The sequence below is a fragment of the Vreelandella massiliensis genome (assembly GCF_900155385.1).
GTDB classification, from domain to species: domain Bacteria; phylum Pseudomonadota; class Gammaproteobacteria; order Pseudomonadales; family Halomonadaceae; genus Vreelandella; species Vreelandella massiliensis.
In genome coordinates, this window is record NZ_LT699745.1 from 1,736,802 (window position 1) to 1,850,015 (window position 113,214).

Here is a 113,214-nt window from a genome sequence, read left to right on the forward strand (position 1 = left end):
GATCCTTTACTGCGCGGAAAAAGCCACCCAAGTGGCACTCGATGCCATTCAGCTACTCGGTGGCAACGGCTACATCAATGAGTACCCCACCGGGCGCTTGCTGCGCGACGCCAAACTGTATGAGATCGGCGCCGGCACCAGTGAGATTCGTCGCATGCTGATTGGTCGCGAACTCTTCAACGAGTCGAAATAAGGAGTTCGCCATGAGTACGCTAACCACGCAGATCAACCCGCGCAGCGACGCCTTCCAGGCCAACGAAGCCGCCATGCGCGCCGAGGTGATGAAGCTCCGCGAGCTCACCGCCGCCATCAACCAGGGCGGCGGCGAAAAGGCTCGCGCCCGCCACGAATCGCGCGGCAAGCTGTTTGTCCGCGACCGCATCGACCACCTGATCGACGAAGGCTCCCCGTTTCTTGAGTTTTCCGCGCTGGCCGCGCACAACGTTTACGAAACCGAGGTCCCCGCGGCGGGGGTGGTCACGGGGATCGGCCGCGTCAGTGGCGTTGAGTGCGTGATCGTTGCCAACGACGCCACCGTCAAGGGCGGCACCTACTTCCCGATGACGGTAAAAAAACATATCCGCGCCCAGGAGATCGCCCGCAAGCACCGTTTACCGTGTATCTATCTGGTCGACTCCGGCGGCGCCTTTTTGCCCCGTCAGGACGAAGTTTTCCCGGACCGCGATCACTTCGGGCGCATCTTCTATAACCAGGCCACCCTGTCCGCCGAAGGCATTCCGCAAATCGCGGTGGTCATGGGCTCCTGCACCGCCGGCGGTGCCTACGTGCCGGCCATGGCCGATGAATCCATCATCGTCAAGGAGCAGGGCACGATTTTCCTCGGCGGCCCGCCATTGGTGAAAGCCGCCACCGGCGAGTCCATCAGCGCCGAAGACCTCGGCGGCGCGGATGTGCACGCCAAGCTTAGCGGCGTGGCGGACCACTACGCCGAAAACGACGCCCACGCCCTGCAGCTGGCGCGTGCTTGCGTCTCACGGCTGAATTGGCAAAAGCGCGGCGAACTCAAGATGCAGCCGCCCAAGCCACCCAAGCTCGACCCCAGTGAGCTCTACGGCATCGTCGGCACCGACCTGAAAAAGCCCTATGACGTGCGTGAAGTCATCGCCCGCACGGTCGACGACTCCGATTTTGACGAATTCAAGCGCTACTACGGCGACACGCTAGTGACCGGCTTTGCCCATATTCATGGCTACCCGGTGGGTATCGTCGCCAACAACGGCGTGCTCTTCTCGGAATCGGCGGTCAAAGGCGCGCACTTTATTGAGCTCTGCGCCCAGCGCCAGATTCCGCTGATCTTTTTGCAGAACATCACCGGCTTCATGGTCGGCTCCAAGTACGAGCACGAGGGTATCGCCAAGCACGGCGCCAAGCTTGTCACCGCCGTCGCCTGCGCCAAAGTGCCCAAGTTCACCGTACTCATCGGCGGCAGCTTCGGCGCCGGCAACTACGGCATGTGCGGCCGCGCCTATGACCCCAACCTGCTCTTTATGTGGCCCAACGCGCGTATTTCCGTGATGGGCGGTGAGCAAGCTGCCGGCGTCCTCGCGCAGGTCAAGCGCGAGCAGATCGAACGCGAAGGCCGCGAGTGGACCCAAGCCGAGGAAGAGGCGTTCAAACAGCCGACGCGCGAGCAGTACGAGCACCAGGGCCATCCCTATTATGCCAGCGCTCGCCTCTGGGATGACGGCGTGATCGACCCAGCCCAAACTCGCGATGTATTGGGGCTTTCGCTTGCCGCCGCGATGAATGCCGAAATTGAAGAGACACGCTTCGGCGTGTTCCGGATGTAAGGAGCAAACCATGGCTTTCTCATCTCTTGGCATCGATGCCAACGGCGTTGCCTGGCTGACGCTCAACCGCCCGGATGTCCACAACGCCTTCGACGATCACTTGATTGCCGAACTGAACGCCCACCTTGATGAGCTGCATACCCTGGCACAGCAAGGTGAAGTGCGCGCGGTGGTACTGGGTTCGGAGGGCAAGAGCTTCTCGGCCGGGGCGGACCTTAACTGGATGAAGCGCATGGTCGATTACGACCTCGACGATAACCTCGCCGATTCGCGCAAGCTCGCAAAGCTCATGCATGGGCTTGATAGCCTGCCCTGCCCTAGCGTCTGCCGCGTTCAGGGCGCGGCCTTTGGTGGCGCGGTGGGCCTGGCGGCGTGTTGCGATGTGGTAATCGCCTCCGAAAAGGCCAAGTTCTGCCTCTCGGAGGTCAAAATCGGCCTTTCACCCGCCGTTATCAGCCCTTACGTTCAGCGCGCCCTCGGCGAGCGCCAAATGCGCCGCTACGCGTTGACCGCCGAGGTCATGGATGCCACGACCGCGCTCAACCTCGGCCTTGCGCACCAAGTCGTCGCCGCGGAGGAGTTCGACGCTGCCGTCGACGCCATGCTGACAACGCTGCTCGCCGGCTCCCCACAAGCCCAGCGCGCGACCAAGGCCTTGCTAGCGAGCGTGGCAAAGGAACCGGATTCCGAGGCGACCCGTGAGCACACCTGCCAAGTCATTGCGCGCCTGCGGGTAAGCGATGAGGGTCAGGAGGGTCTTGCCAGCTTCTTCGACAAACGCCGCCCGGCCTGGGTTGAACATCACAATAACGCCACGGAGCCCCGTTCATGACCACTCAAGTGAACAAGTTCGATACCCTGCTGATCGCCAACCGTGGCGAAATCGCCTGCCGCGTGATGCGCACCGCCCGCCGTCTGGGGCTGAAAACCGTCGCGGTCTATTCGGATGCCGACGCTACGGCCCGCCATGTGCGTGAAGCCGACGAAGCGGTGCGCCTAGGCCCTGCCTCGGCGCGCGAGAGCTACCTTAACGTCGATGCCGTGATTGAAGCGGCCAAGCGCACCGGCAGCGGCGCCATTCACCCCGGCTACGGTTTTCTCTCCGAAAACGGTGCCTTTGTTAACGCCCTCGATCAGGCCGGCATTACCTTTGTCGGCCCGCCCGCCTCGGCAATCGCCGCCATGGGCGACAAATCCTCCGCCAAGGCGCGCATGCATAACGCCGGTGTCCCGCTGGTGCCAGGCTACCACGGCGACGACCAAGACGATGCTCTGTTGCGCGCGGAAGCCGACAAAATCGGCTACCCGGTGATGCTCAAAGCCAGCGCCGGCGGTGGCGGCAAAGGCATGCGCGTGGTTGAGTCGGGTGACGGCTTCCAAGCCGCGCTCGATGGCTGCCGCCGCGAGTCAAAAGCCGCCTTTGGCGATGACCGCATGCTGATCGAGAAATACCTCGTTCAGCCGCGCCACGTCGAAGTCCAGGTATTCTGTGATACCCACGGCAATGGTGTTTACCTCTTCGAGCGCGACTGCTCTGTGCAGCGCCGCCATCAAAAAGTCCTCGAAGAAGCGCCCGCACCCGGCATGACACCCGAGCTACGCCGCGAGATGGGCGAAGCGGCCGTTCGCGCCGCTCAAGAGATCCATTACGTTGGCGCGGGTACGGTCGAATTTCTGCTCGACGCTGACGGCTCGTTCTACTTCATGGAGATGAACACCCGTTTGCAGGTCGAGCACCCGGTCACCGAGATGATTACCGGGCAAGACCTGGTCGAGTGGCAACTGCGCGTGGCCATGGGCGAGCGCCTGCCGCTGAACCAAGATGAACTCACCATCACTGGCCATAGCTTCGAGGCGCGCCTCTACGCCGAAGATCCCGAGCAGGACTTTCTGCCTGCCACCGGTCGGCTTGAGCGCTTCGCGCTGGATTTGGCCGGTGCCGGTTTGGCGCCCGATCAGGTCCGGCTGGACAGTGGGGTCGAAAGCGGCGATGTGGTCTCCATGCACTACGACCCGATGCTCGCCAAGCTGATTGTTCACGGCGCCGACCGCGATGCGGCTCTGGCGACCCTCAACCGGGCGCTGGCCGCACTCGATGTGCAGGGCGTGGTCACCAACCGCGCATTCCTACAGCGCCTGGCCACTCACCCCGGCTTCAAGAACCTTGAGCTCGATACCCGCTTTATCGAGCGCAATGAAGCGACGCTGTTTGCGCCCAAAGCGTATCGCCTGGAAGAGTACGCCAGCGCGGCGCTGATTGGTCTTGGCCAACTCGCCCGCGAGTGCGAAAGCGACTCGCCTTGGGATCGCCACGACGGCTTTCGCTTGAACGCCCCGCACACCATTCGCATTGCCCTTTGCGACCCGGCCTCTGTTCAGGCTGACGACAGCGATGCCGTGGTGGTCGTCGAAGGCACCCGAGAGAGTGACGCGGACCCGTGGAACTTGACGCTCACCGGGGGCAGCGTGGATGGCGCGACCCTGACTGCCCGGCTTCAGCAGCTCGATGGCGACGCGGTTGCCGTCACGCTAAACGGCCACCGCCGTCGCCTGCAGGCGCGCCGCGATGGCCATGTGGTGGTGCTCTCGGATCCGGCGGGCGAAACGCGCCTCTTCTGGCGCCGCATTGATGCCATCGATCACGGCCACCACGAAGCCGAGTCTACCCTGACCGCGCCCATGCACGGCACCGTGGTGACCCTTCTGGTTGAGCCTGAGCAGCGCGTCGAAAAAGGCATGCCGCTGATGGTGATGGAAGCGATGAAAATGGAGCACACCATGACCGCCCCGGCGGATGGCTATGTCGAATGCTTCCACTTTAACGCCGGTGATACCGTCGGCCAGGGCGATGTGCTTTTGGACTTCGCCGCGGACGCATAAGGCCACTATCAAGGAGAGCATCGATGACCCTTCCTTCTTCCGTACGCCTTTTCGAGATGGCGCCGCGTGACGGGCTGCAGAACGAGCCCGGCGCCCCGGTGCCCACCGCGACCAAAATCGAGCTGGTTGAGCGCCTAGCGAAAGCCGGCATGTCCCACATTGAAGCGGCGAGCTTTGTCTCGCCCAAGTGGGTACCGCAGATGGGCGATGCCACCGAGGTAATGACCGGTATCAACCGACGTCCCGGCGTGGTCTACTCTGCGCTTACGCCCAACCTGAAAGGGCTGGAAAACGCCCTGGCGGCCAAAGCCGATGAAGTGGCGGTGTTCGGCGCCGCCTCGGAGGCGTTTTCACAGAAAAACATCAACTGCTCGGTGAGTGAGTCGCTTGCCCGTTTTGAACCGGTGCTGGAGCGTGCCCGTGAGGCCGGCGTGCGGGTACGCGGCTACGTCTCCTGCGTACTCGGCTGCCCCTACGAAGGCGACATTGCCCCGGCCAAGGTCGCAGAGGTGGCCAAAGCGCTGTACGACATGGGCTGCTACGAAATTTCCCTGGGCGATACTATCGGCGTAGGGACGCCGCTGGCCGCCAAGCGCATGATAGACGCCGTGAGTCGTGAAGTGCCCATGGCATGCCTGGCGGCCCACTTTCACGACACCTACGGTCAAGCGCTGGCCAACCTCTACGCCGTGCTGGAAGAGGGTGTGAGCGTGATCGACGCCTCGACCGCCGGCCTTGGCGGCTGCCCTTACGCCAAGGGCGCCTCAGGCAACGTGGCCACCGAGGACGTGCTTTATCTGCTCAAAGGGTTAGGCATTGAGACCGGCATCGACCTGCAAGCCGTGATCGACACCGGCTATTGGATCACCGCCGAACTGGGCCGTACGCCGAGCTCTAAAGTGGCGCTGGCCAGAGGATGCTCGACGTCGTAATGCCTTTAACCAAGAAAAAAGACAACAGGACACCGCGGACAACGCTTCTTTCTATACGCTTTTAAGACTCTGTTTCTAAGAACCTGTTTCTAAGAACCTGTTTCAAAGACTTTGTTTCTAGGAGCCTGTTTTTTAAAACCGTTTCTTAAGACACTATTAACGAACACAACAAGACGTTGGAGAGACACTCATGGCTTCACAACCACAAGCGCCTACGCTACCCAGCTATACCAGCAGCACCGCGGACAAGCCGCTGCTGGGTATGACCATCGGCGATAAGTTCGACCAGATTGTCGCCCAATATCCCGATAACGACGCGCTGATTGTCCTGCACCAGGATATCCACTGGACCTACCGACAGCTGCAGGAGGAAGTCAATCGTGTCGCGCGTGGGCTTTTGGCGCTCGGCGTGCAAAAGGGTGATCGTGTGGGCATCTGGGCGCCCAACTGCAGCGAGTGGACGCTGACCCAGTTTGCCACCGCCAAGATTGGCGCGATTCTGGTCAACATTAACCCAGCCTACCGTACCCACGAGCTGGAGTATGCGTTGAACCAGTCCGGCGCGCGCTTTTTGATCACCGCCGACAGCTTCAAATCCTCTGACTATCGCGGCATGATCGTTGAACTCGCCCCTGAGCTTAAGGCGAGCGCCGAAGGCAAGCTCAAAGCCCAAAAGCTGCCCGAGCTTGAGGGGGTGATCAATCTAAGCACCGAGAAGTTTGACGGTATGTGGCGCTGGCAAGACCTGCTGGATCACGCCAATCAGGTGAGCCAAACCGACGTCGATGACCTACAGGCCACGCTGCAATTCGACGATCCTATCAATATTCAGTACACCTCAGGCACCACGGGCTTTCCCAAAGGTGCGACCCTCTCGCACCACAACATTCTCAACAACGGCTTTTTCGTCGCCGAAAGCATGGGCTTTACCAGCGACGATCGCCTGGTGATTCCGGTGCCCCTCTACCACTGCTTCGGCATGGTCATGGGCAACCTGGGCTGCATGACCCACGGCGCGGCGATGATCTACCCCGGTGAGGGCTTTGACCCGGAAGCGGTACTCAAGGCCGTTCACGCTCAGCGCGCGACCGCCCTTTACGGCGTGCCTACCATGTTCATCGCCGAGCTGGATCACCCGGAGTTTGAAAGTTTCGATCTCTCTACCCTGCGTACCGGCATCATGGCGGGTTCTATCTGCCCGGCTGAAGTCATGAAGCAGGTCATCGAAAAGATGAACATGAAGGGCGTGCAGATCGCCTACGGCATGACCGAGACCAGCCCGGTTTCCACCCAGACTGGCGCCGACGACAGCATTGAAAAGCGCGTCTCGACCGTGGGCCGCACTCAGCCGCACCTTGAGACCAAAATTGTCGATCCCGGCAGCGGCGGCATTCTTCCGCGTGGTGAAATCGGCGAGCTCTGCACCCGTGGCTATAGCGTGATGCTGAAGTACTGGAACAATGAAAAAGCCACCGATGAAGCCATCGATGAAGCGGGCTGGATGCATACCGGCGACTTGGCCACCATGGATGAAGAGGGCTACCTTCAGATCGTTGGCCGCATCAAGGACATGGTGATTCGCGGCGGTGAGAACGTCTATCCCAAAGAGATCGAGGAGTTTCTTTACACCCACCCCGCGGTGTCGGAAGTCCAAGTGACTGGCGTGCCGGACAAGAAATATGGCGAGGAGTTGATTGCCTGGGTCAAGTTGAACGGCAAGCAGAGCGTGACCGACGAAGACCTGCGCGAATTCTGCAAGGGCAAAATCACCCACTTCAAGATTCCGCGCTACTTCAAGTTTGTCGACGAGTTCCCGATGACGGTGACCGGCAAGATCCAGAAGTTCAAAATGCGTGAAATCTCCATCGAAGAGCTTGGCTTGGAGAAGTGATGACGCTTTCGCATCACTACCAACAGCATTTAAGCGTTGAAGACGTGCTCGGCCAAGTGGCCGAGCACTTCCCTGCGGGTCCATCGTTTTTTGAACTAGCCCCGCTTGATCAGCTGCATATTGGCGGCATCAAAGCTTCCGCCCGGCTAATCGATTTGCTCGATGCCCAAACCCACCCGCGCGTGCTGGATATTGGCGCCGGCGTGGGTGGGCTAATGCGCCAAGCAGCAGAGGTAGGGTTTGAGTTAGTGGGGTTGGATATTACCCACGGGTTTAACCGCTTAAACCAGGGCCTATCTGCGCTCTCCAAGCTTGAAAACCGGGCTCAGTGCGTCACGGGTGATGCCACCCATCTACCGTTTGCCGATGCTAGCCTGGATGCCGTGCTGTTTCAGCACAGCTTTCTGAATATGCCCGACGGCCCGATGGTGCTTAAGGAGTGCCGACGGGTGCTGCGCCCCGGCGGTCGTTTGGTGATGCACGAAGTCGTCAGCGGCCCCAACAGCGATGCGATGACCTATCCGGTGCCATGGGCCGAGGATAGCGCCCACTCACACCTTGTGAGCGCTGATACCCTCAAAACCCAACTGAGCGAGGCGGGATTTTCCCTACTTCACTTCCAAGATTGGAGCCAAGACGCGCTTGCCTGGCGCCAGCGCCAGCGCGAAAAAGAGACGCAAAGCACACGCCAGGCGCGGCTCTCCCCGCAGCTGGTATTTGGCGAGCGTTTTATTACCATGGGGAAAAACCTAGTGACTAACTTGGCAGATGAAGCAATTAAGGTGGTCGAAATCGAAGCGAGTTGCTAGGCTGATGCTCTGGTAATCAAATAAAGCATTTCCGATTTATTGGATTGTCGCCGTGCGTCACCCGGAACGCACTTGGAGTGTCAACGTGAACCGCATCGCCACCACCCTGCTCTGTTGCCTGTTACCGTTAAGCGTTAGCCAAGCCAATGATGATGAATTCGAGGTCGACACCACGGCGTCGCCTCTAGCGTACACGGCCCCCGACAGCGAACTGCTTAAGCTCGACAACGGCGTGATCCTCGAAGGTAGCGATCTCAGCGGTTTAGACACTTACTCGTCTGGCTTTCGCGTTACCGCCGGTTTTTCCCCCTGGTACCTACCCCAACTCGATGTCGGTGCTGAGATTGCGTATCGCGAAAGCGATGAGGTGCCCATCTCCGCGGGCGTCGAATCGCTACTGATGGATACCATGAGCCTTGGCGGCGCCTTAGTCGCCGGCTTGCGTATGGGCACCTTCAGCGTTTATGCCAAATCGGGGCTAACCGAATGGCGTGGAGAAAGCGACAGCGTGCCACAAGGGATGGATGCGGGCGGCACAGCGAGGTTACAGGGAGTGGGGGCCAGCGTCCGGGTCAATCGTCTCGTCAGCCGATTAGAGTACGAACGCATTGACGCGCCAACGCTTAGCCACTTAAACCAGCTAAGTGCCTCCGTGCACTTGCCGTTTTAAGCGCTAAGCGCGACATTATTGGCATTACCCCGTATTACGCAGTCCGGCCGCAATCCCCGCCATGGTCACCATAAGCGCGCGGGAAAGATCGGCACTAATCGCTCCATCGGCATCACGATTACGCTGCAAAAGCTCCGCCTGAAGGCCGTGAAGCGGGTCGATATAGGGGTTGCGCACATCAATCGCTTGGCGAATTAACGGTGTGTTCTCCAACAGCGCCTCCTGCTGTAGCACTTCCAATACCGCTTCCTCCAAGCTTTCAAAACGCTCGCGCAGTTTCTTTCCCAGTGCCTTAAGTGCCGGCTCATCAACCAAGCGGTGCTCGTAGTAGGCCGCGATGCCCACGTCCGCTTTAGCCAACAGCATCTCAAGCATATCTAGGTAGGTGCCAAAAAATGGCCACTGGTTGCGCATCTCCTGCAGCACTTCACGCCCACCGGGCTGCTCTAAGCGCCGCGCGAACGCTTCGCCGCTCCCCAGCCACGCCGGCAGCATCAGGCGGATCTGCGTCCAGGCGAAAATCCACGGGATCGCCCTCAGGGTTTCCACTCCCCCGTCTTGACGGCGTTTGGTCGGGCGCGACCCCAGCGGCAACCTTCCCAGCGCGCCTTCTGGCGTGACCGCGCGGAAATAGGGCACAAAATCAGGGTCCTCGCGCACCACTTTAACGTAGGCGGCGTGGGCGATCTCGGCGAGCTGGTCCATCTCTTCACGCCAGTGCGGCTCCGGCGCCGGCGGTGGCAAAAGCGTCGCTTCGAGCACCGCGCAGGCATAAATTTCCATCGAGCGCAGCGCGATATCGGGTTGGCCGAACTTAAAGCGAATCATCTCGCCTTGCTCGGTGACCCGTAGGCTACCGTTCACCGAGCCCGGCGGCTGGGAAAGAATCGCCGCGTGGGCGGGGCCGCCACCGCGTCCGACCGTACCGCCGCGACCGTGGAAGAGGGTGAGATCCACGCCGTGCTGGTCGCATACGTTGACCAGCGCTTCCTGCGCGCGATACTGCGCCCAGGCGGCGGCGAGCTGTCCGGCGTCTTTGGCCGAATCGGAGTAACCGATCATCACTTCTTGGCGGTCGTGGATCAATGTCCGGTAGCCCGGCAGCGCCAATAGCTGGTCGATCACCTCACCGGCATGATCCAGGTCGTTGAGGGTTTCAAAAAGCGGCGCGATGGGCAGCCCGACTTGGCCGCCGACCTCTTTCATCAGCAGCGCCACGGTAAGTACATCCGAAGGCTCCGCCGCCATGGAGATAATATAGGTGCCGAGGGCTTCGCAGTGCTCTTGGGCGATAACCTTGAAGGTATCCAGTACCTCGCGGGACTCGGCGGAGCAGCCCCAGCGGCGCGGGATAAGCGGGCGCTGCGACTCAAGCTCCGCGAGCAAAAAGCGCTGGCGCTGAGATTCATCCCACTGTTGGTAGTGCCCAAGCCCCAACGCCTCGGTCAACTCCTCCATCACCTGCGCGTGGCGGCTTGCCTCTTGGCGCAAGTCGAGCTTGGCGAGCGTCACGCCGAACACCGCGACGCGGCGCAAGGTATCGAGCAAGGCACCGTTGGCAATGGTGTCGAGCCCCACATCGCACAGCGAGCGATAGCAGGCCAGAAGCGGCGCGTAGAGCTGGTCACGGGTTTCAATAATGGGGCCGCCCTCAAAGCTGCGGCCATCAAGGCGCGCCTTGGCCCAGTCGCGGGTATTTTCCACCCGCACCAGTAAGCGCTTTAATAGCTCACGGTAGGGCTCGGTGACGTCGCCTACTTCGGCTCTGAGTGCGCTATTCGCTTTCCACATCGAGAGCTCGGTTTTGAGCTGCTCCAGATCCCGCAGGTAGAGATCGGCCGCCATCCAGCGACCCAACAGCAGTACCTCGCGGGTCACCTTGGCGGTCACGTTGGGGTTGCCGTCACGATCGCCGCCCATCCAAGAGGCAAAGCGAAGCGGCGCGGCATCCAGCGGCAGGCGTTCGCCCGCGGTATCCAGCAGCAGGTTATCCAGGTCGCGATGGAAATCGGGTACCGCTTGCCACAGCGAGTTTTCGATCACGGCAAAGCCCCACTTGGCTTCGTCCACCGGTGTGGGGCGCTCATGGCGGATTTCATCGGTATGCCACGCTTGGCTGATCAGCTCTTCCAAGCGGCCCTGGGCGCGAATGCCACGCTCGGGATACTCCCCCGAACTCTCGATCGCGGTTAAGCAGTCATCGATGGCATCGTACTTTTGAATCAGCGTGCGGCGGATCACCTCGGTGGGGTGCGCGGTCAGCACGAGCTCAACGCGCATGTTGGCCAGCGTTTCCACCAATTTGCGCGGTGAATGCCCCGCCTGCTTGGCGCGGGATAACAGCTCGCCCAGCGCCGGCTGGGTGCCGGGTTTGTAATCCTCCACGCGGCGAAAACGCGCGCGATAGTGCTGCTCCGCGATATTGGCAAGGTTCAGAAACTGATTGAACGCGCGGGTAACCGGCAGCAGGTCGTGCTCGGGGAGTTGGCGCAAATACTCAATAAGCTCTCGCTGGCGCAGCGAATCTCCTTGGCGTCCCTGCTTGGCGTGAGCCCGTATCGCTTCGATTTTATCGACGAAGGATTGGCCTAAATCATCGGCAATGGTGCGGCCTAGGCTATCACCGAGAATGCGCACATTGTCGCGCAGCGATTCGTGTAAATCGTGACTCATGGCATGGCCTCCTTGCTGGGGTCGCATAGCATGTTAAACATCAAGCGCCTTTGGGTTCTTGGGCTTTGGCTGCTTGCCAGTAGGCTTCCATCTCATCGAGAGAGGCCTCAGCCAAGGGACGGCCCTGGACTGCCAAGGCCCGTTCGACATGGTGAAAGCGACGCTCGAACTTGCTGTTGGTGGCGCGCAGGCACTGCTCGGGGTCGGCCTTGAGCGTGTGCGCCAGATTGGTCACGGCAAACAGCAAATCGCCCACCTCTTCCCGCGCGTGTTGGTTCTCGCCGGCGTTAAGCGCGGCTTCGACTTCATCGATCTCTTCGCGAATTTTGGCCAGCACCCCGTGCGCATCGGGCCACTCAAACCCGACCCGCGCGGCGCGTTTGGAAAGCTTAGCCGCACGTGAAAGCGCCGGCAGCGTTCGCGGTACGTCATCTAGCACCGAAGAGGAGTGCGCGCTACGCTCAGCGCGCTCGTCGGCCTTCAGTGCTTCCCAACGGCGTTTCACGTCTGTGGACTGAACGTCATCCGCATTAACGCCGGGCGGGCGCCGCGACGCTAGCGTGCCATCAGGGAAGACATGCGGGTGGCGGCGCAGCATTTTTTTGACCAACGTATCGACGATATCGCCAAAGTCAAAACGCCGCTCCTCGGCGCCGAACTGCGCGTAGTAGACCACCTGAAAGAGTAAATCCCCCAGTTCACCGGGGAGTTCATCAAAGGCACGTCGTTCGATCGCATCGGCGACCTCATAGGCCTCTTCCAGGGTATGCGGCACGATACTGTTCCAATCCTGCTTGATATCCCACGGACAGCCTTGATCAACGTCGCGCAGCACCCGCATCAGTGTCAGCAGATCCTCTAACTGGTAATGCATCAGGCGCCTCCTTTGCGGGTACTTTTGTCCGGGTCGGCGTTGCGCAGCCGCCGCACTTCGGTGACGTTGGGTAGCTGCTGAATACGGGAAAACAGCCGCCCAAGCGCCTCCAGCCCATCGACTTCCAGCGTGATACGCAGGCGAGCGGTGCCTTCGTCGGTATCGGTGAGCGTGTTGACGGCGAGCACGTTGACCTTTTCATTGCCCAGAAGCCCTGTGACATCGCGCAAGAGCCCAGAGCGGTCCCAGGCTTGAATCTCAATGGTCACCGGATAGCGCGTATGCGACTGCTCGCCCCACTCGACTTCAATGATGCGCTGCGGCTCATCGACGCGCAATTGCAAAATATTGGGGCAGTCTTCGCGGTGTACCGTGACCCCGCGCCCTTGCGTGATGAAGCCCACAATCGGCTCACCCGGCACCGGGCGGCAACAGTTCGCCATGCTGGTCTTCAAGTTGCCCACGCCCAGTACGGTAATATCGCTTTTGTTGGCTTTGCTTGACTGGCGCTTGGGCTTGGCCAGCAAGCGGTCGAGCTGCTCTTGATCGTCGGTTTCACCAAACAGGTGCTGGGCTTGGTTCAGCACCTGCCCGATGCGCAGATCCCCCGCGCCAAGCGCAGCGTACATATCCTCGGCGCTAATGTAGTTGACCGCCGCCGCTAAGCGCTTAAGGTCAAGCCCTTCGACATCCAGGCGTTTCATCTCGCGCTCAAACAGCGCCCGCCCTTCGTCGATATTTTGATCCCGCGCCTGGTGTTTAAACCAAGCTTGGATCTTGGCCCGCGCGCGGGAGGTGCGCACATACCCTAGGCTTGGGTTAAGCCAGTCGCGGCTCGGCCCGCCTTTACTGGCGGTGAGAATCTCGACCTGCTGCCCGGTTTTGAGCTTGTAGGTCAGCGGCACAATGCGCCCGTTGACCTTGGCGCCGCGACAGCGGTGGCCGATCTCGGTGTGTACCCGGTAAGCAAAATCGATCGGCGTGGCGATCCGTGGCAAGTCGATCACATGCCCGTCCGGGGTGAACACATAGATACGATCGGGCGCTACATCGCTTGAGAGCCCCTCGCGCAGATCGCCAAAGTCGCCCACCTCGTCCTGCCACTCCAATACCTGACGCAACCAAGCGATTTTTTCTTCGTAACTGCGGCTTTTGGCGTTGGTATCGTGGCCCTTATAGCGCCAGTGGGCGCATACCCCAAGCTCGGCTTCATCGTGCATGGCAAAGGTTCGGATCTGGATTTCCAGCACCTTGTTTTCGGGTCCGATCACCGCCGTGTGCAGCGACTGGTAGCCGTTGCGCTTAGGGTTGGCGATGTAATCATCGAACTCGCTAGGCACATGATGCCAGCGCGAATGCACGATCCCCAGCACGGTGTAGCAGTCGGTGACTTCCGGCACCAGCACGCGCACGGCTCGGATGTCGTGGACCTGGGAAAAGTCGATCCGCTTGCGCTTCATTTTGCGCCAGATGGAGTAGATGTGCTTGGCACGGCCGCTGACGTCGTAGCGGTGGATGTGCTGCGCCTCCATCAGCTGCTTGAGGGTTTCCACCACATCGTGGATATAGCGGTCGCGGTCGAGTCGCTTTTCCGCCAACTGCTTGGCGATGGTTTTGTAATCGTCTTCATGCAGGTAGCGAAAGGCCAGATCCTCAAGCTCCCACTTGATTTGCCCAATCCCTAAGCGGTGCGCCAACGGCGCATAGATATCGGCCACTTCCCGCGCGACTTGCAAGCACTTTTCTAGCGGCGCGTCCTTGACCTGACGCAGCGCGCAGGTGCGTTCGGCGATCTTAATCAGCGCCACGCGCACGTCATCGACCATGTTCACCAGCATTTTGCGCAGGTTTTCCTGCTGGTTATGCTGGCTCATGCCGTGATTGGGCGTATGCGGGTGGCTTATCGCGGCCATCTGGAGCACACCGTCGATGAGCCCGGCGACCTCGGCGCCAAAGCGCTTGCTCACGGCGTCTAGGCTCAAACGCCCCTCGCGCACGGCGCGGTAGAGTACCGCTGCCTCCAACGCGGGTTGATCGAGCTTGAGTTCGCCAAGAATATCGGCCATCTCAAGCCCCATGCGAAAGCTAGAGCCTGGCGCAAGCCAGGCGCGATGGCCACGCTCGGCTTCCCACTCAAGCGCCTGCGCCAGTTCGCAGGCCTGCGCCAAGCGGTCAGGGTCGCGTAAGCGCACATCCTCCTGCAGACGCGCAAGCCACTGCGGTATGTCGACCCTGCCGCTCGGGGTGAGCGGCTGGTCTTCGCGCACTTTGACCATAATGGTTACTCACCTTCCTCGGTACGCCACTCGCACGGCGTACCCTAAAAATCCTTGCACGGGGGTTGCGGGCAGCTGAACGACTTACACCGGCGGCTCTAAAAGCATTAGCGTTTCCATGTGCGCGGTATGCACAAACATATCCGCCACGGCGACACGGGCAATGCGGTAGCCTCCATGCACAAGGTGTGCCGCATCGCGGGCAAGCGTCGCCGGATCACAAGAAACGTAGGCAACCCTTGGGCGCGGCGCTTCTGGGGCGGGCTTGGCTAACGCCCGGCAGACACTCTCGGCGCCGCTGCGCGGCGGATCAAGAATCACCGCGTCCGCCGCTGTATCGTGTAGCAATGTCTCCACGCTCTCTCGCGCGTTTAAATCGGCCTGTTGCCCGCTTACCGCCAGCTGATGGCGATGCGCATTGGCGGCTAGGCGGGCCACCATCGCGGGATTACCCTCAACCGCATGCACCTTGGCACCCGACGCGGCCATCGGCAGGCTGAAATTGCCAATCCCGGCAAAGAGGTCGAGCAGGGTTTGTCCCGGTTGCGGAGTAAGCCATTGCATCACCCACCCCACCATCTGCTGGTTCACTTCGGCGTTGACCTGAATAAAGTCGCCCGGTGAGAATGCCAGCGTCAAGGTGTCCCCACGAGGCAGCGTAAGCGTGTCGTTCAACGCCGGAGGCGCACCAAACCAGTGCACTTCGGGACCCTGCTGCTGGCCTTTTGCCTCTTCTTGCGCCTCATCGCTATCGCGCCCGGCGCGCATGCCCAACGCAACGCCTTGCGACCGAGCAAACGCCTGCCAGCGCTCGGCGTCTTGCGGTTGCGCCTTGAGCTGCCTTACCACCACCACGCGAGCCTCGGGTGTCGCGAGTAACTCAATATGCCCCACATCGCGAGGGGACTTAAGTGATCCCAGCACGTCGCGTAGAGGGGCAATGAGCGACTGCAGCTCGGGTACCAACACGTGGCAGCTCGCGATATCCACCAAGCGGTGGCTGCGCTGAGCGCGAAACCCCATTAGCACACGACCGTCTCGATCGACATTCACCCCCAAACGTGCGCGCCGGCGGTACGCATCGCTATCGCTTTTTAGCGTGTCGATATCGCCTTGCCACACAAGGCCTTGGCGCGCCAGCAACTCCCGAACCACTTCGCGCTTGTGCGCGCGCTGCGCCGGTACGCTTAAGTGCTGAAGATCGCACCCGCCGCAGTGACCAAAGTAAGGGCACGGGGGCGTAACGCGCTCGTCTGCTCTTAAGTGAAGCTCACGCACGTGCGCCTCGTCAAAGCGCTTGCGCGTACGGTGAGTGGCGATGCCGACGCGCTCACCCGGTAACGCCTGATCGACAAACACCGCTTTGCCCGAGGGTAAGTGCCCTACCCCGCGACCATCGTGGGCGAGACGCTCAATGGTGAGCACCTGCGCGCTGTCGCCGTGGGATGTTGGTGCTTGCCGAGCACTCTCCTGGCGCGCCAAACCCGACTTATTGGAGGCGGGACGTGGCGGGCGCCGCTTACCCAGCATGGCCATCTAACTCTCCACCTCGGGAGCGAAAAGGCCGGTGGAGAGGTAGCGATCGCCGCGGTCGCAGACGATAAATACAATGGTGGCGTTCTCGCACTGCTCAGCGATACGCAGAGCGCCAGCGAGGCTCCCTCCGGAGGAAACACCGGCTAATATGCCCTCTTCACGCGCCAGCCGACGCATGTGCTCTTCGGCCTCCTCCTGATGGATATCCAGGGTGACATCGACCCTTGGCGACTCAAAAATGGCCGGAAGGTAGGCTTCGGGCCAGCGGCGAATGCCCGGAATGCTGGCGCCATCTGCGGGCTGCAAACCGACAATCTGAACATTGGGGTTTTGCTCTTTAAGGTAGCGCGACACGCCCATGATGGTACCCGTCGTGCCCATGGAGCTGACAAAGTGGGTTACCTGACCGCCCGTTTGCTGCCAGACTTCCGGGCCGGTGGTGCGGTAGTGCGCGAGCGGATTATCCGGGTTGGCGAACTGATCAAGCGGTTTGCCTTCCCCGCGCGCGATCATCGCATTGGCGATATCGCGCGCCTCCTCCATGCCACCCGCTTTGCTGGCCGAAATTAGCTTGGCGCCATAGGCCGCCATGGCCTGCTTGCGCTCCGCCGAGGCGTTTTCCGGCATTACCAGTACCATACGGTAGCCTTTGATCGCTGCCGCCATGGCAAGTGCGATGCCGGTATTCCCCGAGGTGGCTTCTATCAGGGTATCGCCCGGGACAATATCGCCGCGTGCTTCGGCTTGTGTCAGCATCGAGAGCGCCGGACGATCCTTCACCGACCCAGCGGGATTATTGCCTTCTAATTTGGCCAGCAGCGTGTTGTTGCGCCCCGCCGTGATACGCTTTAAGCGTACCAGTGGTGTATTACCCACCACATCTTCGAGCGTGGGGTAGCGCTTGGAATCGTTCATCATGCGTTCCTTCTCATTACCGTTATGCGGCATTATATCGGCGCAAGCCTTGGCTTTACAGGCAACCTCTTTGAATCACCGGGCGTTTTTTCATGTCTTTAAATACTCGACTTCTCTTTGCCTTGATGGGCATTCCGCTGTTTGTCTATGCGGCAATGGCCACGCTTTTGGTGGTGGAGAGCGACCACGCCTCACGTCAAGCGCTTAAAGAGCGCCTGCAGGAGAGCAGCGCGCTCATCGCTCCAAGCCTCGGCCAAGCCCTGGGAAACGACAACGCTGAAACACTGATAGCACTCAGCCAACGCCTACTGGAACAAAATAACCTCCGCACGGTGACGCTTTACAATACCAGCGCAGAGCGATTGCTCTCTCTAGGCCATGCATCACCACCAGGGCCCACCACAGAGCCGCCAGAGACGTTTGAGTTGAATACCGACGCCGCGATTTGGCGCCTTAAGCAGCCGCTAAACGCCGAAGGCTCTACAGCGCCCTTGGGCTGGATGGAGGCGGAAGCCAATACCCGTACACTCACGCTCGGACGCTACCGCTGGATTGCCATATTAAGCCTCGGGGGAATGCTGCTGGGTCTTACGCTGTTTTTATTGGCCTTTGCCATTAGCCGCTTCGCCACCCGCCCCCTCGAGGACGCGAACCTCGCCTTGTACCGTTTATCCCGAGGCGACTACCGCATTCAGCTCCCCCCCGTTTCGGCCCATGAGCATCAGCAGTTAGCCGACAACATCCATACCCTGGCCCAGACAATGCAACGGGCACAGCGGGATATGCAGACTCAGATTGAGCATGCCACGAGCGAATTGCAAGAGTCGATGGAGACCATCGAAGAGCAAAATATCGAGCTCGATATCGCCCACCGCAATGCCCTACGCGCCAACGCGGTCAAATCTGAATTTTTGGCCAACATGAGCCATGAAATACGCACACCGCTCAACGGTATCATTGGTTTTTGCCGCTTGCTCGGTCGCTCCAAACTCAATCAGCGCCAGCAGGAGTGGCTACAGCATGTTCACCGCGCTTGCGACAACCTATTGATGCTGGTTAATGATGTGCTGGACTTCTCCAAGCTAGAAGCCAACCGCCTGACGCTCGAAGAGGCCGATGTTGATATGGTCACACTGATTGACGAGGTCGTCGGCCTGCACGCCCCGGAAGCACAGCGCAAGCAGTTACAGTTGGTGGCGATGGTCTACGACGACATTCCCACGCCGCTGCGGGGGGACCCTCTGCGTTTACAGCAAGTGCTGAGCAATCTGCTCAGTAACGCCATTAAGTTCACCCATGAAGGCGACGTGATCGTGCGGGTGATGCTGGATAACGACAACGACGCCGCATCCGAGCGCGCACAGGCGATGCTGCGCATCAGCGTCAGCGACACCGGCATTGGCTTAACCCCGGCGCAACAAAAGCAGCTCTTCAGGGCATTTACCCAGGCCGAGCCCAGCCACTCACGGGAGTTTGGTGGCAGTGGGCTGGGGCTGACGATTTGCCGTCAGCTCATTGAGCACATGGGGGGCGAAATCAGCGTCGAAAGCGAACCCGGCAAAGGCTCCATCTTCGCGCTCACCCTGCCACTGCTAGCGCCCGGGTCGCAAGAGCGCCCGGTGGAGCTTAACCTGTCTGGCGCTACCCTCTGCCTGCACGAGCCCCACGCGCCAACCCGGTTTGTACTCTCTCATCTCATTGAGCGGTGGAGAGGACAGCCGCGCCCTTTGAGCGCGCTGGAAGCCAGCAAGCTACTGATTATCGGCGCCACCGAGCAAGCGCTTTGCGAGCCTGATGTGAATACGCTGCAATCGATCATCGATGCCGCGCCTTGCCGGGTGCTGGTACTGGCCAACATGGCCAATATCGATGCCGTGAAGCTTGCCTTCCCCCGCGGCGGCGAGCTGCTTGCCAAACCTGTCAGCCGCGCGTCATTCGCCAGTGCGCTGAAACGCCAGCTTGCCTCAGCGCCCCAAGCCGCGCTTCCAACGCCTGTTGAAATCCCCCCTTCCGCGTCCCCACTGCACATGCTGGTGGTCGATGACAATACCTCCAACCGTGAACTGCTCAAGGCGCTGCTGGAACGCGATGCGATGGCGGTCACCACGGCCGAAAATGGGCAGCAGGCGTTAGCCCTAGCCAAAAGCGCCCCTAAGCCCTTTGATATGGTGCTGATGGACATCCGCATGCCGGGGCTGGATGGGGTGCAAACCACTCAGGCACTACGCCGATTGGGCGGGCCTTGGGTATCTTGCCCGGTGGTGGCCGTCACCGCCCATGCCCTTAACCACGAGCGCCAGCAGTGGCTCAACGAAGGACTCGATGACGTGATTATCAAACCCATCGATGAAGCGCAGCTTAATCAGCTGATGCAGCGTTTTTTGGGCGTACCCCTCCACATCCCCACCGCGCCGCAGGCCCTCTCTCCTCAGCCCATACGCGAACCAGAAACGCTGGCCATCGTCGATTTAACTCTAGGGGAGCGGCTTGCCGGGGGCAGCCGCGACCGCGCGCGCGACCTGCTGATCGCCTTGATCGACAGCCTCGACGCAAGCGAAGCGAAGATTCGCCAAGCGGTACAGCAAGAGGATGAAACAGCGCTGCTGGACGCGGTTCATCACCTTAACGGCGCCAGCCGCTACTGCGGCGCGCCCGAGCTTGCACTCTTGGTTGAAACCTTGGAAACACGTTTGCGCACGCGGGGACTGGCGCAAGCCTACCCGCTAATAGCGGATTTGTACGTATCGATGCAGCGCTTACGCGGTGAGCGTTCGCGCTTAACGGCACATAGCTGATCCTGCCACCTTTGAGTGGGCAACCTTTAAAGACGCTCCAGGACCACAAACGCCACGGCGTATTCGGCCTCATCGCTAAGGCTTACATGGCTACTGCCTACTCCCGCGGCGGTAGCACACGCAGCGGCTGCACCATGTAGCTGAAGATAAGGTTTTCCCCGCGTATCGTTGAGGATTTCAATCTCACGCCACTGCATGCCTTGCGTGAGCCCAAGCCCCAGGGCTTTCACAAAGGCCTCCTTGGCGGCAAAGCGCTTGGCAAGAAAGGCCGCCGGCTGCGAATGGCCGGCCAAGCGGCGCTGCTCCTCGGGGCCTAATATCCGCGCTGCAAAGCGTGCCCCATGGCGTGCCATTGCCGCTTCAAAGCGCGCCACGCGGGCGATATCGGAGCCAATACCGACAATCATGCGTGTCCGCAGCAGCCGCCGTGATGCTCGCTGCCCTCATCGTGATCGTGCTCATGGTCGTGGGCATCCAGCGCGGCCATCAGTCCTGCCTCTTGTCCCGCCACCATCAAACGCTTCATCTCGGCCACCGCCTCTTTCAACCCGACAAACAGCGCCCGGGCGATGATCGCATGGCCAATGTTCAGCTCATTGATCCCAGGGATGGCGGCAATCGCCTCGGCGTTGTGATAATGCAGGCCGTGGCCGGCATTAACCACCAGACCGGCTTCGTTGGCTTGATGCGCGGCCTGGGTCAAGCGGTGATACGCTTCGTTAGCCGCCTCGCTCCCCGGCCGCGCCTCGGCAAACTCACCGGTGTGCAGCTCAATCGTGGGAGCCCCGGCACGCACCGCCGCCTCTATTTGCGCCTCATCGGGGTCAATAAAGAGTGACACGTCACAGCCAACCGCCGCCAGCCGCTGGCAGGCCTTGGCAATGGCATCGAAGCCACCCACCACATCCAGCCCCCCTTCGGTGGTCAGCTCTTCGCGTTTTTCCGGTACTAAACAGACATGCGCTGGGCGAACTTCCTCGGCCAGGGCCAGCATCTCCTCGGTAACGGCCATTTCCAGGTTCATGCGCGTATTGAGCACCTCAGCCAGCAGGCGCACGTCGCGCGGCTGGATATGACGGCGATCTTCGCGCAGGTGCACGGTGATGCCATCGGCGCCGGCCTCTTCGGCCAGTAACGCCGCCTGAACAGGGTCGGGATAGCGCGTGCCGCGCGCTTGGCGCAGCGTCGCAATGTGGTCGATATTAACGCCTAACAGAATACGCGGGGGGTGCATAACGCCTCCAAAAAAGAAATATCGCGGCCCCAAGAGGAGCTAGGAAGGGGGAAAAGAGTCGGCGGTGACAGCATGGGCGGAAACCTGGCGCCGCTGAGCCAAATCTAGCATGAGCCGTCGCGAGCGTAGCTCTTGCGACCCCAAAAGCGGCGCCAACGACGCCCGCATTAGCGCTTTTAACGCCTTAGCCAAACCGGCCTCGCGCCAATCTCCCTGCTCAATATAGCGCAGCGTGCGGCCTTCCAAACCGCGCTCAGCGGGAATAAACGCGCGGCTTAGCGCGTCAAATTGGTAGCGACCGTGAGGGTCGAGCGCACCCCCGTCAGGCGTGGCAAAGCGCGGGGTGGCATCCAGCGCTTCAAGCAGCGCCCACTCATAGCGGCGCAGCGCGAGCGCCCGCTCGGCGGGGAGCGGCAGTGCTTCCATCAGCGCGGTGTAGAACGCAAAGACCTCTTCCGCCGGCATCTCAATCGGCAGCAGTCGGGTGGCGATTTCATTGGCGTACAAACCGCACAGCAACCCCTCACCCACGAGCAGCGCCGTTTGCCCCCGCGACTCCATCAACATCAGCCGCTTGAGTTCGCGCTCACCGCGCCAGGTGACAAACAGCGGCGTAAACGGCTGAAGACGCTGGCGCGACTTAGACCCCGGCCTTTGTACGCCATGCGCCACCGCGCGCACACGGCCATGATGGAGCGTTAAAAGGTCAATAAGCGCGCTCGTTTCGCGGTAGGGACGCCGATGGAGCAAAAACGCCGGTTCGGGGGTCATAGCGCCCTCCGTGAGAAACGTCGCCGAAATGAGGTACGCGTCTTAATCGAGATCGTAGCCCAAGCTTTTCAGGGCGCGCTCGTCGTCCGACCACCCTCGTTTTACCTTAACCCACAGGTTCAACATCACCTTGGCTCCCAGCACGCGCTCGATATCCAGCCGCGCTTCCCGACCAATGCTCTTGATGCGCTCACCGTTATCGCCAATCAAGATGACTTTCTGTCCTTGGCGCTCGACCAGAATCAGCGCGCTGATATGGGTCACGCGCTCGGTTTCACGAAACTCTTCGATCTCAACGGTCACCTGATACGGAAGCTCGTCGCCGAGCTGGCGCATGATTTTCTCCCGCACCAGTTCCGCCGCCATAAAACGCAGGCTTTTGTCGGTTATCTGGTCCTCGGGGAAGAAGTGCATGCTCTCAGGCAAGTATTTCGACACTTCTTCCTCAAGGGTATCCACTTGTGTGCCGTGCTTGGCTGAAATCGGCACAATGGCGGCAAAATCCCGGCGCGCGCCGACTTCAGACAGCCAGGGTAAAAGCGTCGCTTTGTCCTGCAAACGATCGACTTTGTTGACCGCCAAAATCACCGGCGCTTTAACGTGCTCAAGGCGCTTTAATACCGCCTGATCCTCATCGCTCCAGCGGGTGCGGTCGATGATGAAGACCACGCAATCCACATCGCGCAACGCCTGGGTGGCCGCTTGATTCATAAAGTGGTTGATCGCTTTATTGCGATCCTTTGACATGATGTGCATGCCAGGGGTATCGACGTAGATATACTGCGCATCGCCGTCGGTTTTAATGCCCATCACCTGGTGGCGCGTGGTTTGCGGCCGCCGTGAGGTGATCGAGACTTTTTGCCCCAAAATACGGTTCATCAGGGTTGATTTGCCCACGTTGGGGCGCCCAACGATGGCCACGAATCCGCACGTTTGGCTCATTGGGTTTCTCCACTTTCGTCAGATGAGGGTTCTAAGTGATTGAGGGCTTCGGCGGCCGCTTGCTGCTCCGCGTGCCGCCGGCTTGGCCCTTTGCCCGTGGTGTGCTCATCAAGCAATTCGATGTGGCATTCAACAGTAAAGGTTTGCGCGTGGGCCTCACCTTTCACCGTCACCACTTCATAGCGAGGCAGTGCCGCTTGGCGTGACTGCAGGAACTCTTGCAGCCGCGTTTTGGGGTCTTTTTGCGTGTCTTGCAGCGAGATATTCGCCAGCCGCTGAGCGTACCAAGTCATCACGCGCTCACGCACGGCGTCCATTCCTGCGTCCAGGTAGATGGCGCCAATCACCGCTTCCACGGCATCGGCGAGAATGGATTCGCGCCGATGGCCGCCGCTTTTCATTTCGCCAGACCCTAATCGCAAGCACTCTCCAAACGCCATCTCGCGGGCCAGCTCGGCAAGCGTTTGCCCCTTCACCAAGCGGGCTCTCAGGCGTGATAGCTGCCCTTCACGGGCTTGGGGAAAGCGTTCAAACAGCGCTTCGGCAATCACAAAGTTGACGATGGAGTCACCCAGAAATTCCAGGCGTTCATTGTTACGACCGCCGTAACTGCGATGCGTCATCGCCAGCTCTAACAGCGAGATATCGTTAAACTCATGGCCAATACGTCGGCAAAAAGTGTTCAAGGGATTACTCACGGTGCTCCTACGTCGTTGACGGTTACCATGGGAGTGACAACCAGTGTTCGCCTCTCAGTTAGGCGCTGATTCATTAACAGAGTAGTGACTATCACCGGTTACTCAATGCGCCGTATGCTGGTGAAACTGGGCAAACCGCCATCCCAGTGCATCCACACCGCGAACGCACGGCCAACGATATTCTCTTCTGGTACAAACCCCCAGTAGCGGCTGTCGTTGGAGTGGTCCCGGTTGTCTCCCATCGTGAAGTAGTGACCTTCTGGCACCACGACGGAACGCAGCTGTGGCCCTGGATCACGCGGATTGTTATAAATTTGGTACTCTGCCTCCCCCATGCTTTCCTCCAGCAAGAGCTGTTGGGGAGACGCCTCGGGGCCTTCTTCTAGCAGTGTCTTGGGCACCATTTCGCCGTTGACATAAAGCTGCTTGCCTTCGTAACGAATAAGATCCCCTGGTAGGCCGACAACGCGCTTGATGAAGTTAATCGCGGGCTCTTCAGGAAAGCGAAACACCATCACATCGCCCCGCTCGGGTTCCGCGACATCGAGTATCTCGGTATGCGTCACCGGCAAGCGTAAACCATAGGCAAATTTATTCACCAGGATAAAATCACCCACTTCAAGCGTCGGACGCATGGAGCCGGAGGGGATTTGAAAAGGCTCAACAACAAAGCTGCGCACCACCAATACGACCAGCAGTACCGGGAAAAAAGAGCGCGCATAGTCCACCGGCCATGGCTCTTTAAGCAGCTTCGCGCGACTTTGCGGATCAAGCCCTTGGGTAGTGGCGGCCTCTGCCTTTTCGGCACGTTCGCGGCGGCGCTGGCGCCAGAACAGCACGTCCAGCAGATAGATGACGCCGGATAGCGCCACGGCGAGGACCAGAAGTAGTGAAAAATCCATGGTGGGGTATCGTCCCTAGTCGTTGACCTTGAGCACGGCAAGGAAAGCATCCTGGGGAATTTCGACACGCCCCACCTGCTTCATGCGTTTTTTACCGGCTTTTTGCTTTTCAAGCAGTTTCTTTTTACGCGTGATATCACCGCCGTAGCACTTAGCCGTGACGTTTTTACGCAGCGCTTTAACCGTGGAACGCGCCACGACTTGCCCACCAATCGCCGCCTGAATCGCCACGTCAAACATCTGACGCGGAATCAGCTCTTTCATTTTTTCCACCAACACCCGTCCGCGTGAGTGGGCGTGATCACGGTGAATAATCACCGCCAGCGCGTCAACTTTATCGCCGTTGATTAAGACATCCAGCCGCACCAGTTTGGCCGCTTCAAAACGCTCGAAATTGTACTCAAGCGAAGCGTAGCCTTTGGAAATCGACTTCAGCCGATCGAAGAAGTCCATGACCACTTCGGACATCGGCAGCTCATAGGTGAGCTGAATTTGGTTACCCAAAAACTGCATGTCGAGCTGGGTTCCACGGCGCTGCTCGCACTCGGCGATGACGTTACCCACAAACTCTTGGGGCACCAGGATACTGGCGCGCACGATGGGTTCGCGCATCTCCTCGACATCGGCCAAATCCGGCAGCTTTGAGGGGTTGGAGACATAGCGCACGTCGCCATTTTTCATCGCCAACTCATACACCACCGTAGGCGCCGTGGTCAGCAGATCGAGGTCATACTCGCGCTCCAAGCGCTCCTGAATGATCTCCATGTGCAGGGTGCCTAAAAAGCCCACGCGGAAACCAAAGCCCAGGGCATCGGAGTTTTCCGGCTCGTACTCAAGCGATGCATCGTTAAGCGCTAGCTTCTCCAATGCGTCGCGAAAGTCTTCGTAGTCATCCGCGCTTACCGGGAACATGCCAGCGTAGACCTGCGGTTTCACTTTCTGGAAACCCGGCAGACGCGCGACGTCCGGTGTTTTGGTGTGGGTGATGGTATCGCCCACGGGCGCACCGTGAATGTCCTTGATGCCGGCGACCAAAAAGCCTACTTCACCGGCGCGCAGAATATTGGTTTCTTTACGCAGCGGCGTAAAAATTCCCACTTCGGTGGCGCCCCAGTCACGGCCCGTGGATTTAATCCGTACTTTGTCGCCCTTGCGCAGTGTGCCGTCAAACAGGCGAATCAGCGATACCACGCCCAAATAGTTATCGAACCAGGAGTCGATAATCAGCGCTTGTAGCGGCGCATCGGGATTGCCCTTAGGCGGTGGGATATCACGAACTAACCGCTCCAATAGCGCGTCAATGCCAATACCGCTCTTGGCTGACACCTGGCAGGCATCGGTGGCGTCAATGCCGATAATCTCTTCCACTTCCTGGGCCACGCGATCGGGGTCCGCCTGCGGAAGATCAATCTTGTTAAGCACGGGCAGCACCTCAAGCCCCTGCTCCACGGCGGTATAGCAGTTGGCCACCGACTGGGCTTCTACCCCTTGTGCGGCATCCACGACCAGAAGTGCCCCTTCACACGCATACAGTGAGCGCGACACTTCATAGGAAAAATCCACATGCCCCGGCGTGTCGATGAAGTTGAGCTGATACACCTGCCCGTCAGGGGCGGTATAATCCAGCGTCACCGACTGCGCTTTAATGGTAATCCCGCGTTCGCGCTCAATGTCCATCGAGTCGAGCACCTGCTCTTTAAGCTCACGCTCGGTAAGCCCACCGCACGTTTGAATCAACCGATCCGATAGCGTGGATTTACCATGGTCAATATGCGCGATGATGGAGAAGTTGCGTATATGCTTGAGTTTTTCGCTGGAATCGTCGTGGGACATTGGGTGTATTCTGCCTTATGAAAGTCATGCGCAGGCGCTAGCAAACGCCACTGCGAAAAATCAATGCGCGAAGATAGCCACAACAATAAACGGGCTATTCCGACAAGAAAGATAGGCGCTATTGTAGCGATATGAGGGGGTGAGGAACAGCAGTCCGGCATTTTTGCCGGACTGCGTGGGAGGTGAGAGAAGTGTAGGCCGCCGGCTACTGTAAGCGCAGCGCCACAAAAAGCGAACGGCCATCACGGTAGAGACGCAGCGGAATGGCGCGATCACTGGGTAGCTGCTCGACGATCTCCACCAGCTCTTGGGCTGACGAGACGCTTTGCTGATCAATGCTGACCAGGATATCTCCCGGGCGAATACCAGCTTGAGCCGCGACACTCTGCGGTTCAACCTCGGTCACCTCAACACCGCCTTGGATATTGAGCTGGTCACGCACCGACTCATCCACTTCACGCACGGCAACCCCTAAACGCACCTGGCTGTTATCGGGTTGACCGGCGCCGGCTTCTTCACTGTTGGGCCAGCTTCCCAGCTCGACCTGCTCGCTCACTTCGCGGCCGTCGCGAAGCACGCGTAGATCCACTTCATTGCCTGGCGCCACGCGCCCAATCAAACGCGGCAAGGTGCTTGAGCGCTCAACGTCTTGGCCGTTGACCTCAAGAATCACATCCCCTGCTTGCAAGCCACCTCGCGCGGCAGGGCCTTCCGGATCAAGATCGGCAATCAGCGCGCCGGCCGGCTTATCCATGCCAAACGACTCGGCCAAGTCACGCGATACCGGCTGAATCATCACGCCCAGCCAGCCACGGTTAACGCGGCCGTCATCGCGCAACTGGTCCGCCACGTCCATCGCGACGTTGATCGGAATGGCGAATGAGAGGCCCATGAAGCCGCCACTGCGGGTGAAGATTTGTGAATTAATCCCCACGACTTCGCCATCCAAATTGAACAGCGGCCCACCGGAATTACCCGGGTTGATCGCCACATCGGTTTGGATAAAGGGCACGTACGCATCGCGTGGCAGCGTGCGGTTGATCGCGCTCACGATCCCCGCGGTAACAGAGTGGTCAAAACCAAAGGGCGAACCGATTGCGGCTACCCACTCCCCGACGTTCAAGTCATCCGAGTCACCCAGGTTTAAAGTGGGAAGACCGGTGGCATCGACTTTTAACAGGGCGATGTCGGTTTGTGGATCCGTGCCGACAATGTCAGCTTCCAGTTCACGCCGATCGTTAAAACGCACCAAGACCTCATCGGCATCCTCCACCACGTGAGAGTTAGTCAGGACATAGCCATCTTCGCTGATCACAAAACCCGAGCCTAACGACTGACGCTCTTCGCTACGCCCCTGTCCTGGACCTTGACCACCCGGCGGCACCGGGAATCGGTCGCCGAAGAAGTGGCGAAATATCTCGGGAATGTCTTGCTCACCGAAGCCGTGGAAGGAGGGGCCACCTCGCCTTTCTATCGTACGGCTAGTGGAAATATTCACAACGCCAGGGGCGGCTTCTTCCACAAGCGTCGTGAAATCAGGCAGCTGCTGAGCCTGGGCGTGGCTGCTTAGGGCCAATAAGGCAACCAAGCAAAACCACAGCGTGGAGGGGAGAATCAAGCGCTTCATGCAAGAGCTCCTAACATCAGGATAAGGCCAAACATGGCCATGGATGAGACAATGAATCATCAATGTCCTGGGACTCAATACACTGAGCCATCAGAACAAAGCATCATCGATGTAACGCATTAGAATTGATTGACCAGACGAGGCCGAAAGCGTTCCCCATCGCGTCGATTCTTACATTTGAGGGCGACGGTTGACACTATCAAGGTAGTAAAGAAAAGCGCGGGAGCATGCCAGCCTGAGGCCATATCGAGCACAGATAAAAATCCGACGCCCGATAACGCCGCGACTAGCGGTAGCGCATAAACCCAAAGTGCCAAGCGCGTTAATGAGTGGCGCGGCATGCTGATACGCACACGGCTGCTCAAGGGAAAACGGGCCGCCAATGCGCAAGGGGGGTGGCTCGATACATCCGGGGATGGGGCATCGAAACGAACGGGTACATTGATGTGCAGTCGCCGAGGGCGCTGCAAAAGCCCCGCACCACACCCTTTGCCTTGTTGACAGCGCTCGCAGCCAGCCTCCGCCTGAACCTCTACACGCAGCCCTGCCGCTGTATACCCCACCACCGTGGCATCACGATGCAAATTGGCCGACGCACAGGAAGGTAGTGCCATCGAAGTTACTCCGAGGTCATGTCGACGTGAGCCACGGAACGGACCACACGGCGCAACACCTTAGGCGGCACCTCGCCAATCGCCACCGCCTGGTAGTCATGGCTTTTTCCTGAGAAACGCTCAGCGGCCACTGCCGACACATTCAGCTGATGTACGCCAGGCCGAAGCGACGACGCTGTCACCGGCTCAACAAACACACTAATGGTGGCCAAACCATCGCTATAAAGCTGCTGGGCACGCCCATCAGCCAACTCCCGGGAGACACCGGGCTGCAGTTGAAAGCCCTCGGGAAGCCAGTTCACCTGCCAATCAACGCTGGGCGCATGGCCAGGGCGGCCAATTTCGACATCGCCGTTAAAACGTGTCGGCTCTTGTAGCTGAGTCACTTGAAATGTTTCTAAAATGTCGCCCTCAGCGTTGCGCACAACATGCTTTAACACCAGGCCACTCGCGGTATCGAGCCACCACTGATGCGGATAGCGGTTAGCGTCGCGCGGGTCAAAGGAGATCTGCACTGCATCGCGCCCCGCCACACGCTTTTCCTCTTCAAGCGAAATGGTGTAGATGCGCTCCAGATGCTTGGCCCACTGTGCGGGTACGGAGGCGTCTTCTTCAGGTGCATGTGACCAACCCCAATGACCGATACGCGCGTGCCGCTCGATGCTCATCGAAGGGCCATCCAAGTACTGGACTACCTGTTGGCGAATGCCATCCTGAATACGGTGTGAGAGGGCCAACGTGCGCACTTCGGAGTCGCCAATGGCCACGGCGCGCGCTTGATAGCTGTAACAGTGGCTGGCCCACAGACTATGGGCCAGCCACTGTTGAACATTCTCAGGGGTTTGCTCTTCGAGCGCCTTGCAGCTTAGTGTCCGGGTGTCGCCCTCCGGCTCGGAGGCCACAGCCGAAGTGGTAGCCACCAGCAAAACTTGCAGAGCGCAGCTCAAAGTAAGCACAAGAACATTACGAATCATCGGCAGCGGCATAGCAACATGGTGTCTATCGATTAACGGTAGATATTTTTACGCGCTCTATCGCCCCAGCGACTCTGTCGCCATGGCGGAACGCGTCAGCGGCAGCCAGCTATCGCTGTTACCGTAAGCGGCACCGTGGGCATGCTGCTCAAGATACGAGCGCAGCAGCTGTGTTTGCTCAAGGTCGAGCCCTGCATTTTGCACACTGCTTACCGAGTTGCGCTGGGGCTGAGAGGCTGAGAAGCCGGTTTCGCTGACATTCATAAGCCCACTGTTGACGGGCTGGCCATTGAGCCGAAAGGGGGTAGGCTCAAACATGGGGACATCGCGACTAGCCGGTTTGCCTGAAGACACGGAAGTGGCCAAATTCACAGGCTGTACTTGTTGAGTGGCGCTAGGCGGTACTGCAGGCGCATTGGCCACACGGGAGGAGCCGTTTGCCGGTGAGGCGTTATCACCCCCGTCGAGGCTGTTATTGAAATACTGAACCCCGGTGATCACCATCAACGAAACGGCGGCGGCAACTCCCGCGCCACGAGCAAAAGAGATGGTGGGCACTTTGCGCGCTTCACGCTGGGAGGCCGCCACTTGTGGCGCAGGCTCTTCACGCAACCGCGCCATAATGCCAGCGGAGAGATCGGTACTGACGTCGACACCCTGTTCACGCTGCATCAGGCTGCGTGCTAAATGGTAACGCCGCCACGTATCGGCTGCGTCGGCATTATCAGGAAGTGCCTTTAACACGCGGCGTAGTTCCAACTCGTCGCTCTCACCGTCCATTAAGGCGGAAAGCGATTCCCGTGTGTTCTGACTCATACTTCACACCCTCACACTGTGTTTCAGAGAAGCTAAAACGGGCCTTCGGTCGCGTTAATGACTAACCGGCCCCAATGGCAGTAACGCAATGCGTTTAGTAGCGCCGCTTCTCTGCGGCCAAACCCCATCGTCTTTTTACACTACGATGTCGAAATGTCGCCACCTTCAAGGCGGTCTGCCCTGTATGACGCCGTATCTAGCTGACAGTTCAACACAAGCCCCAAACAAGGCAAAAAAAACGCGCTTACTCTTCTCGACTGTTGCGCGCCGTGCTCACCAAGGGGCGAATATGCTCATCGACGGCTTCACGAGCGCGAAAAATACGCGAGCGAACCGTTCCCACGGGGCACTGCATCACCTGCGCAATATCTTCATACGCGAGGCCGTCGAACTCCCGAAGCGTAATCGCGGTGCGTAAATCCTCGGGCAATTTTTCAATGGCTTCGAACACGGCCGCTTCCAGTTGGTCCCTGGCGATGGACGCCTCTGGCGACTCGCTATCCGCGAGCCGGCCACTCTGGTCGACAACCTCAGCATCGGCCACGTCCATATCGCTACCCGGCGGGCGCCGTCCCCGCGAAACAAGGTGATTTTTTGCGGTATTAATAGCGATGCGGTACATCCAGGTATAAAACGCGCTTTCCGAGCGAAAGTTCGCCAGCGCACGGTAGGCTTTGATGAACGCCTCCTGCGCCACATCCTGCACCTCGGCATGGTCATGCACATAGCGGCCAATCAGCCCCATGATTTTGTGCTGATATTTCTTCACCAGGAGGTCAAACGCTTGGGTGTCACCTTTTTGGGCACGCTCAACAAGCTGTTGGTCGGTTTCACGAGTGCCCATTCACACGCCCCTCCTGCTCGCCTGGGAAAGCATACATTCAGATCGATTTTGTCCCCATTGCGGGTGGGCATTAACAGCAAGCAGCATAGCGTCCCTTGGGAGTTTGATAAGTCGAGTGAAACTAGTGTTACGCGTTCTGCACGAGGCATCAAGCGCTTAGCGCAATGAAAAAATCCATACAGGAAACCCTGGGGCCGACACGCTGCCTTATTCAATAGTTCCGTAACAATTGATTTTTACTGCCTTGGCAAGCGATAGTAGGCGCACCTTTTCGACCACCGCGTAAGCACAGGTAGCACGATGTCTCAACAGCAGGTGAATAACCTTAATGTCCTCGCTCAGGATGTTCTCATTACCCCTGATGCGCTAAAAAAAGCCGTCCCTCTAACGGAAAAAGCCGAACAATCAGTGATTGAAGGCCGTCAAACCATCCAGAACATTCTTGATGGTAAAGACCCGCGCCTGTTGGTGGTCGTGGGCCCATGCTCGATCCACGATGTGGATGCCGCCATGGATTACGCCCGCCGCCTGCGCGAACTTGCCGATAGCGTCAGCGATAGCCTGTATATTGTGATGCGTGTCTATTTTGAAAAGCCACGCACCACGGTGGGCTGGAAAGGCTTAATCAATGACCCGCACTTAAATGGCTCTTTCGAGATCGAGGAGGGCCTGCACATCGCGCGCAAGTTGCTGGTCGACCTCTCCGAACTCGGGTTGCCGCTTGCCACCGAAGCGCTGGACCCCATCTCCCCCCAATATATCCAAGACTGCATCAGCTGGTCAGCCGTGGGCGCACGCACCACCGAATCCCAAACCCACCGTGAAATGGCCTCGGGGCTCTCTGGGCCGGTGGGCTTTAAAAACGGCACCGATGGCAGCCTCGACGTTGCCATCAACGCGCTGCAGTCGGTCGCCAGCCCGCACAACTTCTTGGGTATCAACCACGAAGGGCAAGTGGCGATCATTCGCACGCGGGGCAATGCCTACGGCCATGTGGTGCTGCGTGGTGGCAACGGCAAACCCAATTACGATAGCGTCAGCGTGGCCCTGGCTGAGCAGGAGCTGAAAAAAGCCGATCTCTCACCCAACATCATGATCGACTGCTCCCACGCCAACTCCAACAAAGACCCGGCGCTCCAACCGCTAGTGCTGGAGAACGTGACCAACCAGATACTGGAAGGCAACCGTTCGATTATCGGCTTAATGGTGGAGTCCAATATCGGCTGGGGCAACCAAAAAGTGCCGGACGATATCAGTCAGCTCAAGTACGGGGTGTCGATTACCGATGCCTGCATCGATTGGGAGACCACCGTCGCGTCGTTCACCCGCATGAACGAAAAACTCGCCGATACCTTGGCCAAGCGCATCGCCCAGTAACCTCGTTAAGCGACGCTAAGCAATCTCGCGCCGAAACGGCGGCAAGGCATCGAGCAGTGCCTTGCCGTACCGACGCGTTAACACGCGACGATCGAGCAGCGTAATCCGTCCGCTGTCGCTCTCCTTGCGAATCAGACGGCCGCACGCCTGCACCAGTTTTATCGAGGCATCGGGCACGCTGATGCGCATAAAGGGGTTGCCCCCCTGGCTTTCAATCCACTCCGCCAGTGTCGCCCCCACCGGGTCATCCGGCACCGCAAACGGCAACCGGGTAATCACCACGTGGGTGAGATACTCCCCGGGTAGGTCGATACCTTCGGCAAAACTCGCCAGGCCAAAGATCACGCTCCCCTCGCCGCGGTCCACCGCCGCCCGGTGGCGCTCCAGGAGCTCGCGCTTGGGCAGCGCGTCCTGCGCCAGCACGCGAGCCTTCACCTCAGCGGGCAAGGCTTTTTCTACCGCGCGCAGTTGCGCGCGGGATGAAAACAGCACCAAGGCCGCCTCGCGATCGGTAAGCGCCGTGACAAAATCTATAATCGCTTGCTCGTGGGCCTCGCGATCGCTTGGGTCGGTGGCTGCCTGGGGCACGCTAAGCACGGCATTGGCGTAGTCAAAAGGGCTTGGCAGCGCTTGATAGCGGTAGCGACCGGCCAGTCCCGCTCGCTCCTGCAGGCGCTCGAAACGTCCCAATGCGGTGAGCGTGGCAGAGGTCACCACCGCCCCATGGCAGCGGCCCCACAGGTGTTTGGCCAGGGTGTGCGCGGCCGATACCGGGCTTGCCGAGAACTCCACTTCCGGCTCTCCACCGACACGGCTCAAGGTAACCCAGCGCGCGCAAGGCGGCGCATCGTTTGGGTCCACCGCGCTGATCGCCTCCCACAGCGCATGCGCTTCCAGCGCCCGCCCGTGCAGCAACGCCACCAATGGCAACCAACTTTCCGCTTGCTCGCGATCTAAACCGGTTTGTTTATCCGGATCGAGACTTTCGCGCAGAATATCGCCGATCGTTTCAAGGCTGCGCGATAGCTCGGCAAACAGGGTCGTCAGTTGAAGGGCCTGCTCGCGCAGGGCATCAGGCGCCTGCCCCTTGGCAAAGCGTGTCTGCTTAAACGCCTCCTCGTCGCCCAGCCCATTGGGCCGCTCAGCGAGCTGATGGCCTAGCGAAAACACCTCCTGCAGCGCCGGCTCCAGCGCCTGAAGCATATCGGGGAGCTTGGCGAGCAGTTGACGAACCGTCGACTGTTGGGCTAGCGCCTGATGCAGCTCGGTCAAACTACTCTTTAGCGTTTTCAGCCAACGCAAACAGCCATGCACGGCAAAGCGGTGGGCAAAGTGAGAGAGCGCTTTGTCCGGCAGGTGATGGCCTTCATCGAAGACAAAAATACAGTCGGCGGGGTCCGGCAGTATCGCCCCACCGCCCAGGGCTAGATCGGCCAACACCAGATCGTGATTGGCCACGATCACATCGGCGTCTTCCAACTCGCGGCGCGAGCGAAAAAACGCGCAGGCGCCAAAATGACCACAACGCCTTCCCGTGCACTGCCGGTGATCGACCGTCAAGCGCCGCCAGGTGGGGTCGTCGATGGATTCATGCCAGCTATCGCGATCGCCCTCCCACTCCCCTTGGCCATAGGCCTTGGCCATGTCTTGGGTAAGCTGAGAAAAGTCACTACTGGTCGCGATCAACTCTTGCTGGAAAAGCGACATCGTCGGGTTGGGCTCACTGCCTTCCAGCGCTTGATCCAGACGCGCCACACAGACATAACGCCCGCGCCCTTTTGCCAGCGCGTAACGAAAGGCAATGCCGCTGTGCTGCGCCAAGGAGGGCAGGTCGTGGCCCAGGACCTGCTCCTGCAGCGCGATGGTCGCGGTGGAGATCACCAAGCGCTTGCCTTGGGCTTTGGCGACCGGCAAGGCAGCTAGCAAATAGGCCAGGGTTTTCCCGGTGCCCGTTCCGGCTTCCAGCACGCAGACGTGGGTATCGTTTTGGCGCTTGCCCTCGTCATCCATGTCAATACCGCCAAGCGTGCGAGCGATCTCGGCAATCATTAGCCGCTGGCCGTAACGCGGCGTTAGCCCGAGACGCTCCACGACCTGGCGGTAGGCGTCCTGAATTTCACCTTTCAGCGCATCTTCGAGCATAGCGCTTAAAGCAAGCCTTCCGGTGGGTGCTCACACGGCAACTTGTCGCCAATATAGCGCTCGATCTCCGGCAGCGAGAAGGCGTCCTCTTCGCCGACAAAGCTGATCGAGACGCCCTTGGCCCCGGCGCGCCCGGTACGCCCGATGCGGTGGACGTAATCCTCGGGGTCTTCCGGCAGGGTATAGTTGATCACGTGGCTCACGTCATCGATGTGAATCCCGCGCCCGGCGACATCGGTCGCCACCAGCACTTGGATCTCCCCTTCACGGAAGCGCTCTAGCGTTTTGATACGCTGCGCCTGGGGCACATCGCCCGAGAGCATCGCCGCGCTGATACCGGCTTTTTTGAGCACGTTATCCAGTTTGCGCACCAGATCGCGGCGATTGCCAAAGACCATCACGCGCTCAAAGCTCTCTTGCTCCAATAGCCTCACCAGCAAGCGCTCTTTGTCATCGTCGGCTACCAGGTAGACGCGCTGATCGATATCCGCCTGGTTCTCAACGGTGGCCTCGATCTCGACATGGGCCGGGTCAAGGGTCCATTGGCTGGCGAGGTTGAGAATGTCCTCGGTAAAGGTGGCCGAAAACAGAAACGTTTGGCGCTCCTCTTTCTTTGGCGTGTAGCGAATAATGCGTTTCACATCGGGGATAAACCCCATAGAGAGCATGCGATCGGCTTCATCGAGCACCAGCACTTCCACTTCGTTCAGGTCGATATCGCGTTTCTGATGAAAGTCGAGCAGTCGCCCTGGGGTAGCGACCAGGATATCGACCTTTTTGCCTAGGCTGTCGCGCTGCTTCTGGTAATCCATACCCCCGACGACGCTTGCCACATTAAGTTTGGTGAAGCGCGCAAGGGCCTTGGCATCCTTCTCAATCTGCAGGGCAAGCTCCCGCGTTGGGGCGATAATTAGCGCGCGTGGCGCGCCCTGCTTCTGGCCATCGGGTGCGGGCTCTTCGAGGAAGTACGCCAGCACCGAGATCAAAAATGCCGCGGTTTTGCCCGTGCCGGTCTGCGCCTTACCCACAATATCGCCACCGAGTAGCGTGTGGCGCAGCGCTTCTGCCTGAATCGGCGTGCAGTACTCAAAGCCCTGGGCATGAATGGCACGCATTAGCGGCAGCGGCAGATCGAAATCGTGGAAGCGCCACTTGCCCGCGACCGCGGGAACTTGAAACTGGCGCAAATCCCAGCTCGATTGGCGGCGACGCGGCTTGCGCCGGCGGCGTTTAGGTTTGCGGTTCTGGGCCGATGCGGGGGTCTGTTCCGGCTCGCTCATAGGCTATGTATTCGTCCGTTACGGTGAATGTTTTGCTTAACAAAGGTGCTATTGTACCAGGGCTTCGCGCTAAGGGCGCCCTTCCTGCTCTCTTCCCTATGGCAACGCCCACGCGCCGATTCCTAAGTACAAACGCCTATGTACCAATTCCCATGTGCCAGAGAGAGGAGACTGGTAGAATGGGCAGCTACATTAACGCACTGTATTAGGAGCGCGACATGACGCGTAGAAAAAAGACTCGCTCGCTAGCGGATAAAGTCACCATCCGCACCGGTCGGCGCAAGGATTACAAAAAGTGGCGCCATGATAACCCTGACCAAGTGGCTCCCTCACGCCGCTTCGTGGCGAAAAAACAGCAGCAGCGCAAACTTCAAGCCGCGCGAAAAATGGCACGCCAAGAGAGCGGTCAACCGATTGCCATCCACCCTGAAAAGCAGGATAAGAAAGAGGATTCATAATGCGGTTGGTCTCGTTCAATATCAATGGCATTCGCGCCCGTCTGCATCAACTGCAGGCGCTGATCGATCAGCATCAGCCGGATGTCATTGGTTTGCAGGAAACCAAGGTCCAGGATAGCGAGTTTCCCCTCGCCGCGGTGGAAGCCATGGGCTACCACGTATTTTACTACGGCCAGAAAGGCCACTACGGTGTCGCCCTGCTTTGTCGCCAACCGCCGGAAGCGGTGTTTTACGGCTTTCCCGACGATGAGGAAAACGCTCAGCGCCGCATGATCGGCGTGCGGCTTCGCGCGGAGAGTGGAGAGGCGGTCACGGTGTGGAACGGCTATTTCCCTCAAGGCGAAAACATCACCCACCCCATCAAGTTTCCGCACAAAGAGCGCTTCTACGGTCAACTCTCGCGCCTTCTCGAAGAGCGGCATCGCCCCGATGAACTCGTCGCCGTGATGGGCGATTTCAATATCTCGCCGGAAGACCGGGATATCGGTATTGGTGAGGCGAACCGCAAACGCTGGCTGCGCGAGGGCAAAACCAGCTTCCAACCCGTCGAGCGCGAATGGCTCGCGGGCATTAAAGACTGGGGAATGCAAGACAGCTACCGCGTGTGTCACCCCACGCGCGATGACCGTTTCAGCTGGTTTGATTACCGTTCAAAAGGCTTTGATCGGGACCCCAAGCGTGGGCTTCGAATCGACTATATTTTGGTCACTGAACCACTGGCACGCCTAACCCTCGACGCCGACGTGGACTATGAACTACGGGCCATGGAGCGACCCTCCGACCACGCGCCGACATGGAGCACGTTTGACCTTACCCTGACGGCGGCAGATGCAAACTAGCGAGCCACTGCTGCGCCTGTTCATCGCCTAATGCCACGGCGTGTTCAAAAGCCGTTGCCGCGATCGCATTGCGCCCCCATGCATACGCGTGTTGGCCGAGCAGACGCCACTCGTCGGCATCACGCGTCATTTGTGCTAAGGCGCGTTGGCTAGCAAGGGCCTGCGCGACATCGCGCGCCTGTAGCCAGCTCTGTGCCAGTAGGCGCAGGGTTATCTCGCTACGCACCACCCGGCCATTAGCGAGCGCGGCTTCTAGATATTCCGCCGCGCGGGCGGGCGTGCCGGCCAGCCGGTGCAGCGCGATAAGCTGCCAGAAATCGTCCGAGTCGGTGAAAATATCCAGCCGCCAGGCGGTATCCCAAATCGCCGCCGCTATCGGGATCGCACCGGCACCCTGGGCCAACCGCGCTGCTTGCCGCCACTGGGCCGGTTCTGTCGTTTCGTTAAGCGTGGATAAGAGCCCTTCAAGCGCGCGCTCTGGCTGACCGGCATTAAGGTACACCGCCAACGCCAGCTCGCGCCGCGCTTGACTGCGCTTTGGCTCACTTATCGCGGCGAGCCGATCGGCAGCGACTTGCCACTGTTTGTCTTGCGCCAGCCAGCGCACGAGCCGCCACTGCTCTTCTACTGCGGATCCTGCTTTATCGTGTTCGTCCAGCCAACGGGAGAGCTGCTCGACCGCCTGCTGGCGCTGACCCGCTGCGCGGCGCAGACCGGCCTCTTGCAAACGCCAGCGCTTGGCCGTCTCAGCATCCTCCATGCCCGCACGCGCCGTCGCTAACTGGTCGGCGGCGTCAGCATAACGCCCAACGCTGGATAACGCGCTCGCCGCTAGTTGCCGATACAGCGCACTGGCAAAGCGATCCGCTGCGTTGCCCCCCGCAAAACGCTGCGCTTGCACCATCGCACGCTCAATGACCGCGCCATATTGGCGCGCCTCCAAACGCGCTTCGATGGCGTTGAGATCATTGATCACATCGCGCGGCAGCGCCGGGGCTGCCCAGGCGGGCACGCTAAACAGCACGAAAATAGCGATTAAACCGACACACACTCGGTTTTTCATGAGTATTACCTCAGCTGAAACTCGATGCGCTGAGTGGCAAGCCTGCGCTGACCGCTGGGCGCAAATTGCCACTGCGCAATGGCCTCGCGGGCAGCACGCTCGAATACGCCGCGCGGCCGGGCCTGGGTGACGTCGATCGAGGATGCCTCCACGCTACCATCGCGGCGAATAATGAAGCGCATCTCGACAAAACCCTCTAAACCGCGCCGCTGCGCTCGCGAGGGGTACTCTGGATTAACGCGATTGGCGGGCGAAACTTCGCCTACGCTTACTGGCTCGTTGGATGTACTGTCGCTCGCGACTTCTTGGCTCGCGCTCTCCCCTTGAGCCGACTCCTGCGTCACAGCACGCTCTTCGCTCACTGACTCACGGGGTGCGGGTTCAGGCGCGGGCTCCGGTTGCGGCCTGGGCTCGGGTTCCGGTTCGGGCTCCGGCTCGGGCGCCACATCCAACTCAGGCAAACGGCGATCGAGTTCAACGGGCGGCTCAGGCGTATCGGGCACCTCCATCTCGGGTATCTCGATCTGGCTTTCAGCCACCGGCGAAGGGGACGGCGCCGGAGGAGGCGGTGTTTCGACCGCTGGCGTCTTAGGCTGCGGCGTCTGGGATTGCACTGGGGGCGGGGGCGGCTCCACCAGCGTCATGGCCATCTCCTGCACGGGTTCTGGATCCGCTTCCGGGGGCGCCACCAGCAGCGCCAGCAGCCATAGAAGCCCCAGCGCCAGAAACAGCCCCGAGAGCAACGACACGCCGCTACGAATCATCGCTCGCCCCGGCTGGCCGCCACCGCCACCTGCTCAACACCGGCGCTCCGCAGACGGTCCATGACTTCGATCAACACCCCGGTGGTCGCATCGCGATCGGCCTGAATGACAACCGAGCCCTCATCGGTGACCATATCGGCCACCGTCTGCCCGACGCGATGCAGGTCGACCGGCTTGCCATCAACCCATACCGCCCCTTCCGGGGTGACCGCCACCAGTACCTGGGCATCGGGCCGGGGGGTCGCGGCGCTCGACTCGGGGCGTTCAATTTCCACGCCGCTCTCTTTGATGAAGCTGGTGGTGACAATAAAGAAAATCAGCATGATGAACACCACATCCAGCATCGGCGTGAGGTTCACCTCAGTGCTTTCAGCGGTGGACTCCATGGAACGGCGTCTACGCATGATCCTCCTCCAACGCTTGGGCTAAACGGTCGTGCAGGCGCTGATCCTCGCGGCGTATCACATGCTCAAGTCGGCTGATGAACAAAAGCCCAACAACTGCTATCGCCATACCGGTGAGCGTTGGCAGCGTGGCCCGCGCCACGCCATCGGCCATTGCACGCGCCTGATGCGTATCGCTCAGCGCTAAACTATCAAAGACGGTGATCATACCGGTGACGGTGCCCAAAAGCCCCAGCAGCGGACACAGTGCCACGAGAAGCTTGAGCCACGGCAAGGGGCGGCGCAGGCGCGCCACAAGCTCCTGCGCCCAGACATCGCGCAGCGTGTGAGCGCTCCAGCTGCGATGGTCCCGACGCGCGGCCCAGCGGCGCACCAGCCGCCGGCGCGCGATTTTCCACGTAATACGGTAGAACCACCAACGCTCAATGGCGAGCGCAAACACCACCACCGCGACGACGCCAAGCAGCACCAGTACCGGGCCGCCGGCCTCTATCAGCCGCTCAACCGGCTCGGGTTGAAGGGCCTCAAGCCTGGGAGGCAGAGCGAGCATCGTCGGCCTCCGTGCTTGTCGGGGTGGCATGGGAATCGAGATGATCAGCCAAGGCAGCACTGGCCTGCCCTTCGATCACCTGTGTCAGCGTTCGGCTTCGGCTCGATAGCGCCGTTTGTGCAAACAGCAGCGGCACCACCGTGACCAACCCCAAGACCGTTGTAACCAGCGCCTGGCTGATCCCACCCGCCATCAGTTGCGGGTCACCGGTGCCAAACACGGTGATCGACTGAAATGTCACGATCATACCGGTGACGGTACCCAAGAGCCCTAGTAGTGGTGCAATCGCAGCCAATAGCTTGACCAGCGGCTGGCCTCGCTCGATGCGCGGAAGCTCCGCCAGTACCGCTTCGTCAAGGCGCGCCTCCAGGGCCTCGGGCGGCAAGTGCTTATCGAGCCCCGCGAAGCGTAGCAACACGCGGCCAAGGGGGTTGTCCGCCGCCAGTGTGTCGGGCTGGCGACGTTGGCGGCGTACTTTTATACTCACCGCGACCAGGTAAAGATACTGTATGAGCGCCACCAGCAGCCCTACCGCACCCAGGGCCACGACGACGTAACCCACATACCCCCCTTGGTGGAAACGCTCGATCAGCGTGGGCCGCTGCTGCAGTGCAGCGAATACGCTTCCCTGAGTGGGATCAATGGCCATGGTGCGGCTCTCGCCCGCCGCGAAGGGCGAAAGCCACGATTGCACTTCCGCGGGCGTATCCGACAGGAGCGCCAGGTGCTCCTTGTCATTACCGGGGCGCAGTAGCGCTTGCGGAGTGAACGCCGCGAAATCTCCTAAGCGAATAACCTCCCGCTCGGCCACCTCGCCGCTGGTATCCGCCACCGGCAACGACAATTTCTCTGCTCGACCAGTGGCCGCCGTCAGAGAGGCCAGGCTGTCCACCACGACTTCAACGTGCTGGCGCTCCAGCACATCAGCTTCTTCCAGACGCGGCGGCAATAAGGTCTCGCCCAGCGTCAGCCAGCTGTCGTCTCCCAGCGCATTGCGGACTTCGCTGGCGTGGCGTTTGAGCTCATCCAACAGCCCCGCCATGGTGTCATCCTGCTCGCTCTGGCGGGCGGACAAGTGCGCCTCGACCACGGCCTGCGCGCCCTCTTGCATTCTTAGCAACTGCTGTTTGCGTTCGGCTTCCTGGTGCGCTTCACGCGCCTGTTCCAGCTCGAGCGCCAGCGCCTCCTCGTTCTCCAGCAGGCGCATCAGGCGTTGCTGGTCGCGAAGTTCTGCAGCTTCACGGGCCTCGCGCAGCGAAACCACCTCATCGCTGTCGATTTGTGCCTGGCTCGGCTCTTGAGGCTGTGCCCCGTCCTGCGCCTGGGCAGTAACGGCCGTGCCGATTGAAAGCCCCAGCAGCAGTGCCATCACCAGGGTTGTTACACGGGATGATCTCTTCACGCTCACTGCTCACCCCCTGATTCACGTTCAGCCGCTAACGCGCTGTCGGATGGCTCAGACACGGCAACAGAGAGCGGTAGGGTCAAGAGTGCCGGGGCGCGTTGATCATTGGCGATACGCATGCCATTGCGGACTTCGCGCCGACCTTGTTCCTCTAGTGGCTGCCAGCGCGCCTCTTCGGCGAGCCAAAGGCCCCCCTCTCGGCCATCGGGGCTCAGATAGTAGAAACCGATACGCCCGATACGGAGAAAATCCACCTCGCGCTCGCCGCTTTCGATCGTCAGGCGACCGCGCCAGGTATCCACCTCACGCCCATAGACGAGCTCCTGACGCCACACGCTCAGCAGTTCGCCGATACGCTCAACGCTCTCAAGCCCCTGACTTTCGGCTGATTCGACGCGCGCCATTCGCTCCTCTTGCAAAAACGGCAGATCTCGCTCGATCCACTGGGTCAACTGACGTGCCATGTCGGCTTCTATTTGCGGTAGTGCCGCCCGTGTTTCTTCCAGCGTATCGAGCGCGTCTGACATACGCTGCTGACGGCTCGCCTGGGCATTCAAACGCTCGGAAAGCGCGCTATTTTCCCGCGTCAACAGCCGCGTTTCGCGCTCGAGCTGGCGCAACTCTTCCAAGGTAGCGCGGGTCTGTTCGTCCGCTGCATCGATCTGCGCCTGCAGCGCCGCTTGCACTTGTTGTGCTTCCACACCCTCAAGGACAATGTCCTCGCTCGCCATTAGAGGTGCGCTGAGTACGCTACAGGCGATAGCCGTGCCCGATAGCGCTACGCAAAGCCTGCTGATCACGTTCACTCTCCGCCCCGATATCAAAGTAAAGAAGATGGCAAAGGCGTGCCGGCGACTAATATTAGTCGCCGGCCATATAATAACGCCTTAGATTCAGTAACGATTTTCGTTTATCGCTACAGAGTACCATTTTCTCAATAAATGACAATATTTATCATTAGCGTCGGTTTGTCATTACTACCCCAAGTGCCCACTAAAAATCCCAATCCTCGTCCTCCGTCGCCACTGCCTTGCCGATCACGTAGCTGGAACCACTGCCGGAGAAGAAGTCGTGGTTCTCGTCGGCGCCCGGGGAGAGCGCGGCCATGATGGTGGCGTCCACGTCCGTGGTGCTCTTGGGGAACAGCGGCTCAAAGCCGAGGTTCATCAAGGCTTTGTTGGCGTTGTAGTGCAGGAATTTCTTCACGTCCTCGGTCAGGCCTACCTCGTCATAGAGCGACTCGGTGTACTTGGCCTCGTTGTCGTAAAGCTCGAACATCAGTTCAAAGGCGAACTTTTTGACTCGCTCTTGAACAGCAGCAGGCTGTTTGTTGTAGCGCTGCTGGAACTTGTAGCCGACGTAGTAGCCATGCACCGCCTCATCGCGGATGATCAACCGGATCAGGTCGGCGGTGTTGGTGAGCTTGGCGTGGCTCGACCAGTACATGGGCAAGTAGAAGCCGGAGTAGAACAGGAAGCTCTCCAGAAACACGCTGGCCACTTGCTGCTTCATCACCCCAATATCGCTTAACTCCTCAGCGGGTGCCTTCCGGTACCTATCTACTATTAGGTTGGCTTTCTTCTGCAGCATGGGGTTCTCTTCACTCCAGCGGAAGGCGTCATCGACCTCCCGGGTGGAGCAGAGTGTGGAGAAGATCGAGCTGTACGACCGGGCGTGAACCGACTCCATGAAGGCGATGTTGGTGTAGACCGCCTCTTCGTGAGGCGTCACTGCTGACGCCATGAGAGTAGGGGCACCTACGGTGCCCTGGATGGTGTCGAGCAGGGTCAGCCCGGTGAACACGCGGATCGTGAGCTGTTTTTCGGCCGCGGTCAGGGTCTGCCAAGACGGGATGTCGTTGGACAGCGGCACCTTCTCGGGCAGCCAGAAGTTGCTGGTCAGGCGGTTCCATACCTCCAGGTCCTTGTCGTCCTGAAGGCGGTTCCAGTTGATGGCGTTAACTCTTGATAACATGGTGACTCCTTACAAACTGCACGACACGCAGCCTTCGACTTCGGTACCGTCCAGCGCACTCTGGCGCAGGCGGATGTAGTAGAGCGTCTTGATGCCCTTCTTCCAGGCGTAAATCTGCGCCTTGTTGATGTCCCGGGTGGTGGCGGTATCGGGGAAGAACAGCGTCAGCGAGAGACCTTGGTCGACATGCTGCGTGGCCGCGGCGTAGGTGTCGATGATCTTCTCGGGGCCGATCTCGTAGGCGTCCTTGAAGAACTCGGCGTTCTCGTCGTTAAGGAACGGTGCCGGGTAATAAACGCGACCGAGCTTGCCCTCCTTGCGGACCTCAATCTTGGCAGCAACCGGGTGGATACTGGCCGTGGCGTTGTTGATGTAGCTGATCGAGCCGGTGGGCGGCACGGCCTGGAGGTAGCGGTTGTAGAGTCCGTAGGCCATGACGTCACTCTTCAACACTTCCCAATCACGCTTCGTTGGCAGTGTGACGCCGCAATTCTCTAGTAGATTCCGCACTTGCTTTGTCCTGGGCATCCACGTCCAATCAATGTACTTGTCGAAGTAGCTACCATCGGCGTAGGCCGAGGTCTCAAACCCCTCAAAGGGCTTACCCCTCTCCCTAGCGAGGTTTTTAGATGCCACCAGCGCCCAGAACGTGATGCAGTAGAAATACATATTAGTGAAGTCGATGCCTTCCTCACTGCCGTACTCGATGTGCTCGCGGGCCAAAAAGCCGTGCAGGTTCATCTGCCCCAGGCCGATGGCGTGCGCCTTGTCGTTGCCGTGGACGATGGACGGGACGCTTTCCAGGCGGCTCATCTCGGACACGGCGGTTAGGCCGCGCACCGCGGTATCCACTACGCCGCTGATATCGCCGCTATCCATCACGTTGGCGATGTTCAGGCTGCCCAGGTTGCAGGAGATGTCCTCGCCGATCTCGTCGACGCTGAGGTCGGGGTGGTAGGTCGTCGGCTTGTTGACCTGCAGGATTTCGGTGCAGAGGTTACTCATGTTGATCCGGCCCTCGATGGGGTTGGCCCGGTTAACGGTGTCCTCGAACATCACATACGGGTAGCCCGACTCGAACTGCAGCTCGGCCACGGTCTGGAAGAATGCCCGGGCGTTGGTCTTCGTCTTGCGGATGCGCGGGTCATCGACCATCTCGTGGTACCTTTCAGTGACCGAGATGTCGCTGAAAGGTACACCGTAGACGCGCTCGACGTCGTAAGGCGAGAACAGATACATATCGTCGTTGTTGCGGGCCAGCTCGAAGGTGATATCGGGAATGGTCACGCCCAGCGACAGCGTCTTGATGCGGATTTTCTCGTCCGCGTTTTCCCGCTTAGTGTCGAGGAAGCGCATGATGTCGGGGTGGTGGGCGTTGAGGTAAACCGCGCCGGCCCCCTGGCGGGCACCCAACTGATTAGCGTAGGAGAAGGAATCCTCCAGCAGCTTCATAATCGGTACGATGCCCGAGGACTGGTTCTCGATCTGCTTGATCGGGGCGCCCACCTCGCGGATGTTTGAGAGCACGAAGGCCACCCCGCCGCCGCGCTTGGAGAGCTGTAGCGCCGAGTTGATCGAGCGACCGATGGACTCCATGTTGTCCTCGATCCGCAGCAGGAAGCAGGAGACGTGCTCGCCGCGCTGCTTCTTGCCGCAGTTGAGGAAGGTGGGCGTGGCCGGCTGGAAGCGGCCGGTGAGCATTTCGTTCACCAGTCTCATGGCCAGTAGTTCGTCGCCCTGTGCCAACGTGAGCGCCACCATGCAAACGCGGTCCTCGAAGCGCTCCAGGTAGCGCCGGCCGTCGAAGGTCTTGAGCGTGTAGCTGGTGTAATACTTGAAGGCGCCGAGGAAGGTCGGGAAGCGGAACTTGTAGGCATACGCCTGCTTGAACAACGCCTTGATAAAGGTGAAGTCGTACTGATCAAGGACGCTTTGCTCGTAGTAACCCTCGGTTACCAAGTAGTCGAGTTTTTCTGCCAGCGAGTGGAAGAACACGGTGTTTTGGTTAACGTGCTGCAGGAAGTATTGGCGGGCAGCTTCCTTGTCCTTGTGCAGTTGCAGCTTACCCTCGTCATCGTAGAGGTTCAGCATGGCGTTAAGAGAGTGGTAGTCGGACACGATCTATCTCCTGTTGAAGGGTGGCGACGTCTTCTGGCGTCCCGAGCAGTTCAAAGCAGTGGAGGAGCGGCACCTGACACTTACGCGCCACGATGTGGGCGCCCAGGCAGTAGGCGGTGCCAAAGTTGGTATTGCCGGCCCCGACCACGCCGCGCAGCAGGCGGCGGTTACGCTCGTCGTTGAGGAAGTGGATCACCGGCTTGGGTACCGCACCCTTCACCTCGCCCCCGCCGTAGGTGGGGAAGATCAGGATGTAGGGGCGGGTAGCGACCGGAGTGGGCTCCCCAGACTCAAACGGGATGCGCTGGGCATCCCGTTGGAGCTTCTCGACCAAGCGCCGGGTGTTACCGGACTTCGTTGAGAAGTAGATGACCTGGGTCATAGGGCTTTGATGCGGTCGGGTTGAAAACCTGACCAATGTTGGTCGCCGGCCACGACAACGGGGAGTTGGCGGTGGCCGAGCTTTTTTAGCTCCTCCCTAGCTGATAGTGTTTCATCCACATTGATAACGGTATAAGAAATATTTTGTTGCTCTAACGCTCGATAGGTCGCTTTGCACTGCACACAAGAAGACGCGCTGTAGACGGTAATAGACATGACTCTCCCCTTGCTTAACGCCACTATTTAAGTGTCGCCAAGGCACAACATGTAGTATTAGACTGAGGTTCAAAACGCTACATACCATATATGTAGTGCTTTAAATTTTCAACAGGTACACTATGTTGTAGGGGATTAATTTTTCTCATCATTCCTGAGAGATGCTTTCAAGCCGGGCCGTGCTGTTTCGAAAAGCAGGAGAAGGTTAGGTAAAAAAAAAGCCGCCTGCATTGGCAGACGGCTTTTTTACCTGGCCATTACGTGTCGTAAGGGCCGTTGTGATTTAAATCACAAGGGAGGGGTTACGCCTTGGCAGCCTGATAGCGACGCTCAACGTCGTCCCAGTCGATCACGTTGAAAAAGGCTTCAACGTAGTCCGGGCGCTTGTTCTGGTACTTCAGGTAGTAGGCATGCTCCCAGACGTCGAGGCCCAGAATCGGCGTGTTGCCGTGCATGATCGGGCTATCTTGGTTAAGCGTGTTCTCAACCACTAGCTTATTTTCAGGGGTGACGGAGAGCCAAGCCCAGCCGCTGCCAAAACGACCCAGCGCTGCTTTCTTGAACGCATCCTTGAACGCATCAAAGCCGCCTAGCTCATCATCAATGGCTTTTGCCACATCGCCATGCGGCTGACCGCCACCCTTGGGCGACATCATCTGCCAGAACATGGAGTGGTTGGCGTGACCGCCTCCGTTATTGATCACGGCTTGACGCTTCTCTTCCGGGACGCGATCCAGGTTCGCAATCAGCTCTTCAACGGGAACGTCTTCAAGCCCTGTGCCTTCCAGTGCGGCGTTCAGGTTGTTGACGTAGGTGTTGTGGTGCTTGGAGTGGTGGATTTCCATTGTCGTCGCATCGATATGCGGCTCAAGTGCATCGTAAGCGTACGGAAGTTCGGGAAGAGTATGTGCCATGTTGATCATCTCCTTGAGTGGCTTATGTTGCGTTTATGCGATCTTGCTACTGTTTTTGCTGCGATCTTATGTCCTCTGCGATCTCTATCGCTAGTGAGTAAGTGCGGTCGCCGCAGCGAGATTTCAACTACCCCGATGAGTTCTCACCGTTTATCCGGGTATTTTAGTCAACTATTGGTACTTTATCGAATTTGTCGCGCAGAAAAAAGCCGGCTTTAGGAGCAAGCCGGCTTTGAAGAGGTTGAATAATTCAATCAGTTACAGCTTGCTTTCAAGCTCGGGCAGCGCCTCGAACAGGTCCGCCACCAAGCCGTAATCCGCGACCTGGAAGATCGGGGCCTCTTCGTCTTTGTTGATCGCCACGATCACCTTGGCGTCTTTCATGCCCGCCAGGTGCTGAATGGCGCCCGAGATGCCCACCGCGATGTAGAGATCGGGGGCCACGATCTTGCCCGTCTGGCCCACCTGCATGTCGTTGGGCACAAAGCCGGCGTCCACCGCCGCGCGCGAGGCGCCAATGGCGGCCCCTAGCTTATCGGCGATGCCGTCGAGCAGCTTGAAGTTTTCGCCGTTGCCCATGCCGCGGCCACCCGAGATCACGACCTTGGCGCCGCCGAGTTCGGGGCGGTCGGATTTGGCCAGCTCTTCGCTGACAAACGTCGACTGAGTATTCTCGACCACCACGTCGACCGCTTCGATGGGCGCACTGCCGCCGCTTTCAACGCCGTCAAAGGCGCTGGGGCGCACGGTGATGACTTTCAGCGTGTCGTCGCTTTTGACCGTGGCGATGGCGTTGCCGGCGTAGATCGGGCGGGCGAAGGTGTCGGCGCTCTCCACGGCAATGATGTCGGAGATCTGGGCGACGTCCTTGAGCGCGGCCAAGCGCGGCATCACGTTCTTGCCCGTGGTGGAGGCCGCCGCCAGCACGTGGGTGTAGTCGCCGGCAAGCTCGGCCAGCAGTTTGCCCAGGGGTTCGGCGAGCTGGTGGGCGTAGACGGCGTTATCGGCCACGCGCACTTTAGTGACGCCGTCGAGGGTTGCCGCGGCGTCGGCGGCGGCTTGGACGTTCTCACCGGCCACGAGGACGTCGATATCCCCGCCGATTGCCTGGGCTGCGGCGATGACATGGGCGGTAGCGCCCGCGAGTTGGCCTTCGTGAAGATCAGCCAGTACCAGAATGCTCATGCGTTACGCTCCTCTCAACGCCCCGTGTTACAGGACTTTGGCTTCGTTTTTGAGTTTGTCGATCAGCTCATCCACGGAGCTCACTTTGATGCCGCCTTTGCGCTCGGCGGGCGGCTCGACCTTGACCAGGCTGACGTGGCTTGCAAAGGAGACACCGAGGTCGTCGGGGGTTTTGACGTCCAGCGGCTTTTTCTTGGCCTTCATGATGTCGGGGAGCTTGGCGTAGCGCGGCTCGTTCAGGCGCAGGTCGGTGGTGATGATGGCAGGCAGCGAGAGCTCAAGGGTCTGAAGACCGCCGTCGATTTCCCGGGTGACGGTGACTTTTTCGCCCTCTACCTTCACCTCGGAGGCGAAGGTGCCCTGCGGCAGGTCGGTGAGCGCGGCGAGCATCTGACCGGTCTGGTTGTTGTCGCTGTCGATCGCCTGTTTGCCCAGGATCACCAGGCCCGGCTGCTCGTCTTCCACCAGTTTGGCGAAGGCCTTGGCCGCGCCCAGCGAGTCGACGCGCTCGTCGGTCTGAACGTGAACGGCGCGATCGGCGCCCAGGGCAAGCGCGGTGCGCAGCTGCTCTTGGGCTTGTTTGGGGCCGATGGTGACCGCCACGATCTCGGTCGCCACGCCCTGTTCTTTCAGGCGGACAGCCTCTTCCACGGCGATTTCGCAGAAGGGGTTCATGGCCATTTTGACGTTGGTGAGATCAACGTCGCTGTTATCCGGCTTGACGCGGATTTTGACGTTGTAGTCGATGACGCGTTTCACCGCGACGAGAATTTTCATCAGCCACCTCTTGCATACGGGTTGTGGGATGGAGCCTGGTTGGGGAGCCTACTTTTGCGACGGGCGCTACACCACGCCTTTTTTCTTGAGCGCTTCGACCTCACTCGCCGACTTTTTCAGCACGCGCTCAAGCACGACAGCCGTATCTTCGCCCAACGTGGGAGGCGCTTTGCGGTATTCGAGCGCCGTTTTTGAATACTTAATCGGGTTGGCCACGCCCTTCACCGGCCCATGAGCGGAATCAAGCGTTACCTGCATGCCGCGCGCCTGTACCTGCGGGTCGTCAAAGACCTGGCCGATATCCTGAATGGGGCCGCAGGGCACGCCAATGTCGTTGAGTAGTACCGTCCACTCTTTGAGTGTACGTGTTTTGGTCACACTCACTAACCGCTCAATCAACGCTACCCGGTGTTTAACCCGGTCAGAATTGGTCGCAAAGCGCGCGTCGTCGGCAAGCTCCCCGTGACCGATGGCCGCGCAGAAACGCTGAAACTGGCCGTTATTGCCAATGGCAATAATGATCTGTTCACCATCGGCGGTGGGAAACGGCTGATACGGCACGAGGTTAGGGTGATAATCGCCGGTGCGCGTCGGCGGTTTGCCGCTGCAAAAGTAGTTCTGCGCTTGATTGGCGAGCCAACTCACTTGGACATCGAGCAGCGCCATATCAATGTGCTGCCCTTCGCCGGTCTGGGTGCGGTGATAAAGGGCACCGAGAATGGCAATGGTCGCGTTCATGCCGGTGGTGAGATCCGCCACCGCCACGCCCACGCGTTTCGGGCCGGCGCCCGGCTCGCCGTCCGCCGCGCCGGTAATGCTCATCAACCCGCCCTGAGCTTGAATAAGATAGTCGTAACCCGCCATTTCGGCCATCGGCCCGGTGTGGCCAAAGCCCGTGATCGAGCAGTAGATCAAGCCGGGATTGAGCGCCGAGAGCGTAGCGTAGTCAAGGCCCTTTTTTTTCAGGCCGCCGCTTTTGAAGTTCTCGACCAGAATATCGCATTGAGTGGCGATCTCGCGGATAAGCGCCTGCCCTTCCGGTTGACTGATGTCCACCGTCAGTGAGTGCTTACCGCGGTTAGCAGCGAGGTAATACGCGGACTCTCGTGTCTCGCTGCCATCATCGGTCTGGAACCAAGGCGGCCCCCATTGGCGCGTATCATCGCCGCTGCCGGGCCGCTCAATCTTGATTACCTCAGCCCCCATATCCGCCAGAATCTGGGTACTCCAGGGCCCCGCCAACACGCGGCTAAGGTCAAGTACGCGCAACCCTTGTAAAGGACCTGCCATGCTTCACTCCTGCGCTGAGAACGTAACAAAAAGGTGAAAGAATCAGAAAAAGGCTTGGAGACCGGTTTGCGCCCGCCCCAGAATCAGCGCATGAATATCGTGCGTGCCTTCGTAAGTATTCACCGACTCCAAATTCACCATGTGGCGGATCACACCATACTCATCCGACACGCCGTTGCCGCCGTGCATATCGCGTGAAACACGGGCGATATCCAGCGCCTTACCGCAGTTATTACGCTTGATCAGTGAAATCATTTCCGGCGCCCAGTTGCCGCCATCGAGCAGTCGCCCTACCTGAAGCGCGCTCTGCAGCCCCAAGGTGATTTCGGTCTGCATGTCGGCGAGCTTTTTCTGGATTAGCTGGTTCGCGGCGAGCGGTCGACCGAACTGCTTACGATCCAGCGTGTATTGACGCGCGGCGTGCCAGCAGTACTCCGCGGCGCCCATCGCGCCCCAGGCGATGCCGTAGCGCGCTTTGTTCAAGCAGCCAAATGGACCCTTGAGACCACTAACATTGGGCAAGAGGTTCTCTTCGGGCACGAAGGCATTATCCAGCACGATTTCACCGGTGATCGACGCGCGCAAAGAGACCTTGCCGTCGATTTTCGGCGCGCTGAAGCCCTCGGTGCCGCGCTCTACAATAAAGCCTTTGATCTGATTACCGTGGGCGGCGGACTTGGCCCATACCACCGCGAGGTCGGCGATCGGGCTGTTGGTGATCCAGATCTTGGCGCCGGTGAGGCGATAGCCCCCGTCCACTTTATCGGCACGCGTGACCATCGAGCCAGGATCCGACCCGTGGTCGGGTTCGGTGAGGCCGAAGCAGCCGACCCACTCACCGCTGGCAAGCTTGGGCAAGTACTTCTGCTTCTGCTCTTCGGAGCCATAGGCTTCGATGGGGTACATCACCAGCGACGACTGTACGCTCATGGCCGAGCGATAGCCGGAGTCAACCCGCTCAACCTCACGCGCAATCAGGCCGTAGGCCACGTGATTAACGCCCGCACCGCCGTACTCCGGCGACACCGTCGCCCCCAACAGGCCGAGTTCGCCCATTTCCGACATGATCTCCCGGTCGAAGCGCTCTTCACGAAACGCTGACAAGACCCGCGGCTGCAGGTTTTCTTGGCAGTAATCAAAGGCGGCGTCACGAATCTGACGCTCTTCGTCGGTCAACTGCTGCTCCAGCAGTAGCGGGTCATCCCAATTAAAACGGCTCATCTTAGTAGCTCCTCGGCTGATAGCGGCGATAGGTAGTGCGCCAAGCACCTATGTAGAAAATATCTACATTTTTACAAATCGTCAAAATATTTTTGCGCATCGCCAATAGACACGGCCCCTGCACACGAAGTGCAGGGGCCGGGCGTAGAGGTTTAACCGATGGTGAAAAAATATAAAAGCGAGTTAAGCGCGCGCCTTGATGGCAAGCCACAGTAGACGCAGCGGCGCCAAGGCCAGGAGTAAAAAGCCGACAAGAGTCCAGGCAGGAAGGGAGAGCCCTAACAGGGTGAAGTCGATCTCGGCGCACTCACCGGAGCCGGTGAGCACCATCGCAACGACGTCTTGTAGCGGCAGCATGTCCATCATGTAGTCAAGGTTGGGGCCGCAGCTGGGGACTTCATCGGCGGGCAGTGACTGCAGCCACACATGCCGCCCGGCAACAAAGGCACCGCCCGCCACGGTGATCAAGCTCAACACCCCATAAAAAGCCCGGCCAATGCGTCCAGACGGGTTATGCAGCGCCGCCACCGCCAGCACAATGGCGGTGGCGATCACCCCCACCCGCTGAAAAATACACAGCGGGCAAGGGGCAAGCCCCCCAATATGTTCAAGCGCGAGCGCCACCGCCATCATCAGCACACAAAACGCAAACCCCGCCAGTGCCACGGCGCGTGTGGAAGCGAGCATCAGGAAGACGCCTCGTTGTGCAATGATGTGAGCGCGCGGTTCTCTCGCGCACTGGCAAAGTAGTCCGCCAAAAAGTCACTAAAGCGCTCTTGATCGGCGACTTCAATATCACGCTGCTGTTGGTGCGAGGTTTCCACCAGCTGGTCCAGAAGCGCCTCACGGGCCCGCAGCATGGGCTGATGGCGTAGCTGCTCACCCTGCTCTTTGGCCAAGGTCAGCATCAACTCGCTGAATGAGACCTCGTTTTGCTCAAGGCGCGCCAGGATTTGGGCCGAGGGCGTCAGTGCCGGGTCTTGCAAGCTCGGCGCGAGCGCGGCAATCGCTTCAGCGTGAGGAGCGCCCTCTTCCGTGGCGTCCAGAAGCGTGGCCACTTCGTTCATCTCGGCAAAAATTTGCTCACCCCAAGCCCCCACGCTGGTGGCTTCCCCATCGCGAGTCAGCGTAAGCCTTGGGTCGCGGCCCCGCTCGACGACCAAGCGGCGATTATCGTCCAGGCGATCGCACTCCTCATCGGAGATCCAGGGGCTTTCGCTGAGCAAGCACCACATCAGGAAGGCGTCGATAAAACGAATCTGCGTCTCGGTCACGCCGAGCGGATCGAAGGGATTCAGATCCAGACAGCGTACCTCGATGTACTCCACGCCGCGCGCTTCCAGCGCTTGGCTAGGTGTTTCGTTGTGCTTTGTGACCCGCTTGGGGCGAATATCGCTGTAGTACTCGTTCTCGATCTGCAGAATGTTAGCGTTGAGCTGACGCCAATCGCCGTCGACGTTCACGCCCATCTTTTCGTAATCGGGCCACGGCGAGGAGATCGCATGGCGCAAGGTGTTCACGTAGTTGGACAGCGAATTGAAACAGATCTTCAGCTGCTCCTGCACCTTGTTCTGATAGCCCAGGTCCGACATGCGCAGCGTGGTGGCATAAGGCGCGTAATAGGTTTCGTCATCCAGGGGCTTCAGTTTCTCGGGTACCGTCTCCGGCGCATCACCGCGGGGCAAAAAGCTCTTATCGATGGCCGGCGAGGCGCCGAAAAGATAGAGCAAAAGCCAGCTGTGGCGACGGAAATTGCGAATCAAGCCAAAGTAACGCGTCGAGCGGTAGTCGTTCAGCGATACGCGCTCCTGCCCTTCCAATGTCTGCAGCACCTGCCACATTGAATCCGGCAGCGAGACGTTGTAATGCACGCCGGCAATCGCCTGCATGATACGTCCATAACGCACGTCCAACCCCTTGCGGTAGACGTGCTTCATGGTGCCAATGTTAGAGGTGCCGTAGTCAGCAATCGGCACGCTGTCGTTGCCGCTCAAACGTGCGGGCATACTCGCCGGCCAGATCCACTCATCCTCAAGATAGCGATAGCTGAACGCCTGCAGATCACCCAAAAAAGCCAGCGCTTCACGCGGCTGCGAGTAAACCGGCGTGATGTACTCCAACAGCGCCTCGGAGTAATCGGTGGTGATATGCGGATGGGTCAGCTTGGAGCCGAGCGTTTTCGGGTGCGGGGTTTGGGCGATATGACCTTCTGTATCGACGCGCAACCCCTCTTTCTCAATCCCACGACGCAAACGCCCCAAGCGCCCCTCACGGGCGATGGGGAGCAGGCGCGCCACGTTAGCGGCTAAAAATGGCGGTACAGTGAGAGGTTCAGACAAGGTGAACACTCCTTGTGGAAAAGCCCGCAACAGCGGGCTGGGTGAACTCAGCGATTGTCGCCACGGCGACGCATAAAGCGCAGGATATGGCGCCATTAACGCAACAATCAAGGTAACAGGCTAATCAATTCACGCTATTACGTGCTCACGACTTGCCCTGCCGCGCTTTGAGCAGTGCCGCGCCGAGGGCGCCCACAGGGGCACTATCTTGCGCCGGTTGGGTAGTTTTACGCTTACCGCGACGCGTGTTTTCTTGACCTGATTTCCCCTGACCGGCCTTGCCGTGCCCGGCGTCAGCGCGGGTGTTAGCGCTACCGTTTTGCTGGGCGGATGCTTCGGCATCCGGCTGATCGTCTAAGCGCATGGAGAGCCCCACACGCTTACGCGGGATATCCACGCTCATCACCTTCACGGTGACGATATCCCCGGCTTTGACCACGCTGCGTGGGTCTTCGACAAAGCGATCAGACAGCGCGGAGATATGCACCAAGCCATCCTGATGCACGCCGATATCCACGAAAGCACCGAAATGGGTCACGTTCGTCACGGTGCCTTCGAGCACCATCCCCAGTTTCAGGTCGTTGAGGGTTTCCACTCCCTCGCGGAACTCGGCGGCCTTAAACTCAGGGCGCGGGTCGCGGCCGGGCTTATCCAGCTCGGCGATGATATCGGTCACGGTCGGCACGCCGAAACGCTCGTCGGCAAAATCGGCCGGCTTGAGCGCTTTCAACGCGGCGCTATCGCCAATCAGGCTACGCAGCTCACGCCCGCTCTGTTTGGCAATGCGCTCGGCCAAGGGGTAGGCTTCCGGGTGAACGGCGCTGGCATCCAGCGGATTCTCCGCCTGGGGGATGCGCAAAAAGCCGGCGCACTGCTCGAAGGTTTTCGGCCCCAGCCGGCTGACGTCCAAAAGCGCTTTACGGCTGGCAAAAGCGCCCTTGGCGTTGCGTTGGGCGACGATATTCTCGGCAAGCGTGGTCGAGAGCCCGGCCACCCTCGAAAGCAGCGCGCTAGAGGCGGTGTTCAAATCCACCCCCACGGCGTTCACACAGTCTTCGATCACCGCTTCGAGCGATTTCGATAGCTGCACCTGGGAGACATCGTGCTGGTACTGGCCCACGCCGATCGATTTCGGCTCGATCTTCACCAGCTCCGCGAGTGGGTCCTGCAAACGCCGAGCGATCGATACCGCGCCGCGCACGGTGACATCAAGATCGGGCAGTTCGCGGGAGGCGTACTCGGACGCTGAGTAGACCGATGCCCCGGCCTCCGACACCATGACCTTACTCAGCCGCTGCTCGGGCGCCATGGCTTTCACCAGCTCAGCGGCGAGCTTATCAGTCTCGCGGCTGGCGGTACCGTTACCTACCGCAATCAGCTCGACGTTGTGCTTTTTCACCAAGCGCGCAAGCTCACTGAGTGACTCATCCCAGCGTTTTTGCGGCGCATGGGGGTAAATCGTGGCTTGGTCGACAAACTGACCCGTGGCATCCACCACCGCCACTTTGCAGCCGGTACGCAGTCCCGGGTCGATCGCCAGCGTGACTTTCTGTCCAGCGGGCGCCGCCAACAGCAGGTCTTTCAGGTTCGCGGCAAACACCTCAATGGCGGTGAGTTCGGCCTTTTCACGCAGCTGCCCCAGCAGCTCGGTTTCAAGCGCGGTGTAGAGCTTAACCCGCCATGTCCAGCGCACGACCTCAGAGAGCCATTTATCCGCCGCGCGGCCTTCGTCACGCACCCCCACGTGCCTGGCAATCGCGACCTGGGCGGGATGCACATCGGCTTCATCTTCACCAGGCAAACGAATGGCGAGGCTCAACACGCCCTCGTTGCGGCCGCGAAACATCGCCAGCGCGCGGTGTGAGGGGACTTTGGAGAGTGTCTCGTCGTGCTCGAAGTAGTCAGAGAACTTGGCGCCCTCCTGCGCCTTTCCATCCAGCACGCGAGACGAAAGCTCCCCTTCTTGCCACAGGCGTTCGCGTAGCAGGCCCACCAGCTCCGGGTCTTCGGCGAAACGCTCCATGAGAATCTGCTTGGCGCCATCGAGCGCGGCTTTGGCGTCCTCAATAGCGGGTGTCTCCCCCTCGGCCGGGCGCAGGTAGTTCGCCGCCTCGTTTTCGGGTTCGAGCGTGGGGTCGGCAAGCAGCGCATCCGCCAGCGGCTCCAAGCCGGCTTCACGGGCCATTTGCGCTTTGGTGCGACGTTTTTTCTTAAACGGAAGGTAGAGATCTTCCAGGCGCTGCTTGGTATCTGCCGCGTCGATCTTGCGCGCAAGCTCCGGGCTGAGTTTGCCCTGCTCTTCAATGGCGGCAAGCACCGCACCGCGGCGCTCTTCAAGCTCGCGCAGATAGCGCAAGCGTTCATCAAGTTGGCGCAGTTGTGTGTCATCCAGCGCACCGGTGACTTCTTTACGGTAGCGGGCAATAAAAGGCACCGTAGCACCTTCATCCAGCAACGCCACCGTTGCCGATACCTGTTGCGGGCGAACGCTTAGCTCATCGGCCAAACGGGAGAGAATACGCTGATTGACATCCATATATCGCAACTAACTCATAAAGTCTTTAGTAGAAGCGACAAGGTACCATAATCGCCGCAGGGTCGCTTTACCCAAGAGTGAAAAGCAATATCAGCTCAACGAGCATTAGCGATCGCTCGCTATCCAGGCGCCAAAGCGTTGGCGCAGCTGATGAAGGCGCTCATCGGAAATAGCACCTAACTTACCAATCATCAGTGAGCCATCCAACACGGCAAGCCGGGAAAGTCGAAAGGCACTGGAGACTTTGAGCCCAGAAGCCGAAAAATCTTCCTCGTCAGCCTTCAGCACCCAATCCAAGTGCGGATTAGCCTGGCGCACTTGCGAAGAGACCATGCAAACCAACCAGTCATCCCATGTGTCGTTAAGCTGGCGAAGCAAGAGCACCGGCCGCTTCTTGCTTTGTGCCAGATTGGTGTAGGGAAACGGCCTTAATGCAATCTGCCCAGCCCGCTTCATTGCCAGCGTTCCTGCACGTCGTCGTCAGTATAAAGATCCGGCTCGTTTTCCAGCCCACGCATCGCCTGATCGAGGCTCATCGTTTGAAACTGTTGCTCTGACCAATCAGCGGGTATTTTTCCCGGTGCATTTTCACCATCGCGCTGCTCTAGAAACGTGACAAAGTCCATCACCTCTTGCTGACGAAACGCTGGAAGCCGGCTCACTTTCGCCATTAACTCGTCTAAACGCATAAATTACCTCGTCTCGAAAAGGCTTAATAAACGTCAAGATAGCATAGCTGAGAGTAAAATCTGTCTGACGACTAGGGCGGTAAAAAGCAACCTGGCAATGCGCTATGCCGGAACAAAACGAAGCGCGACACCATTGTTACACCAGCGCAACCCAGTGGGTTCGGGGCCATCACCGAACACATGGCCTTGATGGCCACCACAGCGCGCGCAGTGGTACTCGATTCGCGGCCAGATCATACTGAAGTCAAACTGACTGAGTAAGTGGCCCTCGATATGGGCAAAGAAACTTGGCCAGCCGGTGCCGGAGTCATACTTGGTATCACTGTTAAATAACGGCAAGTCACATCCCGCGCAGCGGTATTCGCCCTTACGCTGCTCATCATTGAGGGGGCTGGAGAACGCCGCCTCGGTGCCGTGCTGACGCAGCACGTAGTACTCTTTTTGCGAGAGCCGTTCGCGCCACTCCTCGTCGCTTAGCGTTATACGCTCTAGCCCCGCAGCCGCTTCGAGCTTAATGCGGGGAAACCCCATGGATACACCTGGCAGCAAAGCCGTTAAACCGGTTAAACCCGACAACCCCAAAAAATGGCGTCGTTTCATCTAAAGCACCTCTAGCACCAAATCGTGAAACTGGCTGGCAATATCAAAACATTCCCTATACAAAAAATGGCCAGCGTATAAAAAACTGCCACATTGGGACTACCATAAGAGCCTTAAGTTCGCATCCAAGACGCACTGTCGAGCTTTGGAAAAATCCACTACTACCTCTTCGGGTCACGTCCAAAAACAAGCGGGGGCAGTGCAATGCACTGCCCCCGCTTGGGCATAACAACATGCGATACGACGTGATCAGGTCAGGCTGGGGCCAGCCTTGATGATGGCATCCGATACACCTTCAAACTTCTTGAAGTTGTCCACGAACTTAGTGGTCAGTTCGCGCAGGTTGCGATCATAAGCGTCCTGGTCTTCCCACGTTTCGCGCGGGTTAAGCAGGCTGGAGTCCACACCGGGTACCGCAGTAGGCACCTGCAGGTTCAACCCGTCAATTTGCTGAGTTTCCACGTCGCGCAATACACCGGACTGAATCGCGCTGATAATTGCGCGGGTCGTCGGGATAGAGAAGCGTGAGCCGCCTTCACCGTAGGAACCACCGGTCCAGCCGGTGTTGACCAGATAGACCTGAGCGTCTTTCTGCTCGACGCGCTTGATCAGCAGATCCGCGTACTCGCGCGCCGGGCGTGGGAAGAACGGCGCCCCAAAGCAGGTAGAGAAGGTGGCGGCTAATCCGTCGGAGGAACCCATTTCCGTTGAGCCGACCTTGGCGGTATAACCAGAAAGGAAGTGATACGCCGCGGCTTCTTTGGAAAGCACTGATACCGGAGGCAGAACGCCTGACATATCGCAGGTCAAAAAGACGATCGCATTCGGCTCGCCGGCGCGGTTTTCCGGCACACGCTTGTCGATGTGCTCAAGCGGGTAAGCGGCGCGCGAGTTCTGGGTCAGGCTGTCGTCGGCATAGTCCGGCTCGCGGCGATCGTCGAGCACGACGTTTTCTAGCACAGTGCCAAACTTGATGGCGTTCCAGATAACCGGCTCGTTTTTCTCGGAGAGGTCAATGCACTTGGCGTAGCAGCCGCCTTCCATGTTGAAAACGGTATCGTCACCCCAACCGTGCTCGTCGTCACCAATCAGGTAGCGTGCAGGGTCAGCGGAAAGCGTGGTTTTACCGGTACCGGAGAGGCCGAAGAAGAGGCACGTTTCACCGTCTTCGCCGACGTTGGCCGAGCAGTGCATCGGCAGTACGTCGGATTCCGGAAGCAGATAGTTCTGCACCGAGAACATGGCTTTTTTCATTTCACCGGCGTAGCGCATGCCGGCAATCAGCACTCTCTTTTCGGCGAAGTTAATGATGACGCACCCTTCAGAGTTGGTGCCATCACGGTTAGGTTCGCACTCAAAATGCGGCGCATTGAGAATTTGCCACGCCTCTTTGGTGCTCGGGTTATACACCTCCGGGCGGACAAACATGGTACGGCCAAACAGATTGTGCCATGCAGTTTCGGTGGTGACCCGTACCGGCAAATAGTGAACTGGGTCGCTGCCTACGTGCAGCTCAGAGACAAAGTTGTCACCACTTTCCAAGTAATCGCTAACGCGCGCCCAGAGTGCGCCGAACTTTTCGGCATCAAACGGACGATTCACACTACCCCAATCGATGCTATCGCGGGTCGACGGCTCGTCGACGATGAAGCGATCTTTCGGTGAGCGGCCGGTGCGCTCGCCGGTGTTCACCACCAGAGCACCGTTGGCCGACAGACGGCCTTCACCACGGGCCACGGCGCGCTCAATCAATTCGGCGCTGGTCAGGTTCACGTGGGCTTGTGGGGCAGCTTGAGTCGTGGTCATGTCGATTCCTGGGCCTTTTGGCCAATTATCTCATTTACCCGGCGTCACCGACGCCTGAAAAAATCATCCCTGCCGCACGGTTGGGCGGTCAGGCGCGCTAAAAACGGGCGCATTATGACAAAAAGAAAGCCCCCGGGAAATGGGGGCTTAAGGCAAATATTTTGTAGTTAAACTACAACAGAACCACTACATTTTGTGTTGCACTGCAGAACAACCATAAAACGGTCGTTCATTCGTGACATGAATCTTATTGATTCTTCGGCTTCTTATGTTAAGCAGGGTATATACCCTGCGTTTTGACGCAGACTACAACATCAGTGAATCGTCGGCGCAGCGGCATCCGGGTCCACCAAAAGTGTTTCTATTTCTGCCGCCGTGTAGTGGTATTCGGAGTGGCAAAAATGGCACTGGGTTTCAATACTGCCCTGCTCGGCGAGGATATCGCGTAGCTCCTCGGCGCCTAAGGTTAAAAGGGCCTTGCTCATCCGCTCGCGTGAGCAGGTGCAGCCAAACGCGAGCGCTTTGGGTTCGAAAACGCGCACTGTCTCTTCGTGATAGAGCCGATAGAGCACATCGCGCTGCTCCAAACCCAGAAGCTCTTCTTGCTTAATGGTGTCGGCCAGCTGAACGCTTCGCTCCCAGGCATCAACATCTTGGTTTTGCGCCTCATGGGGCAGGCGTTGAAGCAATAGCCCTCCGGCGCGTTTGCCATCGGCCGCGAGCCACAGCCGCGTGGGCAGCTGTTCCGACTGACCGAAGTAGGCTTCTAAACAGCCTGCCAGCGAGTCATGATCCAGCGCCACAATACCCTGATAACGGTGCCCCTCTTTGGGGTCGAGCGTGATCACGATCTGACCGTCACCCACTAGCTCGCGAAAACCGGCGGCATCACTCGGCAGGGCGGCATCTTCAGCCACACGCGCAATCGCCCGCAGTTCACCGCCGGGGTTGGATTCCGCCATCAACAGCGAGAGCGCCCCCTGGCCGCGCACCTCAATGCTTAGCGTGCCATCGAGCTTAACGGTATCGGTCAACAGCGCCACGGCAGCCAATAATTCACCCAGCAGCGCGTTTACCGCAGGCGGGTAAGCGTGACGCTCCAGTACTTCTTGATAGGCGCGTTCAAGCGTTACGATCTCACCGCGCACATTGGTTTGGTCAAACAAAAATCGTTGAATCTGATCGGTCATTGCTGTCTCGCTTAATGTACGCTTACTCGCCTTGGTTGCGTTGGAAGCGCTGAATTTCGCGGCGCTGCTTTTTATCCGGACGCTTTAGCGGGTGCTGCATCACTTGATTGGTCAACCGACGTGCTTCAGCTTCACGCTCACGGCGCTCGCGGCTCTCTTCGGTTTCAGCGTAAAGCGTACGCGCTTCCGGGGCGCCGCGACGCTGATCGGAAAGGCGCGTCACCTCGACGTCATAAACATCCCAGCCCTGAGGTACGCGGATAATCGCGCCTACCTCGACGTTTTTGCTGGTTTTAACCCGAGCACCGTCATAGTGGACTTTGCCGCCTTCAATCGCCTTTTTCGCCAGCGCCCGGGTCTTGAAAAAACGCGCGGCCCAAAGCCATTTATCTAACCGTACAGTGTCACTCATCTAGGCGTCTCCAGGGGCATATCGCTGGGCATAAGCTGGGCAAAACGGTCCAAAGCGATAAAAGCCTGCAGCTCTTTCTCCGGTCGCTGGCTATCGGGTTGCTTAATGCCCAGCAGATGCTTAATGCCAAACTCACGAGCACTCTCCAGCACACGCGAATTATCGTCAATAAACAGGGTACGCGCCGGGTCAAAGGGCTCGATCTCCTGTAACGCGAACCAAAAAGCCTGCTCCTCTTTTGCCGCCCCTACGTCTTCCGACGAGACGATGGCATCGAGATACGCTTCCAGCCCCGTAAGTGGCAGCTTAAGCTCCAGGCTCGCGCGATCCGCGTTAGTCGCCAGCACCACGCGCGGGTGGGCGGTTTTCAGCCAGGTAAGAAAGTCGAGCGCATCGCCGCGCAGACCAATAAGGTGCTGCACCTCTCGCTTGAGGGCGACGATATCCACGCCCAGCTCGCGGCTCCAGTACGCCAAGCTGTACCAGTTGAGCGTCCCTTGTTCACCGATGATGCGGGCTTTCAGCGCTTCTTGCGATGCCTCATCAAGCTGGTGCAGTTCGACGTAGCGACGCGGCAAATGTTCCAACCAGAAGTGGCTATCGAAGTGTAAATCCAATAGCGTGCCGTCCATATCCAACAGCACGGTATCGATGCTTTGCCAGTCGATCATGCGCCACTCCAGTCAGTCGGGGAAAGCGTGCTATTGTAGCGCAATCGCCTTTCTTCAGCACGCTTACACACCCTGACCGACTTGGCCACGGAGGCATCGATGTCATCGTCTGACACCTCATTCCATAACGCGACAACGCATCTACAAAAACCCCAGATTTTAACGCGAGAAAGTGTGGCGAAAAGCCGTCTGTTTCAGGTTGAATCGCTGGATTTACGTTTCTCCAACGGCGAAGAGCGCACCTTTGAACGCCTGACCGGAAGCGACCGCGGTGCCGTGATGATTGTCGCCATGCCGGACCCCGAACACGTGCTACTGATTCGCGAGTACGCCGCTGGGTTTGAAGATTATGTACTGACCCTGCCTAAGGGCTTGGTGGACCCTGGCGAAGATGTCGTTACCGCCGCGAACCGCGAACTCATGGAGGAGTGTGGCTTTGGCGCTCACCGAATTGAGCCGCTGGTCGAGCTTTCGCTTGCGCCCAACTACATGCGCCATCGCATGCAGGTGCTGATGGCCACCGACCTCTACCCTAAACGCTTACCCGGCGACGAACCTGAACCGTTGATCGTTGAGACCCATTCTCTTGAAGAACTCCCCATGCTACTAATGCGCGAAGATTTTCATGAAGCACGCGCGATCGCCGCGCTCTACATCGCGCGTGACAAGCTGCGCACCGAACGCGAGAAAGAGAGCGGATTTATTTGAGCGCAAGGGGAGCAGTCAAAACACAACGGGGCCAGCAGTTGACTGCTGGCCCTTTTGTCAATAAAAGCTAATTACTTCTGAACGCTTGCCTGCCCAATGGTACAAAAGCTCAGAATAGGCACACCTGATAGCAGCCGCTTGTTAACCGCTGAGGCCCAAGTCTTCCCGAATAACCTCTGGATGACGGAAAGCAATCTCGATGAGCGCTTTTGCAGGTCCAGAAGGTTTGCGACGACCCTGCTCCCACTCTTGCAAAGTCCGTGGTGAAATATGCAGCACTTCCGCAAATTCCCTTTGTGTCAGGCCAGTTTTACCGCGTGCCTTTGCCACCTCATTAGGTTCCACCCGAGTGACTCGTGCGGCCTGGCCCGCTTTCATTTCTTTGACTGATTGGAGCAGCTTGTTACCAAGCTCCTCGGCGCTAAGGGTGTCTTCACTCATTTGCCAAAACCTCACGAACTGACTTAAGGATATGCGCAGGTATGTTGTCCTTGACGGCTTTTTTGTAGATCACCAACAACCAGATCTCACCATTTGCCAGTCTAGTGAAGTAGATGACTCTCACTCCACCACGCTTCCCTGAGCCTGCTATCGACCAACGAACTTTTCTGCATCCGCCACTACCTGGAATGGGATCACCAATTTCCGGATTGGCTGCCAGCCAGGCAAAGAAAGCGCTTCGCTCTTCCTCAGCCCAAATCTTTCTGGCATCGGCTTCAAAGGTAGGGGTTTCGATGATGGTCAACATGACAATCAATATACGTCAATGACGGATCATTGCAAGCTAAAAATCAATCCCAAAAAAACAGCCCGGCGGTCAACTGCTGGCACCGTCTCCATGAATAGTGGCGATGGATAACAGAGTCAATTAGGTATCTCGACACGATTAACCTGTCGCCCGCGGCGAAGTGGAGCGAGACCTCACCGGCCGAACATTTTCCCTCTCTTTTTCGTACGCGCTATGGCGCACATCCCAAAGCTCCACCGCGTGTTGTGTGTTAAGCCAAAACTCGGGCGTGTTGCCCAGTGCTGTCGCTAGCATCAAGTCACTTCCATCTGAAGAACAGGCAAATGAGCATCCACCTTAAATGACAACGGGCCAGCAGTTGACTGCCGGCCCGTTGTCGCTTTGCGACTCTCTTTAGGTCGTTAATCCAGCTTGGAGAGATCGCGCACGGCGCCTTTATCAGCGGAGGTTGCCAGCAGCGCGTAGGCTTTGAGTGCGGGCGTGACATGACGCGGGCGATGTTCCACGGGCTTCCAGGCATCCTTACCCTTGGCGTTCATCGCCTCACGGCGTGCAGCGAGCTCCGTATCCGAGAGTTTGACGTTAATCGCGCGGTTGGGGATATCGATCAAAATCGTGTCACCGCTCTCCACCAGTCCAATGGCACCGCCAGCAGCGGCTTCCGGCGACACATGGCCGATCGATAGCCCCGATGTACCGCCGGAAAAGCGCCCATCGGTCAGTAGCGCGCAGGCTTTACCCAAACCTTTCGATTTAAGATAAGAGGTTGGGTAGAGCATTTCCTGCATCCCCGGCCCGCCTTTAGGGCCTTCATAACGGATGACCACCACATCGCCCTCTTTGACCTTACCTTCCAGCACGTTGGCCACCGCTTGGTCTTGAGACTCGACCACGTGGGCCTTGCCTTCAAAGACCAGAATCGAGTCATCGACACCGGCGGTTTTCACCACGCAACCATCCTGGGCGATATTGCCGTAAAGCACGGCAAGCCCACCCTCAAGAGAGAAGGCGTTTTCGAGACTGCGGATACAGCCATTGGCGCGGTCGCCATCCAGGCTCGGCCAGCGCGCGCTTTGCGAAAACGCGGTCTGAGTGGGCACACCGCCAGGTCCCGCCTTGTAGAACTCCACCACGGCGGGCGTGGGCGAGCGCATGATATCCCACTCCTCCAGGGCTGCTTTGAGGCTATCGCCGTAAACCGTGGGCACCGAGGTATCCAGCACGTGTGCGCGGTCCAGTTCACCGAGAATCGCCATGATGCCGCCGGCGCGGTGGCAATCTTCAATGTGGTACTGCTGGGTATTGGGCGCGAGCTTGCAAAGCTGCGGCACTTCACGCGAGAGGCGATCAATATCCGCCATGCCAAAGTCGATCTCGGCTTCTTGTGCGGCGGCGAGCAGGTGCAAAATCGTATTGGTCGAGCCGCCCATGGCGATATCCAGCGTCATGGCGTTTTTAAACGCTGCCAAGGAGCCGATCGCGCGCGGCAATAAGTGCGCTTCGTTGCCTTCGTAATAGCGCTTGGCCAGCTCGACGATGCGGCTTCCTGCCGTCTCAAACAGCCGGCGACGGTCGGCGTGAGTGGCGAGCATGGTGCCGTTGCCAGGCAACGCCAGCCCCAGCGCTTCCATTAAGCAGTTCATCGAGTTGGCGGTGAACATGCCCGAACAGCTGCCGCAGGTGGGGCAAGCACTGCGCTCTACTTCCGCCAGCGTTTCGTCATCAACGCTGTCATCCGCGGCCATGACCATGGCATCGACCAGGTCGAGGCCGTGATCCAATAACTTGGTCTTGCCCGCTTCCATCGGCCCGCCGGAAACAAAAATCACCGGAATGTTCAGGCGCATCGCCGCCATCAGCATTCCCGGGGTGATCTTGTCGCAGTTGGAGATACACACCAGCGCATCCGCGCAGTGGGCGTTACACATGTACTCGACGCTATCGGCGATGATGTCGCGGCTGGGCAGCGAATAGAGCATACCGTCGTGGCCCATGGCGATGCCGTCATCCACCGCAATGGTGTTGAACTCCTTGGCCACGCCACCTGCTTTCTCTATCTCCCGCGCCACTAGCTGTCCCATGTCCTTCAAATGGACATGGCCGGGCACGAACTGGGTAAAGGAGTTAGCCACGGCGATGATCGGCTTGTGAAAGTCCTCGTCTTTCATGCCGGTGGCGCGCCATAAAGCGCGGGCGCCGGCCATGTTGCGGCCAGCGGTAGTGGTACGGGAGCGATACTCGGGCATGGTGTCCTCTTATGTCTGCGCTAACGCCACCACAGGCGGCAGCGGGCTCGTTGAATCCAGCGGCAATGATTGTAGCAACAATTCATCGCCGCGGGATGGCGAAACGCGCCCGCGCGCAGCTCACAAAAGGTTAAAAGGTATGCTCGAGTCTAGGCGTTGCGCCGTGAGCCGTACTCTCCAGGCGCGCGAGGGCTTCCTTGACGCTCTCCTCACGCCCGCCTTCAAGGCGGAACGCCGCCACAACGTTGGCCAGTTCGTGCGCTTCATGGGTCAGCTGATTGGCCGCTTCGGCGATCGACTGCACCCGGCTGGCGTTCTGCTGTGTCACTTGGTCCATCTCGGAAACAGCGGAGTTGATCTGCGCGATGCCACTGCTCTGCTCTTCCGAGGCGTGGGTGATCTCCTCCATCAGGTCGCTCACCTTCATTACCTGTGCTACGACGTCTTCAATGGAGGTTTCCGCTGCCTTGGCCTCGCGACGCCCTCCCTGAATTTCGCTATCGGAGGCATCGATAAGCTCGCGGATCTCCTGGGCAGCGTTGGCACTGCGCCCGGCTAACTGGCGCACTTCACTGGCCACCACGGCAAAACCACGCCCTGCTTCCCCGGCTCGGGCGGCCTCGACCGAGGCGTTCAGGGCCAGAATATTGGTCTGGAAGGCGATGCCGTCAATCACACTGATGATATCGGTCATCTTCGAGGAGCGCTCAGAGATGCGCTCCATGCGCTCCACCAGCTTCTGCATTTGCTCGCCCGTCTCACGGGTGGCTTGGGCATTCTTCATGGCGAGTTGGTTCGCTTGGCGCGCGTTGTCCGTATTCTGCTGCACGGTCGCGGTCATTTGATCCATGCTGGAAGCCGTTTGCTGCAGCGACGACGCTTGCTGCTCGGTGCGCGAGGCCAGATCCTCGTTTTCGTGAGCAATGCGCTGCGCGGCGGGGTTCACCACCTGCACTCGTTCATCGACCTCACCCACGATACTCGACAGCGACGCGCGCATGGTGCGAATGGAGTTCAACAAGTCGCCAAGCTCATCCTGGCGCTGCTTGCTCACTCGGGTCGCCAGGTTGCCGGCCGCGATCTGAAAGGTAACGCGCCGGGCATCGTTTAACGAACTGACCAGCGATTTCAGAATCAGCACGCTTAGCACCACCATGATGGCGATCCCGATGATCAGCACCCCCGCCTGGGCGGCCAGCATCTGCGTTTGCCCCGCCTCGGCATCGGCCATTAATTCCGCCGCCAAAGCCCGCTCGCTCTCGACCAGCGCATCGGCGGTGGCTTGCAGGGTGGCGAGCGTCGGCTCTACCTCATCGTTAAAAGCCTCAAACGCCTGGAACCCTTGGCCATCGCCCAAGGCGGCATAGGTCGCGCTGATACCGTCCTGAATCGCTTGTAACTGAGTGCGAAACTCAGCGACATCCTGACGATCGGTCTGTTCCGCATTGCTGTACTGCGTCCAGCGCTCATTCATGCGCGCTACGCTCTCTTCCCAGCCGGCGATCAGCGCCGACAGGTCCACGCCACGCGGGTTGCGCACCGCCGGCGCTAGTGCATTAACTTCTTGATTCAGAAGCCGCTCAATGGCCTGAAGGCTGGCCACATCCTCAAGGCCGGCTTGATTCAAACGCGCCAGCCGCTCTCCCGACACCATTAGCCCGTATACCCCCAGGCCACCGGCAACGGCGAGCAAGAGCACCGCCGCGAGCACCATGCCCATGAGCTTGGCCTGCATGCTGCTGAAACTAAAACGCCCCACCCAACCCGCAAGGCCCGTGCGCTTGATCGCCCCACGCTGGAGCTTGTAACCACGTAGGCTGCCTTTCTGCCGGATGGCCGTGTAGCTGCGCTCGGCGCGCTGAACGGCTTTACGTGTGGCACGCCGCTGCACGGAGGTATACCCCACCACCGTCTCGCCATCGCGCAGCGCCGCGATGGTGGCCTGCACCCAGTAGTAATCGCCGTTTTTACAGCGGTTTTTCAGCGTTCCCTGCCAGGTATGGCCGGCTTTCAGCGTATTCCAAAGATCGTTGAATACCTGCGGCGGCATATCGGGGTGGCGAAAAAGGTTATGCGACGACCCAATCAACTCTGTTTGAGCGTAACCACTCACCCTGACGACGTCGGGATTGGCATAGGTGATGTTACCGTCCAAATCAGAGCGCGAGATCAACACCTCGTCATCTTCTAACGTGTATTCCCTGTCATTAATGGTCTGGTTTTCTCGCATGCGGGCCTCTCCTACGTACCTTTTAACATCATTCGAAAAGGTTAAACGTATAGAGGCTAGCGTTGAGAGACAACGACTTTAGTATCATAAAATCAACGCCGCGCTCGTAGGCGCGGCGTTGACAGGAGCGAAGAGACGGTTTCGGTTAGTCGAACACCACGCGCGCCACATCCCGGTAGCGATTAGCGAAGTGAACCGTCATGCCCTCTTTAAGAAAATCAGGCAGCTCGTCGTAATCGCGGCGATTGGCTTCGGGCAGAATCACCTCGAAGATATCGCTACGCCGCGCGGCGATCACTTTTTCGCGAATACCGCCGACAGGTAGCACCTGCCCGGTTAGCGTCAGCTCACCGGTCATGGCCAGCGGGCGGGGGATCGCCTGGTGTTTTGCCAACGACAGCAGCGCCGTGGTCATGGAGATCCCCGCCGATGGCCCATCTTTAGGCGTGGCACCTTCGGGCACATGCAGATGCACGAACGCAGAATCAAAGAAGTCCACATCCGCCCCGTACTCTTTTAAGTGGCCTAAGGTGTAGCTATAAGCGATGTTGGCGGACTCCTGCATCACATCACCCAGCTTACCGGTCAGCTTAAAGCCTCGATCCAGGGCATGCACCTTAGTCGCCTCAATCGGCAGCGTGGCGCCGCCCATGGACGTCCAGGCAAGCCCGGTAACGACACCTTCGCCCTTAAGCACTTTCTCCTTACGGAAGATTGGCGCGCCTAGGAACTCTTCCAGGTTCTTCACCGAAACCTTGACCGTTTCTTGGTCATTTTCCAGTAGTTTCACCGCGGCTTTACGCACGATGCGGTGCAGCTGCTTCTCCAGCTGGCGCACACCCGCTTCACGCGCATACCCTTCGATCACCTGTCTAAGTGCTGCATCCGTCAAGTTGATGCGTTTTTTGCTTAGGTTGTCGCGTTTAAGCAGTTTCGGCCACAGGTGGTGCTTAGCAATCGCCATTTTCTCCTCGGCGATATACCCCGAGAGGCGAATCTGCTCCATGCGATCCAAGAGCGGCGCGGGAATGGAGTCCAAGGTGTTGGCCGTGCAGACAAACAGCACCTTGGAGAGATCCATGCGCACGTCGAGATAGTGATCCAAAAAGTCGACGTTCTGCTCAGGGTCGAGCACTTCCAACAGCGCCGACGCCGGATCGCCCTGGAACGACTGCCCGAGCTTGTCGATTTCATCGAGCATGATGACCGGGTTTTGAACCTCGACATCCTTGAAGGCCTGCACCATCTTGCCCGGCATGGCGCCGATATAGGTGCGGCGGTGGCCTTTGATCTCCGCCTCGTCGCGCATACCGCCCACCGAGAAGCGGTAAAACTTGCGCCCTAGCGCCTCGGCGATCGAACGTCCGACCGAGGTTTTACCCACCCCGGGCGGGCCGATCAGCAGCAAAATCGAGCCGCCCACGTCGCCTTTAAATTTGCCCTCGGCGAGAAATTCGATGATGCGCTCTTTGACGTCCTTCAAGCCGTCGTGATCGCGATCCAGCACCTCACGGGCGTGGGGCAAATCCAGATTGTCGTCGCTGGTCACGCCCCACGGCAGGCAGGTCAGCCAATCCAAATAGCCGCGCGTCGTGCCGTACTCCGGCGAGCCCGTCTCCAGCACGCTGAGTTTATGCAGCTCTTCGTCAATGCGCTCCTGCACCCGCTCGGGCACGGTCAAGTTTTCCAGCCGCGCGCGGAAGGTATCGACGTCGTTTTCGCGGTCGTCCTTGGAAATCCCCAGTTCACGCTGAATGACTTTCAGCTGCTCGCGAAGGAAAAACTCGCGCTGACGCTCCTGCATCTGCGCGTTGACCTGTTCGCTGATCTCACTTTGCAGCTGCGCCACATCGATCTCTTTACGCAGCAGCGGCAGCACCTTCTGCATGCGCTCCGCCACGGGCAGCGTGGAGAGCACCTCCTGCAGCGCCGGGCCCTTGGCCGAGGTGATCGCCGCGGCAAAGTCGGTCAGCGGCCCCGGCTGATTAGGGCTGAAGCGGTTTAAGTAGTGCTTGAGCTCTTCGCCATACAGCGGATTGATCGGCAAGAGTTCCTTGATGCCGTTGATGATCGCCATGGCGTAGGCGCGCGTCTCTTCGTTCTCAGCATCCACCGGCTCTTTGGGGTAGCTGACTTCCACCAAGTAGGGCGGCTCTTTGGAGAGCCAGCGCTGAATTTTAAAACGCTGCAGGCCCTGGGCGATAAACTGAATTTGCTGATCTTCGCCCTTGAGCTTATGCACCTTGACGGCGGTGCCGATCTCGGGAAAATCATCGGCGCTAAGCGAATCCACGCCCGTTTCACCGACAAAGGCGACCCCGATGGTGTGATGGGGCGTGTTGCCCACCCGGCGCATGGTCTCTTCCCAGCGTTCGCGGTTGATAACCAGCGGCTGTACCTGGGCGGGAAAGAAGGGGCGGTTATGAATCGGCAACAGATAAATGCGCTCTGGCAACATTTCACTTGCCGGCACGATGGAGTGAACCTGCTCACCATCGGAGCGGTACTCCTTTTCATCGCTGTAGGCGTCGTTGTCGTCATTATTATCATCGTGGCCGCGCTCTTGCTCGTACGCCGACGTCTCTTCTTCGGCGACCCACTGTGGCGCGTCTTTATCAAACTCATTATCAAAATCTTGGTCGCTCATGCGCCCTCCCAATAATCAAAAACGGCATACGCCGTCAAGCTCTGACTAGGGAATGCGGGCAGTCGCCCAAAACTTCAAGGCGACACAAGCGCAAAGCGGCTAGAAATCGGGCAGCGGACGCCCGTTAACTCGCCACTGCCCTTGGATAAGATCAAACGTGAGTGAGCGCGTACTCAGCGGCAGCCCTAGCCATAGCGCCGCGACGGGCGGTGCATTGTGCCAGGTAATATCGCCTTCAAAGCGTGAGCGCCAACGCGAGGCCATCGGCTCGCTTGTCGCCGCGGTGAAACTGAGCTGATCTAAACCGCGAGAGTCAAAAAACAGCACGCCATCGGCGTCAATCTCAAGTCCCAAAAGCGGACTCTGCATATCGATGGCGTGAATATCCAAGCGCGGCGACGCTTTAAGCATTTGCAATAGGTTGGGCTCAAGCCGGGTTAACAGCCCCTCTTCCACCGGCATCTCCACGCTTCCCCATGCTGCCTCCTGACGCAGTTGCGCAATCACCTGACGCACGGCATCGGCGTCGATACGCGAAAGCTCAGCCGCTAGACGCCCATTGAGTATCGGTGCCTCCGGCGCTTCATCGGCCAACACGGCATCGCCAAGGATCAGCTCGCTTGCAACGCGCAGCTCCTGCTCATCGAGCACCATATGGCTGGTCAACTCAAGCGGCGTCACTGTCAGGTTGAGCTCGGGGTGTTCAAGGGAGAGCGACGCAATGCGCAGCTGGTCACGCTGGTTAAAGTGGTAGGCATCCTCTGTGTAGGTGTAGCGGCTCTCCAACTCACTAGGCCCAATCGCCAGGCGTGCATCGCGGTCTTTAAGCACCAACTCGTCTAATAGGCCGTGTAAACGCCAATCGCCAAACACCCCTTCCAACCGCACACGAGCGCCGCGTACTTCCAATTGGCGGCCCGCTTGCTCGATCACAAACGGCGCCAAGGCCAGGCGTAACTCGGTGCGCCCGCTGACGGTGTGGTAACGCCCCTGCCAGCGGGGCTCCGACGGCGCCGATACGTCCCCCACAGCGCGCTGCAGTGCGGTGTCTAAGCGAGGCACCACGCGGCCTTCGATCTCGGTATTCAAAACGCCGTGGCGAGCACGGTAGGAGACTTCTAGCCGCCAAGGACGGCCGAGCAGAGGGGAAAGGAGAATCTTGCCATGCGAGGTAAGCCAGCCGGGATCGCTTTCGGTGCGCTGTACGCGCCACTCGCCGCGCGCCTTCAAGTCTTCCAGTGCTTGGCGCATACTGCGCTCAAACAAGACACTCGACAGCAGCTGAGCGGCCATCCATATCACGGCCACCGTCGCGATGATCGGGACAATCAGTCGTTCCTTGCGCATCATGTCACTCCTTGAAGCACGCCCCTACCTACAGCCGATTCGGAAGAGGTATCAATGCAGCCAAAACCAAAGGTGCATCGTACTCCAAGCGTATAACCCCGCCATGACATCATCAATCATAATACCAAAGCCACCGGCCACGCGGCGGTCCGCCCAACGAATCGGCCAGGGCTTAAACACATCGAACACGCGGAAAACCACAAAGCCCCAGAGCGCCGCTTCCCAGGAGAACGGCACCGCCGCCATGGTGATCCAGTAACCGACAAACTCATCCCAGACGATACCCGAGTGGTCATGCACGCCCAGATCGTGTGAGGTTTTATCGCACAGCCATACGCCCACCACGAAGGCCGCCAAGACAATCCCCAGGTACCAACTCAGTGGCAGATCCGCCATGAGCCAAAAAAAAGGAATCGCCGCCAAGGTACCAAAGGTACCCGGCGCGAAGGGTACCGTGCCGCTACCCAGCCCAAAGGCAAAAAAGTGAGTAGGGCGTCGCCAAACGCTAGCCGGCGCTTTATTCATGGCGCTTCTCCCTGCGTCGACTCGGCGACGGCGTGTCTGACGAGACGTGTTCGACAAAGTGTTGCCACCCGGTTTTCACCTCGGCGGGCACGCCACTTACGCCGGGGGCTTCCACACAGTGGCCGATCGCGGTTAACGCAACGCCCAAGGGCTCAAGCGCCGCCTGCGCTTGCCTCCAGCGAGCAGGCGGAAGGGTGACCAGCAGTTCATAATCATCGCCGCCCGAAAGGGCCGCCTTTAGCGCTTTCTCCGAGCCCAGAGCTTCTTTCAGTCCCTCGGCGAGCGGGAGTGATTCGGTGTCAAGCGCGGCACCGACGCCCGATGCCTCACGAATATGCCCCAAATCGGCGAGCAAGCCATCGGAAATATCCAGCGCGCTAGAGGCGATCCCACGCAGCGCCCGCCCTGCGGCAAGGCGCGGAGTCGGCAGCAGGTAGCGCGCCAGCAATGGATGCGAAAGATCGCGCTCGCCCTGCTGCCAAAGCGCCAAGCCCCCTCCCCCGCCGCCGAGTGCGCCGGTGACGGCGATGATATCGCCCACCGTTGCACCGCTGCGCGTGAGCGCCTCGCCGCTCGGCACTTCTCCCATCACGGTCACGCCGATCGATAAAGTACCCGAGGTGACATCGCCGCCGGCCAAGGCCGTCTCGTGCTGCTCGCACAGGGTCAGAAACCCTTGCGCATACGCTTGCAACCACGCATTAGCGGTCGCGTCATCGCCCAGGCGTGACTGGTCGAGCGTTAACGCCATAAAGCACCACCTTGCGTCAGCACCCATCGCGGCAAGGTCCGACAGCGCCACCGCCAGCGCGCGATGGCCGATCGCCCTCGCCGGCGCTTGTGCAGGAAAGTGAACGTCGACAACGGAGGTATCGACGCTGACGACCAACTGCTGCCCCGCCACTGGTGTCAGCAACGCCGCATCGTCCCCCACGCCCAATGCCACACGCTGGCCTGGGGTATGGGGGGTGAAGTAGCGGTGGATTAGGTCAAATTCGGCAAGCACGTAGACCCCTTAACGCCATAAGTCGCCATCACGAGCGCCCTTACTGGCGTCGCGCGACAACCTCAGCACTGCGCAAGCGGTTTGCCAGCTTGTCCAAAATGCCGTTGACGTATTTGTGCCCGTCGGTGGCGCCAAATGACTTGGCCAGCTCCACGCCCTCGTTGATCACCACGCGATACGGCACTTCCAGGCGGTGCGCGAGCTCATAGGCGCCCAAGCGCAAAATCGCCAGCTCCACGGCATCCAGGTCTTCCAAGCGGCGATCGAGCAGCGGCGCGATTTCGCGATCTAGCTCATCCTTGCAACGCGCGACGTTGTGCAACAGCTCATGGAACAGCGCTTTATCGGCGATCTCCATCACCTTGGCCCAGTTCTCATGCTCTTCCAGGTCATCATCGGGCTTTTGGCTACGGAACTCCGCTTCAATGGTGGTCATTGACTTGTGGGTCATCTGCCACTGATAAAGCCCCTGCACCGCCAATTCGCGCGCTGCGTGGCGGCCTTCTTGTGCCCGCGAAGGCTTACGCTGCTGGCTCATTGCCCTGCCTCCGGAGAGAGCGCGCGCAACAGGGATACCATCTCCATGGCCGCCATGGCCGCCTCGGTGCCTTTATTACCGGCTTTGGTGCCCGCACGCTCGATGGCTTGCTCGATCGACTCGACCGTCAGCACGCCGTTAGCGACCGGCGTATCAAACTCAAGCTGAAGGTTATTCATCGCGGCATTACAGCCGCCGGCCACGTATTCAAAGTGCGGCGTACCGCCACGGATCACGGCACCGAGGGCAATCACCGCATCGGGCTGGCTGACTTTCAGCACTCTCTTCACCGCCAGCGGTAGCTCCCAAGCCCCGGGAACGTGCACGATTTGAATCTGCTCTGAATCTACGCCGTGGCGTACCAGGCTATCCACCGCGCCTTCCACGAGGCTATCCACCACGTGATGGTTAAAGCGGCCCACCACGAGAACATAGCGGCCGTTTACGTCGAAAAAGTTGCCTTCCACTTGAGAGAGGGGTTCCATCAATCTGTTCCTGCTGAAATAGAGTTCTGTGGTGAAGGGTTCTGCTGTGAAATGGGCGCCTCGGGCGTATCCGTTGGGCTTAACCGCTCGACGACTTCCAGGTCAAACCCGGAGAGCGCGGAGAATTTCCACGGCGAGCTTAAAAGGCGCATTTTCCCCACGCCCAGGTGGCGAAGAATCTGCGAGCCCGTGCCGATGGTTAAATAGTTGCCCGCGCCATCGGAGTCACTGGTACGCGGCTGACGCACCCTGTCCAAGAAAATATCCAACTGATCTTTCAAATCTTGATGCGGACGCGAATCGTCAATCAAGACAAACACACCGGGTTCGGCACGGGCGATTTCCGCCAAGGCACGCTGCGCGTCCCAGCGATGTTTCCCCTCTTTTAACAGCCCCATGACATCGTGCAGCGTATCCGCTAGGTGCACGCGCACGGTGGTGGGCTGATCCGCGCGCGGCTGACCGTTGACCAACGCTAAATGGTGCGCGCCCTGAATACGGTCGCGGAACACGTGCAGCATCATCTCGCCATGGGCGGTGCTCTGCGGCAGCGCTTCGATATGATCCACGGTCTGCTCGTTAACGATGCGATAATGAATCAGATCGGCAATGGTCCCCATCTTGATACCGTGCGCTTCGGCAAACGCCTCAAGCTCCGGACGACGTGCCATGCTGCCATCATCGTTCATGATCTCGCAGATCACACCGCTAGGGTCACAGCCGGCGAGCGCGGCCAGGTCACACGCCGCTTCGGTATGGCCCGCGCGTCGCAGCACCCCGCCCGGCTCGGCCATGAGCGGAAAAATATGCCCCGGCTGCACGATATCCTCGGGCTTGGCGTTAGCCGCCACCGCCGCTTGCACCGTGCGGGCGCGGTCGGCCGCGGAAATACCGGTGGTGACACCCGTGGTCGCTTCAATCGACAGTGTGAACTTGGTGCCAAACCCTGAGCCGTTGTCGCGCACCATGAGCGGCAAATTAAGCTGCTCACAACGCTGGCGCGTCATCGGCAAGCAGATAAGCCCACGCGCATGACGCGCCATGAAGTTGATATGCTCGGCCTGGACTTTCTCCGCGGCCATGATGATATCGCCTTCGTTTTCTCGATCCTCATCGTCCATGAGGATGACCATTTTGCCTTGGCGGATATCGTCTACCAAGTCAGCGATGGGGGCCAACCCCCCGGAGGTGGAGTGCGCCATGGAATCTCCAAGTCTGTGTCGCAAGCGTGCGATTTCGCGCGTCAGGGTACCTTGCTATCGCTGACGGCGCTAGTCACGAACCGGGGCGGCGATAATTCGCCAGTCATGCCCCACCGCGCGAATATCGTGAATGGTCAGCCGACGCTGGTCGGCCATTTTACTTAAGCCCGGCAGCGCAAAAAGCGGCCGTGCGTCACCGCCTAAGAGAGTAGGTGCGACAAAAAGCTGCATTTCGTCTACCACCTCGGCGGCCAGCATCGCCCCCGCAAGCGTCGCCCCCGTCTCCACCAGCAGTTCATTGACCTGCTCGTTTTCGGCCAACCAGGTCAGCAGCGCACGCAGATCGATTCGCCCTCCTTCGGCAGCGGGAAGAACGCGCACCTCGGCGCCGGCTTGCTCTAGCTTGTCGCGCTTGTCGGGCGAATGGGCCGCCGTGGTGAGAATCAGCGTGCGCCCCGGGGCGGCCAAGCAGGCAGCAGCGAGCGGCATGCGCAAGCGCGTATCCAACACCACCCGTAACGGTTGGCGCTGCACGATGGTTTCGGCATCGGGCAGTTGCAGCTGCTCGGCGCGTAGCGTTAAACGCGAATCGTCCATGATGATCGATTCGACCCCGGTGAGCACCGCGCTTGCGCGCGCGCGTAGCCGCTGAACGTGGCAGCGCGCTTCGGGACCGGTGATCCACTGGGACTCGCCCGACCCCATCGCCGTGCGCCCGTCTAGGCTCATCGCCATTTTCAGCCGCACAAAGGGGCGCCGATGCGCCATGCGCGCGATAAACCCGGGATTAAGCTGCCGTGCATCCTCTTCCAGCAACCCCACGTCCACTTGGATAGCGGCGTCTTTTAACAGGCGGATACCGCGCCCGCTCACCTGCGGATTGGGGTCCACTATGGCCACGACCACCCGGGCGACCCCGGCCTTCACCAACGCCAGCGCACAGGGGCCGGTGCGCCCGGTATGCGAACACGGCTCAAGCGTGACGTAAGCAGTGGCGCCGCGGGCGTTATCCCCGGCATCGGCAAGCGCGTGAATCTCCGCATGCGGCTCACCGGCGCGCAGATGAAAGCCCTCTCCGACAATCTGATCGTCGCGCACGATCACGCAGCCCACCCGTGGGTTGGGGTCGGTCGTGTAGAGGCCACGCTCGGCTAAATGCAGCGCACGCGCCATATAATGGTGATCATCGGGGGTAAAGGGCATCGGTGAGCGACCTTTGGGTCAGGGTTCTTGCGACAGGCGGTCGATTTCAGCGCGAAACTCGTCCAGGTCCTGAAACTTGCGGTATACCGAGGCAAAGCGGATATAGGCCACTTGATCCAGCTGCTTGAGGGCCTGCATCACCGACTCGCCGATTTCACGGGCGTTGATCTCGCGATCCCCTCTCGCGCGCAGCGTTTGGCGAATACGCTCGATAGCGGTTTCGATCGCTTCCGTGCTGACCGGACGCTTCTCTAGCGCCCGCAGCATGCCCGCGCGCAGTTTCTGCTCGTCAAAGGACTCGCGCGAACCGTCAGATTTTACCACGCGCGGCATAATCAGCTCGGCCGTTTCATAGGTGGTAAAACGCTCATGGCATCCCGCACACTGGCGGCGACGGCGAACTTGGTCGCCCTCCGCGACCAGACGGGAGTCGGTGACTCGGGTATCGTTGGCACCACAAAAGGGGCAATGCATTGCGTCGACCTGTTATCAGGCGTGTTAAAAAAGCATACGTTCAGGTTTAGTCTAGTACGCATTGTAACGACTTAAGCGCTCGGATTCATGCAAACTGGCCCAAACGGTTGTCTGCCATGCCACCTCGATAATAATCAGCGCATAATCTTGACCTGCGACAATCGATCGATTTTCCCACTCCCCACGCCTGACAAGCGCCAACGCCCACGAGGACACCATGTTTCGATCGCCGCTACGTTTACCGCCTTTTATACTGCTGTCTTCTGCCCTTTTGACCAGCTTCAGCACCCACGCCATGGCGCAGGAAACGCTGCCTGCCCCTATCCAAGCTCTGGAGGAACAAGGCATTGACATCCACGGGCAATTCAGCGCACCCAGTGGGTTACGCGGTTTCGGGGCAAGCGTACAGGGCCGCGAAATGGCGATCTATCTCACCCCCGATGGCGAGCATGCGATTGTGGGTACGCTGATGGATCGCGAGGGGAATGACCTCACCGAACCACAGCTTGACGAGCACGTTCGCGCACCGCTTGAGGCGCAAACCTGGGCACTGCTAGAAGAGAGCCACTGGATTCAGGACGGCGATCGCGACGCCCCGCGTGTGATTTACACCTTCACCGACCCTAACTGCCCCTACTGCCAACAACTTTGGGAGGCCACGCGCCCCTGGGTAGAAGCCGGCCGCGTTCAACTGCGCCATATCATGGTCGGCATTCTTGCCGCCGACAGCCCCGGAAAAGCCGCCGCGCTGCTGGGCGCAGACAATCCCGAGGCCGCCTTACAAGCGCATAAACGTGGCGATCGTATTGAGGCCAGCGCACAGCCACGCGACATTGAAGAGCAAGTGTATGCCAATAACCAGCTCTTTGAAGCTCTCGGGCTCTACGCAACCCCCACCAGCGCCTTCCAACGCGAAACCGAAAACGGCAGCGTGCGTATTGAGCGTATACAAGGCATGCCCAGCGAAGAGCGCCTCATCGAAATGATGGGTAGCGAAGCGCCTTCGTCGTAATATCTTATCCGTTATAGCGGATATTTAGTTATTTATACCCTGTAGGGGATAAATGACGATTGTCCTGCGTAGCGAGTAAAGTCAGCGTATCGTGCTTCTATTGTCAGTATGCTATGTGTGGGGGTAAGACATCAGAAACCGGCTTCTTTCTGGTGACGGATGGCCAATACCACCACATTGTCCACATCAAGACGATATCGCGCGACGTAACCACTATCGCCAAAATCGATCAGCCAATCACGATACACCTCAGGTAGATCGTCAATCGGGCGACCTATATGGGGATATTTTCTAAGCTCCTGAATGCCGTGAAGAATCTCCCTAGCGGCTCTTTCGGCTGCTGCTGGATTCTTAGCAAACATCCGCGAGAACCCTCGCCCGATTCAGGGCGGGGAGGAAAGCGGGCAGCGCGTTAGCGCTGCTGGGGTTGATCTTCGCCCCTTATCGACTATTATGTATATACATACAGATTAACAAGCCGCGATGCCATGCTGAAAGCCACCAAAGTTCGCATTTATCCAACCCCTGAGCAGGCGGCGTTTTTGAACGCCCAGTTCGGTGCGGTGCGGTTTGTGTACAACAAGGCGCTGCATATCATCCGATCGCAGTACAAACGGCATGGCACCAAACTCCGCGCGAAAAAAGATCTCAAGCCGTTGCTGGCGGTGGCCAAAAAGTCGCGCAAGTACCACTGGCTTAAAGACTATGACTCTATCGCGTTGCAACAAGCGTGCATTAACCTGGATCGGGCTTTCCAGAACTTCTTTGACCCCAAATTACCTGCCCGCTACCCCAGGTTCAAACGCAAGCACGGCAAGCAATCGAGCTATCACTGTACCGGCATCAAGGTCGGTGAGGGTGAGATCAAGATACCCAAACTCGGGCCGGTCAAGGCGCGCCTTCACCGTGAAATAACCGGCACACTGAAAAGCATCACGTTAACCCGCACCACCACCACCGGCAAATACTACGCCTCGGTGCTGGTCGATGACGGTGCGGAAGCCCCGGCGCCGCTTCAAACCGTGCAGTCGGTCATCGGCGTGGACATGGGGCTGACACACCTCGCCATCGACTCCAGTGGCCGTAAGGTCGCCAACCCCCGCTTTCTCAAGCGCGCGCGTGCCAACCTACGCCGCAAACAGAAAGCACTCTCCCGCTGCCAAAAAGGCAGCAAGGGCCGTGCGAAAGCACGGCTGAAGCTGGCCAAGGCGCACGAGCGCCTGGCGAATGCCCGTGCTGACTTCCAGCACAAGCTGTCTCGACAACTCATTGACGACAACCAAGCGGTGATTGTCGAGACCCTGAAAGTCAAAAACCTGCTGAAAAACCGCAAGCTGGCAAAACATATTGCCGATGCGAGTTGGTTCAGCCTGATCCAAAAACTGGACTATAAAGCCAGGGAGCAAGGCAAGCATCTGGTCAAAATCGACCAGTGGTTCGCCAGTTCCAAAACCTGTGCTGGCTGCGGCCATAAGGTTGCGGACATGCCGCTATCGGTACGCCGCTGGGATTGCGAGCACTGCGGCACGAAGGACATTGACCGCGATATCAACGCCGCAATCAACATCCGCCAGCAAGGCATCTTGCAACTCAAGGCCGAAGGACTGTCGGTCTCTGCCCACGGAGGCCTGCGTAAGCCCGGTCACGCACCGGCAGCGGCCTGAGAAGTGGGAAGCCTCGCCCGTGGCGCGTCAGCGCTTAGGGCGGGGAGCAGTCACGTCGTAGGAACTCACGCAATCGTTCAAGATCCCGGACTGCTGCCGGGGCAAGGATCACCTGTGGCATGTGGGAGCCGACACCTCATCGTCCTTCCCCCAACTGACCAGCCACTGCTCCACTTCGTCAGCAGTGACATGCAAACCAGTTGCTTGGTATTCCTCCCAAGCTTTGAGAGTATCCTGCTTAAAAGCCTCGCGTCTTTCCTCACGTTCTATGTACTGCTCAATAGCATCACGCATAAGCCAGTGTGCCGATCGCTGTCGGGCTTCAGCCAGATGCTGCACTCTTTCTTTCAGCGCATCGTCGAGTTTGATGGATGTTGGTTTTGCCATGCCGATCTCCGCAGCAAAAGGTAATACCTATAACTACTTTAGGCTGTTTCAGCTACGCTGTCGACGGCCACGCAGAAGCAAAAATCCCTTTATGTTTCCCTGCCATTGACGAGGCAATGCGATTGCATTACCTTAAGTGCATTACTTCTGCATTGCCACTGTACGGGCCAATCATGAACACGACCATTGAGGATGACTCCACCCTGACGGATCGCTACCAGACGACCATTCCGGCATCGGTTCGTCGTGTGCTGAAGCTGAAACGTCGCGATCGGATTCACTACGTGATTCGCCCCAATGGGGAAGTGGTGCTCACTCGCGCCCGCGATGAGCACAGCCAAGATCCCGTGATGACCAGCTTCCTGGCCTTCCTAGAGCGCGATCTGCAGGAGCACCCGGAAAATATTCGTCCTGTCACTGCAAGCACCTTTGCCGAGGCCGAACGCCTGACGGCAGGCATTGAGGTCGATCTCGATGAGGAACTGCCAGAAGACGACGACACATGAGTCCACTGGAGATAAACGGATGGACGATCTACGCACATCCGCTATTCCTTGAGCAGGTCGATGCGCTCACCAATAAGGTAAAGCAACTCCAGGAAAAGGATCCACTCGGATATCACAGCAAACCGGCCACCAAGCGTCTGGCGGCGATTGTGAAGCTGGCCAAGAACGACATTCCACAGGATCCGGCAGGCCCTCAGTATCGCCAAGGAAACACCCTCGGGTCTGAGCACACCCATTGGTGCCGGGCAAAGTTCTATCAGCAGTACCGGCTATTCTTTCGCTACGACCTTGCGAGCAAGATCCTCATCTACGCCTGGGTCAACGACGAATCCACCAAGCGAGCCTATGACAGCAAACAAGATGCTTACACTATCTTCCGCAAGATGCTCAAGAACGGTAATCCACCGGATAGCTGGAATGATCTGTGGAGAGCGGCCATCAGTGATGGCGAAAATATCAAAGCGCTTCTGGGGGCAGAGGATGATGAGCCTTAATTTCGACATGCTGGGATTGGCACCTCGTAATCGTCCCCATTAGCCGGCCACGTCATCAGCGGTCACGTGCAAGCCGGTTACTGGTCTAGCGAGCGGTTATGCGGATTTTCGCTAAAACCCCGCCCAGCGATATAGCCGGGCGAGGCTGGAGCTACAAAGCGCCTTTTTAACTGTACGGCTCACTCTTCTAGGTCTTCAAAACGCGGCACGCCGACGTTCCAGGGTTTGATCTCATCGCCTTTTTCACCCCAGTTGGCATGATCGCCGAGGCGGTGGCCATCGTGCTCGCGCACTTGGCCGTAGCTTGAGTTTTTGTGGAAGGTCGGGCCGAACTTCTCCAGCACCTCATCGACGCTGCCGTCGTAGCGCGGATCCTGTGGGCGCTCTTGCTGGGTCATGTAGAGCGCTACATCCCACGCTTCTTGGTCGGATAGCGAGAGCGGCTGCCCCAGTGGCATGTTGTTCTTGATAAACCCGGCCGCGGTGTGCGTGCGCACAATACCGGCACCCCAGTTATTCGAGCCGTCGCCCCAGAGGGCCGGAAAGACATACTCGCCATCCTCGTAGTGACCCGAGCCATCTTCCTGGTGGCAAATCGCGCACTGCTCCTGATAAACCGCTTCCCCGCGGGCATAGCTGAGTTCCGCCGGGCGCTCCGGAGCGGGGAAGCCACGGCCGTAAATCGGCTGATCGGGGTAGACCGGTGCGCCAGTGGCCAGCCAGCGGTGATACGCCGAGAGTGCCAACATATCATCGCTGCCATACTCAGGCGGGGTGCCGTTCATCGAGTAAGCAAAACAGCCGGCGATGCGCTCTTCCAGGTTGTTGACGTGCTGGTTTTTGCCGCGGAAGTTCGGCAAGGTCACCGCCGCGGGCCATACCGGCGCGCTAAACGGCTGGCGGCCTTCACCCAGGTGACAGCTTGAACAGTTCATGTCATTGAAGACGTTTTCACCTCGAAGCTGCTGGGTATCGGTGAAAAGCGCATAGCCGCGCCGAATGACGTTTTTGAGTTCGGGGTGAAGGTCGGAGGCTTCCAGATCCGCCATGGTCGGGGGCACATGCACCAGCTCACCCTCCTTGGGTGCCGGGTAGCCCAACTCGACCAAATTTTGATAAGGCATCGCTTGGCTCTGCGCGTTGTCACTCTGCGCCTGGGCGGTGACGACGCCCACACCGACGATAGAGGCGCTAACGACCGCCAGCGCAAGGCTTTTTTTACCCATTACCATGATCACTCCTCCCCTTCTGCGCTAACGGTTTGGCTGGCGTACCAGGCCGCGACCGCTTCGATATCGTCGTCGCTCATGCGCTTGGCAATGGCCCCCATCAAGTTCTGCGGGTCGTTGGAACGCTCGTCATTCTTCCAAGCATGCAGCTGGGTGCGAATATACCCCGCGTGTTGACTCGCTATCCCCGGGAAGTCGCTACCGACCCCTGTGCCGCCAGGACCGTGGCAGCTTTTGCACGACACAATGTACTGATCCCAGTCGCCCCGGTTGGCAAGCTGCTCACCACGCGTGAGCTCTGCCTCTGACGCGCTCTCACCTCCGCCAGCGGGAGTCACCGGCATCTGGCTGTAGTACGCGGCCACATCGGCAATTTGTTGCTCATTGAGCATGTTGGCGAAGGGCATCATGCTGGCGTTTTGACGGCGTCCGGCTTTAAAGTCATGCAGCTGCTTTTCAATATAGCCGGCATCCAGGCCGGCCAAGCGCGGCCACGACTCACCCTTGGGCACGTTCATGCCGCTGCCGTTGGCTTGGTGACAGGCGGTGCAGGTGGCCGCAGCCGCCTGCCCGCGCTCTGGGTCGCCTGGCTCAACGGCGAGCGCGTTGCCAGCGTATAAACCGGCGCCAAGTAGCAGGCCTAGCCCGCCTAATATCCTCTTGCTCATCACGGATTCCCCTTTATGTTGTCGTTATCCTTAAGCCGTTTTTAACCGCTTAAGGTCGTTGGCCAGCGCCGGCTCACGTGAAGCCTTAGCGCTCGCTGGCACAATGAATTCCACCGTCAGGCCTGCCCCCTCCTGGCTTTCAAGCACCAGGCGAGCGCCAAAGCGCTCGGCAATGGCGGCCACAATGGCGAGCCCGAGCCCGCTGCCTTGCTGCTTGCTCGCACGCCAAAAACGCTCAGTTAGTTGGTCGAGCATATCCTGTGAGATGCCCGGTCCTTGGTCGCTTACGCAAAAAGCCACGGCTTGCTCGGCCTCGACCCATCGGGCACTCACGGTGACGGGTTGGTCCTGCGGGCCGTGGCGCAAGGCGTTATCGAGCACATTACGCAGGGCGGTAATCGCCAATTCACGCGGCATCTGCAGCACCGCTTGCGGCCAGCGCTCGGGCAATAAAAACCGCTGTATTGGGTCGGCATTGGTGTCGGCAATCGCGCAGGTGACGATATCGGCCACATCGCTGACCTCACCGTCATCAAAGCGCAAACGCCCTTCCACGCGCGCCAGGGTCAAAAGCTGGTCGAGGGTGCGGCTTAAACGGACAACTCCCTCTTCCGCCTGGGTTATGGCGTCAATCGCCGCGGCCCCTTCGACCCTGCGGGCCACTTGCAGGTGGGTTTTAATCGCGGTCAGCGGGGTGCGCAGCTCGTGGGCGGCGTCGTTGGTAAAGCGCTGCTCGCGTATGATGGCCTGCTGTACCCGTGCCAAAAGGCCGTTTAGCGTCTCAATCAAAGGACGGATTTCAGCCGGCATGGCGTATGTCGTTACCGGTGCAAGGGCATCCGGGTGGCGGCGTGATAGCGATTCGCGCAGACGCGTCAGGGGAGCCAACCCGCGCCAAAGCACCAGCCAAACCACTGTTAGACTCCCGACCAGTGCCACAACAAAAGGCACCACCGCCACCTGGATCACGTCCGACAGCAGCATGTCGCGCTCATCCATGCGGTCAGCGGTGGTGATGGTGAGACCACCGCGCTCATAGGTAAACACACGCCAGGTCATACCGCCCTCTCGGCGATAGGCATGACCACGCTCCCCCGGCATGAGCACCTGCTCCATGTCGGTATGGGTGCGCGCCACGATTTCACCGCGCGGCGAATGCACCTGGCACGCAAGCCCTTCAATCGGGGGAATTGATAGGGCGCGCTGATCGGCTTGCGCCCACACGTCGGTCGGCAGCTGCAGCATTAAGCCTGCGACCATGCGCGCTGACTGGGCTAAACGCTGATCCAGCGTTTCCACCACCTTGTTTTCCAAATCCTGCATCAACCACGCCGCCGCACTGCCCCAAAGAAGCGAAAGGGTTAATCCAAGCGTCAACAGCAGGCGCGCGCGCAAACTCATGACGACGGCGTCCTTCTATTTTCTGAATTCCCCACCTCATCGGGCTTACCCAGCCGGTAACCCAAGCCACGCACGGTCTCGATAACACCGCTCCCGAGCTTGCGCCGCAGATGGTGGATATGCACGTTAAGGGCATTGCTTTCGACATCGTCGTTCATGCCGTAGAGGCTGTCTTTCAGCTGATCGGCGGTTAATACGCTGCGCGGGGCGTATAAAAAGGCTTCCAGCAACACCAGCTCACGACGAGAAAGCGCGACCACCTCCCCTTCCACGCTGACTTGTCTTGACGCCGGATCCAGCGACAGCGCGCCGTGAGTCATCACTCCGCTGCTACGCCCCGCCGCACGCCTAAGCAGGGCGTAAAGCCGTGCGACCAGTTCATCCAGGTCGAACGGCTTTACCAGATAATCGTCCGCCCCGCCCTGCAAGCCATCCACACGATCTCGCACGGCATCGCGTGCAGTGAGAATCAGCACCGGCGTTTCCACACCGCAGCGACGCCACTCTGCCAAGAGCTGGAGTCCGTCACCCTCGGGCATACCACGATCAAGAATCACAGCGTCAGTGGTCACGGATTCCAAGGCCTGGCGCGCTGCTTGCAGGGTTGACACGTGATCCACGACAAAGTCGTAGGTCATTAACCCGGCCCGAATCCCCGAAGCCACCAGCGCATCATCTTCCACCAGCAATATATGCATAACGGTTCCTTTGCTATAACGTTCAGCATGACAAGGCCGCATTAACCGAATGTTAAAAACGCCCGCGCAGTGAACGATAAGGACAAAAAAACCCCTTGCCAGCGCCGCCGACAAGGGGAAAGTAAAACGAACGTCTAGGCGTTAGCGCGTGAGAGCCCGCGCGCCAAACCAGCCCACCACCATCGCGATTAACATGGCGGCAAGCGGTAGTGTCAGACCCGCCACCGAGGCGATGGCCGGACCTGGGCAGTACCCCGACAACCCCCAGCCGATGCCAAACAGCGCCGCCCCACCGAGGAGCTTGATGTCCAGGTCTTGCTTGGTCGGCAGTTGGAAGCGTTCGCCAAGCAAAGGGGCCGAGCGCTTAAACACCAGGCGATAACCGATAAAGCTGGTCACCACGGCCCCGCCAAGGACAAACATCAGCGTGGGATCCCACGCCCCGGCAATGTCCAAAAACCCCAGCACCCGAGCCGGGTCGGTCATCCCCGAAACGGCGAGCCCGAGCCCAAACAGTAAGCCGGCGATATAGCCCATTACGCTTTTCATTTTCCCTACTCCTTCGCTGCTTTCTCTTTCAGTGCGTTTTGAATGCCTTTTGGCGTTCGTTTATGTGTTCTCAACCGCCGTTCACCGCGTTGACTAACAGCAACACGACCCCAAAAAAGTAGAGCACGGTGATGGCGACACTCTCCGCGCCGATGCGCCCAAGCCCCCGCTCCTGGCGCCGGATGAGCCCCATCATCAAAATGCTCGACATCACCAACGTCAGCGTTAACCACAGCGTCACTTCCGCGGTCATGGTGTGGTAGATCGAGCCCGGGCGGTAAGCAATATCCGAGGCGGCGGTGAAGAGCGTATCAAAGGCGTTGCCGCCGATAATGCCGCCCACGGCCAGGGTAAGCGCCCCACGGCGCACCGCCGCCACCGAGGTCACAAGCTCGGGGATCGACGTGCTGACGGCGGTCAACAGCACGCCCACCGCCGTTTGCGACAACCCCGTTTTGAGCGCGATATTGCTGGCCGCGGGCTCCAGCAGCCAGCCGGCAACCCCAAGTCCGCCCATCAACAATAAAAAGGTCACGGCAAGTCTTGGCAGCGATGGCATGGCGCTGGTGTCATCGGGAGTATCTTCCCGCGTCTCCATGGTCATCAACGGGCGCCACATGGGCGCCGAACGCGCTCCTCTGACCATATAGATGCCATAGACATACAGCGCAAACAGCAAGGGCGTGACCGGGTGAACGCCCCACATCGTGATATCGGGCAGCGTCGGAGTGAGCAGGATAATGCCGAGCAGCGTGATCAACAGGGCATTCTGCAGCATATTGGGCACCGACGCGGCGGCGTGCTCCAAGTTGGCGCGCCGATAGGCGAGATCGGCCACCACCAGAAAGAGCGTCTGCACGGCAATCCCGCCGAGGGCATTGCTCACGGCAAGCTCCGGATGGTTGTTCCAGGCGGCGGTGACCGACAGCACGGAGCCGGCAAGCGACGTCGAGGCCCCGAGCAGCAAGGCGCCCGCCACCGCTTCGCCAATGCCGGTGCGATCCGCCAGCTGATCCACCACCCGCGTGATCCATGTGCCCAAGACGGCGATGGCCAGCGCACACCCGGCAAAGACCAGAATGCTGTCGAATAGCGACCAGCTATTAGGGTCAAGCATGGCCAATATGCCCTTTTAACTCACTCAAACACGACGATAACGGCAACGCCATACTCAAAAACCGGCCGCGTTAAGAAGCGGCGAAAGGTCGAGCCGCCCAAAGCGCCGACACTGCGCTTGCCACTGCTCGGCCGGGCTTTGTCTTTCTTCGACAAGGTGCTCAAGAGGCTTAAGATAGACCGTCTCGTCGGTGTGATGCGCATTGCCTTTACGGCGCCGTTCAAGCCCTGCTCGTGCCAGGGTGAGCGTGTACTCAAGCGCCTCGCCCAGCGAATCGGCACGGTACATACCCCTTACCGGTACCGCCGAGCTCTCACTCATCGTCATGCTTGGGAGACGGTGGCGCAGTTCATTGAACACGGCGGCTTCGCCACCCTCGATGAAGGCAAGGGCCGCATCAAGCGAGCTTTCGTCATAAAGAATACCGGTCCAGAAGGCGGCCAGGGCCATGCTCTGCTCAAGGGGGAGGGTATCGTTGCCCCGCAGCTCAATGCGCTCTTTTAAGCGCACCTCAAACATCAAGGTATTGAGGTGGGCTCGCCAATCCGAAAGCGTCGGCCTTTCGCCAGCAAGCTCGGGTAGGCGCCCGTTGAGCATGTCGGCAAAAAAATGTCCAGCAAGGTCCACATGAGCGTCGTCGCGCTTCACTGAGTACATCGGCACCTCAACGGCTCTGCGCACGTAGCGGGCAAAGCTGAGCTCCGGTGACAACGCCAGGGGCAGCACGCCGCAGCGGGCCGAGTCGGTATGCAGCCAAACGTAGTTACGATAGGACGAAAAGCCGCTATCCCGCCCATCAGCAAAGGGCGAGTTCGCCATGGCCAGCATGACCAAGGGTTGCAACGCCGTCGCCACGCGCACCTTGGCCGCCATGTCCGCTTCGCTTTGGTAATCAAAATTCAGCTGAAAAGCGCAGCAGCGGCGCATCATATCAAGACCATGCACTCCGACACGCGGCATATAGCGGCGCATAATGTGGTAGCGGTCATGGGGCATCCACTCCCCTGCGTCCCGGGACCACTGCGGCGCGAACCCCAGCGCCATGACGCCAAGATCCATGTCCGCGCTCAGCTTGGCGAGGCGCTGACGATGCGCGCGCATTTCGTCGTACACGCCGTGCAGATCCGGCCATGGGCTTCCGGAAAGCTCTAGCTGGCCGGCAGGCTCCAAAGTGATGGCCGCCTTATCGCGCTTAAGACCTACCAGTGCCTCACGCTGATAGACCCCTTCCCAGCCCTGGCGCTGAAGGCTGGATAAAAGCGCGTGGATGCTGCACTCACCGTCGTAGGGGAGCGGTGCTTGAGTTTGGCGCGAGAAGATAAACGCCTCGTGCTCGACACCAATCAGGCAGTGGTCATGAGGCTTGCACTGCGCTGCCAAATCCTCAACCAGCGCCTCCTCATCTTTTACCTGCATTTAACACCGCCCCCATTGATGGCCTCCATTTACGACGCTCGCCATAGACGCTCAATATCCGGCGGCAACTGGCTGGCCACGTCTTCCACCTCGCCGTCACTGATTTGGCTTCGCAACGTGGCGAATACCCGTTGTGCGATGGATTCCGCTTCCGTTGGCGTGGTCTCTAGCGCCTCGGCCACCCGCGCGATAAAGGTATCCTTGCCGAAACGCTCCGGCGCTCGCGCCTTGCCGCCCTGGCAGTGATCCAAAAGCGTTTGAAGCTTATCGGGAAGCTGCGCTTCCAGAGTCTTCGACGCGGCGGGTTGGATGCGCTCTTCCAGGGTGCGAAGCACGGCCACGGTGGCGCACTCGGCCTCGCCCCGGCTCATATCCCCGGGCGCGCAGAGCTCACTGATGAACGTGTAATAGGTGGTTTCGGCATGGCCACTGAGCGACGCTTGCGTGGCACTTTCGTGGGGATGATGTGGCGTCGTCATAAGCTAACCTCCTTCTCGGTTGGTGTTCCGACATGGTCGTTAATGACTCCGTCGGCAATCGATCCAAAGTCGCCTTTTTCAGTGTGGACGAAATCTCGCCAGAGGCAAAACGCGGGCCTGTGACACCCCGCGGCTGAGACGATGCAATCAACAAAGGCTAGGCAATCGACAGCACATGGCGCACCACGTAGACGGTGATAATCGCCATGACCAAGAACACCAGCGTGGCGGCCAAGGAGCGTGGTGAGAGGCGCGCTAACCCGCAAACGCCGTGCCCGCTGGTACAGCCGCTACCGATCCCGGTGCCCAAGCCAACGAGCAGCCCCGCGAGCAGCATCAACCCAACACCACCAGCGGGGTCGCCGACAACCGCATTTGGGGTATCGGCCACATTCCCCCACTCTCCGCCCAACACCATGAGCAGCAGAGGGCCGCTGATCAAGCCCAGCACAAACGTCACCCGCCAGGCGCTATCACCCTTGGGGCGCTGAGTCACCAAGTTCCCCACGATGCCGCTAATCCCCGCGATACGTCCCAGGGTGCCCATCAGCCAGATCGCTGAGAGCCCGATCAGTACGCCACCCACAAGGCCTTGTAGACTTGCCGTCCAATCCACGTTGATCTCCTTTTTTGCAGCGCCGATTCGCTATCGGCGCTATGGACTCTTGGCTTACGGATTCTTCGTCTTGCAGGTGCTGATGCCTAGCAGTGAGTAGGCCGGACAGGTATTGAACAGGCCTGTCGCTAGCGGTAACACGCCGATCCAGCCCCACACGCCAATGGTGCCGGTCACAGCCAGCAAAATGAGTAGTGCGCCCACGACAATGCGAGCTATTTTATCGAATCCACCGACGTTCTTTTTCATGGTTGCTCTCCTTAAACCCGTGACTAGGTTGACTATTGCAAAGGGGAAGCGGCGGCCATCGTGGGCGCCGCCTCATGGGTGCCGTTTGCCCACGGCAAGGTTGACGCATTAGGACAAGAGGCGTGCTCGGGATAGCGCGCGTTGGTTGGCTGCGTCAGGGCCACCCAAGCGTGATAGGTGCTTAAATGAACAAAGCCGGTCAATGCCTGGCAGAACGCCGTGTTCTGTAAACGATCCATCACCGGGCCTTTCACCTCGGCCAAATGCAGGCTGACGCCGGCATCACTCAACCGCTGGTTAATCGTCTCCAGACTTTCCAGCGCGGAGGCATCGATGACATTGACCGCCTGGCACGCCAGCACCACGTGTTTTACGTCAGGTTGACGGCTTACCTCGTCCATCACCGTATCTTCAAGATAGCGCGCGTTGGCGAAATAGAGGCTTTCATCGACGCGCAAAATACACAGGTGCGGCACCGTTTCGACCTGATGACGCTCAATGTTGCGAAAATGCTCACTCCCCGGCACCCGGCCAATCACCGCGCTATGCGGGCGGCTCGTGCGATAGAGATGCAGCGCTAAAGAAAGGCCCACCCCAGCGAGAATGCCGCTTTCGACGCCACTGACCAGCGTGACAACAATGGTCGCTAGCATGGCGGCGAAATCACTGCGCGAGTAGCGCCATGTCCGCACGATGGCGGGGAAATCCACCAGGCTCAGCACCGCGATAATGATCGTCGCGGCGAGGGTCGCAACGGGCAAATAGGCAATCAACGGTGTCAAGACCAGTGCTGCGACGCCAATCCCCACGGCGGTAAAAGCCCCGGCCGCCGGTGTTTGGGCGCCGGCATCGAAATTGACCACCGAGCGGGAGAAACCGCCGGTAACCGGCATCCCGCCGGAAAAGGAAGCCGCTAAGTTGGCACCGCCCAAACCAATCAGCTCCTGATTGGGGTCGATGCGCTGGCGGCGTTTCGCCGCTAAAGTTTGCCCGACCGACACCGATTCGACAAAGCCGACAATGCTGATTAAAAGCGCCGCCATCAGTAAGTCACCCCAAAGCCCCGGCTCGAAGCCGGGCAGCGTGATGGGCGGCAGCCCAGCAGGAATATCGCCGACAACATCGACCCCCTGCTTATCCAGACCCAATTGCCACGTCAGTAGCGTGGTCACGGCCACCGCGACAATGGGCGCGGCTTTCGTGAGCATGTCCGCCGTGGCGACCGATACACCCATGGCCGTCAGCGAACCTTTCAGCCAGCGCCGTACCGCATAAAGAAAGAGCAGGCTGCCCCCACCGAGTAGTAAGGTCGCCCCATGGATACTCCCCGCCTGCTCAACCAGCCCGCTGAGCAGGGTGACCATGTTGTGGCCGCTCGCTTCCACCCCGATTAGGTGGCGCAACTGACCTGCCGCAATAATCAAGCCTGAGGCGGTAATAAACCCCGAGATGACCGGGTGACTGAGAAAATTGGCCAAAAACCCCAGTCGCGCCACGCCCATTAACGTCAATATCAGCCCGGAGAGCAGGGCCAGCACCAGCGCGGCCCCCACGTATTCAGGGCTTCCCGGCGTGGCCAAATTGCCCAACGCCGCGGCAGTCATCAGCGACACCACCGCCACCGGCCCCACGGCCAGTGTGCGGCTGGTGCCGAATACCGCATAGGCCACCAGGGGCAAGACGCTGGCATAAAGCCCCACTTCCGCCGGTAACCCTGCCAGCATGGCGTACGCTAGCGACTGCGGGATCAGCATGATGGTCACAATCACCGCGGCTAGCAGGTCGCGCGTCAGGGTTTCCCGGCGATAGTGCGGCAACCACTGGAAAATAGGCAGGTAGCGTTTAGGATTCACTGCATTGCCTCACTGTGTCCACGCTTCTTAAAACGCATTAATCGGCACTTTAAGGTACACCTGACCGTTGTCATCGGCAGGCGGCATTTCACCGGCGCGCATATTGACCTGCACCGAGGGAATAATCAGCCGCGGCATGCCCAGGGTGGCATCACGCTCAGCGCGCATTTTGACGAACGCTTCTTCGCTAATACCGTCGCGCACATGAACGTTTTGCGCCCGCTGCTCGGCCACCGTGGTTTCGTGCTGATAAGCATCACGACCGGGGGCTTTGTAGTCGTGGCACATAAACAGTCGCGTGTGACCGGGCAAGGCGAGCACTTTTTGGATCGAGCGATAAAGCGCCCGCGCGTCGCCTCCGGGGAAGTCACAGCGCGCGGTACCAAAATCCGGCATAAAGAGCGTATCGCCCACAAAGGCGGCATCGCCGATCACATAGGTTAAGCAAGCGGGCGTATGCCCCGGGGTGTGCAGCACGCGTCCTTCCAACCCCCCGATGTGAAAGGTGTCGCCCTCTTCAAACAGGGCATCGAACTGGCTGCCATCGCGGGCAAACTCGGTACCGGCGTTAAACGCCTTACCAAAGACATCCTGCACCACGGTGATGTTGGCGCCGATACCCGTCTTGCCGCCCAACTGCTCATGCAGATAAGGCGCAGCCGAGAGGTGATCGGCGTGCACGTGGGTTTCCAATATCCACTCCACGTTAAGATGGTGCTCACGTACAAAGGCAATAATCTCATCAGCGGAGCGAACGTCGGTGCGCCCAGCGGCGTAGTCGAAATCGAGCACCGAATCCAAGATCGCGCACGCTTGACTATTCGGGTCCTGCACGACGTAGCTAAAGGTGTTGGTGGGCTCGTCAAAAAAGGGAGTGACCAAAGGCGTTGTCATCAGATTTTGCGCGGGATACCCGGTACGTCTAGTGCCGGGAGGAATAGCGCGTCGCTCGCAGAGCGACTGGGTTACGCCACCGCTTGCCCCGCTCCTCCTTTCAGTTGGTGAATAGTCGGGGTGAGGTGATAGCCGTAGCCATCACCGCGTTGGATCACGGTGCAGTGTTTGTGCAAAATGCCTTGGACGGCACCGTGGTCGGTCTGGATATTGAAGCTGCCGGTTTTGCGCACCGCAACACGGCCCGTATGCGTGCCCGCTTTCTTGCCGGTCGGCACAATGGCCTTGACCATGTCGCCGGTCTGGAAGCCGTGTACCTGCTTCTGGCGCATCAGGTAGCCGCGTGAAAAACCGTGTTTCGTTAAGCGGGTACGCTGGTAGCTGCCGCGTCCGGTGCATTTGATGGTGAGGGTTGGCACTCTCCAGTCGTGCAGCATGTCAAAAGCGCCGACGCAGGCCGCGTCCAAGGAGTGAGTCTTGGGAATGTCGAGCCTCTCACGGTTGAATTTGGTGCGACCACCCGTACCCACTGCCACCGGCAGGCCGGTGGCGTTGAGCGCATTAAACAGCGCCCAACGGGTGGCGTTGACCGCACTGGCATCCCGTAGCGGGCGCTTGAGTTCACGCTGCACGCGCTCCAGCCGCGCGTCCGCTGACAGGCCGTTAGCCTTGAGGCGCTTTTTCAGGCCTTTGTCGGAGGCGAAAAAAGTCGCCAAGGGCAGTGAGTCCTTGGCCTGATTGCAGTCGTGGCAGGCTATCGTCAAGTTGCTGACCCGGTCAGAGCCGCCGCTTGAACTCGGCACCACATGCTCAATCTCAAGATGCGTCTCGGTCGCCCCGCAATAGGCACATTCTCGTCCCCACTTCTCCAGCAGGTACTCGCGCACCTCGTAGCCTAGCAGCGTGCCCTGTTGGTACTCGACGCCGCTGATTTCGGGGTTTTCCATCCTTTGGGTATCAAAGCGCACCAACTCCTGGCTGATCGCGGTGATCGGCGCCAGCCGTGACAGCCGCTCCATCCACGCCATCACCGTATCCACCCGGTGCTGCAAGCTGGGTGGCAGCCAACCGGCTTTGCGCGTCCGGTTGTCAAAGCGCGGGGCGCGGTAGCGCAGGTTCTTTGACCGGCGACGACGCCGAAAACCACGGCGCTGTTCCAAGGCTTTCCTGATCTGAAAGCCGCGATGCACCAGATCGAACAGACACAGCACATGCCGCTGTTGGTCGTCTGGTTCGGCACCGTCTGCCTCGCGCATCAGCGCCAGCCCGGTCGTCTTGCTGCCGGGGTCAATACTCAACCGTAGCGGCTGGGTATCGCCACCCACCCGATCTTTCAGCCGAAGGGTGAACGGATAGCGCTTATGCACCACGGCACGCCCGCGCTCCAGCAGCAGCCGAGCGCGCTTTTCGCTGCACGGCATTAACGGCTGCTTCTGTTTATCCAATACGAAAACCGCCATGCGATTTCCTCCTAAAATAGAACCCTTACGGGTCTGGTATCGCGGGGCTTGCGCCCAGTCTCCCCTCGGGAATGTCGATAACCGGCTCCTGCCAACGATACTGCTATCGGCAGCGATCAAGACCTTCGGCGTTTTACCTTGCGCCAGCATGATCCTGACCTTTCAGTGCCCACCGCTGAGGAAGAACGGTGGGGTGAGTCTTGGCGACCTGTTATCAACGTAGCGGGCTGGTTACTGCTCTCCCTGGTCAACCCGGCTTGCTTTCACAAGCCTCTGCCTTCAGGCAGAGGTAGTTGACAGAAAGCCTCCTGAAGAGGGGAAAAACCGGCAACCAATGAATTGGTACCAGTATAACGCAAATAATGTTATATATTTATACTTTTTTTGACTATAAAGCTAGCTGCATAAAACAACACCGCCCAGCCAGGGCTGAGCGGTGTCGATTTTTGGTAGCAATGCGGGAAATGGCTTAAAAGCTAAAGACCGGAATCGCCGGGTCGCGCATCATTTCCGCCATCGGGCCTGGCGTGGCAACGCCGACGCCTTCTAGTAGATCATCCTCTGCGTAATCGGAATTCGGTAGGTAGATCGCACACACATCGACCTCAACGCCTTTACCCATAAGCATTTGCAGTAACCCTTCGGGTTTAATCTGCTCCATGGGGTGTCCAGGCGGTGTGTTGACCGCTTCCTCGCTCGCGTAGCCGTCGACGGCCAAATCACCGGCTTCGTCGCAAAGTAGGATGTGCAGATCCGTGCCCTGCTCCTGCATGGCATTGCTTAAAATCATGGCCATGCTTTGCGTTTGCACTTCATCGCTGGTGACGATGACTAAAGCGCGATCTTGGGACTCGCCGTGATTATCAGCGGTTGCCAGCGTCGGTAGTGCAAAAGCGGCCGCGCTTAGGGCGGTAGCGGCAACGAGTGAATAGCGCATGGTAGAACTCCTCAAAACAGCATAAAGCCAGCACCGCCGTGTGTTGCACGCGGTGCAAGGGGGGGTGAAATTACTCTTCGTCGTACTTGCCTTCGTACCAAGCGACATCCGGGTCAATGTTGTAGCTCCACGGCAACCCGGAGTTGCGCCAACCGTCGCGTGCCCGAACGCCGGCGGAGTCGCCCTCTGCCAGCTTGCCGCCTTCAAAGCCATCGCTCACTGAGTACACTTCGGAGTAGCCCATATCCGCCAAAAGGTCCGCGGCCGGCGCGCTACGTGTCGAACCGGAGCGGCACATCATGATGATAGGGGTATCCTCATCCACATCGTGTGCCTGTAGCTCGGCACGAATCTGATCTTGGAAATCCGGGTTACGGACAATTGGCCAGGTTTTCGCTTCATCATCAAACCGCGCGCGATTCGCCAATACCCAGGGCACGTGGATGTCCGTTGGCTCGGCAAAGCCGGTGAACTTGATCTCGATCGGGTCACGCACATCAATCAGTACCGCATCGCTCTCCTCCTGCATGAGCGCGTAGGCTTCTTTCGCGGTGACGTATAGACCCAACTGGGTTTCACGGTAAGCCGCTGCCTCTTTGTCTTGCGCTTGCGCCACACTACCCCAGCTCATGGCAAGTGCTGCGGCAATCGCCATGGGCAAAGAAGTGCGTGCGAAAAAACGGTGATGCATGACGTTGCTGCCGATCATAATCAAACCCTCTAAGTTAATAACTATATAGTCAGCATAGCCAAAAAAACCGCCAGCAACCTGTGGCGGTTTGTCGCAATACGAAAGAGGCAGAAAGCGCGATCCGCCGATAGAAAAAAAATTTCCCGGAATACTTGGCATCGAGCGCAAAATAGCTATACTCAAATTGTACCCGCTGGCCACCCTGTACACCCTCCCCCTTAGCCAGCGGGCTGCAGTGAGCCAAGCCCTTTTTTGCCCGCCCTCCCCCGGCGGGCTTTTTTTTGGCGCTCTATTGGCCTTGCCGTGAGTGAAACGGCTACTCCACGTGAATCACGACCTCTACACGACGGTTACGCGCGCGCCCCTGGGCCGTGTCGTTATCGGCAAGCGGCTCTGTGGCGGCCAACCCCACGGCGCGAAGGCGCTCCGTTGCCACGCCGGCTGCTTCCAGCGCTTCAACAATCGCGATCGCCCGGGCACTAGAGAGCGCCCAATTGGAGGGGAACTCCTCGGTATTGATCGGGCGACTATCGGAGTGGCCTTCTACGGAGACTTTACCGTCGTAACGCTGGATCGTATCCACAAGGCTCGCCACCAGCGCCTCCCCATCCCCGGTTAGCGCCGCGTCAGAGCTGGGGAACAGCAGCTGATCCTGAACGCGGAGGTTAATGCCTTCCGAGACACGGGAGACTTCCACGCCGGCTAAATCGGGCAGGTATAGCGAGTCCTCCACGCGCTGGGTGAGCGCTTGGTTAAGCGCTTGTGCGCTGGCGATGGCGTCATCCTCGACTTCCACCACATTGGCGGGAGGCCGGTCGGTCAGCACCACCATAAACTCCGCCAGCGGCTGGGTTAAATCAAACCCGGACGGCATCATCAAACGCGGCAGCTCCGGTGCGGGTAACAACGTGGGTTCAGCCTCAAGCTCAGGCCTGGCCAGCAATCGAGGAGGCGCCGGCACGCGCGGCGGCAAACCCGCCACTCCCAACGCGGCACTTATCGCCATGGGGCTAAGCTCTCCGGGAGCGATACGAGGCAGTTGCTGTTTTTTACGCAATTGTGCCAGCGGCTCCGGAAGCGGGACTTCTAAACGCGGCGCGGCGCGCATTGGCTTCACGTCTGGCGCACGCGCGCCTACCAACCACCCTGGGTTAGCCGCTTCCGCCGCCACGATGATAATCACAAACAGCGCCACCAACAGCGTCATGATATCGATGTAGCTGACCATCCATACGCTGTCGCTATCGTCGTCGTGGCGCACTTTCATCAAGGAGTCGTGGCGCGGCCCGCTGCGGTGATCTTCAAGCATTCGCGTTATCGCTCATTCAAGTGTCAGACTCCGTAGCCGATAAGGGGTAAGCATGGCAAACTAGTCTACCAAACGTCGTTTTTATCGCGAGAAGGAACTGCCGGTGCCCGCTTTTTTACGTTCTATGCTTCGACCACAGAATACGCTTCGGTCACGGGCCAGCGCCTTACGCTGGCTGCGCTCCATCGCCGTAGGCGCAGTGGCTATAACGCTTGGCGGCTGCTTTTACGCCAACACCTCACAAGCGCCGATTGCGACCACCTACCCCTACACCGAACAGCAGCGCATGCAGGCCGCTCATCACTGGAATGTGCTCGCGCAGCACGAAGCCGATGGGATTCTCGCCAATAGCCGCGTGCGTTTCCGTGACCTTTACCTGCAACCCGACCCTGATGCCCCCGCCAACGAAAACCACGGCGGCGAATTTGGTCGCGGGTTTCAGGACTTGCTCACCAGCCAGCTCGTCTCTCGCGGCGCGACGGTGACCACCGAACCCAGCGCCCAGAGCGCGACGGTCAGAGTCAATGTGGAAGTGGTGAATCACCGCGACCGCGGCTACATCCGCCCTCCGAGAGGCGCGTTTACTGCCCTGGCCGGCGGTGTGGCGGTGGCAACGCATCCTTTTAACCACTGGAGCGAACCGGCTCTCGCCCTAATACCCGCCGCCATCACGGCCGACATCACCAGCGGTAGCTGGACCTATACGGGCGACGAGGAAATCATCGTCACGACCCAAATTGTCGACGGCGAGCGCATTCTCTACTCCTCATCGAATATTTACTACACCAACCAGGGCGACCGTCGCCACTATGCCCCGCATCGCGTACCTAAGCCGCCGGCCACCCCGACGGTTTCCATCACTGACTCTTGGTAATGCCATGCCTCTGATGCCTTTTTTTCCGCTACGTTCACGTACGGCACGCTTTTTCGCCGTCGGCTGCCTCACACTGCTCTTAAACGCATGCGCCGCGCTCAACCAAAACAGCGCCGACGATGAGCCGGCGCCGGACCTTTCAGAACTTGCCCACCAAGCGGCAGAGCGCATCGTGGCGGGCAACCCCGATATCACCCGCTACAGCCCGATGATTGCAGCCACCTTCGTGGATATCGATAACTTAAGCGAATCATCGACTTTCGGGCGCATCAGCTCGGAAATCATGGCATCCGCACTGGCAAGCCAGGGCATGCAGGTACGCGAAGTCAAAATGCGCGACAGCATGTTCATCGAAGAGAGCGTGGGCGAGCTGATCCTCTCGCGCCAAGTGCAGCGCCTAAGCGCCCAGCACGACGCCCGCTCCATTTTGATGGGCACCTATGCCCAAGGGCAGGAGTTCATCTACGTCAGCGCGCGCGTGGTGAGAACGGGGGATGCGATGGTGCTGGGCACCGCGGATTTTCGCTTGCCGCTAAATAACAATACCCGCAGCTTGCTTGATACGGGAGGGTGGTGATTGCAGGCTCAAGTGTCATTCGCACCGTATAGCGCCTTTGTATCCCCAAAATACCTTTCTACTCGTTAAGGGAAGGTCAAGCTAACGCTAAAAAGGCAGCCTCGGGCTGCCTTAAAAACATAACAGTCACTATCCGTAGAACCTAGAACGTATAGCTAATACCGATTAGTGCTACCGGGAATACCGGTAATTTGTCGATGTCGTCTTTTAGGCTCTCCTCTTCGGCGCGAAGGTCATCGCGCAGCATCGGAGAGCTGTTCTCAAGACCGTTTGTCGTATGCAACGAGACATCAATATCCGTGGCGACAACACCAAACTCAGAGAAAAAGCCAAGGCCGCGCTCGTTAGAGCTGCGCCACCCCCATCCCACGTAAGGCTGAGTGCCATCTGACACGGTCGCGGTGCCCACCACAGAACCGATCGTAGCCGCCGGGTAATTCGTGCCGTTCAATTCGTAGGTCATGCCGCTCTGCGGTGTTCCCGTCACGCTCGCGTCGATGTCCGGCATCATGGCGCCGGCAGTAATGAAGAAACGTCCACCGAACGGGTAGTAATCCAGCTTGAGGCTCGAGGCTTTCATGCCGAAATCGGCCTCGTAGTCGACCCCATCCTCTTCGAGATCAGTGTCCCAATCCAATCCATTGGTGTAGCGGGCGGTTACCGCGAGATTGTTATGGAAGCGGTAAGACACGTCGCCACCGAAGCCTGTTGTACCGGCAATCGCACCGACCGAAATATGCCGCTCAAACTCATCCGCGCTTGCGTTGGCCGCAGAGATTAGTACCAGCGCGCTTGCCACAAGACCTAATGTCGTTTTTTTCATCCCTGTGTATCCCTTGATGCAATCCAGTTAGACCGTTTTTTGTCCTCACTGAGGTGATGGAAGTGCTGAATAATTTTTGGCAGCCAATGCTACCTTACCAAGAGGCAATTTTATGTAGGACATTGACCTACTGCGTGTAAGCCATTTCTTACAAAGGCGAACGCCTCCAGTTTTTTTGCGGCCCGTGACAACAAATTCGCAAGATATCAAAGGGGAAGGTACATCCTCGCCAGAACGGTCAAATAGCTGTAGACGTTCGCCTGCACGAACTGAGGCGGTGATGGAGGAGAACGACCCTGCGCTGCTCGCCGCCGCGCTGGGTGATGTCGCCCGCGCGCGCAACATGAGTCAGCTTGCCAAGGCCCAGGGGCTGCCTCTTTCCATCGAACCGCTCTCGCGACAGTAGGTGGTGGCGCTAGCGCTGCTGGCCGCGGAGCGCTTGCTGAAGGGTGAGTTGATCACCAAGGGAGGGGCGTGGCGGATCGAGCAGTGATCCGCCGGGGAGTTAGTGCTTGAACATTTCTTCAAGGCTAGTGGCGAACAGCACATCGCGCATCCAGTCTTTCAACTGATCATGGTCGGCTTGTGTGAGCCTCTCCTCCACCCACCCAGGCACCTCACCAAACTTAAAGTTGAGCTGGGCCCGCACAACATCGCGGGCCTCTGCCAGGCGGCCTTCCTGACGCCCTTCCTGACGCCCTTCCAAGCGTTCCTTCTTGACCAAATTCTCTAGGTTTTCTGCCAACATATCTTTGTCCTCTACCAGGCTTTCGAGCTGATCCAGGTTGACCCGAGCACCGAGCCGATGCAAATGACGCTTGAGCCAGCGGGTAATGATCCGGTCGATGCGCTCCTTGTTGGGGTCGGCCTGGATGATCGCTACGACACGATCCACCGCCTCCTGCAAGGCTTCCCAGCTCTCCCCGGCGTTCTCGACACTGAACACCCCGCTCAGTGGTGTCTGGCGTAAGCCCAACTCCTCGTCAGTATAGCGACCTTCGTCAATCAGATAGTAGCGCAAGTGTGGCTGGTAGACCTGCAGAAACGCGGGGGTTCCGGGTACACCATGTCGTAGATATCCAGCGGCGGCGTCCAGGACTTCGAGCCGTTGTAGAGCACGATGGGCAGGATAGGTGGCAGGCCTTGGCCGGGAGTGATGACTTTATTTTTGAGCAGTTCGCAGTAGAAACAAGCGACGTAGTGCATCAACCGAATCGGCATGCTGGAATCCACCGCCGACTGAAACTCCAGCAGGATGTACAGGAACACCTGCTGCGTTACCCCCCTCCCAAGTCACTTCGACCGACCACACCACGTCCTCGAACTTCTCTTCAAATAACGGGGTGATGTAGTTACCGCTGTGGTTCGTGAGCGTCGAAAAATCCATCAGCCCGGCAATGTCAGCCGGTGCAAAGCCTTCAATTAGCTGCTGAACAAACTCGGGGTAGCTGAATAGCTCTTTATACCCAGTATCATGATGGTTGGTGGCCATGGCGCGTCCCTACAAATAGTCTGCAGGCAGCTTACCACGCCTGGCCGGATTCGCGGAGACGCCGTGATAGCTCGCGAGGCTAAGCGTCTGATTTAATGGCCATGATTGCTACCTCGGGCTAATCTGATGGCTTTCCGCTACCGAGACCTCGCCATGCCCGAGAGTCATCCTCGCCGTGATGACGCCGGCCAGCCGGTTATCTTTACGGCACCCTCAACACCCACGCCCCTATCCTGCTGGGATGACCCCACTACTATCGCCAGGGTGGTGCCAGATGGGCCACTGCCTGAGCGGCTGAACGGGCTGGCGCTGCCCCCTGGTTCACCCCAAGGCAGCGATGACGCTAACTGGCGTCTGACCTTGCCACCGCTGGCCATCGTACCGGGCAAGGCGCCTGCCGCCGGCGCCGTAGTCATGGAGCCCGACGGCAGGGTATGGGTGATTCATCCCAGCAATGCCTTCGGTGGCTACCGAGCGACGTTCCCCAAGGGCAAGCAGGAGCCGGGGCTGAGCCTGGAACAAACCGCCATCAAAGAGACGTTCGAGGAAGCCGGGCTGGTCATCGCCCTGACCCGCTGGCTAATCGACGTGCCGCGCTCGAGCAGCGTGTGCCGTTACTTCCTGGCAAGACGACTGGGTGGCAGTCCTGCTGATATGGGCTGGGAAAGCCAGGCGGTGAGCCTGGTGCCTATCGCGCGCCTAGATGAGGTGCTGCACCACCCTAACGATCAACCGCTGCGGGAGGCCTTACGCCATGTTTGAAAGATTCTTGTGCACCATCAGCCGCTCAATCCATGCCTATGCCCTGTCGCATCGGCATAAGTGCGGGTTTGCAAAGGGAGCAATGCTTTACGCAGTGAGGTGGTAGTGTCTGTAAGCCCCCATCGCTTGCTAGGGGAATAACGGCCTTGAGTAGGCGTATCGTCATTGCCTAGCAATTGGCGATGGAAGTGACGTGTGAGCGTCTGCAGATGTTTGGCGGTATCTCGTCGACATACCGGATACTGACTAAGCAGCTCAAGGACACAGAGCGTACGCTGAAACGCCTCACGCGGCATCACGCCCTGCAATCGCTCGAGTTCTGCCTGGGTGGGGCAATAACCACGGTACCAGACGGCCTCAGCAAGCTGTTTGGTATCATCGACAGCATGATCAAGGTGACGAAAGCCAACGCGGTATAATCGCTTTCGGGTGTAAGAGGCGGTCATGACTCGCCCTCGCTATGGTAAAAATCGTCAAGCACGACTGTCAGGTTACCCAATATACGAGTTTCGTCGCCAACATAGTAGCCAATCGCTTCTCGCGCCAATCGTTCAAACTCACCGATATCCACATGGGGGGAGCTGGAGTAACGTCTGAATATCATTCTGATCGCGATCCCCAAAACGACCTAGCTTGGAGATGGCGACATCGAGTGCACTGGCGACATAGACTTCGACGTTAGGCACGCTACTTTGCGACACGAGGCGCACGACGCGATCTTCGTAATCTTCATGTAAAGGAGCGAGTGTCGTCGTAAAGCTGGTGTCCAGCTCTAGCATCTGTACCACGCCTTCTTCATCCGTGAACACATAAGCATCATCGCCGAGTAAGGCAACAATCTCGGATTTACTGGCAAAGCCGTGGGATGCCACCTCAGCGTCCACGTCGGCACTCCCTCTTGCCTGGGTGTGAATATGGACCGCACAACCGCCGAAAACGATCACTTGGAAAACCCCCACCTCACCCGCCGCGTATACCGGCGACAGCACGTCAAAAAAAGGCTACAAGCGCGCGACCTAACGCGGTTTCCGGCTCAATGGTCGGGTAGTCACCTGGTTCTATGGGCATCGTAACTCTCTCTCGGAAGGTGCGGCGGATGCCGTGAACCTTGTCCAAAAGCAGACTAACATACCCCTCTCCGTTCTGGTCATCCAAGCCCTTTGTCTACCCGCTAACTGACTGTTTTCATGGCGGTGGTAACCAGGTCCGACTAATGTGAGCGTTGACCGTTCAACTCCACCTGGAGACCTTACACCATGTATGAGCCCCCTTTGCTTCCTCCTACCCCCTTGAGCCGTTATCGCGGCTGCTTGCTTGCCGGAGCGTGCGGCGATGCCCTGGGTGCTCGCGTGGAGTTCTGGCGCCGAACTCAGATTATTGAGCAATTCGGCGAGCCGGGTATCACCGAGTTCTGGCCCGCCTACGGCCATGTGGGCGCGATTACTGATGATACCCAGATGACCCTGTTCACCGTCGAGGGGCTATTGGCAGTCGAGGCCTTGCAGGCGGTGAGGAATATCGACGTGTATCGCCAGGTGGGCGCAGCGGCCTTGCAGCGCTGGTTGATCACCCAGGGCGGGCGGAGCGCACTAACAGAGGCGGTACAGACTGGGGAGAGCAATCTGCTAGCCGAACCGGCCCTGCATCACCGTCGCGCCCCGGGCAACACCTGCCTGTCAGCCCTGCGCGAAATGAAATTGATGGGTGAGCGCGCGGTGAATAACAGCAAGGGCTGCGGCGGGGTGATGCGAATGGCGCCGGTGGGCCTGTTCGGGGCCTGTCACGGCCTTGAGCCCCGCGAGACGTTCACCCTGGGCAAGGAATTAGCCTGGCTGACCCACGGCCACCCCAGCGGCTACCTGACCGGGGGCGTGCTGGCGGTGCTGATTCAGAGGTTGGTCGAGGGCGGGAGCTTAGAGGAAGGCCTGACCCTGAGCCTGGCGCTGCTGAACGACGAAAACGGCCACCCGGAGACGCGAGACGCCTTGCAGCACGCGTGGCGGTTGGCGGGTACCGCTACCCCTTACCCAGAAGCGATCGCGACCCTGGGCGAAGGCTGGGTAGCCGAGGAGGCTCTGGCCATCGCGGTCTACTGCGCGCTGGTCGCCGAGGACCTGCGCCACGGCGTGGTGCTAGCGGTGAACCACGACGGCGACAGTGACTCCACCGGGGCCATCGCCGGCAACCTGCTGGGGGCGATGCAGGGCGAGACTGCCATCACCGACCGGTGGCTGGCTGAGCTGGAGCTGCGCGAGATGATCGCCGGGATGGGCGAGGCGCTGCATGGCGGTGCGCATGCCTAACCCACCTCTTCCTGAGCATCTGCCACCCGGGCAGCGTGAGCGGGTCGCCGTGCTTACCATCATCCATGAGGGCGAGACCTTTTCGCCGGCTGAGGTCTATCGGCGCTTCGATCCTGAGCCCGACCCTGAGCTTGCCCGCCTGCCGACGCTGCTGGAGGGGCTGTGGGCCGCGCTGGCGCCGAGGCATAGTGAGGGCAGCCGTCGCGTGCTGGCGCGCGTCAGCGGGGCACAGCGGCCGTTCCTGGCGGCATGGCAAGGAGAGGACAGCGAGGGCGATGGATTCGCCATGGAGACGCTGGCGCTGTGTGATACCTGCCCGGTACCCGAGGCCTGTGCGCTCAGGGGGCAATGCCGGGTAAACCAGGAGACGCCCGGTGCCATAGAAGCGGAAACGTCAGGGGATCACCACCCCGCGTCGCCGGAAACGGCAGCCAGCAGGGGGCATGAGCGCACCGCTGCCAATCGCGAGCCCCCTACCCTACCCTGGCACACGCTCGCCGCCGTGGACGCCCAGGCGCAGGCCGAGGCCCAAGGGCAGATCTGGCTCAATGCGCCTGGCATGGTGGAGCAGGTGCTGAGCCACATGCAGGCCGCCAACTGGGCGGCATGGCACGCCTGGTGGCGAGGCTGGATCACAAAGGCCGAGGCCCACTATCGCCGTCGCGTCGAGGTCAGCTGGGCCGCAGCGATCTTCGCAGGCCGGCATCCGGGGATTGCCATCCTGCCCGCCTGGCACCTGGAGCAGATGCCGGACTACCTGCGCCGGGTCTATTACCACCAGGCGATGATGGTCGAGTGGGAGGACGTGCCCGATCAGGAGACGGTCGTCCAAGGGGTTTTGGAAGCGTGCGCGGAGGCGGCCGGCTTGCAACTCCAGCGCATTGAGCCGTCCGCGCCCGGAGAGGCCGGTCATCGGTTCATCTATGGACTTGCCGAAGAGGCCGACATGGCCGAGGACGTGGTGATGCACGCGGCCTTTTTCCGCGGCCTGGTCAGGACGAGGGCCCGTAGGACGAGTGAGGCCGGCGGGTCGGTCGAGAGTCTGAGAGGTTCGCCAGGGGGCGCCGATGGCTGACGCCTTTTTTGGTCACGGACCAGGACGGCTCGGTCGTCAACTACTCATCGAGGACACCAGGTGGTGTCCATGGTGTCACGGTGGTGTCCGCCGCGAGCCCAGGCGCCATGCGGGTTTGACACCCGGTACAGTAGGGACACCCCCAACGCCTAACTTTGACGCTGCCCTATATCATGCAACGCTCCCTGCCTACCTCGTTCTGGAAAAGACACTTTTCTCTTGATAGGGGAAAGTTTCAAGAAAGGGGTGTACAGGGTATCCCTCCTGTCCAGGCCAGTAATGGCGCGGCTTTCAGCGTGACACCACCCTGACAGCATGGACAGTACCCCCTGTACAACGGGGCTTCTCATTACAAAAAACCCGGCGCATGGCCGGGTTCAGGGTGGTCACCGCGCCTGATCGTCAGGCATGGAGGCAGGACGCCAAATGGTGGAACGCTTCCCCTTAACTCCGGGGCGAGTTCTGATCCAGCCATGTTGTTTCAGCGCCGTCGCGATCAGCTGACTATCGGCGGAATCCTTGTTTGTCATCGCGCGCCCCATACACGCCTCAAATATCTCGGCGGTTCGCACTTCCTTCAAGGGTGCAGTACGAATGCGATTGAGGTCGGCGCGGGTATCCGTCGTATGTTCTCCCTCCAGGTAGGCAATCACACGGGCCTCCCAGGGATTTTCTACCTGACGATCCGCCTGTTCTTCCTTGGCCAGCGCCTCCGTCGCCTCATCCAGCCAGTAAGGCTCATCCTGGTGATACCTCATGATCGCTTCCGCCCAGAGTTGATCGCGCTCAGCACGAGCCCGCTCCAGATCGACCTTGCCACACTGTACAGGCCAGAAGCGCCGAGCACCGGTCGGGTCTTTCAGGTAGCCGCCTCCTTCGGGGTTGAGGGTACCGATGAAGATGGCTTGACGCGGGAACACCTGGGCGTCCCGTGCATAGGACGGACGGTAGTTGTCCTCGCAGGTGGAGAGGAATTGCTTGACCTTGTCGCTCTTGGAAGGGCGCATATTGGCCAGCTCTGCCATCTCGATGATCCACTTGCCGCGCATGCCTTGCAGCGCGTCCTTGTCACCGATGAGCGCGCCCAGATCCTCGGCGAGCCAGGCCCGATTGGGCACCAGGGCGGCAATCAGCGAGGACTTCCTGAGCCCTTGGGGGCCTTCCAGGACCAGCATGGTATCGACCTTACAGCCGTGGTCCATGGCGCGGGCCACGGCGCCAATTAACGTCTTGGGCCCGACGGCGCGCGTGTAGGGCGTCTCTTCGACCCCGGCGCAGGTGGTCAGCCAGGTATCCAGGCGTGGCGTGCCGTCCCAGGTCAAGGCATTGAGGTATTCGCAAACGGGGTGCCGCTCCCGTTGGTTGGCGACTAACTCAATCGCTTCGGCCGCAAGACGAGCACTGACCCGCGCCCCCCACTGATGGGTGATCCAAGCGCTCAGTTGCTTATCGTGCTCCTCGCCGTAGGCCCCAGCCCCACCTCCCGACGGCGGCGCCCGGTCACAGTGCACCTCGTAAGAAAGTTTGTTTTTCCAGATACCGGTATTTTTCCATTCAGGATGCTGAGACAACACAGCCACCAACTGTCCTGTTGAGGGAAATTGCACCAGCCAGGCTATCGAGAGTGCCAGTTCAATCTCTGCGGGGCTCGCCATGCTGGCGGGAACATGGGCAATGTCGATCTCTCCCAGATGCTGGCAGACCTGGATCAGATGGTTGCCGATAAAGCTGGTGTCCAGCTTGCCGGGGCCCTGCTGACACCACTGTTCCCAGTCAGTCTGGCCGGCCAGGCGGAACAGATGGGCCTTCTTGAGAATATCCCCTTGGCGAATCAGCTCAACGCTCCGCGTACTGCAGCGCCAGAACCCATAGAAGCCCCGGTGGCCCCCATGGGGATCACCCCCACATCGTGCGCGAGCAGTTGCACGGCCTCCTGACTGTAGAGGCTCTCACCCCCAGAATGGCCCAGGGTGCCTTTGCCTACCGTTAAGGCCGGCTTGGGTACCATCAGCGCCGCTGCGCCCGGCGTGGGGCCTTGTGGGCCGTTATCGGGGTCCTGCGGCGCATTCAGGCAGGCCTCTACCACGGCCTTGACGGCATCATCCCCCTGCAGCCGGCGAAGATCATCAAAGTCGGTCGGGCCTTTGCGCTTGCCGGTTTCCGGGTTCAGCTCGCCGGTATCCGGGGCGAAGTCGGGATACACGACGTGCCCACCCACCGCCTCGGCGGCCTGGCGCGCGTAGTAGAGGCCGTGGTTTTCCACCGGCGCCGTCGTCCACTGGTCGTTATCCGCCGCGATCACCAGCAGTGCGTCGGGCTTGGAGGCCGCGATGCGCTTGGCAACGTGGATCAGGTTATTGGCATCGAAGGCCACCACCACGCTGTGCTGGGTCGCGTGGTGCAGCGCAAGCCCGGTGGCGTAGCCTTCGCACACCAGGAACACCTCGCGGCCTTCGTGGGGCTTGGGCTTGCCCAGGGCGCGGTAGGTGCCCTGACGTTGACCGCCCGCCAGGTAGTCGCGGTCGCGGCCGAGGATGTTGTCTTTGTCGGGGAAGATGGCCTGCAGCGACACGATGCGGCCCTTGTCGCCCTGAATGGGGATCAGCAGGGCGTTATCGGACACCAGGCGCTGCTCGCCGTTGTAGACCACCGAGTAAGGGCCGACGAAGGCCTGCACCGGGTTGAGCCCCTTGCGCGTCAGGTAGGGGTGGTCGCTGGCGTCGGTGGCCACCTTGGCGGCTTTGAGCAGCGCCTCGGCACGCACGGCGACCGCGTCATGGCGGGCCTTTTCCTCGGCCTCGCGTTGGGCCTTTTGTTGCGCCTGTTTCTTTTCCAGCCGCTCGCGCTCGGCCGGGGTCAGGGGCTTGACGCCCTTGGCCGAAAACGGCAGCTTGACGTCGGGGCCGTAGGCTTTGTTGCAGCCGAAATTGCCTGCCGGGCGCTCGTCGTCGTGGAAGCAGTACCAGCCGGTGCGTTCGCCTGCCTTGGCGCCCAGGACGCGGTAGCGGTGGATGGTGCCATCGCCAATGATGGGCTTGTCATCGTCGTAAGGGATGCCCGCCGCCGTCATGGCGTCGAGCAGTTGATCAACGGCGGAAAGTGCCGGGGTTCCCCCCGGCGCTGGCGTGTAGGCACTCATGCGACTATGCCCTCTTCCTGGTGCTCAAGGCGTGCCAGTCGTGCGTCGCGACCCCCCCCCAACACTCACCATGGCGCGGCAGCAGCGGTCCGTAACGCACCTGGTGGTAGGGGTTCACGCAGCGCGGGTCCCCACAGTGCTGGCGCAAGAGATCGCCCGGGGGCAAGGGGCCAAACAGCATGCCCCACAGGGCCTCGTGGGCGCGCAGCGTGCGGCTTTCCAGGGGCAAACCAGGGGGCATACGAAACTGGCCCTGGCCTTGGTGGTTGCGACAGCCAAGCCACACCCAGCAACTCTGCTCCAGACGCCCCTCAAGCGTCGCGTCGTACTCTCCTTCGTCAATCCCGACGTGGGTGAGGAAGTTATACAATGGCGGGCGGCCGTTGCTGCCAAGCGGGGGAAGGCAGTAGTCAACCGCCACACGGTCAAGCAACCAATGCACCAGGTCAGCCTGCCCCAGGTCGAGGGTGCCCACAAGGGGAACATAACGATCGTCATGGTAGGTGTTCATGCGACCACCTCCCGACACCCCAAGTAGGCGGTCAGCAGGGCGTCGAGCTGCTCACGGGTATAGAGCCCCAGGGTCGCCGACATGTCCAGGCCGTCGTAGCCGAGAAACTCGATCCACACCTTCCCTTGGGGCGAGCGGTGCAGTCGTGGGGCGTAGGCACTTCCCCCCAAACGAAACTGGGCCCAGCCGGCTTCAATGGGCTCGGGGTCCAGGCCCAAACGGGCGTAAGCGTCCAGCGGAATCGGCACCAGGCTGACGCGGGCCTCCCCCACGATCCAGGTCAGTTCGTTAAGGCGCACCCCACCTCGGCCACCGATATAGGCATCCAGCGCCATGACGGTGCCAAAGTGGTCGATGATCGGTACCAGCGGCGTCGGCGAAACAGCCGCTGTCGCAGACGAAAGCGTTTTAGGGCGCTCATTTTTGAGCGATTGCACTTGCGCGTTAGGACACGCGACTTTATCCTTATTCAAGGATTAAACCTCCGATGTAGGTTGTGTCAGGGATAGCATCTGACATATTCGTGTTCGCTTGCTGGTAACAGGCGCACACACTAACCGGGCCATCACGTTGATGGCGCCGCGTTTCCTTTGCCCCGCCCTTCGGTGGGGCGTTGTCGTTTAGCCTTGTCGCGTTTTTAGCCAGGCATCGAGCTCCTCCTTCAAGATTCCTTTTGACCTAGGCCCAAGCGTTATCACGCCCGGAAATCCCGGCTGCGCCACAAGTTGCTGCGCGGTGCACTGTGACACGCTCAGGTACTCACCCAGGTCTTTGAGCCGTACAATACGCGATCCCACGTTACTCGCTTTCATTGATGCCTCTCCTTGGGGCGTCATTGCCATTCGCTGGCATTAGCCACTGTATTGCTGGTGCTAATAAAAGTCTATAAGCAATTGATATTGCTAAATTTTTACCGCTCATAAATGAGCAATCTCGACGCCACATCATCCCTATTTCAACAACTTACGAGGGATAAAAAAAATTCCATTACTGTGCGCAAGTTGCCTAACCGGGCCTCTTGGCAGCACCTTCCCGGCCTGAACCGGGGAGACGTCCCAGGTCAATGGCCGCCAGGCGGCTCCAGGGCGTCGCCCTTTAGGGGGCTGATCCGCGCCATGAGATCGAGTAACTGGGGCAGACTCTCAACCACTAACCATCTCGGCGCCGTGGGGTCGAGCACGTGCGGACCGGGCTCGTAGATCACGCCGCCATCGGGGCTCAGGTGCAACAGGGGCGCCTGAGTGTCGTCGTGGTACGTGTAGGCGCTGAGTCCTGGCAGGCGCAGTCGCCGCCAGCCGGTGGAGACGCCCTTCTCCTTGCTTTCCCAGGCACAACGAAAACCCGTAACACACCAAGGCGTGTCCGGGGTAACGTCGCGCACGCCATAAGGCACCAGCAGGTCAATCAGGACGAACGTATCGCCATAAGCGTCCATGGCGGGGCAGTCGTTTTCGTCGGGCAACACCTCTTCCGGCAACGTCAGAGACACTACCTGATGAATGCCGGGCAGCGGGATGAAGGCGGGTTCGAGGGTGCGCAGCGCCGTGTAACGGTCGGCAGTGAGGTGCAGGTGAGTCATGGTCGACTCCTTAAGCAGTGGGTGGTGATAAATGTGCCGTCTTGGCACGGGTACAACCTCATTGGCTGTCCTTATATCCTTCCGTCACGACGTCCTGGCACCGAACACTTTTTTTTCGTACTCGCGTCACTTTTCAGGCTAAAATATTGTTTCCTTTGCTTTTTATTTTTTATCGCCGAGGGTTGATGCATGCCTGAACACGCCCACGTAACGCATGAGCCCGTTCGCTATTTCGAGGGGTTTCCTGAGCAGCTCCCGGGCCAGCAACACTTTACCTGTACCCGGCTATCGGCGATCCTTTCCGCCGCCGAGTGCGCCGCTCGCCACGCATTGGCGCAGGATAATCCACGGGCAGACCACCTCACCTGCCGTGCCTGCCCGATCGGCCAGGTGCATGCCAACGGCTTGATCGCGACGCGCGAAACATTGAGCCAGGCGACCCACACGCCCAGGCACTCGCCGGCACGGCTGTGTGTACGTTGCGGACGCTTGAGCCCTAAGCTCGTCAGAAAGACGTTATGCGTGAGTTGCTACAACCGCGAAGGCGAGGCGAAGAAGGGGCGTAATGCCAAGGGCAAGGTGCCGGTGACCTACGCCCCGTTACGCCTGCGCCGGGTGGGCCTTGAGCTGCCCGACGGCGAGATCCGCTGGGCGCTGTTTGAGGCACAGACCTGGCTGGAGCCCTTGCTGCGGGGGCTGAGGGCCTATCCCGGCGCCAAGCTCTACGACGGGCAGCCGAGTGACGATTCACCGTGGAACGTCGAAGCTCAGCGCTTTGAGTACCGCGATGAACAGAGCCAGGCTCTGGCGATGGATGTTGAGGAGCGTGATGGATACCTGGCTGTGCGCTATCGCCCTGCCCTGGCTGGCGAACTACCGGCCCCAGTAGTGGCCCCCGTGAGCCTGTTCGATCCGGGCTTTGTCGCCGAGTGGCTGAGGGTCAGCGAAGAAGGTCATGTGATCGGAAACGCCTGGCGTGCAGTGGCGTATGGCTGCAGTGCGTGTCGCCAAGGGGGATGCAGGCACGGCGTCGCGCGGGACAACTCGAGGTCAGGTGTACGGGGTATGGGGTGGCGAACACCGACTAATCAGAGGCCTGAGCAGCTCATAGCGGCCACAGGGCCGCTTTATGCCGTCAACGTAGAGAAGTCCCCCAGTAGCAGCATAAAACGCCGCACAGAGCGGCAATGAGACCTTAGCTATTACGCCGATCCAGCCACGGTGCTTCTCGCCGGGTTAAAATATGCCACTGCAGCTTCCACCAAGGCGTGTGTTCGATATAGTCTCGAAAGTCATCGGCCAGCTCTATTAGCAAGCCTTCCAGGCCTTCCGTGGGGCTAAACGTGCGACCGTGCAGGGTCAGGGGCGTATCGTTGAGGGCCTCCAATGCTTCGTCGGCTTGGTGGATATCCCGGCAGCGTTCGAAAAGCGCACACGCCATCAGGCAGCGATTGCCTACGTGCTCGGGGACTTTCTCCGTGGTATGCCAGCTGACATCGTCGCCGCTTCGGCTGACGCTGACATTATCCTCCTCCCGATCCGCCGGAAGGTGATATTCAACCGCACTGATGGCGGCATCCCCGATGTGCAAGGCATCTTTGCTCGGGGCAATTACCAGCGCGCAATAGCCTAACTCACCATTGACCAGTAGCCACTCCGATGCCTTGGCAATCGTCACCGGGTACAAGAACCAGGAAAACCCGACACGCGGCTCGTAAGGCGTGAAGGATCGCTCCTGCCTGAATGGCTTGGCATAATCGGGGTGGGTGATGATCTGGTGCTTTAGCATGGCCATGGGGTGCTGGTCCGCTCCTTATCCCAATTCTAAATCAAATGCACGGCACCAACGGCACCCCGCCACAGCCGGTGAGTAGCGTTGCCATGGCGAGTAATAGCGTTACCTTCATCATCGTTTTCCTTAATCGTCGAAGCTAAAATTCAATTCATCGTCTTCCCCAAAGACCTCATCGAGGTTCTCTGGCGCCGCCACGCTGCCGGGGTTTAACCGTGCCAAGCGGGCCAGCAAGTGGGTCTGCTGAATAGAAAGGTTTAAGGCATAGGCCATCGGTAATGCTTGGGCTTGGCGTAGATTCAGAAACGTCTCGTCATCCAGTTGGCTAAGCGCCTTCTCGTCGATCATGTGCAAGCCGTCGATGGATAGCCCCAGCTGGCTGTGTAGGGCTTCCGGCCAAGGTGTAATGACGTTGGCTTTGGCCAATGCCGAGAGCGCTTTCTGAGTCGCCTGGTGTTTACGGTGGCTGATCTTGAGCGCTTCCACGCGGGCAGATACGGCCTCAGTCATCTGACCTTGCTCATCGAAGAAAGACTCGCCTGCGTCGCCTTCATCCAGCAAGCCACTGTTGCGATTAAACGTGACCAGGCCCTTCTCCCCGACCGTCACGATCTCGAAGGGATAGGTGGATAACCACTCAGGCCGATAATGACCCAGCCACTTGCCATTTTTGATGAACAGGTTATGGCCTGACTCGATACCGCATACCCCAACTAACCGCCATTCACGGTTCTCCTTGATGAGCGCTAACGGCATGGTGGTAGGGGCTTTGGCGAGTTCACCAGCGTGTAGCGGGATCAGCGCCTTGTGGGCAGCAAAGCTTAGGTCATGCGGCGGATGCCAAGTTTTGCCTTGGCATTCCTTGGGGCTTAGAGCAAGCGGATTGGACATGAAGGCTCCTTGTCTGTCTGAGGGAGATGCCCGAAACTGGGCCATCAGCGACCACATTGATATTGTACCGATCCCCCTCTAGGATGCGACGCCCTTACACGGGAGGAAACGGAGCCTGAGAGTTGGTCATTGTCGTATTGGTATTTCTATCTGGATTTGGTGGCTTTCTTCTTGGGAATCAGCACGACCATTATCGTCGACTGTCACCGCTGCTGCCCTGGTACCTCGGAACGACTCTGCCCCGCCTCATGACGATCGTGGGATGGCCACATCAGCAGCTACAGCTAATCTGGCATCGCAAGTCTCAGGCGGGACCACGCCGTGGTCGCCCGCCGACACCTGCCTATGTTGAAGACTGGATCCTGACACTGCATCGCAAAAACCGTGGTTATTCCGCTCGCCGCATAGCCTCCATACTGTGGCATGACCTAAGGCATCCCATCGATAAGAATACCGTGACACGAATCCTCAAGGAGCACGGCCTGACGCC

Annotated in this window: 114 protein-coding genes (2 of these 114 running past the window's edge); 26 read left to right on the top strand and 88 right to left on the bottom strand. The window is 59.4% G+C overall.

What is annotated here, in order from left to right:
* The 8 genes from BQ9846_RS12805 to BQ9846_RS12840 form a co-directional block, all read left to right on the top strand.
* Positions 1-193, top strand: partial view of an isovaleryl-CoA dehydrogenase gene (locus BQ9846_RS12805; RefSeq protein ID WP_075881338.1) — the 3' portion only. The gene continues 977 nt to the left of window position 1, outside the view; the window shows 193 of its 1,170 coding nt (coding positions 978-1,170); the start codon falls outside the window, past its left edge; it ends in the stop codon at positions 191-193.
* A 10-nt stretch (positions 194-203) separates the two neighbouring features.
* Entirely contained in the window at positions 204-1,811 is a 1,608-nt protein-coding gene (locus tag BQ9846_RS12810; protein WP_075881339.1) for a carboxyl transferase domain-containing protein, read from the top strand.
* A gap of 10 nt (positions 1,812-1,821) precedes the next feature.
* Positions 1,822-2,643, top strand: a complete 822-nt coding sequence (locus BQ9846_RS12815; protein ID WP_075881340.1) for an enoyl-CoA hydratase/isomerase family protein — start codon at positions 1,822-1,824, stop codon at positions 2,641-2,643.
* On the top strand, positions 2,640-4,691 hold the full coding sequence (locus BQ9846_RS12820) for an acetyl/propionyl/methylcrotonyl-CoA carboxylase subunit alpha (RefSeq protein ID WP_075881341.1): 2,052 nt from the start codon (positions 2,640-2,642) through the stop codon (positions 4,689-4,691). Before BQ9846_RS12815 ends, BQ9846_RS12820 begins: the two co-directional genes overlap by 4 nt.
* A 23-nt stretch (positions 4,692-4,714) precedes the next feature.
* Positions 4,715-5,623, top strand: coding sequence for a hydroxymethylglutaryl-CoA lyase (locus BQ9846_RS12825; RefSeq protein ID WP_075881342.1), 909 nt, complete (start codon positions 4,715-4,717; stop codon positions 5,621-5,623).
* Positions 5,624-5,813: 190 nt separating this feature from the next.
* Complete coding sequence (locus BQ9846_RS12830; protein WP_075881343.1) at positions 5,814-7,514, top strand: AMP-binding protein; 1,701 nt, start codon at positions 5,814-5,816, stop codon at positions 7,512-7,514.
* Complete coding sequence (locus tag BQ9846_RS12835) at positions 7,514-8,323, top strand: class I SAM-dependent methyltransferase (RefSeq protein WP_075881344.1); 810 nt, start codon at positions 7,514-7,516, stop codon at positions 8,321-8,323. Before BQ9846_RS12830 ends, BQ9846_RS12835 begins: the two co-directional genes overlap by 1 nt.
* A 52-nt stretch (positions 8,324-8,375) precedes the next feature.
* Positions 8,376-8,993 (top strand): hypothetical protein, encoded by a 618-nt coding sequence (locus BQ9846_RS12840; RefSeq protein WP_083651575.1) that lies wholly within the window; start codon positions 8,376-8,378, stop codon positions 8,991-8,993.
* Positions 8,994-9,017: 24 nt separating this feature from the next.
* Here BQ9846_RS12840 and ppc read toward each other — a convergent pair whose 3' ends face one another.
* From ppc to cysM, 5 genes are all read right to left on the bottom strand, one after another.
* The gene (ppc, locus tag BQ9846_RS12845; protein WP_075881346.1) at positions 9,018-11,666 is read right to left on the bottom strand and encodes a phosphoenolpyruvate carboxylase; all 2,649 of its coding nucleotides are present in this window, start codon (positions 11,664-11,666) and stop codon (positions 9,018-9,020) included.
* A 40-nt stretch (positions 11,667-11,706) separates the two neighbouring features.
* The gene (gene mazG / locus BQ9846_RS12850; protein ID WP_075881347.1) at positions 11,707-12,540 is read right to left on the bottom strand and encodes a nucleoside triphosphate pyrophosphohydrolase; all 834 of its coding nucleotides are present in this window, start codon (positions 12,538-12,540) and stop codon (positions 11,707-11,709) included.
* Positions 12,540-14,816, bottom strand: a complete 2,277-nt coding sequence (relA, locus tag BQ9846_RS12855; protein ID WP_075881348.1) for a GTP diphosphokinase — start codon at positions 14,814-14,816, stop codon at positions 12,540-12,542. The genes mazG and relA overlap by 1 nt, the downstream gene beginning before the upstream one ends.
* 84 nt (positions 14,817-14,900) lie before the next feature.
* On the bottom strand, positions 14,901-16,352 hold the full coding sequence (gene rlmD, locus BQ9846_RS12860; protein WP_075881349.1) for a 23S rRNA (uracil(1939)-C(5))-methyltransferase RlmD: 1,452 nt from the start codon (positions 16,350-16,352) through the stop codon (positions 14,901-14,903).
* Positions 16,353-17,267: a cysteine synthase CysM gene (gene cysM / locus BQ9846_RS12865; RefSeq protein WP_075881756.1), complete on the bottom strand. Its 915-nt coding sequence runs from the start codon at positions 17,265-17,267 to the stop codon at positions 16,353-16,355.
* Positions 17,268-17,359: 92 nt separating this feature from the next.
* Between cysM and BQ9846_RS12870 the strand changes: the two genes are divergently transcribed.
* A complete protein-coding gene (locus BQ9846_RS12870) occupies positions 17,360-20,062 on the top strand; it encodes an ATP-binding protein (RefSeq protein WP_075881350.1) in 2,703 nt (900 codons plus the stop codon).
* Positions 20,063-20,088: 26 nt separating this feature from the next.
* On the opposite strand, the gene acpS is transcribed toward BQ9846_RS12870, so the two are convergent.
* From acpS to rpoE, 12 genes are all read right to left on the bottom strand, one after another.
* On the bottom strand, positions 20,089-20,469 hold the full coding sequence (gene acpS, locus BQ9846_RS12875; protein ID WP_075881351.1) for a holo-ACP synthase: 381 nt from the start codon (positions 20,467-20,469) through the stop codon (positions 20,089-20,091).
* Positions 20,466-21,296: a pyridoxine 5'-phosphate synthase gene (gene pdxJ / locus BQ9846_RS12880; RefSeq protein WP_075881352.1), complete on the bottom strand. Its 831-nt coding sequence runs from the start codon at positions 21,294-21,296 to the stop codon at positions 20,466-20,468. The genes acpS and pdxJ overlap by 4 nt, the downstream gene beginning before the upstream one ends.
* 39 nt (positions 21,297-21,335) lie before the next feature.
* The gene (gene recO, locus BQ9846_RS12885) at positions 21,336-22,067 is read right to left on the bottom strand and encodes a DNA repair protein RecO (protein ID WP_075881353.1); all 732 of its coding nucleotides are present in this window, start codon (positions 22,065-22,067) and stop codon (positions 21,336-21,338) included.
* A gap of 42 nt (positions 22,068-22,109) precedes the next feature.
* Positions 22,110-23,009, bottom strand: a complete 900-nt coding sequence (era, locus tag BQ9846_RS12890; protein WP_075881354.1) for a GTPase Era — start codon at positions 23,007-23,009, stop codon at positions 22,110-22,112.
* Positions 23,006-23,707, bottom strand: a complete 702-nt coding sequence (rnc, locus tag BQ9846_RS12895; RefSeq protein ID WP_075881355.1) for a ribonuclease III — start codon at positions 23,705-23,707, stop codon at positions 23,006-23,008. Before rnc ends, era begins: the two co-directional genes overlap by 4 nt.
* A 98-nt stretch (positions 23,708-23,805) precedes the next feature.
* Positions 23,806-24,609, bottom strand: coding sequence for a signal peptidase I (gene lepB, locus BQ9846_RS12900; protein ID WP_075881356.1), 804 nt, complete (start codon positions 24,607-24,609; stop codon positions 23,806-23,808).
* Positions 24,610-24,624: 15 nt separating this feature from the next.
* Complete coding sequence (gene lepA / locus BQ9846_RS12905) at positions 24,625-26,442, bottom strand: translation elongation factor 4 (protein ID WP_075881357.1); 1,818 nt, start codon at positions 26,440-26,442, stop codon at positions 24,625-24,627.
* A gap of 205 nt (positions 26,443-26,647) precedes the next feature.
* Complete coding sequence (locus BQ9846_RS12910; protein ID WP_075881358.1) at positions 26,648-28,069, bottom strand: DegQ family serine endoprotease; 1,422 nt, start codon at positions 28,067-28,069, stop codon at positions 26,648-26,650.
* A gap of 119 nt (positions 28,070-28,188) precedes the next feature.
* Entirely contained in the window at positions 28,189-28,683 is a 495-nt protein-coding gene (locus tag BQ9846_RS17270) for a SoxR reducing system RseC family protein (RefSeq protein WP_075881359.1), read from the bottom strand.
* A gap of 5 nt (positions 28,684-28,688) precedes the next feature.
* The gene (locus tag BQ9846_RS12920; RefSeq protein ID WP_159437926.1) at positions 28,689-29,603 is read right to left on the bottom strand and encodes a MucB/RseB C-terminal domain-containing protein; all 915 of its coding nucleotides are present in this window, start codon (positions 29,601-29,603) and stop codon (positions 28,689-28,691) included.
* Positions 29,604-29,714: 111 nt separating this feature from the next.
* Positions 29,715-30,473, bottom strand: coding sequence for a sigma-E factor negative regulatory protein (locus BQ9846_RS12925; RefSeq protein ID WP_075881361.1), 759 nt, complete (start codon positions 30,471-30,473; stop codon positions 29,715-29,717).
* 244 nt (positions 30,474-30,717) lie between these two features.
* Positions 30,718-31,317 carry an RNA polymerase sigma factor RpoE gene (rpoE, locus tag BQ9846_RS12930; protein WP_075881362.1) on the bottom strand — a complete coding sequence of 200 codons (600 nt, stop codon included), beginning with the start codon at positions 31,315-31,317 and terminating at the stop codon, positions 30,718-30,720.
* 300 nt (positions 31,318-31,617) lie between these two features.
* Between rpoE and BQ9846_RS12935 the strand changes: the two genes are divergently transcribed.
* Positions 31,618-32,694, top strand: coding sequence for a 3-deoxy-7-phosphoheptulonate synthase (locus BQ9846_RS12935; protein WP_075881363.1), 1,077 nt, complete (start codon positions 31,618-31,620; stop codon positions 32,692-32,694).
* A 15-nt stretch (positions 32,695-32,709) separates the two neighbouring features.
* On the opposite strand, the gene dinG is transcribed toward BQ9846_RS12935, so the two are convergent.
* Both dinG and rhlB read right to left on the bottom strand, forming a co-directional pair.
* Entirely contained in the window at positions 32,710-34,836 is a 2,127-nt protein-coding gene (gene dinG / locus BQ9846_RS12940; protein ID WP_075881364.1) for an ATP-dependent DNA helicase DinG, read from the bottom strand.
* Positions 34,837-34,841: 5 nt separating this feature from the next.
* Positions 34,842-36,116, bottom strand: coding sequence for an ATP-dependent RNA helicase RhlB (gene rhlB, locus BQ9846_RS12945; protein ID WP_075881365.1), 1,275 nt, complete (start codon positions 36,114-36,116; stop codon positions 34,842-34,844).
* A 218-nt stretch (positions 36,117-36,334) separates the two neighbouring features.
* On the opposite strand from rhlB, the gene BQ9846_RS12950 reads away from it, so the two are divergent.
* On the top strand, positions 36,335-36,574 hold the full coding sequence (locus BQ9846_RS12950) for a hypothetical protein (protein ID WP_075881366.1): 240 nt from the start codon (positions 36,335-36,337) through the stop codon (positions 36,572-36,574).
* Positions 36,574-37,413 (top strand): exodeoxyribonuclease III, encoded by an 840-nt coding sequence (xthA, locus tag BQ9846_RS12955; protein ID WP_075881367.1) that lies wholly within the window; start codon positions 36,574-36,576, stop codon positions 37,411-37,413. Before BQ9846_RS12950 ends, xthA begins: the two co-directional genes overlap by 1 nt.
* On the opposite strand, the gene BQ9846_RS12960 is transcribed toward xthA, so the two are convergent.
* The 25 genes from BQ9846_RS12960 to yrfG form a co-directional block, all read right to left on the bottom strand.
* Complete coding sequence (locus BQ9846_RS12960; protein WP_075881368.1) at positions 37,385-38,476, bottom strand: hypothetical protein; 1,092 nt, start codon at positions 38,474-38,476, stop codon at positions 37,385-37,387. The two genes, xthA and BQ9846_RS12960, sit on opposite strands and share 29 nt — an antisense overlap.
* 5 nt (positions 38,477-38,481) lie before the next feature.
* Positions 38,482-39,240, bottom strand: coding sequence for an energy transducer TonB (locus BQ9846_RS12965; protein WP_075881369.1), 759 nt, complete (start codon positions 39,238-39,240; stop codon positions 38,482-38,484).
* Positions 39,237-39,644 (bottom strand): ExbD/TolR family protein, encoded by a 408-nt coding sequence (locus BQ9846_RS12970; protein WP_075881370.1) that lies wholly within the window; start codon positions 39,642-39,644, stop codon positions 39,237-39,239. The genes BQ9846_RS12965 and BQ9846_RS12970 overlap by 4 nt, the downstream gene beginning before the upstream one ends.
* Positions 39,637-40,194, bottom strand: a complete 558-nt coding sequence (locus BQ9846_RS12975; protein ID WP_075881371.1) for a MotA/TolQ/ExbB proton channel family protein — start codon at positions 40,192-40,194, stop codon at positions 39,637-39,639. The genes BQ9846_RS12970 and BQ9846_RS12975 overlap by 8 nt, the downstream gene beginning before the upstream one ends.
* Positions 40,169-41,596: a MotA/TolQ/ExbB proton channel family protein gene (locus tag BQ9846_RS12980; RefSeq protein ID WP_235818961.1), complete on the bottom strand. Its 1,428-nt coding sequence runs from the start codon at positions 41,594-41,596 to the stop codon at positions 40,169-40,171. Before BQ9846_RS12980 ends, BQ9846_RS12975 begins: the two co-directional genes overlap by 26 nt.
* A gap of 2 nt (positions 41,597-41,598) precedes the next feature.
* Positions 41,599-42,399 (bottom strand): DUF3450 domain-containing protein, encoded by an 801-nt coding sequence (locus BQ9846_RS12985; RefSeq protein ID WP_075881373.1) that lies wholly within the window; start codon positions 42,397-42,399, stop codon positions 41,599-41,601.
* A gap of 193 nt (positions 42,400-42,592) precedes the next feature.
* Positions 42,593-43,573 (bottom strand): class 1b ribonucleoside-diphosphate reductase subunit beta, encoded by a 981-nt coding sequence (gene nrdF, locus BQ9846_RS12990; protein WP_075881374.1) that lies wholly within the window; start codon positions 43,571-43,573, stop codon positions 42,593-42,595.
* Between the two features lie 9 nt (positions 43,574-43,582).
* Positions 43,583-45,664, bottom strand: a complete 2,082-nt coding sequence (nrdE, locus tag BQ9846_RS12995) for a class 1b ribonucleoside-diphosphate reductase subunit alpha (protein WP_083651615.1) — start codon at positions 45,662-45,664, stop codon at positions 43,583-43,585.
* Between the two features lie 4 nt (positions 45,665-45,668).
* Positions 45,669-46,073: a class Ib ribonucleoside-diphosphate reductase assembly flavoprotein NrdI gene (gene nrdI, locus BQ9846_RS13000; protein WP_075881376.1), complete on the bottom strand. Its 405-nt coding sequence runs from the start codon at positions 46,071-46,073 to the stop codon at positions 45,669-45,671.
* Positions 46,070-46,288, bottom strand: coding sequence for a glutaredoxin-like protein NrdH (gene nrdH, locus BQ9846_RS13005; RefSeq protein ID WP_075881377.1), 219 nt, complete (start codon positions 46,286-46,288; stop codon positions 46,070-46,072). The genes nrdI and nrdH overlap by 4 nt, the downstream gene beginning before the upstream one ends.
* A 302-nt stretch (positions 46,289-46,590) precedes the next feature.
* Positions 46,591-47,202, bottom strand: coding sequence for a superoxide dismutase (locus BQ9846_RS13010; RefSeq protein ID WP_075881378.1), 612 nt, complete (start codon positions 47,200-47,202; stop codon positions 46,591-46,593).
* Positions 47,203-47,460: 258 nt separating this feature from the next.
* Positions 47,461-48,387 (bottom strand): electron transfer flavoprotein subunit alpha/FixB family protein, encoded by a 927-nt coding sequence (locus BQ9846_RS13015; RefSeq protein WP_075881379.1) that lies wholly within the window; start codon positions 48,385-48,387, stop codon positions 47,461-47,463.
* Between the two features lie 27 nt (positions 48,388-48,414).
* Positions 48,415-49,164, bottom strand: a complete 750-nt coding sequence (locus BQ9846_RS13020) for an electron transfer flavoprotein subunit beta/FixA family protein (protein ID WP_075881380.1) — start codon at positions 49,162-49,164, stop codon at positions 48,415-48,417.
* A 66-nt stretch (positions 49,165-49,230) separates the two neighbouring features.
* Positions 49,231-50,454 (bottom strand): CaiB/BaiF CoA transferase family protein, encoded by a 1,224-nt coding sequence (locus tag BQ9846_RS13025; protein WP_075881381.1) that lies wholly within the window; start codon positions 50,452-50,454, stop codon positions 49,231-49,233.
* 42 nt (positions 50,455-50,496) lie between these two features.
* Positions 50,497-51,675, bottom strand: a complete 1,179-nt coding sequence (locus BQ9846_RS13030; protein ID WP_075881382.1) for an acyl-CoA dehydrogenase — start codon at positions 51,673-51,675, stop codon at positions 50,497-50,499.
* A 183-nt stretch (positions 51,676-51,858) separates the two neighbouring features.
* Entirely contained in the window at positions 51,859-52,362 is a 504-nt protein-coding gene (locus BQ9846_RS13035; RefSeq protein ID WP_422821887.1) for a disulfide bond formation protein B, read from the bottom strand.
* Complete coding sequence (gshA, locus tag BQ9846_RS13040; protein WP_075881384.1) at positions 52,362-54,014, bottom strand: glutamate--cysteine ligase; 1,653 nt, start codon at positions 54,012-54,014, stop codon at positions 52,362-52,364. Before gshA ends, BQ9846_RS13035 begins: the two co-directional genes overlap by 1 nt.
* Before the next feature lie 145 nt (positions 54,015-54,159).
* Positions 54,160-56,550, bottom strand: coding sequence for a Tex family protein (locus BQ9846_RS13045; RefSeq protein ID WP_075881385.1), 2,391 nt, complete (start codon positions 56,548-56,550; stop codon positions 54,160-54,162).
* 105 nt (positions 56,551-56,655) lie between these two features.
* Positions 56,656-57,006 (bottom strand): type II toxin-antitoxin system PemK/MazF family toxin, encoded by a 351-nt coding sequence (locus BQ9846_RS13050; protein ID WP_075881386.1) that lies wholly within the window; start codon positions 57,004-57,006, stop codon positions 56,656-56,658.
* Positions 57,003-57,239: a DUF2281 domain-containing protein gene (locus BQ9846_RS13055; protein WP_075881387.1), complete on the bottom strand. Its 237-nt coding sequence runs from the start codon at positions 57,237-57,239 to the stop codon at positions 57,003-57,005. The genes BQ9846_RS13050 and BQ9846_RS13055 overlap by 4 nt, the downstream gene beginning before the upstream one ends.
* Before the next feature lie 102 nt (positions 57,240-57,341).
* Complete coding sequence (gene msrB, locus BQ9846_RS13060; protein ID WP_075881388.1) at positions 57,342-57,839, bottom strand: peptide-methionine (R)-S-oxide reductase MsrB; 498 nt, start codon at positions 57,837-57,839, stop codon at positions 57,342-57,344.
* 249 nt (positions 57,840-58,088) lie between these two features.
* Positions 58,089-59,645 carry a phosphoenolpyruvate carboxykinase gene (locus BQ9846_RS13065; protein ID WP_075881389.1) on the bottom strand — a complete coding sequence of 519 codons (1,557 nt, stop codon included), beginning with the start codon at positions 59,643-59,645 and terminating at the stop codon, positions 58,089-58,091.
* A gap of 314 nt (positions 59,646-59,959) precedes the next feature.
* Complete coding sequence (gene hslO / locus BQ9846_RS13070) at positions 59,960-60,835, bottom strand: Hsp33 family molecular chaperone HslO (RefSeq protein WP_075881390.1); 876 nt, start codon at positions 60,833-60,835, stop codon at positions 59,960-59,962.
* A gap of 22 nt (positions 60,836-60,857) precedes the next feature.
* Positions 60,858-61,247 (bottom strand): ribosome-associated heat shock protein Hsp15, encoded by a 390-nt coding sequence (gene hslR / locus BQ9846_RS13075; RefSeq protein ID WP_075881391.1) that lies wholly within the window; start codon positions 61,245-61,247, stop codon positions 60,858-60,860.
* The gene (gene yrfG / locus BQ9846_RS13080; RefSeq protein ID WP_075881392.1) at positions 61,244-61,918 is read right to left on the bottom strand and encodes a GMP/IMP nucleotidase; all 675 of its coding nucleotides are present in this window, start codon (positions 61,916-61,918) and stop codon (positions 61,244-61,246) included. Before yrfG ends, hslR begins: the two co-directional genes overlap by 4 nt.
* A gap of 99 nt (positions 61,919-62,017) precedes the next feature.
* On the opposite strand from yrfG, the gene nudE reads away from it, so the two are divergent.
* Positions 62,018-62,626 carry an ADP compounds hydrolase NudE gene (gene nudE / locus BQ9846_RS13085; RefSeq protein ID WP_075881393.1) on the top strand — a complete coding sequence of 203 codons (609 nt, stop codon included), beginning with the start codon at positions 62,018-62,020 and terminating at the stop codon, positions 62,624-62,626.
* Positions 62,627-62,767: 141 nt separating this feature from the next.
* On the opposite strand, the gene BQ9846_RS13090 is transcribed toward nudE, so the two are convergent.
* The 13 genes from BQ9846_RS13090 to nrdR all read right to left on the bottom strand — a co-directional run bounded on the left by BQ9846_RS13090 (position 62,768) and on the right by nrdR (position 77,277).
* Entirely contained in the window at positions 62,768-63,067 is a 300-nt protein-coding gene (locus BQ9846_RS13090; protein ID WP_075881394.1) for a helix-turn-helix domain-containing protein, read from the bottom strand.
* Positions 63,060-63,374: a transcriptional regulator gene (locus BQ9846_RS13095; protein WP_075881395.1), complete on the bottom strand. Its 315-nt coding sequence runs from the start codon at positions 63,372-63,374 to the stop codon at positions 63,060-63,062. The genes BQ9846_RS13090 and BQ9846_RS13095 overlap by 8 nt, the downstream gene beginning before the upstream one ends.
* 401 nt (positions 63,375-63,775) lie before the next feature.
* Positions 63,776-65,620, bottom strand: coding sequence for a dihydroxy-acid dehydratase (gene ilvD / locus BQ9846_RS13100; protein WP_075881396.1), 1,845 nt, complete (start codon positions 65,618-65,620; stop codon positions 63,776-63,778).
* 130 nt (positions 65,621-65,750) lie between these two features.
* Positions 65,751-67,850 (bottom strand): methyl-accepting chemotaxis protein, encoded by a 2,100-nt coding sequence (locus BQ9846_RS13105; RefSeq protein WP_075881397.1) that lies wholly within the window; start codon positions 67,848-67,850, stop codon positions 65,751-65,753.
* A gap of 145 nt (positions 67,851-67,995) precedes the next feature.
* Positions 67,996-70,497 carry an endopeptidase La gene (gene lon, locus BQ9846_RS13110; RefSeq protein WP_075881398.1) on the bottom strand — a complete coding sequence of 834 codons (2,502 nt, stop codon included), beginning with the start codon at positions 70,495-70,497 and terminating at the stop codon, positions 67,996-67,998.
* Between the two features lie 99 nt (positions 70,498-70,596).
* Positions 70,597-71,844, bottom strand: coding sequence for a DUF945 family protein (locus BQ9846_RS13115; RefSeq protein WP_075881399.1), 1,248 nt, complete (start codon positions 71,842-71,844; stop codon positions 70,597-70,599).
* A gap of 51 nt (positions 71,845-71,895) precedes the next feature.
* Positions 71,896-72,369: a phosphatidylglycerophosphatase A family protein gene (locus tag BQ9846_RS13120; RefSeq protein WP_075881400.1), complete on the bottom strand. Its 474-nt coding sequence runs from the start codon at positions 72,367-72,369 to the stop codon at positions 71,896-71,898.
* Positions 72,362-73,375, bottom strand: a complete 1,014-nt coding sequence (gene thiL, locus BQ9846_RS13125) for a thiamine-phosphate kinase (RefSeq protein ID WP_075881401.1) — start codon at positions 73,373-73,375, stop codon at positions 72,362-72,364. The genes BQ9846_RS13120 and thiL overlap by 8 nt, the downstream gene beginning before the upstream one ends.
* Before the next feature lie 40 nt (positions 73,376-73,415).
* A complete protein-coding gene (nusB, locus tag BQ9846_RS13130) occupies positions 73,416-73,913 on the bottom strand; it encodes a transcription antitermination factor NusB (protein ID WP_075881402.1) in 498 nt (165 codons plus the stop codon).
* A complete protein-coding gene (gene ribH, locus BQ9846_RS13135) occupies positions 73,910-74,398 on the bottom strand; it encodes a 6,7-dimethyl-8-ribityllumazine synthase (protein WP_075881403.1) in 489 nt (162 codons plus the stop codon). The genes nusB and ribH overlap by 4 nt, the downstream gene beginning before the upstream one ends.
* The gene (gene ribBA / locus BQ9846_RS13140; protein WP_075881404.1) at positions 74,398-75,600 is read right to left on the bottom strand and encodes a bifunctional 3,4-dihydroxy-2-butanone-4-phosphate synthase/GTP cyclohydrolase II; all 1,203 of its coding nucleotides are present in this window, start codon (positions 75,598-75,600) and stop codon (positions 74,398-74,400) included. The genes ribH and ribBA overlap by 1 nt, the downstream gene beginning before the upstream one ends.
* A 69-nt stretch (positions 75,601-75,669) precedes the next feature.
* Entirely contained in the window at positions 75,670-76,803 is a 1,134-nt protein-coding gene (ribD, locus tag BQ9846_RS13145; protein ID WP_075881405.1) for a bifunctional diaminohydroxyphosphoribosylaminopyrimidine deaminase/5-amino-6-(5-phosphoribosylamino)uracil reductase RibD, read from the bottom strand.
* A gap of 18 nt (positions 76,804-76,821) precedes the next feature.
* A complete protein-coding gene (nrdR, locus tag BQ9846_RS13150; protein ID WP_075881406.1) occupies positions 76,822-77,277 on the bottom strand; it encodes a transcriptional regulator NrdR in 456 nt (151 codons plus the stop codon).
* Between the two features lie 217 nt (positions 77,278-77,494).
* On the opposite strand from nrdR, the gene dsbG reads away from it, so the two are divergent.
* A complete protein-coding gene (gene dsbG / locus BQ9846_RS13155; RefSeq protein ID WP_075881407.1) occupies positions 77,495-78,289 on the top strand; it encodes a thiol:disulfide interchange protein DsbG in 795 nt (264 codons plus the stop codon).
* Positions 78,290-78,420: 131 nt separating this feature from the next.
* Here dsbG and BQ9846_RS13160 read toward each other — a convergent pair whose 3' ends face one another.
* Positions 78,421-78,651, bottom strand: a complete 231-nt coding sequence (locus BQ9846_RS13160) for a type II toxin-antitoxin system RelE/ParE family toxin (RefSeq protein WP_083651576.1) — start codon at positions 78,649-78,651, stop codon at positions 78,421-78,423.
* A gap of 126 nt (positions 78,652-78,777) precedes the next feature.
* On the opposite strand from BQ9846_RS13160, the gene BQ9846_RS13165 reads away from it, so the two are divergent.
* Positions 78,778-79,953 (top strand): RNA-guided endonuclease InsQ/TnpB family protein, encoded by a 1,176-nt coding sequence (locus BQ9846_RS13165; protein ID WP_075881408.1) that lies wholly within the window; start codon positions 78,778-78,780, stop codon positions 79,951-79,953.
* A 108-nt stretch (positions 79,954-80,061) separates the two neighbouring features.
* Here the strand turns inward: BQ9846_RS13165 and BQ9846_RS13170 are convergent, their stop codons facing one another.
* Positions 80,062-80,340: a CopG family ribbon-helix-helix protein gene (locus BQ9846_RS13170; RefSeq protein ID WP_075881409.1), complete on the bottom strand. Its 279-nt coding sequence runs from the start codon at positions 80,338-80,340 to the stop codon at positions 80,062-80,064.
* Between the two features lie 173 nt (positions 80,341-80,513).
* Between BQ9846_RS13170 and BQ9846_RS13175 the strand changes: the two genes are divergently transcribed.
* Positions 80,514-80,846, top strand: a complete 333-nt coding sequence (locus tag BQ9846_RS13175; protein ID WP_075881410.1) for a type II toxin-antitoxin system PrlF family antitoxin — start codon at positions 80,514-80,516, stop codon at positions 80,844-80,846.
* Positions 80,843-81,340 (top strand): type II toxin-antitoxin system YhaV family toxin, encoded by a 498-nt coding sequence (locus BQ9846_RS13180; protein ID WP_075881411.1) that lies wholly within the window; start codon positions 80,843-80,845, stop codon positions 81,338-81,340. The genes BQ9846_RS13175 and BQ9846_RS13180 overlap by 4 nt, the downstream gene beginning before the upstream one ends.
* A gap of 179 nt (positions 81,341-81,519) precedes the next feature.
* Here the strand turns inward: BQ9846_RS13180 and BQ9846_RS13185 are convergent, their stop codons facing one another.
* From BQ9846_RS13185 to BQ9846_RS13260, 16 genes are all read right to left on the bottom strand, one after another.
* Complete coding sequence (locus BQ9846_RS13185) at positions 81,520-82,572, bottom strand: c-type cytochrome (RefSeq protein ID WP_144049422.1); 1,053 nt, start codon at positions 82,570-82,572, stop codon at positions 81,520-81,522.
* Between the two features lie 2 nt (positions 82,573-82,574).
* The gene (locus BQ9846_RS13190; RefSeq protein ID WP_075881412.1) at positions 82,575-83,237 is read right to left on the bottom strand and encodes a c-type cytochrome; all 663 of its coding nucleotides are present in this window, start codon (positions 83,235-83,237) and stop codon (positions 82,575-82,577) included.
* 30 nt (positions 83,238-83,267) lie between these two features.
* On the bottom strand, positions 83,268-84,638 hold the full coding sequence (locus BQ9846_RS13195) for an ATP-binding protein (protein ID WP_075881413.1): 1,371 nt from the start codon (positions 84,636-84,638) through the stop codon (positions 83,268-83,270).
* Positions 84,635-85,336 (bottom strand): response regulator, encoded by a 702-nt coding sequence (locus BQ9846_RS13200; RefSeq protein ID WP_075881414.1) that lies wholly within the window; start codon positions 85,334-85,336, stop codon positions 84,635-84,637. Before BQ9846_RS13200 ends, BQ9846_RS13195 begins: the two co-directional genes overlap by 4 nt.
* 141 nt (positions 85,337-85,477) lie before the next feature.
* Positions 85,478-85,885: a DUF6691 family protein gene (locus BQ9846_RS13205; RefSeq protein ID WP_075881415.1), complete on the bottom strand. Its 408-nt coding sequence runs from the start codon at positions 85,883-85,885 to the stop codon at positions 85,478-85,480.
* A gap of 70 nt (positions 85,886-85,955) precedes the next feature.
* Positions 85,956-87,002 carry a sodium:calcium antiporter gene (locus BQ9846_RS13210; protein ID WP_075881416.1) on the bottom strand — a complete coding sequence of 349 codons (1,047 nt, stop codon included), beginning with the start codon at positions 87,000-87,002 and terminating at the stop codon, positions 85,956-85,958.
* 54 nt (positions 87,003-87,056) lie between these two features.
* Entirely contained in the window at positions 87,057-88,418 is a 1,362-nt protein-coding gene (locus tag BQ9846_RS13215; RefSeq protein ID WP_075881417.1) for a glutamate--cysteine ligase, read from the bottom strand.
* Positions 88,419-88,447: 29 nt separating this feature from the next.
* Positions 88,448-88,897, bottom strand: coding sequence for a DUF2267 domain-containing protein (locus tag BQ9846_RS13220; protein WP_075881418.1), 450 nt, complete (start codon positions 88,895-88,897; stop codon positions 88,448-88,450).
* 157 nt (positions 88,898-89,054) lie between these two features.
* Complete coding sequence (locus BQ9846_RS13225) at positions 89,055-89,513, bottom strand: YeeE/YedE family protein (RefSeq protein WP_075881419.1); 459 nt, start codon at positions 89,511-89,513, stop codon at positions 89,055-89,057.
* 54 nt (positions 89,514-89,567) lie between these two features.
* Positions 89,568-89,762: a YgaP family membrane protein gene (locus BQ9846_RS13230; RefSeq protein ID WP_075881420.1), complete on the bottom strand. Its 195-nt coding sequence runs from the start codon at positions 89,760-89,762 to the stop codon at positions 89,568-89,570.
* A gap of 32 nt (positions 89,763-89,794) precedes the next feature.
* Positions 89,795-91,615 carry a SulP family inorganic anion transporter gene (locus BQ9846_RS13235; protein WP_083651577.1) on the bottom strand — a complete coding sequence of 607 codons (1,821 nt, stop codon included), beginning with the start codon at positions 91,613-91,615 and terminating at the stop codon, positions 89,795-89,797.
* Positions 91,616-91,642: 27 nt separating this feature from the next.
* Complete coding sequence (locus tag BQ9846_RS13240; RefSeq protein ID WP_075881421.1) at positions 91,643-92,509, bottom strand: MBL fold metallo-hydrolase; 867 nt, start codon at positions 92,507-92,509, stop codon at positions 91,643-91,645.
* Positions 92,510-92,580: 71 nt separating this feature from the next.
* Positions 92,581-93,969 (bottom strand): RNA-guided endonuclease IscB, encoded by a 1,389-nt coding sequence (iscB, locus tag BQ9846_RS13245; RefSeq protein ID WP_075881422.1) that lies wholly within the window; start codon positions 93,967-93,969, stop codon positions 92,581-92,583.
* A gap of 469 nt (positions 93,970-94,438) precedes the next feature.
* Positions 94,439-94,906, bottom strand: a complete 468-nt coding sequence (locus BQ9846_RS13250; RefSeq protein ID WP_075881423.1) for a DsrE family protein — start codon at positions 94,904-94,906, stop codon at positions 94,439-94,441.
* Positions 94,907-94,976: 70 nt separating this feature from the next.
* Positions 94,977-95,615 carry a rhodanese-like domain-containing protein gene (locus BQ9846_RS13255; protein WP_235818963.1) on the bottom strand — a complete coding sequence of 213 codons (639 nt, stop codon included), beginning with the start codon at positions 95,613-95,615 and terminating at the stop codon, positions 94,977-94,979.
* Positions 95,616-95,913: 298 nt separating this feature from the next.
* A complete protein-coding gene (locus BQ9846_RS13260) occupies positions 95,914-96,906 on the bottom strand; it encodes an OmpA family protein (protein WP_075881424.1) in 993 nt (330 codons plus the stop codon).
* Positions 96,907-97,009: 103 nt separating this feature from the next.
* Between BQ9846_RS13260 and BQ9846_RS13265 the strand changes: the two genes are divergently transcribed.
* Both BQ9846_RS13265 and BQ9846_RS13270 read left to right on the top strand, forming a co-directional pair.
* The gene (locus BQ9846_RS13265; protein ID WP_328585370.1) at positions 97,010-97,780 is read left to right on the top strand and encodes a hypothetical protein; all 771 of its coding nucleotides are present in this window, start codon (positions 97,010-97,012) and stop codon (positions 97,778-97,780) included.
* Between the two features lie 4 nt (positions 97,781-97,784).
* Positions 97,785-98,357, top strand: a complete 573-nt coding sequence (locus BQ9846_RS13270) for a FlgO family outer membrane protein (RefSeq protein ID WP_159437927.1) — start codon at positions 97,785-97,787, stop codon at positions 98,355-98,357.
* 142 nt (positions 98,358-98,499) lie between these two features.
* Here BQ9846_RS13270 and BQ9846_RS13275 read toward each other — a convergent pair whose 3' ends face one another.
* Positions 98,500-99,180, bottom strand: coding sequence for a hypothetical protein (locus BQ9846_RS13275; protein WP_075881425.1), 681 nt, complete (start codon positions 99,178-99,180; stop codon positions 98,500-98,502).
* A 280-nt stretch (positions 99,181-99,460) separates the two neighbouring features.
* Between BQ9846_RS13275 and BQ9846_RS17110 the strand changes: the two genes are divergently transcribed.
* Positions 99,461-99,586 (top strand): helix-turn-helix domain-containing transcriptional regulator, encoded by a 126-nt coding sequence (locus BQ9846_RS17110; RefSeq protein WP_268874687.1) that lies wholly within the window; start codon positions 99,461-99,463, stop codon positions 99,584-99,586.
* A gap of 99 nt (positions 99,587-99,685) precedes the next feature.
* On the opposite strand, the gene BQ9846_RS17035 is transcribed toward BQ9846_RS17110, so the two are convergent.
* From BQ9846_RS17035 to BQ9846_RS17040, 3 genes are read right to left on the bottom strand one after another with little or no spacing between them, the layout of a single operon-like run.
* A complete protein-coding gene (locus BQ9846_RS17035; protein WP_235818964.1) occupies positions 99,686-100,201 on the bottom strand; it encodes an RpnC/YadD family protein in 516 nt (171 codons plus the stop codon).
* Positions 100,186-100,401 (bottom strand): Rpn family recombination-promoting nuclease/putative transposase, encoded by a 216-nt coding sequence (locus BQ9846_RS17115; protein ID WP_268874688.1) that lies wholly within the window; start codon positions 100,399-100,401, stop codon positions 100,186-100,188. The genes BQ9846_RS17035 and BQ9846_RS17115 overlap by 16 nt, the downstream gene beginning before the upstream one ends.
* A complete protein-coding gene (locus BQ9846_RS17040) occupies positions 100,343-100,672 on the bottom strand; it encodes an Rpn family recombination-promoting nuclease/putative transposase (protein WP_268874689.1) in 330 nt (109 codons plus the stop codon). Before BQ9846_RS17040 ends, BQ9846_RS17115 begins: the two co-directional genes overlap by 59 nt.
* Positions 100,673-100,798: 126 nt before the next feature.
* On the opposite strand from BQ9846_RS17040, the gene BQ9846_RS13290 reads away from it, so the two are divergent.
* Positions 100,799-101,434 carry an NUDIX hydrolase gene (locus BQ9846_RS13290; protein ID WP_210433190.1) on the top strand — a complete coding sequence of 212 codons (636 nt, stop codon included), beginning with the start codon at positions 100,799-100,801 and terminating at the stop codon, positions 101,432-101,434.
* Positions 101,435-101,616: 182 nt separating this feature from the next.
* Positions 101,617-101,853, top strand: a complete 237-nt coding sequence (locus BQ9846_RS13295) for a hypothetical protein (protein WP_075881427.1) — start codon at positions 101,617-101,619, stop codon at positions 101,851-101,853.
* Positions 101,854-101,991: 138 nt separating this feature from the next.
* Here the strand turns inward: BQ9846_RS13295 and BQ9846_RS16840 are convergent, their stop codons facing one another.
* Positions 101,992-102,423 (bottom strand): DUF6036 family nucleotidyltransferase, encoded by a 432-nt coding sequence (locus BQ9846_RS16840; protein WP_328585371.1) that lies wholly within the window; start codon positions 102,421-102,423, stop codon positions 101,992-101,994.
* Positions 102,424-102,690: 267 nt separating this feature from the next.
* Between BQ9846_RS16840 and BQ9846_RS13305 the strand changes: the two genes are divergently transcribed.
* Complete coding sequence (locus tag BQ9846_RS13305; RefSeq protein ID WP_075881428.1) at positions 102,691-103,737, top strand: ADP-ribosylglycohydrolase family protein; 1,047 nt, start codon at positions 102,691-102,693, stop codon at positions 103,735-103,737.
* Positions 103,718-104,812 carry a hypothetical protein gene (locus BQ9846_RS13310; protein WP_144049423.1) on the top strand — a complete coding sequence of 365 codons (1,095 nt, stop codon included), beginning with the start codon at positions 103,718-103,720 and terminating at the stop codon, positions 104,810-104,812. Before BQ9846_RS13305 ends, BQ9846_RS13310 begins: the two co-directional genes overlap by 20 nt.
* Positions 104,813-105,198: 386 nt before the next feature.
* On the opposite strand, the gene BQ9846_RS13315 is transcribed toward BQ9846_RS13310, so the two are convergent.
* The 6 genes from BQ9846_RS13315 to BQ9846_RS13340 form a co-directional block, all read right to left on the bottom strand.
* Positions 105,199-106,392 carry a virulence-associated E family protein gene (locus BQ9846_RS13315; RefSeq protein WP_159437928.1) on the bottom strand — a complete coding sequence of 398 codons (1,194 nt, stop codon included), beginning with the start codon at positions 106,390-106,392 and terminating at the stop codon, positions 105,199-105,201.
* 251 nt (positions 106,393-106,643) lie between these two features.
* Positions 106,644-107,951 carry a toprim domain-containing protein gene (locus BQ9846_RS13320; RefSeq protein WP_075881431.1) on the bottom strand — a complete coding sequence of 436 codons (1,308 nt, stop codon included), beginning with the start codon at positions 107,949-107,951 and terminating at the stop codon, positions 106,644-106,646.
* A 4-nt stretch (positions 107,952-107,955) separates the two neighbouring features.
* A complete protein-coding gene (locus BQ9846_RS13325; protein ID WP_075881432.1) occupies positions 107,956-108,462 on the bottom strand; it encodes a hypothetical protein in 507 nt (168 codons plus the stop codon).
* The gene (locus BQ9846_RS13330) at positions 108,459-108,935 is read right to left on the bottom strand and encodes a hypothetical protein (RefSeq protein WP_144049424.1); all 477 of its coding nucleotides are present in this window, start codon (positions 108,933-108,935) and stop codon (positions 108,459-108,461) included. The genes BQ9846_RS13325 and BQ9846_RS13330 overlap by 4 nt, the downstream gene beginning before the upstream one ends.
* Before the next feature lie 147 nt (positions 108,936-109,082).
* A complete protein-coding gene (locus BQ9846_RS13335; RefSeq protein WP_075881434.1) occupies positions 109,083-109,274 on the bottom strand; it encodes a helix-turn-helix transcriptional regulator in 192 nt (63 codons plus the stop codon).
* 248 nt (positions 109,275-109,522) lie between these two features.
* On the bottom strand, positions 109,523-110,041 hold the full coding sequence (locus tag BQ9846_RS13340) for a hypothetical protein (protein ID WP_075881435.1): 519 nt from the start codon (positions 110,039-110,041) through the stop codon (positions 109,523-109,525).
* A 189-nt stretch (positions 110,042-110,230) separates the two neighbouring features.
* Between BQ9846_RS13340 and BQ9846_RS13345 the strand changes: the two genes are divergently transcribed.
* A complete protein-coding gene (locus BQ9846_RS13345; RefSeq protein ID WP_075881436.1) occupies positions 110,231-111,232 on the top strand; it encodes a hypothetical protein in 1,002 nt (333 codons plus the stop codon).
* Between the two features lie 4 nt (positions 111,233-111,236).
* On the opposite strand, the gene BQ9846_RS13350 is transcribed toward BQ9846_RS13345, so the two are convergent.
* Together BQ9846_RS13350 and BQ9846_RS13355 are read right to left on the bottom strand one after the other, a co-directional pair.
* Positions 111,237-111,836, bottom strand: coding sequence for a hypothetical protein (locus BQ9846_RS13350; RefSeq protein WP_075881437.1), 600 nt, complete (start codon positions 111,834-111,836; stop codon positions 111,237-111,239).
* A 123-nt stretch (positions 111,837-111,959) separates the two neighbouring features.
* Positions 111,960-112,724 carry a SapC family protein gene (locus tag BQ9846_RS13355; protein ID WP_075881438.1) on the bottom strand — a complete coding sequence of 255 codons (765 nt, stop codon included), beginning with the start codon at positions 112,722-112,724 and terminating at the stop codon, positions 111,960-111,962.
* A gap of 122 nt (positions 112,725-112,846) precedes the next feature.
* Here BQ9846_RS13355 and BQ9846_RS13360 point away from each other — a divergent pair, with 122 nt between their 5' ends.
* Positions 112,847-113,214, top strand: the 5' end (the start) of a protein-coding gene (locus BQ9846_RS13360; RefSeq protein WP_144049426.1) for an integrase core domain-containing protein. 631 nt of this gene lie beyond the right edge of the window; only the first 368 of its 999 coding nucleotides appear in the window; its start codon is at positions 112,847-112,849; its stop codon lies off the right edge, out of view.

Coding starts and splice junctions, on each gene's coding strand:
- BQ9846_RS12810 (WP_075881339.1), top strand. CDS start 204: ATGAGTACGCTAACCACGCAGATCAACCCGCGCAGCGACGCCTTCCAG.
- BQ9846_RS12815 (WP_075881340.1), top strand. CDS start 1,822: ATGGCTTTCTCATCTCTTGGCATCGATGCCAACGGCGTTGCCTGGCTG.
- BQ9846_RS12820 (WP_075881341.1), top strand. CDS start 2,640: ATGACCACTCAAGTGAACAAGTTCGATACCCTGCTGATCGCCAACCGT.
- BQ9846_RS12825 (WP_075881342.1), top strand. CDS start 4,715: ATGACCCTTCCTTCTTCCGTACGCCTTTTCGAGATGGCGCCGCGTGAC.
- BQ9846_RS12830 (WP_075881343.1), top strand. CDS start 5,814: ATGGCTTCACAACCACAAGCGCCTACGCTACCCAGCTATACCAGCAGC.
- BQ9846_RS12835 (WP_075881344.1), top strand. CDS start 7,514: ATGACGCTTTCGCATCACTACCAACAGCATTTAAGCGTTGAAGACGTG.
- ppc (WP_075881346.1), bottom strand. CDS start 11,666: ATGAGTCACGATTTACACGAATCGCTGCGCGACAATGTGCGCATTCTC.
- mazG (WP_075881347.1), bottom strand. CDS start 12,540: ATGCATTACCAGTTAGAGGATCTGCTGACACTGATGCGGGTGCTGCGC.
- relA (WP_075881348.1), bottom strand. CDS start 14,816: ATGGTCAAAGTGCGCGAAGACCAGCCGCTCACCCCGAGCGGCAGGGTC.
- rlmD (WP_075881349.1), bottom strand. CDS start 16,352: ATGGCCATGCTGGGTAAGCGGCGCCCGCCACGTCCCGCCTCCAATAAG.
- cysM (WP_075881756.1), bottom strand. CDS start 17,267: ATGAACGATTCCAAGCGCTACCCCACGCTCGAAGATGTGGTGGGTAAT.
- BQ9846_RS12870 (WP_075881350.1), top strand. CDS start 17,360: ATGTCTTTAAATACTCGACTTCTCTTTGCCTTGATGGGCATTCCGCTG.
- acpS (WP_075881351.1), bottom strand. CDS start 20,469: ATGATTGTCGGTATTGGCTCCGATATCGCCCGCGTGGCGCGCTTTGAA.
- pdxJ (WP_075881352.1), bottom strand. CDS start 21,296: ATGCACCCCCCGCGTATTCTGTTAGGCGTTAATATCGACCACATTGCG.
- recO (WP_075881353.1), bottom strand. CDS start 22,067: ATGACCCCCGAACCGGCGTTTTTGCTCCATCGGCGTCCCTACCGCGAA.
- era (WP_075881354.1), bottom strand. CDS start 23,009: ATGAGCCAAACGTGCGGATTCGTGGCCATCGTTGGGCGCCCCAACGTG.
- lepB (WP_075881356.1), bottom strand. CDS start 24,609: ATGGATTTTTCACTACTTCTGGTCCTCGCCGTGGCGCTATCCGGCGTC.
- lepA (WP_075881357.1), bottom strand. CDS start 26,442: ATGTCCCACGACGATTCCAGCGAAAAACTCAAGCATATACGCAACTTC.
- BQ9846_RS12910 (WP_075881358.1), bottom strand. CDS start 28,069: ATGAAGCGCTTGATTCTCCCCTCCACGCTGTGGTTTTGCTTGGTTGCC.
- BQ9846_RS17270 (WP_075881359.1), bottom strand. CDS start 28,683: ATGGCACTACCTTCCTGTGCGTCGGCCAATTTGCATCGTGATGCCACG.
- BQ9846_RS12925 (WP_075881361.1), bottom strand. CDS start 30,473: ATGAGTCAGAACACACGGGAATCGCTTTCCGCCTTAATGGACGGTGAG.
- rpoE (WP_075881362.1), bottom strand. CDS start 31,317: ATGGGCACTCGTGAAACCGACCAACAGCTTGTTGAGCGTGCCCAAAAA.
- BQ9846_RS12935 (WP_075881363.1), top strand. CDS start 31,618: ATGTCTCAACAGCAGGTGAATAACCTTAATGTCCTCGCTCAGGATGTT.
- dinG (WP_075881364.1), bottom strand. CDS start 34,836: ATGCTCGAAGATGCGCTGAAAGGTGAAATTCAGGACGCCTACCGCCAG.
- rhlB (WP_075881365.1), bottom strand. CDS start 36,116: ATGAGCGAGCCGGAACAGACCCCCGCATCGGCCCAGAACCGCAAACCT.
- BQ9846_RS12950 (WP_075881366.1), top strand. CDS start 36,335: ATGACGCGTAGAAAAAAGACTCGCTCGCTAGCGGATAAAGTCACCATC.
- xthA (WP_075881367.1), top strand. CDS start 36,574: ATGCGGTTGGTCTCGTTCAATATCAATGGCATTCGCGCCCGTCTGCAT.
- BQ9846_RS12960 (WP_075881368.1), bottom strand. CDS start 38,476: ATGAAAAACCGAGTGTGTGTCGGTTTAATCGCTATTTTCGTGCTGTTT.
- BQ9846_RS12965 (WP_075881369.1), bottom strand. CDS start 39,240: ATGATTCGTAGCGGCGTGTCGTTGCTCTCGGGGCTGTTTCTGGCGCTG.
- BQ9846_RS12970 (WP_075881370.1), bottom strand. CDS start 39,644: ATGCGTAGACGCCGTTCCATGGAGTCCACCGCTGAAAGCACTGAGGTG.
- BQ9846_RS12975 (WP_075881371.1), bottom strand. CDS start 40,194: ATGCTCGCTCTGCCTCCCAGGCTTGAGGCCCTTCAACCCGAGCCGGTT.
- nrdF (WP_075881374.1), bottom strand. CDS start 43,573: ATGTTATCAAGAGTTAACGCCATCAACTGGAACCGCCTTCAGGACGAC.
- nrdE (WP_083651615.1), bottom strand. CDS start 45,664: ATGCTGAACCTCTACGATGACGAGGGTAAGCTGCAACTGCACAAGGAC.
- nrdI (WP_075881376.1), bottom strand. CDS start 46,073: ATGACCCAGGTCATCTACTTCTCAACGAAGTCCGGTAACACCCGGCGC.
- nrdH (WP_075881377.1), bottom strand. CDS start 46,288: ATGTCTATTACCGTCTACAGCGCGTCTTCTTGTGTGCAGTGCAAAGCG.
- BQ9846_RS13010 (WP_075881378.1), bottom strand. CDS start 47,202: ATGGCACATACTCTTCCCGAACTTCCGTACGCTTACGATGCACTTGAG.
- BQ9846_RS13015 (WP_075881379.1), bottom strand. CDS start 48,387: ATGAGCATTCTGGTACTGGCTGATCTTCACGAAGGCCAACTCGCGGGC.
- BQ9846_RS13020 (WP_075881380.1), bottom strand. CDS start 49,164: ATGAAAATTCTCGTCGCGGTGAAACGCGTCATCGACTACAACGTCAAA.
- BQ9846_RS13025 (WP_075881381.1), bottom strand. CDS start 50,454: ATGGCAGGTCCTTTACAAGGGTTGCGCGTACTTGACCTTAGCCGCGTG.
- BQ9846_RS13030 (WP_075881382.1), bottom strand. CDS start 51,675: ATGAGCCGTTTTAATTGGGATGACCCGCTACTGCTGGAGCAGCAGTTG.
- BQ9846_RS13035 (WP_422821887.1), bottom strand. CDS start 52,362: ATGCTCGCTTCCACACGCGCCGTGGCACTGGCGGGGTTTGCGTTTTGT.
- BQ9846_RS13045 (WP_075881385.1), bottom strand. CDS start 56,550: ATGGATGTCAATCAGCGTATTCTCTCCCGTTTGGCCGATGAGCTAAGC.
- BQ9846_RS13050 (WP_075881386.1), bottom strand. CDS start 57,006: ATGAAGCGGGCTGGGCAGATTGCATTAAGGCCGTTTCCCTACACCAAT.
- BQ9846_RS13055 (WP_075881387.1), bottom strand. CDS start 57,239: ATGCGTTTAGACGAGTTAATGGCGAAAGTGAGCCGGCTTCCAGCGTTT.
- msrB (WP_075881388.1), bottom strand. CDS start 57,839: ATGAAACGACGCCATTTTTTGGGGTTGTCGGGTTTAACCGGTTTAACG.
- BQ9846_RS13065 (WP_075881389.1), bottom strand. CDS start 59,645: ATGACCACGACTCAAGCTGCCCCACAAGCCCACGTGAACCTGACCAGC.
- hslO (WP_075881390.1), bottom strand. CDS start 60,835: ATGACCGATCAGATTCAACGATTTTTGTTTGACCAAACCAATGTGCGC.
- hslR (WP_075881391.1), bottom strand. CDS start 61,247: ATGAGTGACACTGTACGGTTAGATAAATGGCTTTGGGCCGCGCGTTTT.
- yrfG (WP_075881392.1), bottom strand. CDS start 61,918: ATGATCGACTGGCAAAGCATCGATACCGTGCTGTTGGATATGGACGGC.
- nudE (WP_075881393.1), top strand. CDS start 62,018: ATGTCATCGTCTGACACCTCATTCCATAACGCGACAACGCATCTACAA.
- BQ9846_RS13090 (WP_075881394.1), bottom strand. CDS start 63,067: ATGAGTGAAGACACCCTTAGCGCCGAGGAGCTTGGTAACAAGCTGCTC.
- BQ9846_RS13095 (WP_075881395.1), bottom strand. CDS start 63,374: ATGTTGACCATCATCGAAACCCCTACCTTTGAAGCCGATGCCAGAAAG.
- ilvD (WP_075881396.1), bottom strand. CDS start 65,620: ATGCCCGAGTATCGCTCCCGTACCACTACCGCTGGCCGCAACATGGCC.
- BQ9846_RS13105 (WP_075881397.1), bottom strand. CDS start 67,850: ATGCGAGAAAACCAGACCATTAATGACAGGGAATACACGTTAGAAGAT.
- lon (WP_075881398.1), bottom strand. CDS start 70,497: ATGAGCGACCAAGATTTTGATAATGAGTTTGATAAAGACGCGCCACAG.
- BQ9846_RS13115 (WP_075881399.1), bottom strand. CDS start 71,844: ATGCGCAAGGAACGACTGATTGTCCCGATCATCGCGACGGTGGCCGTG.
- BQ9846_RS13120 (WP_075881400.1), bottom strand. CDS start 72,369: ATGAATAAAGCGCCGGCTAGCGTTTGGCGACGCCCTACTCACTTTTTT.
- nusB (WP_075881402.1), bottom strand. CDS start 73,913: ATGAGCCAGCAGCGTAAGCCTTCGCGGGCACAAGAAGGCCGCCACGCA.
- ribH (WP_075881403.1), bottom strand. CDS start 74,398: ATGGAACCCCTCTCTCAAGTGGAAGGCAACTTTTTCGACGTAAACGGC.
- ribBA (WP_075881404.1), bottom strand. CDS start 75,600: ATGGCGCACTCCACCTCCGGGGGGTTGGCCCCCATCGCTGACTTGGTA.
- ribD (WP_075881405.1), bottom strand. CDS start 76,803: ATGCCCTTTACCCCCGATGATCACCATTATATGGCGCGTGCGCTGCAT.
- nrdR (WP_075881406.1), bottom strand. CDS start 77,277: ATGCATTGCCCCTTTTGTGGTGCCAACGATACCCGAGTCACCGACTCC.
- dsbG (WP_075881407.1), top strand. CDS start 77,495: ATGTTTCGATCGCCGCTACGTTTACCGCCTTTTATACTGCTGTCTTCT.
- BQ9846_RS13160 (WP_083651576.1), bottom strand. CDS start 78,651: ATGTTTGCTAAGAATCCAGCAGCAGCCGAAAGAGCCGCTAGGGAGATT.
- BQ9846_RS13165 (WP_075881408.1), top strand. CDS start 78,778: ATGCTGAAAGCCACCAAAGTTCGCATTTATCCAACCCCTGAGCAGGCG.
- BQ9846_RS13170 (WP_075881409.1), bottom strand. CDS start 80,340: ATGGCAAAACCAACATCCATCAAACTCGACGATGCGCTGAAAGAAAGA.
- BQ9846_RS13175 (WP_075881410.1), top strand. CDS start 80,514: ATGAACACGACCATTGAGGATGACTCCACCCTGACGGATCGCTACCAG.
- BQ9846_RS13180 (WP_075881411.1), top strand. CDS start 80,843: ATGAGTCCACTGGAGATAAACGGATGGACGATCTACGCACATCCGCTA.
- BQ9846_RS13185 (WP_144049422.1), bottom strand. CDS start 82,572: ATGGTAATGGGTAAAAAAAGCCTTGCGCTGGCGGTCGTTAGCGCCTCT.
- BQ9846_RS13190 (WP_075881412.1), bottom strand. CDS start 83,237: ATGAGCAAGAGGATATTAGGCGGGCTAGGCCTGCTACTTGGCGCCGGT.
- BQ9846_RS13195 (WP_075881413.1), bottom strand. CDS start 84,638: ATGAGTTTGCGCGCGCGCCTGCTGTTGACGCTTGGATTAACCCTTTCG.
- BQ9846_RS13200 (WP_075881414.1), bottom strand. CDS start 85,336: ATGCATATATTGCTGGTGGAAGATGATGCGCTGGTGGCTTCGGGGATT.
- BQ9846_RS13205 (WP_075881415.1), bottom strand. CDS start 85,885: ATGAAAAGCGTAATGGGCTATATCGCCGGCTTACTGTTTGGGCTCGGG.
- BQ9846_RS13210 (WP_075881416.1), bottom strand. CDS start 87,002: ATGCTTGACCCTAATAGCTGGTCGCTATTCGACAGCATTCTGGTCTTT.
- BQ9846_RS13215 (WP_075881417.1), bottom strand. CDS start 88,418: ATGCAGGTAAAAGATGAGGAGGCGCTGGTTGAGGATTTGGCAGCGCAG.
- BQ9846_RS13220 (WP_075881418.1), bottom strand. CDS start 88,897: ATGACGACGCCACATCATCCCCACGAAAGTGCCACGCAAGCGTCGCTC.
- BQ9846_RS13230 (WP_075881420.1), bottom strand. CDS start 89,762: ATGAAAAAGAACGTCGGTGGATTCGATAAAATAGCTCGCATTGTCGTG.
- BQ9846_RS13240 (WP_075881421.1), bottom strand. CDS start 92,509: ATGACAACGCCTTTGGTCACTCCCTTTTTTGACGAGCCCACCAACACC.
- iscB (WP_075881422.1), bottom strand. CDS start 93,969: ATGGCGGTTTTCGTATTGGATAAACAGAAGCAGCCGTTAATGCCGTGC.
- BQ9846_RS13250 (WP_075881423.1), bottom strand. CDS start 94,906: ATGCGCTATTCACTCGTTGCCGCTACCGCCCTAAGCGCGGCCGCTTTT.
- BQ9846_RS13255 (WP_235818963.1), bottom strand. CDS start 95,615: ATGATCGGCAGCAACGTCATGCATCACCGTTTTTTCGCACGCACTTCT.
- BQ9846_RS13260 (WP_075881424.1), bottom strand. CDS start 96,906: ATGCTTGAAGATCACCGCAGCGGGCCGCGCCACGACTCCTTGATGAAA.
- BQ9846_RS13270 (WP_159437927.1), top strand. CDS start 97,785: ATGCCTCTGATGCCTTTTTTTCCGCTACGTTCACGTACGGCACGCTTT.
- BQ9846_RS13275 (WP_075881425.1), bottom strand. CDS start 99,180: ATGAAAAAAACGACATTAGGTCTTGTGGCAAGCGCGCTGGTACTAATC.
- BQ9846_RS17110 (WP_268874687.1), top strand. CDS start 99,461: ATGGAGGAGAACGACCCTGCGCTGCTCGCCGCCGCGCTGGGTGATGTC.
- BQ9846_RS17115 (WP_268874688.1), bottom strand. CDS start 100,401: ATGCCGATTCGGTTGATGCACTACGTCGCTTGTTTCTACTGCGAACTG.
- BQ9846_RS17040 (WP_268874689.1), bottom strand. CDS start 100,672: ATGGCCACCAACCATCATGATACTGGGTATAAAGAGCTATTCAGCTAC.
- BQ9846_RS13290 (WP_210433190.1), top strand. CDS start 100,799: ATGGCTTTCCGCTACCGAGACCTCGCCATGCCCGAGAGTCATCCTCGC.
- BQ9846_RS13295 (WP_075881427.1), top strand. CDS start 101,617: ATGGAAGTGACGTGTGAGCGTCTGCAGATGTTTGGCGGTATCTCGTCG.
- BQ9846_RS13305 (WP_075881428.1), top strand. CDS start 102,691: ATGTATGAGCCCCCTTTGCTTCCTCCTACCCCCTTGAGCCGTTATCGC.
- BQ9846_RS13310 (WP_144049423.1), top strand. CDS start 103,718: ATGGCGGTGCGCATGCCTAACCCACCTCTTCCTGAGCATCTGCCACCC.
- BQ9846_RS13320 (WP_075881431.1), bottom strand. CDS start 107,951: ATGAGTGCCTACACGCCAGCGCCGGGGGGAACCCCGGCACTTTCCGCC.
- BQ9846_RS13325 (WP_075881432.1), bottom strand. CDS start 108,462: ATGAACACCTACCATGACGATCGTTATGTTCCCCTTGTGGGCACCCTC.
- BQ9846_RS13335 (WP_075881434.1), bottom strand. CDS start 109,274: ATGAAAGCGAGTAACGTGGGATCGCGTATTGTACGGCTCAAAGACCTG.
- BQ9846_RS13340 (WP_075881435.1), bottom strand. CDS start 110,041: ATGACTCACCTGCACCTCACTGCCGACCGTTACACGGCGCTGCGCACC.
- BQ9846_RS13345 (WP_075881436.1), top strand. CDS start 110,231: ATGCCTGAACACGCCCACGTAACGCATGAGCCCGTTCGCTATTTCGAG.
- BQ9846_RS13350 (WP_075881437.1), bottom strand. CDS start 111,836: ATGGCCATGCTAAAGCACCAGATCATCACCCACCCCGATTATGCCAAG.
- BQ9846_RS13355 (WP_075881438.1), bottom strand. CDS start 112,724: ATGTCCAATCCGCTTGCTCTAAGCCCCAAGGAATGCCAAGGCAAAACT.